The 115,343-nt window shown below is 73.0% G+C and carries 90 protein-coding genes, 1 tRNA gene, 1 pseudogene and 1 riboswitch (2 of these 93 only partly in view); of the genes and pseudogenes, 44 read left to right on the top strand and 48 right to left on the bottom strand.

Annotation, left to right across the window (positions count from 1 at the left end):
• The 16 genes from ABD330_RS04735 to ABD330_RS04660 form a co-directional block, all read right to left on the bottom strand.
• Positions 1 to 902: the 5' portion of an aspartate aminotransferase family protein gene (locus tag ABD330_RS04735; protein ID WP_344460990.1), read on the bottom strand. The gene continues 508 nt to the left of window position 1, outside the view; 902 of the gene's 1,410 nt are visible here — the first part of the coding sequence; its start codon is at positions 900 to 902; its stop codon lies beyond the left edge, outside the window.
• Entirely contained in the window at positions 892 to 2,802 is a 1,911-nt protein-coding gene (gene dxs, locus ABD330_RS04730) for a 1-deoxy-D-xylulose-5-phosphate synthase (RefSeq protein WP_344460988.1), read from the bottom strand. Before dxs ends, ABD330_RS04735 begins: the two co-directional genes overlap by 11 nt.
• 184 nt (positions 2,803 to 2,986) lie before the next feature.
• Positions 2,987 to 4,000, bottom strand: coding sequence for an adenosyl-hopene transferase HpnH (hpnH, locus tag ABD330_RS04725; RefSeq protein WP_344460986.1), 1,014 nt, complete (start codon positions 3,998 to 4,000; stop codon positions 2,987 to 2,989).
• Between the two features lie 2 nt (positions 4,001 to 4,002).
• On the bottom strand, positions 4,003 to 4,692 hold the full coding sequence (locus tag ABD330_RS04720; RefSeq protein ID WP_344460984.1) for a phosphorylase family protein: 690 nt from the start codon (positions 4,690 to 4,692) through the stop codon (positions 4,003 to 4,005).
• Positions 4,689 to 6,605: a squalene--hopene cyclase gene (gene shc, locus ABD330_RS04715; RefSeq protein WP_344460982.1), complete on the bottom strand. Its 1,917-nt coding sequence runs from the start codon at positions 6,603 to 6,605 to the stop codon at positions 4,689 to 4,691. Before shc ends, ABD330_RS04720 begins: the two co-directional genes overlap by 4 nt.
• Positions 6,606 to 6,798: 193 nt before the next feature.
• Complete coding sequence (locus ABD330_RS04710) at positions 6,799 to 7,878, bottom strand: polyprenyl synthetase family protein (RefSeq protein WP_344460980.1); 1,080 nt, start codon at positions 7,876 to 7,878, stop codon at positions 6,799 to 6,801.
• Between the two features lie 98 nt (positions 7,879 to 7,976).
• A complete protein-coding gene (hpnE, locus tag ABD330_RS04705) occupies positions 7,977 to 9,374 on the bottom strand; it encodes a hydroxysqualene dehydroxylase HpnE (RefSeq protein WP_344460978.1) in 1,398 nt (465 codons plus the stop codon).
• Positions 9,375 to 9,474: 100 nt separating this feature from the next.
• A complete protein-coding gene (gene hpnD, locus ABD330_RS04700; RefSeq protein ID WP_344461112.1) occupies positions 9,475 to 10,332 on the bottom strand; it encodes a presqualene diphosphate synthase HpnD in 858 nt (285 codons plus the stop codon).
• Between the two features lie 41 nt (positions 10,333 to 10,373).
• The gene (hpnC, locus tag ABD330_RS04695; protein ID WP_344461110.1) at positions 10,374 to 11,360 is read right to left on the bottom strand and encodes a squalene synthase HpnC; all 987 of its coding nucleotides are present in this window, start codon (positions 11,358 to 11,360) and stop codon (positions 10,374 to 10,376) included.
• A 163-nt stretch (positions 11,361 to 11,523) separates the two neighbouring features.
• A complete protein-coding gene (locus tag ABD330_RS04690) occupies positions 11,524 to 12,306 on the bottom strand; it encodes an ABC transporter ATP-binding protein (RefSeq protein WP_344461108.1) in 783 nt (260 codons plus the stop codon).
• 37 nt (positions 12,307 to 12,343) lie between these two features.
• Positions 12,344 to 13,312, bottom strand: coding sequence for an ABC transporter permease (locus ABD330_RS04685; protein ID WP_425555447.1), 969 nt, complete (start codon positions 13,310 to 13,312; stop codon positions 12,344 to 12,346).
• Between the two features lie 119 nt (positions 13,313 to 13,431).
• A complete protein-coding gene (locus ABD330_RS04680; protein WP_344460974.1) occupies positions 13,432 to 14,322 on the bottom strand; it encodes a glycosyltransferase family 2 protein in 891 nt (296 codons plus the stop codon).
• Positions 14,319 to 15,056: a CDP-alcohol phosphatidyltransferase family protein gene (locus ABD330_RS04675; RefSeq protein ID WP_344461107.1), complete on the bottom strand. Its 738-nt coding sequence runs from the start codon at positions 15,054 to 15,056 to the stop codon at positions 14,319 to 14,321. The genes ABD330_RS04680 and ABD330_RS04675 overlap by 4 nt, the downstream gene beginning before the upstream one ends.
• A gap of 82 nt (positions 15,057 to 15,138) precedes the next feature.
• On the bottom strand, positions 15,139 to 16,200 hold the full coding sequence (locus ABD330_RS04670) for an iron-containing alcohol dehydrogenase family protein (RefSeq protein ID WP_344460972.1): 1,062 nt from the start codon (positions 16,198 to 16,200) through the stop codon (positions 15,139 to 15,141).
• Positions 16,188 to 16,943 (bottom strand): phosphocholine cytidylyltransferase family protein, encoded by a 756-nt coding sequence (locus ABD330_RS04665; protein ID WP_344460969.1) that lies wholly within the window; start codon positions 16,941 to 16,943, stop codon positions 16,188 to 16,190. Before ABD330_RS04665 ends, ABD330_RS04670 begins: the two co-directional genes overlap by 13 nt.
• Complete coding sequence (locus ABD330_RS04660; protein WP_344461105.1) at positions 16,940 to 19,138, bottom strand: DUF5941 domain-containing protein; 2,199 nt, start codon at positions 19,136 to 19,138, stop codon at positions 16,940 to 16,942. The genes ABD330_RS04665 and ABD330_RS04660 overlap by 4 nt, the downstream gene beginning before the upstream one ends.
• Positions 19,139 to 19,927: 789 nt before the next feature.
• Here ABD330_RS04660 and idi point away from each other — a divergent pair.
• Complete coding sequence (gene idi, locus ABD330_RS04655) at positions 19,928 to 20,554, top strand: isopentenyl-diphosphate Delta-isomerase (RefSeq protein ID WP_344460967.1); 627 nt, start codon at positions 19,928 to 19,930, stop codon at positions 20,552 to 20,554.
• Between the two features lie 31 nt (positions 20,555 to 20,585).
• On the opposite strand, the gene ABD330_RS04650 is transcribed toward idi, so the two are convergent.
• Positions 20,586 to 21,158, bottom strand: a complete 573-nt coding sequence (locus ABD330_RS04650) for an ATP-binding protein (protein WP_425555446.1) — start codon at positions 21,156 to 21,158, stop codon at positions 20,586 to 20,588.
• Between the two features lie 604 nt (positions 21,159 to 21,762).
• Here ABD330_RS04650 and ABD330_RS04645 point away from each other — a divergent pair.
• Positions 21,763 to 21,847, top strand: a tRNA-Leu gene (locus ABD330_RS04645).
• A 128-nt stretch (positions 21,848 to 21,975) separates the two neighbouring features.
• Here the strand turns inward: ABD330_RS04645 and ABD330_RS04640 are convergent.
• The 4 genes from ABD330_RS04640 to ABD330_RS04625 form a co-directional block, all read right to left on the bottom strand.
• Positions 21,976 to 23,358 (bottom strand): recombinase family protein, encoded by a 1,383-nt coding sequence (locus tag ABD330_RS04640; protein ID WP_344460965.1) that lies wholly within the window; start codon positions 23,356 to 23,358, stop codon positions 21,976 to 21,978.
• Positions 23,359 to 23,762: 404 nt separating this feature from the next.
• Positions 23,763 to 24,944: a hypothetical protein gene (locus ABD330_RS04635; protein WP_344460963.1), complete on the bottom strand. Its 1,182-nt coding sequence runs from the start codon at positions 24,942 to 24,944 to the stop codon at positions 23,763 to 23,765.
• Positions 24,941 to 25,444, bottom strand: coding sequence for a DUF4365 domain-containing protein (locus tag ABD330_RS04630; RefSeq protein WP_344460961.1), 504 nt, complete (start codon positions 25,442 to 25,444; stop codon positions 24,941 to 24,943). The genes ABD330_RS04635 and ABD330_RS04630 overlap by 4 nt, the downstream gene beginning before the upstream one ends.
• Before the next feature lie 138 nt (positions 25,445 to 25,582).
• Positions 25,583 to 26,830: a sigma-70 family RNA polymerase sigma factor gene (locus ABD330_RS04625; protein WP_344460959.1), complete on the bottom strand. Its 1,248-nt coding sequence runs from the start codon at positions 26,828 to 26,830 to the stop codon at positions 25,583 to 25,585.
• Positions 26,831 to 27,043: 213 nt separating this feature from the next.
• On the opposite strand from ABD330_RS04625, the gene ABD330_RS04620 reads away from it, so the two are divergent.
• The 6 genes from ABD330_RS04620 to ABD330_RS04595 all read left to right on the top strand — a co-directional run bounded on the left by ABD330_RS04620 (position 27,044) and on the right by ABD330_RS04595 (position 37,361).
• Positions 27,044 to 30,199, top strand: coding sequence for a helicase-related protein (locus ABD330_RS04620; RefSeq protein ID WP_344460957.1), 3,156 nt, complete (start codon positions 27,044 to 27,046; stop codon positions 30,197 to 30,199).
• Positions 30,196 to 32,136: a DrmB family protein gene (drmB, locus tag ABD330_RS04615; protein ID WP_344460955.1), complete on the top strand. Its 1,941-nt coding sequence runs from the start codon at positions 30,196 to 30,198 to the stop codon at positions 32,134 to 32,136. Before ABD330_RS04620 ends, drmB begins: the two co-directional genes overlap by 4 nt.
• Positions 32,133 to 33,245 carry an ATP-binding domain-containing protein gene (locus ABD330_RS04610; protein ID WP_344460953.1) on the top strand — a complete coding sequence of 371 codons (1,113 nt, stop codon included), beginning with the start codon at positions 32,133 to 32,135 and terminating at the stop codon, positions 33,243 to 33,245. The genes drmB and ABD330_RS04610 overlap by 4 nt, the downstream gene beginning before the upstream one ends.
• Positions 33,246 to 33,705: 460 nt before the next feature.
• On the top strand, positions 33,706 to 34,251 hold the full coding sequence (locus ABD330_RS04605) for a hypothetical protein (protein WP_344460951.1): 546 nt from the start codon (positions 33,706 to 33,708) through the stop codon (positions 34,249 to 34,251).
• A gap of 225 nt (positions 34,252 to 34,476) precedes the next feature.
• A complete protein-coding gene (locus tag ABD330_RS04600) occupies positions 34,477 to 36,606 on the top strand; it encodes a hypothetical protein (RefSeq protein WP_344460949.1) in 2,130 nt (709 codons plus the stop codon).
• Positions 36,603 to 37,361 (top strand): hypothetical protein, encoded by a 759-nt coding sequence (locus ABD330_RS04595; RefSeq protein ID WP_344460947.1) that lies wholly within the window; start codon positions 36,603 to 36,605, stop codon positions 37,359 to 37,361. The genes ABD330_RS04600 and ABD330_RS04595 overlap by 4 nt, the downstream gene beginning before the upstream one ends.
• A gap of 372 nt (positions 37,362 to 37,733) precedes the next feature.
• Here ABD330_RS04595 and ABD330_RS04590 read toward each other — a convergent pair whose 3' ends face one another.
• The 3 genes from ABD330_RS04590 to ABD330_RS04580 form a co-directional block, all read right to left on the bottom strand.
• Positions 37,734 to 37,979 carry a hypothetical protein gene (locus ABD330_RS04590; RefSeq protein ID WP_344460945.1) on the bottom strand — a complete coding sequence of 82 codons (246 nt, stop codon included), beginning with the start codon at positions 37,977 to 37,979 and terminating at the stop codon, positions 37,734 to 37,736.
• 552 nt (positions 37,980 to 38,531) lie between these two features.
• Positions 38,532 to 39,116 (bottom strand): hypothetical protein, encoded by a 585-nt coding sequence (locus ABD330_RS04585; RefSeq protein ID WP_344460943.1) that lies wholly within the window; start codon positions 39,114 to 39,116, stop codon positions 38,532 to 38,534.
• Entirely contained in the window at positions 39,113 to 39,334 is a 222-nt protein-coding gene (locus ABD330_RS04580) for a hypothetical protein (RefSeq protein WP_344460942.1), read from the bottom strand. Before ABD330_RS04580 ends, ABD330_RS04585 begins: the two co-directional genes overlap by 4 nt.
• A gap of 178 nt (positions 39,335 to 39,512) precedes the next feature.
• On the opposite strand from ABD330_RS04580, the gene ABD330_RS32445 reads away from it, so the two are divergent.
• The 3 genes and pseudogenes from ABD330_RS32445 (at position 39,513) to ABD330_RS04565 (ending at position 41,534) form a co-directional block, all read left to right on the top strand.
• Positions 39,513 to 39,689, top strand: a complete 177-nt coding sequence (locus ABD330_RS32445; protein WP_425555445.1) for a CbrC family protein — start codon at positions 39,513 to 39,515, stop codon at positions 39,687 to 39,689.
• Positions 39,622 to 40,046, top strand: a pseudogene (locus ABD330_RS04570) (CbrC family protein). The gene ABD330_RS32445 and the pseudogene ABD330_RS04570 overlap by 68 nt, the downstream one beginning before the upstream one ends.
• Positions 40,047 to 40,301: 255 nt before the next feature.
• Positions 40,302 to 41,534 carry a YqcI/YcgG family protein gene (locus tag ABD330_RS04565; protein ID WP_344460940.1) on the top strand — a complete coding sequence of 411 codons (1,233 nt, stop codon included), beginning with the start codon at positions 40,302 to 40,304 and terminating at the stop codon, positions 41,532 to 41,534.
• 133 nt (positions 41,535 to 41,667) lie between these two features.
• Here ABD330_RS04565 and ABD330_RS04560 read toward each other — a convergent pair whose 3' ends face one another.
• Complete coding sequence (locus ABD330_RS04560; RefSeq protein WP_344460938.1) at positions 41,668 to 41,826, bottom strand: hypothetical protein; 159 nt, start codon at positions 41,824 to 41,826, stop codon at positions 41,668 to 41,670.
• 66 nt (positions 41,827 to 41,892) lie between these two features.
• Here ABD330_RS04560 and ABD330_RS04555 point away from each other — a divergent pair.
• The 3 genes from ABD330_RS04555 (at position 41,893) to ABD330_RS04545 (ending at position 43,908) form a co-directional block, all read left to right on the top strand.
• A protein-coding gene (locus tag ABD330_RS04555; RefSeq protein ID WP_344461099.1) for an IS3 family transposase occupies positions 41,893 to 43,139 on the top strand; the annotation gives its coding sequence in 2 pieces (ribosomal slippage) (positions 41,893 to 42,166 and positions 42,166 to 43,139; 1,248 coding nt in all).
• A gap of 116 nt (positions 43,140 to 43,255) precedes the next feature.
• Positions 43,256 to 43,408, top strand: a complete 153-nt coding sequence (locus tag ABD330_RS04550; protein ID WP_344460936.1) for a hypothetical protein — start codon at positions 43,256 to 43,258, stop codon at positions 43,406 to 43,408.
• 5 nt (positions 43,409 to 43,413) lie between these two features.
• A complete protein-coding gene (locus ABD330_RS04545) occupies positions 43,414 to 43,908 on the top strand; it encodes a hypothetical protein (protein ID WP_344460934.1) in 495 nt (164 codons plus the stop codon).
• 135 nt (positions 43,909 to 44,043) lie between these two features.
• On the opposite strand, the gene ABD330_RS04540 is transcribed toward ABD330_RS04545, so the two are convergent.
• The gene (locus ABD330_RS04540; protein ID WP_425555444.1) at positions 44,044 to 46,815 is read right to left on the bottom strand and encodes a SpoIIE family protein phosphatase; all 2,772 of its coding nucleotides are present in this window, start codon (positions 46,813 to 46,815) and stop codon (positions 44,044 to 44,046) included.
• A 295-nt stretch (positions 46,816 to 47,110) separates the two neighbouring features.
• Positions 47,111 to 48,655: an FMN-binding glutamate synthase family protein gene (locus ABD330_RS04535; RefSeq protein WP_344460930.1), complete on the bottom strand. Its 1,545-nt coding sequence runs from the start codon at positions 48,653 to 48,655 to the stop codon at positions 47,111 to 47,113.
• Between the two features lie 335 nt (positions 48,656 to 48,990).
• On the opposite strand from ABD330_RS04535, the gene ABD330_RS04530 reads away from it, so the two are divergent.
• Genes ABD330_RS04530 through ABD330_RS04520 form a run of 3 tightly spaced genes read left to right on the top strand, consistent with a single transcriptional unit; the run spans position 48,991 to position 50,309 of the window.
• Positions 48,991 to 49,455 carry an SRPBCC family protein gene (locus ABD330_RS04530; RefSeq protein ID WP_344460928.1) on the top strand — a complete coding sequence of 155 codons (465 nt, stop codon included), beginning with the start codon at positions 48,991 to 48,993 and terminating at the stop codon, positions 49,453 to 49,455.
• A gap of 56 nt (positions 49,456 to 49,511) precedes the next feature.
• Positions 49,512 to 49,850 (top strand): ArsR/SmtB family transcription factor, encoded by a 339-nt coding sequence (locus ABD330_RS04525; RefSeq protein ID WP_344461097.1) that lies wholly within the window; start codon positions 49,512 to 49,514, stop codon positions 49,848 to 49,850.
• Between the two features lie 18 nt (positions 49,851 to 49,868).
• Positions 49,869 to 50,309 carry an SRPBCC family protein gene (locus ABD330_RS04520; protein ID WP_344460926.1) on the top strand — a complete coding sequence of 147 codons (441 nt, stop codon included), beginning with the start codon at positions 49,869 to 49,871 and terminating at the stop codon, positions 50,307 to 50,309.
• Positions 50,310 to 50,428: 119 nt separating this feature from the next.
• Here ABD330_RS04520 and ABD330_RS04515 read toward each other — a convergent pair whose 3' ends face one another.
• From ABD330_RS04515 to ABD330_RS04500, 4 genes are all read right to left on the bottom strand, one after another.
• Positions 50,429 to 50,800 (bottom strand): ArsR/SmtB family transcription factor, encoded by a 372-nt coding sequence (locus tag ABD330_RS04515; RefSeq protein WP_344460924.1) that lies wholly within the window; start codon positions 50,798 to 50,800, stop codon positions 50,429 to 50,431.
• Between the two features lie 154 nt (positions 50,801 to 50,954).
• Positions 50,955 to 51,728, bottom strand: coding sequence for a (2Fe-2S)-binding protein (locus tag ABD330_RS04510; protein ID WP_344460922.1), 774 nt, complete (start codon positions 51,726 to 51,728; stop codon positions 50,955 to 50,957).
• On the bottom strand, positions 51,725 to 52,609 hold the full coding sequence (locus tag ABD330_RS04505; protein ID WP_344460920.1) for a CbtA family protein: 885 nt from the start codon (positions 52,607 to 52,609) through the stop codon (positions 51,725 to 51,727). Before ABD330_RS04505 ends, ABD330_RS04510 begins: the two co-directional genes overlap by 4 nt.
• Before the next feature lie 26 nt (positions 52,610 to 52,635).
• Positions 52,636 to 52,842, bottom strand: coding sequence for a CbtB domain-containing protein (locus ABD330_RS04500; protein ID WP_344461095.1), 207 nt, complete (start codon positions 52,840 to 52,842; stop codon positions 52,636 to 52,638).
• A gap of 70 nt (positions 52,843 to 52,912) precedes the next feature.
• Positions 52,913 to 52,986: riboswitch (cobalamin riboswitch) on the bottom strand.
• A gap of 283 nt (positions 52,987 to 53,269) precedes the next feature.
• Here ABD330_RS04500 and ABD330_RS04495 point away from each other — a divergent pair.
• The 3 genes from ABD330_RS04495 to ABD330_RS04485 are packed head-to-tail and all read left to right on the top strand — an operon-like array spanning position 53,270 to position 55,717.
• Positions 53,270 to 53,638, top strand: a complete 369-nt coding sequence (locus ABD330_RS04495; protein ID WP_344460918.1) for a hypothetical protein — start codon at positions 53,270 to 53,272, stop codon at positions 53,636 to 53,638.
• Positions 53,628 to 54,095: an E2/UBC family protein gene (locus ABD330_RS04490; protein ID WP_344460916.1), complete on the top strand. Its 468-nt coding sequence runs from the start codon at positions 53,628 to 53,630 to the stop codon at positions 54,093 to 54,095. The genes ABD330_RS04495 and ABD330_RS04490 overlap by 11 nt, the downstream gene beginning before the upstream one ends.
• Positions 54,096 to 54,097: 2 nt before the next feature.
• Positions 54,098 to 55,717: a HesA/MoeB/ThiF family protein gene (locus ABD330_RS04485; protein ID WP_344460914.1), complete on the top strand. Its 1,620-nt coding sequence runs from the start codon at positions 54,098 to 54,100 to the stop codon at positions 55,715 to 55,717.
• A 284-nt stretch (positions 55,718 to 56,001) separates the two neighbouring features.
• Here ABD330_RS04485 and ABD330_RS04480 read toward each other — a convergent pair whose 3' ends face one another.
• Positions 56,002 to 56,163: a hypothetical protein gene (locus ABD330_RS04480; protein WP_344461122.1), complete on the bottom strand. Its 162-nt coding sequence runs from the start codon at positions 56,161 to 56,163 to the stop codon at positions 56,002 to 56,004.
• Positions 56,164 to 56,204: 41 nt separating this feature from the next.
• Here ABD330_RS04480 and ABD330_RS04475 point away from each other — a divergent pair, with 41 nt between their 5' ends.
• The gene (locus tag ABD330_RS04475) at positions 56,205 to 56,483 is read left to right on the top strand and encodes a DUF4189 domain-containing protein (protein ID WP_344461093.1); all 279 of its coding nucleotides are present in this window, start codon (positions 56,205 to 56,207) and stop codon (positions 56,481 to 56,483) included.
• A 242-nt stretch (positions 56,484 to 56,725) separates the two neighbouring features.
• Positions 56,726 to 58,789 carry a phosphocholine-specific phospholipase C gene (locus ABD330_RS04470; protein WP_344460912.1) on the top strand — a complete coding sequence of 688 codons (2,064 nt, stop codon included), beginning with the start codon at positions 56,726 to 56,728 and terminating at the stop codon, positions 58,787 to 58,789.
• 149 nt (positions 58,790 to 58,938) lie between these two features.
• On the opposite strand, the gene ABD330_RS04465 is transcribed toward ABD330_RS04470, so the two are convergent.
• Both ABD330_RS04465 and ABD330_RS04460 read right to left on the bottom strand, forming a co-directional pair.
• On the bottom strand, positions 58,939 to 59,814 hold the full coding sequence (locus ABD330_RS04465) for a geranyl diphosphate 2-C-methyltransferase (protein ID WP_344461091.1): 876 nt from the start codon (positions 59,812 to 59,814) through the stop codon (positions 58,939 to 58,941).
• Between the two features lie 26 nt (positions 59,815 to 59,840).
• A complete protein-coding gene (locus tag ABD330_RS04460) occupies positions 59,841 to 61,133 on the bottom strand; it encodes a family 2 encapsulin nanocompartment cargo protein terpene cyclase (RefSeq protein ID WP_425555449.1) in 1,293 nt (430 codons plus the stop codon).
• Between the two features lie 432 nt (positions 61,134 to 61,565).
• Here ABD330_RS04460 and ABD330_RS04455 point away from each other — a divergent pair, with 432 nt between their 5' ends.
• From ABD330_RS04455 to ABD330_RS04445, 3 genes are all read left to right on the top strand, one after another.
• Positions 61,566 to 62,306 carry a Clp protease N-terminal domain-containing protein gene (locus ABD330_RS04455; RefSeq protein ID WP_344460908.1) on the top strand — a complete coding sequence of 247 codons (741 nt, stop codon included), beginning with the start codon at positions 61,566 to 61,568 and terminating at the stop codon, positions 62,304 to 62,306.
• Positions 62,307 to 62,526: 220 nt separating this feature from the next.
• Entirely contained in the window at positions 62,527 to 62,958 is a 432-nt protein-coding gene (locus tag ABD330_RS04450; RefSeq protein WP_344460907.1) for a DUF6325 family protein, read from the top strand.
• A 33-nt stretch (positions 62,959 to 62,991) separates the two neighbouring features.
• Complete coding sequence (locus ABD330_RS04445) at positions 62,992 to 63,297, top strand: SHOCT domain-containing protein (protein ID WP_344460906.1); 306 nt, start codon at positions 62,992 to 62,994, stop codon at positions 63,295 to 63,297.
• 70 nt (positions 63,298 to 63,367) lie between these two features.
• Here ABD330_RS04445 and ABD330_RS04440 read toward each other — a convergent pair whose 3' ends face one another.
• Positions 63,368 to 64,015 (bottom strand): hypothetical protein, encoded by a 648-nt coding sequence (locus ABD330_RS04440; protein WP_344460905.1) that lies wholly within the window; start codon positions 64,013 to 64,015, stop codon positions 63,368 to 63,370.
• 289 nt (positions 64,016 to 64,304) lie between these two features.
• Between ABD330_RS04440 and ABD330_RS04435 the strand changes: the two genes are divergently transcribed.
• The 4 genes from ABD330_RS04435 to ABD330_RS04420 are packed head-to-tail and all read left to right on the top strand — an operon-like array spanning position 64,305 to position 68,665.
• Complete coding sequence (locus ABD330_RS04435; RefSeq protein WP_344460904.1) at positions 64,305 to 65,321, top strand: GlxA family transcriptional regulator; 1,017 nt, start codon at positions 64,305 to 64,307, stop codon at positions 65,319 to 65,321.
• A complete protein-coding gene (locus ABD330_RS04430; RefSeq protein ID WP_344460902.1) occupies positions 65,318 to 67,018 on the top strand; it encodes a thiamine pyrophosphate-binding protein in 1,701 nt (566 codons plus the stop codon). The genes ABD330_RS04435 and ABD330_RS04430 overlap by 4 nt, the downstream gene beginning before the upstream one ends.
• On the top strand, positions 67,008 to 67,643 hold the full coding sequence (locus ABD330_RS04425) for an SRPBCC family protein (protein WP_344460900.1): 636 nt from the start codon (positions 67,008 to 67,010) through the stop codon (positions 67,641 to 67,643). The genes ABD330_RS04430 and ABD330_RS04425 overlap by 11 nt, the downstream gene beginning before the upstream one ends.
• Entirely contained in the window at positions 67,640 to 68,665 is a 1,026-nt protein-coding gene (locus ABD330_RS04420) for a 3-oxoacyl-ACP synthase III family protein (protein WP_344460898.1), read from the top strand. Before ABD330_RS04425 ends, ABD330_RS04420 begins: the two co-directional genes overlap by 4 nt.
• A gap of 51 nt (positions 68,666 to 68,716) precedes the next feature.
• Here ABD330_RS04420 and ABD330_RS04415 read toward each other — a convergent pair whose 3' ends face one another.
• From ABD330_RS04415 to ABD330_RS04365, 11 genes are all read right to left on the bottom strand, one after another.
• Positions 68,717 to 69,814, bottom strand: a complete 1,098-nt coding sequence (locus ABD330_RS04415; protein WP_344460896.1) for a class I SAM-dependent methyltransferase — start codon at positions 69,812 to 69,814, stop codon at positions 68,717 to 68,719.
• A 30-nt stretch (positions 69,815 to 69,844) separates the two neighbouring features.
• Positions 69,845 to 71,044 (bottom strand): glycosyltransferase, encoded by a 1,200-nt coding sequence (locus ABD330_RS04410; RefSeq protein WP_344460894.1) that lies wholly within the window; start codon positions 71,042 to 71,044, stop codon positions 69,845 to 69,847.
• Positions 71,041 to 71,877: an alpha/beta fold hydrolase gene (locus ABD330_RS04405; protein WP_344460892.1), complete on the bottom strand. Its 837-nt coding sequence runs from the start codon at positions 71,875 to 71,877 to the stop codon at positions 71,041 to 71,043. Before ABD330_RS04405 ends, ABD330_RS04410 begins: the two co-directional genes overlap by 4 nt.
• A gap of 1 nt (position 71,878) precedes the next feature.
• Positions 71,879 to 72,133, bottom strand: coding sequence for a phosphopantetheine-binding protein (locus tag ABD330_RS04400; RefSeq protein ID WP_344461089.1), 255 nt, complete (start codon positions 72,131 to 72,133; stop codon positions 71,879 to 71,881).
• A 68-nt stretch (positions 72,134 to 72,201) separates the two neighbouring features.
• Entirely contained in the window at positions 72,202 to 76,719 is a 4,518-nt protein-coding gene (locus ABD330_RS04395; RefSeq protein WP_344461087.1) for a beta-ketoacyl synthase N-terminal-like domain-containing protein, read from the bottom strand.
• Between the two features lie 8 nt (positions 76,720 to 76,727).
• Positions 76,728 to 83,696, bottom strand: a complete 6,969-nt coding sequence (locus ABD330_RS04390; protein ID WP_344460890.1) for an SDR family NAD(P)-dependent oxidoreductase — start codon at positions 83,694 to 83,696, stop codon at positions 76,728 to 76,730.
• Between the two features lie 585 nt (positions 83,697 to 84,281).
• The gene (locus tag ABD330_RS04385; protein WP_344460888.1) at positions 84,282 to 85,361 is read right to left on the bottom strand and encodes a C40 family peptidase; all 1,080 of its coding nucleotides are present in this window, start codon (positions 85,359 to 85,361) and stop codon (positions 84,282 to 84,284) included.
• Positions 85,362 to 85,528: 167 nt separating this feature from the next.
• Positions 85,529 to 86,419, bottom strand: a complete 891-nt coding sequence (locus ABD330_RS04380) for a M56 family metallopeptidase (protein ID WP_344460886.1) — start codon at positions 86,417 to 86,419, stop codon at positions 85,529 to 85,531.
• The gene (locus tag ABD330_RS04375; RefSeq protein ID WP_344461085.1) at positions 86,416 to 86,781 is read right to left on the bottom strand and encodes a BlaI/MecI/CopY family transcriptional regulator; all 366 of its coding nucleotides are present in this window, start codon (positions 86,779 to 86,781) and stop codon (positions 86,416 to 86,418) included. The genes ABD330_RS04380 and ABD330_RS04375 overlap by 4 nt, the downstream gene beginning before the upstream one ends.
• Before the next feature lie 82 nt (positions 86,782 to 86,863).
• Positions 86,864 to 87,619: a tRNA-dependent cyclodipeptide synthase gene (locus tag ABD330_RS04370; protein WP_344460884.1), complete on the bottom strand. Its 756-nt coding sequence runs from the start codon at positions 87,617 to 87,619 to the stop codon at positions 86,864 to 86,866.
• A gap of 192 nt (positions 87,620 to 87,811) precedes the next feature.
• On the bottom strand, positions 87,812 to 88,267 hold the full coding sequence (locus tag ABD330_RS04365; protein WP_344460882.1) for a hypothetical protein: 456 nt from the start codon (positions 88,265 to 88,267) through the stop codon (positions 87,812 to 87,814).
• Between the two features lie 257 nt (positions 88,268 to 88,524).
• Between ABD330_RS04365 and ABD330_RS04360 the strand changes: the two genes are divergently transcribed.
• From ABD330_RS04360 to ABD330_RS04290, 15 genes are all read left to right on the top strand, one after another.
• Positions 88,525 to 89,562 carry a heavy metal-binding domain-containing protein gene (locus ABD330_RS04360; RefSeq protein ID WP_344460880.1) on the top strand — a complete coding sequence of 346 codons (1,038 nt, stop codon included), beginning with the start codon at positions 88,525 to 88,527 and terminating at the stop codon, positions 89,560 to 89,562.
• Positions 89,563 to 89,635: 73 nt separating this feature from the next.
• A complete protein-coding gene (locus tag ABD330_RS04355) occupies positions 89,636 to 90,466 on the top strand; it encodes a heavy metal-binding domain-containing protein (protein ID WP_344460878.1) in 831 nt (276 codons plus the stop codon).
• Positions 90,467 to 90,531: 65 nt separating this feature from the next.
• Positions 90,532 to 91,002: a hypothetical protein gene (locus ABD330_RS04350; protein ID WP_344460876.1), complete on the top strand. Its 471-nt coding sequence runs from the start codon at positions 90,532 to 90,534 to the stop codon at positions 91,000 to 91,002.
• Positions 91,003 to 91,421: 419 nt separating this feature from the next.
• Entirely contained in the window at positions 91,422 to 92,747 is a 1,326-nt protein-coding gene (locus tag ABD330_RS04345) for an MFS transporter (protein WP_344460874.1), read from the top strand.
• Positions 92,748 to 92,774: 27 nt separating this feature from the next.
• Positions 92,775 to 94,088, top strand: a complete 1,314-nt coding sequence (locus ABD330_RS04340) for a non-ribosomal peptide synthetase (protein WP_344460872.1) — start codon at positions 92,775 to 92,777, stop codon at positions 94,086 to 94,088.
• 94 nt (positions 94,089 to 94,182) lie between these two features.
• Positions 94,183 to 97,353, top strand: a complete 3,171-nt coding sequence (locus tag ABD330_RS04335; RefSeq protein ID WP_344460870.1) for a non-ribosomal peptide synthetase — start codon at positions 94,183 to 94,185, stop codon at positions 97,351 to 97,353.
• Positions 97,350 to 98,522, top strand: a complete 1,173-nt coding sequence (locus ABD330_RS04330) for an acyl-CoA dehydrogenase family protein (protein WP_344460868.1) — start codon at positions 97,350 to 97,352, stop codon at positions 98,520 to 98,522. Before ABD330_RS04335 ends, ABD330_RS04330 begins: the two co-directional genes overlap by 4 nt.
• Before the next feature lie 28 nt (positions 98,523 to 98,550).
• Positions 98,551 to 100,389 carry a non-ribosomal peptide synthetase gene (locus ABD330_RS04325; RefSeq protein WP_344460866.1) on the top strand — a complete coding sequence of 613 codons (1,839 nt, stop codon included), beginning with the start codon at positions 98,551 to 98,553 and terminating at the stop codon, positions 100,387 to 100,389.
• Positions 100,390 to 100,507: 118 nt separating this feature from the next.
• Entirely contained in the window at positions 100,508 to 102,307 is a 1,800-nt protein-coding gene (locus tag ABD330_RS04320) for a non-ribosomal peptide synthetase (protein ID WP_344460864.1), read from the top strand.
• Entirely contained in the window at positions 102,304 to 105,210 is a 2,907-nt protein-coding gene (locus ABD330_RS04315; RefSeq protein WP_344460862.1) for a condensation domain-containing protein, read from the top strand. The genes ABD330_RS04320 and ABD330_RS04315 overlap by 4 nt, the downstream gene beginning before the upstream one ends.
• Positions 105,211 to 106,061: 851 nt before the next feature.
• Positions 106,062 to 106,193: a hypothetical protein gene (locus tag ABD330_RS04310; RefSeq protein ID WP_344460860.1), complete on the top strand. Its 132-nt coding sequence runs from the start codon at positions 106,062 to 106,064 to the stop codon at positions 106,191 to 106,193.
• Positions 106,194 to 106,314: 121 nt separating this feature from the next.
• The gene (locus tag ABD330_RS04305; RefSeq protein ID WP_344460858.1) at positions 106,315 to 107,505 is read left to right on the top strand and encodes a radical SAM protein; all 1,191 of its coding nucleotides are present in this window, start codon (positions 106,315 to 106,317) and stop codon (positions 107,503 to 107,505) included.
• A gap of 16 nt (positions 107,506 to 107,521) precedes the next feature.
• Positions 107,522 to 108,760 (top strand): MFS transporter, encoded by a 1,239-nt coding sequence (locus tag ABD330_RS04300; protein ID WP_344460856.1) that lies wholly within the window; start codon positions 107,522 to 107,524, stop codon positions 108,758 to 108,760.
• Positions 108,761 to 108,821: 61 nt separating this feature from the next.
• Complete coding sequence (locus tag ABD330_RS04295) at positions 108,822 to 110,900, top strand: prolyl oligopeptidase family serine peptidase (protein ID WP_344460854.1); 2,079 nt, start codon at positions 108,822 to 108,824, stop codon at positions 110,898 to 110,900.
• Complete coding sequence (locus ABD330_RS04290; protein WP_344460852.1) at positions 110,897 to 112,039, top strand: glycosyltransferase; 1,143 nt, start codon at positions 110,897 to 110,899, stop codon at positions 112,037 to 112,039. Before ABD330_RS04295 ends, ABD330_RS04290 begins: the two co-directional genes overlap by 4 nt.
• Here ABD330_RS04290 and ABD330_RS04285 read toward each other — a convergent pair.
• Positions 111,975 to 113,825, bottom strand: a complete 1,851-nt coding sequence (locus ABD330_RS04285) for an AfsR/SARP family transcriptional regulator (protein WP_344460850.1) — start codon at positions 113,823 to 113,825, stop codon at positions 111,975 to 111,977. The two genes, ABD330_RS04290 and ABD330_RS04285, sit on opposite strands and share 65 nt — an antisense overlap.
• A 346-nt stretch (positions 113,826 to 114,171) precedes the next feature.
• A protein-coding gene (locus ABD330_RS04280; RefSeq protein ID WP_344460847.1) for a helix-turn-helix transcriptional regulator crosses the window boundary here: on the bottom strand, positions 114,172 to 115,343 show its 3' portion. The gene runs 1,735 nt beyond the window's last position; the window shows 1,172 of its 2,907 coding nt (coding positions 1,736-2,907); the start codon falls outside the window, past its right edge — the gene reads right to left on this strand; its stop codon occupies positions 114,172 to 114,174.

Here is a 115,343-nt window from a genome sequence, read left to right as displayed (position 1 = left end):
AGCACCCGGTCCATCGAGGAGTAGACCTTCTCGAAGATCCAGCCCTTGCCGAGCGTCGCGCCGATCGGCACGTACCCGCCGGAGAGCGCCTTGGCCGCGCAGACCAGGTCGGGCAGCACGCCCTCCTCGTGCTGGTACGCGAAGAAGTCGCCGGTCCGGCCGATGCCGGTCTGCACCTCGTCGCAGATCAGCAGCGCCTTGTGCTCGTGCAGCAGCTGCTGGGCCGCGAGCAGCCAGCCGGGCGGGGCGGCCTGCACGCCCTTGCCCTGGATCGGCTCCACGATCAGCGCCGCCACGTCGCCCTTCTTCAGCTCGCGGGCGAGCGCGTCGAGGTCGCCGAGCGGGACGGCGGTGTCCGGCAGCAGCGGGTCGAAACCCTTGCGGAAGCCGCTCTCGCCGTTGACCGAGAGCGAACCGGTGGTGAGCCCGTGGAAGGCGTGGTCGCAGTAGAGGACGCGCCTGCGCCCGGTGGCGTAGCGGGCGAACTTGAGCGCGGTCTCGACCGCCTCCGTCCCGCTGTTGCCGAAGAACACCCGGTCCAGCCCGGGGGTGTGCGCGAGCAGCTGCTCGGCGAGCAGGCCGGGCAGCGGCGGGCAGTCGAAGCGGGTGAGGTCCGGGAGGTCGAGCTCCATCACCTGCTCGATCGCGTCCCGGACCACCGGGTGGTGCCGGCCGAGCGCGAAGATGCCGAAGCCGGCCAGCATGTCCAGGTACTCGTGGCCCTCGGCGTCGTAGAAGTACGGGCCCTCGGCGCGCTCGTAGTACTTGTCGAAGCCGATGGTGCGCAGCATCCGGGGCAGCTGCGGGTTGAGGTACCTGGTGTGCAGCTCGTAGCGCTCCGCGCCGCGCTCGGCGATCAGGGCGGCGAGGTCGAGGCGGCGGTCGGTCGGGTCAGCCGGCATGGGTGGGGTCCGCTCCCGGGATCGGTAGGAGTTGCTTGGCGAAGACTGCGGTCTGGGCTGCCACACCGGTGCCGGTGAGGCCGATCTCCTCCAGGATCTCGCCCCGGGAGGCGTGCGCGAGGAACTCCTGCGGGATGCCCAGGTCCCGCAGCGGGACGTCGACGTCGGCGTCCCGCATGGCCTGGGCGATCGCCGCGCCGACGCCGCCGACCCGGCCGTTGTCCTCGACCGTGACGACCAGCCGGTGCGCGGCGGCCAGTCGGACCAGTGCCGGGTCGACGGGCTTGACCCAGCGCGGGTCGGCCACCGTCGCGGTGAATCCCTCGGCGAGCAGCAGGGCGGCGGCGTCCAGGCAGGCGGGCGCCATCGAGCCGACGGCGACCAGCAGGATCTCCGGGGCGGGCCCGGTGCGCTGCAGCACGTCGACGCCGCCGATCCGCTCCAGCGCGGGGACGGCCGGGCCCAGTTCGCCCTTGGGGAAGCGCAGCACCGTCGGGGCGTCGGCCACCGCGACGGCCTCGCGCAGCTGGGCCCGCAGCTGGTCGGCGTCGCGCGGCGCGGCCAGCCTGAGGCCCGGGACGAGTTGCAGCATCGACATGTCCCACATGCCGTTGTGCGAGGCGCCGTCGTTGCCGGTGACGCCCGCGCGGTCGAGCACGAAGGTGACGCCGAGGCGGTGCAGGGCGACGTCCATCAGCACCTGGTCGAAGGCCCGGTTCAGGAAGGTCGCGTAGACCGCGACCACCGGGTGCAGCCCGCCGGTGGCCAGGCCCGCCGCGCTCGCCACGGCGTGCTGCTCGGCGATGCCGACGTCGAAGGTCCGCTCCGGGTACTCCTGCGCGAACTTCGCCAGTCCGACGGGCTGCAGCATCGCGGCGGTGATCGCCACCAGGTCCGGGCGCTCGGCGCCCAGCGCGACCAGCTCACTGCCGAAGACGGACGTCCAGGAGGCGCCGGCCGAGGGCGAGACGGGCAGGCAGGTGTACGGGTCCATGGCGTTCACCGCGTGGAAGCGGTCTGCCTCGTCCTGCTCGGCGGGCCGGTAGCCGCGGCCCTTGACGGTGAGGCAGTGCACGATGACCGGGCCGCCGAAGTTCCGGGCCTGGCGCAGCGCCTGCTCGACGGCGCCGATGTCGTGGCCGTCGATCGGTCCGAGGTACTTGAGGCCCAGGTCCTCGAACAGGCCCTGCGGGGTGAAGGCGTCCTTGAAGCCCTTCTTCGCGCCGTGCAGCGCGTCGAAGATCGGCTGGCCGACCAGCGGCGTGCGCTGGAGCGCGCCCTTGCCGAGGGCGAGGAAGCGCTCGTAGCCCTGGGTGGTGCGCAGGGTGGCGAGGTGGTGCGCCAGGCCGCCGACCGTGCGGGCGTAGCTGCGCTCGTTGTCGTTCACGACGATCACCAGCGGGCGCCGCCGCGCCTCGGCGATGTTGTTCAGCGCCTCCCAGGCGAGGCCGCCGGTGAGCGCGCCGTCGCCGATCACGGCGACGGTGCGGCGGTCGGTGCGGCCGAGCAGCTGGTGGGCCTTGGCCAGGCCGTCGGCGTAGCCGAGGGCGGTGGAGGCGTGCGAGTTCTCGATCAGGTCGTGCACGGACTCGGCCCGGGACGGGTACCCGGAGAGGCCGTCCTTGGCGCGCAGCCGGGAGAAGTCCTGACGGCCGGTGAGCAGCTTGTGCACGTACGCCTGGTGCCCGGTGTCCCAGAGGATCCGGTCGGTCGGCGAGTCGAAGACCCGGTGCAGCGCGATGGTCAGCTCGACGACGCCGAGGTTGGGGCCCAGGTGGCCCCCGGTCCGGGTGACGGCATCGATCAGGAAGTCGCGGATCTCCTCGGCCAGCAGGGGCAGGTCCGCCGGAGCGAGGCTTCTGAGATCGGCGGGCCCCTGGATGGTGGGCAGGAGTGACATGGCTTCACCTCGCGGCTCGGTTCAGAGCGATGACTGTCTGTACTCAGCCTGCGGCCGCGGAGGGCCGCGCGCCTCTTGTGAACCCCCCCCCCGGGGAGCGGGGAACGGCGCGATCGGGGCATGACGTGAGTGCCTGGTTGCGCGCGCAGTTCCCCGCGCCCCTTCGGGGGCGCCGGGAAGGGGCTCAGGTGCCGAGGGTTTCGCGGGCCGCGCGGATGGACTCCTTGAGGGAGCCCATGGTGGCGAGGACGGCGGTCGGCTCGTAGCCGCAGTGCGCCATGCAGTTCGCGCAGCGCGGGTCCTTGCCGCGGCCGTACTTGGCCCAGTCGGTCTTCTCGATCAGTTCGCGGTAGGTGGGGACGTAGCCGTCGGCCATCAGGTAGCAGGGGCGCTGCCAGCCGAACAGCGAGTAGTTGGGGATGCCCCAGGCGGTGCACTCGAAGTCGACCTTGCCCTCCAGGAAGTCCAGGAAGAGCGGGCTGTGGTTGAGGCGCCAGCGGCGCCGGTTGCCGCCGGCAAAGGCCTTCCGGAAGAGCTCCCTGGTCTGTTCGACGCCGAGGAAGTGCTCCTGGTCGGGGGCCTTCTCGTAGGCGTACGCCGGGGAGATCATCATCTCGTCGACCTTCAGGTCGTCGTTGAGGTAGTCGAGCACCTCGATGATGGTCTGCGGGGTGTCGGTGTTGAAGAAGGTGCTGTTGGTGGTGACCCGGAAGCCGCGCCGCTTGGCCTCCTTGATCGCCGCCACCGCCTCGTCGAAGGTGCCCTCCTTGGCCACCGACTCGTCGTGCCGCTCGCGCAGCCCGTCGATGTGCACGGTGAAGGTGAAGTAGGGCGAGGGCGTGAACTTGTCCAGCTTCTTGCGCATCAGCAGCGCGTTGGTGCAGAGGAAGACGTACTTGCGCCGGGCGACCAGCTGGCGGACGATCTCGTCGATCTGCGGGTGCATCAGCGGCTCGCCGCCGGCGATCGAGACCATCGGGGCGCCGGACTCCAGGACCGCGCCGACCGCCTGGGCGACCGGCATCCGCTGCTTGAGCACTCCTGCCGGGTGCTGGATCTTCCCGCAGCCCTCGCAGGCGAGGTTGCAGGCGAACAGCGGTTCCAGCTCGACGATCAGCGGGAACTTGTCCCGCCGCCTGAGCTTCTGCTCCATGAGATAGGTGCCGACCCGAAGGGTCTGGCGCAGCGGCATGGCCATGACTAGCTCGCCTCCTGAGGGAGCGTCGAGGGCTGGGTTTCCTTGGTAGAGGTGGCGGGGACGGGGGTGACGGCGTAGCCGTGCCAGGCGACCAGCGCCGGAACCGCGGCGCGCAGGGCCCGCCAGGCGTGCAGCCCCGCGGGGAGGGTGCCCGGGCGCAGCAGCTCGCGCTCGGGGGTGTCGACCACCACCCGCAGGACGGCGGCGGGCAGGGCGGGCCGGAGTTCGGCCCGGGCGGCGAGCACGGCGGCGGCCTCCATGTCCACGGCCAGCGCGCCCTGGGCGTACAGGGCGCGGCGTTCGAAGCCGCGCACCACGTGGTCGGCGGTGTGGTGCAGGCCCACGTGGGTGGTCAGGCCGCGCGAGCGCAGCGCGGCGGCGAGCGGGGCGGCGGAGTCCAGCGGGTGGTGGCCGCCCTCGCCGTCGCGGACCGCGTCCGCGACGATGACGTCCCCCGGCCGCACCCCGGGGCCGACGGCGGCGCCGAAGCCGGCCACCACCAGGGCGCCGTAGCCGTCCCGGCTCAGCAGGTCGGCCACGCTGCGCCGGGCCCGGGCGCGTCCCATGCCCGTCCGGGCCAGCACCGCCGGGCCGGCCCGGCCGCCCGTCCAGTCCCCGCCGCGCAGGGCCCAGACCTCGGGCCCGAGCGCGCAGACCACCAGCAGCGGGGCCGGCGGCGGTTCGGGCCTCATCGGACGCCCCCGCCCAGCGGGGTCCCGTGCACGTAGCGGCCGAGCGCGGTGACCGGGAAGACCAGCCGGTAGAGGTGGTAGTTGATGGAGAAGTCCCACGGGAATCCCGTCCCGGTGAACTGCGGCTCGTCCCAGGTGCCCTCGGGCAGCTGGGTGGCGGCCAGCCAGCGCACGCCGCGCTCCACCGCCTCGTTGCGCGCGCCGTCCGGGCCTTCGCCCGCCGCCAGCAGGGCCATCAGCGCCCAGGCGGTCTGCGAGGCGGTGGACTCGCCGCGCCCGGACCAGCGGACCGGGTCCTCGTACGAGCGCATGTCCTCGCCCCAGCCGCCGTCCGGGTTCTGCCGGTCCTCCAGCCAGCCGACGGCCCGGCGGATCGCGGGGTGCGCCACCGGCATCCCGGCCGCGACCAGGGCGGGCAGCACGGAGCCGGTGCCGTAGATGTAGTTGGTGCCCCAGCGGCCGAACCAGGATCCGTCGGCCTCCTGGTTCGCCAGCAGCCAGGCCACTCCGCGCCGGGTGCGCGGGTCGTCGGCCCGGCCGACCTCGGCGAGCATCTCGACCACGTGTGCCGTGACGTCCGCCGAGGGCGGGTCCACCACCTCGCCGAAGTCGCAGAACGGGAGCTTGTTGGGCAGGGTGCTGGTGTTGTCGACGTCGAAGGCGCCCCAGGCACCGTTCTTCGACTGCATGCCGAGGTTCCACTCCACCGCGCGGTGAACCGCACCGTCCACTCTGGACTGCTCCGGATGGGTGACGCGGCGCAGGGCGAGCACCACCTCGGCGGTGTCGTCGATGTCGGGGTAGTTGTCGTTCTCGAACTCGAAGGCCCAGCCGCCCGGCGCGAGGCCCGGCCGCTGCACGGCCCAGTCGCCGCTGGTGGTGATCTCCTCGCCGAGCATCCAGTCGACGGCGGAGAGCAGCGCGGGGTGGTCGGCGGGCAGGCCGGCGTCGCGGAGCGCGATGGTGGCGAGGCCGGTGTCCCAGACCGGGGACTGGCAGGCCTCCATCCAGCGGCCGCCGTCCTCGGTGTGCACGGTGAAGCGCTCGAAGGAGGCCAGGCCCGCCTTCATCACCGGGTGGTCCAGGTCGTAGCCGAGCAGCTGGAGGGCGATCAGCGAGTAGACGGCGGGCGGCTGGATCCCGCCCCAGCAGCCGTCCGCCTCCTGCCGGTGGACGATCCACCGGCCGGCCTTGGCCAGCGCCGCCCGGCGCAGCGGGCGGGCGGCGTACCGGTGGTAGACGTGCAGCACCCGGTCCAGCCGGGCGAACAGGCCGTCCCAGGTGGTCGGCGGGGCGAGCGGGCGCTCGGGGTACGGGTCGGCGGGGTCGGTGTGCAGCTCGGTCAGGGCGAACGGCGCGGGCCGGACCGGGCGGTGAGCCGACACCACGGTGAGCGGTACGATGGTCTGCCTGGCCCAGCAGCCGAACGCGTAGATGTTCAGCGGCAGCCACTTGGGCAGGTACATGATCTCCGGCGGCATCTCGGGCAGCCGGTCCCAGGGCCACCAGCCGAACAGGGCCAGCCAGATCCGGGTGAAGACGCGTGCGGCGGCGATGCCGCCCCGGGCGCGGACGAAGGCGGAGGCCGCCCGCATGTGCGGGGCCTCGGGGTCGTCACCGGCGAGTTTCAGCGCGACGTACGCCTCGACGGTGGTGGAGAGTTCGGGCGGGCCGTCGTGGAACGTGGACCAGGTGCCGTCCTCGCGCTGCTGCGAGCGGATCCAGGCGGCGGTGGCCGCCGTCTGCTCCGCCGTCCGGATGCCGAGGAACTGGCGCAGTAAAAGGTCCTCGGCGTCCATGGTGACGTTGGTCTCCAGGTCGCCCTTCCACCATCCGTCGGGGTGCTGGAGTGACAGCAGGTGGTCGGTGGCCCGGTCCAGCGCCTCGGCAGCGGAGAGCTCCTCGGACTGCATCTCACCGGATTGTCGTACCGCAGGTGGTCCGTCAGGCTCCCACCGCCCTGACCCGAACGGCAGATCCGACCGGCCCACCGGCGGCTGACGGCCGTTCAGCCGTTCGGGCACCGGGGGGCGGTCCTCCACCGCGACCGGCTCGGGATCGTACTCAGGGTCGAGCCGGCCGTCCGCGGTTGCAGTCAACTTGACGTCACCTCTCTCGTACCACCACGAATTCGGCGAGTGCGACGAAGCGCTCGCGCACCTCGTCGGCCATCGGCACCTCGTCCAGGGCGGCGAGGGCGGTCTTGTGCTGGCGGCGGGCCTCGTCCTGGGTCCAGGACCGGCCGCCGGCCTGCTCGATCAGGGCGGCGCGGGCGGCGAGCACCGGCTCGCTCTCCTCGCCCCGGCCCTCGGGGTCGGCCAGCTGCTCCGCCAGCAGGCGGGAGGCGGCGCCGCCCTCGGCGAGCGCGGCGGCCACCGGCAGCGACTTCTTGCGCTGGCGCAGGTCGCCCCAGTGCGGCTTGCCCGTCACCTCGGTGGCGCCCCAGATGCCGAGCAGGTCGTCGACGGCCTGGAACGCCAGGCCCAGGTGGTGGCCGTAGCGCTGCAACGCGTCGGAGGTGCGGTCGTCGGCGCCGGCCAGCACCGCGCCGATCGCCGAGGCGGCGGCGAGCAGGGCCCCGGTCTTGCCGCCCTCCATCTCCAGGCACTCCTCGACCGTCACCGCGTCGCGCTGCTCGAAGGCGACGTCCATGGCCTGCCCGTCGATCAGCTTACGGGTGGCGGTGGTGATCAGGCGGACGGCGCGAGCGGCGTCCGCGGCGCTCGCGCCACCGGTCACGGCGGCGTCGAGCAGCACCTCGGTGCCCAGGGTGGCCAGCGCGTCGCCGACCAGGATCGCCTGCGCGGGGCCGAAGACCGTCCAGGCCGTCGCCCGGTGCCGTCGAGTCTCGTCGCCGTCCATCAGATCATCATGGAGCAGGGAGAAGTTGTGCACCAGTTCAACGGAGACGCCGCCCGGCACCCCCGCCTCTGCGGGCGCCCCGACCGCCTGCGCCGACAGCAGCGCGAGCGCCGGACGGAGGGCCTTGCCGCCGTCCCCCGCGGCCGGCGTGCCGTCCCGGTCGATCCAGCCGAAGTGGTACGCCGCCACGGTGTCCATCGGCGCCGCGAGCCGGGCCACCGCCGCGCGCAGCGGCGGCGTGCAGAGCGTGCGGCCGCGAGCCAGCAGCTCGGGCACCGAAGCGGCGTCCTTGACAGCCGAGGCATTACCGCTGCGAGGCTCCACGTACGTTCCCTCTTCCTGAGGTGACCGGAGCGCCGAGGGCGTCCGGCCGGTTCTGATTCCATTGCCGCTGTCGGCGTCGGTGCGCGCGAAGGTCCGGGTCATCGGGGCCACCGGCCGTCGCCACGGTCGACCGGCAGCCGGCCGGCCGCCGAGAGCGCGGCGTCCGCCGCCGCGTGGCCGCTGCGGACGGCGCTCTCCATGGTCGCGGGCCAGCCGGTGGCCGTCCACGAACCGGCCAGCAGCAGGCCCGGGACGTCGGTACGGGCCTGCGGGCGCAGGGCCGCCGTGCCGGGGGCCGGGTCGAAGGTCGCGGTGCGCTCCCGGGTGACGAAGAAGTCCAGCACCTCGGCCTCCCGGGCGGCCGGCAGCAGCCGCTCCAGCTCGGGCAGGTAGCGGCGGCGCAGCTCGGCCACCGGCAGGTCGATCTCGTCCTGGACGGCGGACTGCGAGAGCGCCAGGTACTGGGCACCCGGGACGGCCAGCCCGGAGTGGGCCGTCCGGTCGAAGACCCACTGGACCGGGGAGCCGAGCGCCGCGAAGAACGGCTTGCGCAGCAGCCTGCGGTCGTAGACCACGTGCACGTTGAGGATCGGCGCGGTGCCGAACTCGGCGAGCCGCTCCTGGCGCGCGATCGCGCCGGGCGGCAGCAGGGCGGCGGCGCTGTCCTGCGCCCCGGCCAGCACCACCGTGTCGGCGGTGAGCAGCTCGCCGCTCTCCAGCCGGACCGCGTGCTGGGCGGCCGGCTTGAGCTCGACGGCGCGGGACCGCAGCAGGACGCGCACCCCGGCGCGCTCCAGCTCGGCCCGGGCGGCGTCGTGGTGGATCTCGCCGAGCGGGACGGAGGCCATCCCGATGTCGGAGGCTCCGGGGTCGGAGAGCAGGCCGGTCTTGAAGACCATCGCGGCCAGCGCCAGCGAGGTCTGGTCGGCGGTGGCGTTGAGGGTGGCCACCCCGACCAGGTCCCACATGGCGGCCAGGGTGGCCGCGTTCTGCCCGTTGCGGCGCAGCCAGTCGCCGAACGAGATCTCGTCCAGCTTCGGGTCGGCCAGGTCGAGGGCCTTCAGCGCGAGCGCGGCCCGGACCACCCGGAGGCGGTCCACCGGGCCCAGGTGCGGGTAGCCGGCCAGGCTGCCGGCCAGGTGCAGCGGCACCGGCAGGCCCGCCCGGCGCAGCCGGCCCAGGGTGCGGCGGCCGTCGGCGGAGACGCCGAGGACGGGCACGTCCAGGCGCGGCTGGATTTCCACCAGACGGCCCGCGCCCAGCCGGTCGACCAGGCCCCGGTAGGCGGTGCAGCAGCGCAGGAAGACGTGCTGGCCGTTGTCGACCGTCAGCTCGCCGCGCTGGAAGGAGAAGGCGAGACCGCCGAGCCGGGGCCGGGTCTCCACCAGGGTGACCCGGTGGCCGGACTCGGCCAGGCGCAGCGCGGCGGTGATCCCCGCCAGGCCGCCGCCGATCACCACGGCGGTGGGCTCCGCCGGACGCGGCCGTGCCGTCATCGGCCCTCCCCCCTACCGGTTCGCTGCTCAGTCGTGGACAGGGCGCGGGCACCCTGGGGCGACCCCGCGCTGACACAGCGTGACATAACTGGCGAGAGAATCAAGAACGCCCTCCGGCGAGCCCGGACAGTGCCACGTATGCCTTCTCCCAGCCGGGGAGGGAGACCCGTCCGCGCAGCACGGACTCCGGTTCGGCCGCGATCCGGGCGAGCAGCCGGTGGTAGATGCCGGCCATCGCGGCGGTGCAGGCACGGCTGCGGCGGTCCAGCATCGGCAGCAGCCGCAGGCCCTCCTCGAAGCAGCGCTGGGCGCGCTCGGCCTGGAAGGCGACCAGCCCGGTGAAGTCGGCCCCGGCCGCGGGCCGGGCCTGCGCGAAGCCCCCTTCGCAGCCGAACCGGACCAGGTCCTCGGTGGGGAGGTAGGTGCGGCCGTTCACGGCGTCCTCGCGCAGGTCGCGCAGGATGTTGGTGAGCTGGAGGGCGAGGCCGAGCGTGTCGGCGTACTCGGATCCGAGCTTGACGTCCTCGCAGCCGTACACGCCGAGCGAGAGCCGCCCGATCGAACCGGCCACGCAGCGGCAGTAGACCTTGAGGTCCTCGAAGGTCCGGTACTCGGCGCCCTTGAGGTCCATCTCCACGCCGTCGATCAGCTCGTCGAAGCCTTCGAGCGGGATCGGGAAGCGCCGGGCGGCGTCGGCCAGGGCCACCTTGATCGGGTCGGTGTCGTCCTCGCTGACGGCGCCCTCGCGGATCTCGTCCAGCAGGTCCCGGGTGCGGAGCAGCTGCTCCGCCTTGCGCTCGGGCGGCAGGTCGCCGTCGCCGATGTCGTCGACCCGGCGGGCCAGGGCGTACAGCGCGGACATGCCGAGCCGCTTGGCCTCCGGGAGCAGGCGGATGCCGTAGCTGAAGTTGCGGGCCTGGAGGGCGGTGACCGCCTCGCAGTACCGGTACGCCGCCATGACCTGCGCCGACGCCAGTGGTGATGCCGCCACTCGGGCGTTCACCTTCCCTTCGCGAAGAGTGTCGCCGCCTTCACTGCGAGGCGGCGCTTGTCGGGCTTCGGCTGCTGGGCCAGGACGTCGTACCCGGCGGCCTCGATGGCCGCCAGGGCCGCGTACCCGCCTGCGGTGAATCCCGCGAGGAGCAGTCGGAGCCTCCCCCGAACCGTACCCACCAGCGGCGCGCCGTGATCGAGCAGGGTCCGGGCCCGGTCCACCTCGAAGGCGATCAGCTCGCGCACCCGGGGTCCGGCGGTGGGCTCGGCGAGGTCGGCCTCGGTGACACCGAAGCGCTCCAGGTCCTCGCCGGGGAGGTAGATCCGGCCGTGGCCGAGGTCCTCGGCGACGTCCTGGAGGTGCTCGACGACCTGGAGCGCGCTGCAGACCGCGTCGGAGTACGCGACCCGCTCCGGGGTCGAGACGCCGGCGATCGAGAGCACCAGCCGGCCGACCGGGTCGGCGGACAACGTGCAGTAGCCGATGAGGTCTTGGTAGGTCGGGTAGCGGTCGGTGCGCTGGTCGACCCGGTTCGCCTCGATCAGGCGGCGGAACGGCTCGGGGGTCAGCTCGTGCCGGTCGACCAGCGGGACGAGGGCGCGCATCAGCGGGTGCCGGGGCTGCTCGGCGCCGCCGCCGGGGAGCGCCGCCTCGAAGGCGCGGTCGAGGTCGCGCTCCAGCCCGTCGAGCAGCGCGAGCCGGAACCCGGTCTCGGCGGGACTCGGCGGACCGCTCTGGGCCACCGGGGTGACGGGCGGTGCCGTCACGCCCAGCAGCGCCGCCACCCCGGCGGGGTCGGCGAGGTCGCCGTCACCGGCGTCGTCGATCAGGCGGGCGAAGCCGTAGACCGCCATCAGGTCCGTCCGCCAGGCCGCGGGCAGGAAGGACGGGGCGACCGGGAAGTTCTCCAGGTCGGCCTTGTCGAGGGTGGCGGCCGGGGCCACGGCCTGCGCGGCCGGGTTCAGCGCACTCCTGCCCGCCGTGCCGTCCATCTGATTGTCGGATTGGTCCGAAGCTGCCACTGCCGTCACTCCCCCGTTCTACACCGGACCGGCCCATAGGCCCGTCTCGGACACGCGCCGGACTCGAACACCAGGCAGGGCCGGTGCCGGGCATCCGCCCGGCACCGGCCCCCCGCAGAGCTCACCGGCGCGATTAGCCGCCGTGGTTGAACTTCTCGTAGGCGGTGACGACCTCGTCGGTCTCACCGTCCATGATCAGCTCGCCCTTCTCGATCCAGATCGTCCGCTCGCAGGTGTCGCGGATCGCGTGGTTGTTGTGGCTGACCAGGAAGACCGTACCGGCCTCGCCGCGCAGCTCGCGGATGCGGGCCTCGCTGCGCTTCTGGAACTTCTGGTCACCCGTGGCGAGCGCCTCGTCGATCAGGAGCACGTCGTGGGTCTTGGCCGCCGCGATCGAGAAGCGCAGGCGGGCCGCCATGCCCGAGGAGTACGTGCGCATCGGGAGGGAGATGAAGTCGCCCTTCTCGTTGATGCCCGAGAACTCGACGATGTCGTCGTAGCGCGCCTTCACCTCGGCGGGGGGCATGCCCATCGCCAGGCAGCCCAGGATGACGTTGCGGTCACCGGTGAGGTCGTTCATCAGGGCGGCGTTGACGCCCAGCAGGGACGGCTGGCCGTTGGTGTAGATGCCGCCCTTCTCGGTCGGCAGCAGGCCCGCGATGGCCGCCAGCATGGTCGACTTGCCGGAGCCGTTCGAGCCGATCAGGCCGACGGCCTCGCCGCGGTAGGCGGTGAAGCTGATGCCGCGGACGGCGTGCACCTCGCGGATGGAGGGCGAGCGCTTCTTGGCGATCAGGCGGCTCAGCGCGGAGGTCGCGCTGCCCTTGCCGGCGCCGGCCCCGTGGACCTTGTAGACGATGTGCACGTCGTCCACGACGACGGTGGGAACGCGTTCGTGCTTGACCTGGTCTGCCATCGTGGGCGCCACTCCTCGGTCCTCGGTGGTTGCGGTCTCAGCCACGGCCGTACTCCTCTTCGGACTTCCAGAAGAAGACGAACCCGAAGGCGAAGGCGACGACGGCCCAGGCGGCGGCGATCATCCAGATGTGGTGCGGCAGGGTCAGCCAGTGCGCCGTGTCGTGGCCGTTGACCTTGTGACCGGGGTAGGCCTTCTTGCTGAAGCTCTGGGGCATGAACGCGTAGCGCATCAGGTCCATGTAGACGCTCGCCGGGTTCAGCGCCGCGATCGTCTTGACGATGTGGGGTGCGCTGTTGATCTGCGTCTGGATGCTGTACATCACGCCGGAGAGGTACATCCAGGTGCGGAGCACGAACGGCATCAGCTGCGAGATGTCGGAGGTCTTGGCCCCGATCCGGGCCATGATCAGCGCCAGGCCGGTGTTGAACAGGGACTGCAGGATCAGCGCCGGGATGAGCAGCAGCCAGGTCACGCCCGGCGTGATGCCGTTCGCCAGCACGATGACGACCAGCACGACCATCGAGATCAGCAGCTGCTGCAGCTGGATGACGGTGAAGGCCACCGGCATGCAGGCGCGGGGGAAGTGCAGCGCCCGGATCAGCCCGAGGTTGTCGGAGATGGACCGGGTGCCGGCCTGGATCGCGCTCTGCGAGAACTGGAACACGAAGACGCCGACGCAGAGCCAGGCGATGTAGACCGGGATGCCGTCCCGGCTCTTCAGGATCACACCGAAGACCAGGTAGAAGACCGCACAGTTGAGCAGCGGCGTCAGCACCTGCCACAGCTGGCCGAGCTTGGCGGTGGTGTACTGGGCGACCAGCCGGGCGGTGGCGAAGGCCAGGATGAAGTGCCGGCGCTGCCAGAGCTGCCGCACGTACTCGACCAGGCCAGGCCGCTTGCCACTCACCGTCAGGCCATACTTGGCCGCGAGCTGCTTCTGGGTCAGGCCCGTGTCAACTCCCGACGGAGCTGAGAGGCTGACGGAGTCACTCACTGTCGACACATTCGTCCTTCACGGATCGGAGATCCGGTTCGACTCGGGGGAGAGACGCGAACCGGGCGGACCCACAGGGTTAACGGGGGGATTTGTCCGGTCGATGGCAGGGCCACCAACTACTGCGATCAAATGATTGGCGGTCTGCCCAACCTGGTCAATCGCCATACAGTACGCCATTTCATCGGCCGTCGCGGACCGCAGGGCTCGCTCCAGCCGGCCCGGAAACCGCCGGTCCAGGCCTTGATCGCCGCACCCGAGGGACGCCGCGCCAGGGTGAGCAGCAGCCACGTCCCCAGGTAGAGGGGCACCAGCGGGGCCGGGAGGTTCCGCCGCGCCAGCCACACCCGGTTCCGGGCCACGTTGTGGAAGTACGAGGCGTGCCGGGCCGGGGAGGTGGTGGGGTGGTGCAGGACGACGTCCGCGCGGTAGTCGATGGACCAGCCGGCGTCCAGCGCGCGCCAGGCGAGGTCGGTCTCCTCGTGCGCGTAGAAGAACTCGCCCGGCAGCTGGCCGGCCTGGGTGAACACCCTGCTCCGCACGGCGCTGGCGCCGCCGAGGAAGGTGGTCACCCGGGACGAGTGCATCGGGTCGCTCGCGCGCAGCCGGGGGACGTGCCGGCGCGCGGTGACGCCGGTGTCCGGGTCGGCGATCCGGAACGAGACGATGCCGAGCTGCGGGTCGGCGGTGAACGCCTCGCGGAGCAGCCGGGCCGAGTCCAGCCGCGGGAGCAGGCCGTCGTCGTCCAGGAAGAGGACGGCGTCGACGTCCTCGCCGTCCTTGCCGAACAGGTCGATGCCGACGTTGCGCCCGCCGGGGATGCCGAGGTTCTCGGGCAGCTCGACGCTCCGCACGCCCGCCGGGAGCGGCGGCAGCGGCGCGCCGTTGCCGACCACGGCGAGCTCGACCGCCGGGCCCTCCTGGTTCAGCACCGAGTCGATCAGGGCGTTCAGCTCGGCCGGGCGGTTGCCCATCGTGATGATGACCGCGCCGAGCCTGAAGTCCTCCGCGGCGCTCATCGGAGCCTGCTGGAGAGCACGATGCTGAGCAGGTGCAGGACGGTCTGCAGCATGGCGATGGCGGCCAGCACGACGACCGCGAGGCGGGTGAAGAACAGCCCGCCGTGCACGTGGTCGGCGATCCCCGCCGCCAGGATGAGCAGCGAGGCCTCGACCGCGCCGACCAGGCGGTGGAACTTGAGGAAGGCGGCGGCCTTGCGGGCCTTGGCGACGCCGGTGGAGCGCGGCACGGCCGCACTGTCCTCGACGGCGGTCAGGCCGCTGCGGGCCCGGGCCACGTCGACCAGGTCGGTCTCGGACTTGATCAGGATCGCGCCGAGCGCCGCCAGCGTGCCGAGGAAGGCCCACTCCCAGTGCGAGGCGGTGCCGTGGCGGTGCAGCAGGTCGGCGCCGCGCAGGCCGAGGCCGGTGAGCAGCGCGGCCTCGGACATGTAGTGCCCGACCCGGTCCAGGTAGACACCGGTCAGCGAGGTCTGCCGGCGCCAGCGGGCGACCTCGCCGTCCACGCAGTCGAGCAGCAGGTAGAGCTGGATCAGGAACGCCGCGAGGACGGCACCGGCCAGGCCGGGGACGACCAGCGCGGCACCGGCCAGGATGCCGGTCAGCATCATCAGGTAGGTGAGGCCGTTGGGCGTGATCACCGTCATGGTGGAGAGGACCCGGGTGATCCGGAGCGAGATGCTCCGCATGTACCAGCGGCCCGCCCAGTGCTCCGCGCTGCGGCGCTGGAGCATGCCCTCCGGGTGGATGACGGCCCGCAGCTCCTCGATCGAGGGGCGGACCGTGAGGTCGACGGCCGGGCTCGCGGCCTGGCGGTCAGCTGTTGACGGCTTGGACATAGTCGGCGTACGCGTCCCTGATGTCTGATGGGGAGAGGTCGAGGTGCTCAAGGATGGTGAAGCGACCAGGACGGGTGTTCGGAGCGTAGTCCACCGCCTTCGTGAACTCCGCCTCGGTGAACCCGATCTGAGCCGCGGTCACCGGCAGGCCGTGGCTCGCCAGACGCTCCACGATCAGACCGGCCAGCCGGTGGTCGCCCCGCAGGTAGGTGGCGAACGCCGCACCGAGGCCGACCTGCTCGCCGTGCTGGGCGGAACGCTTGGGGTACAGCACGTCCAGGGCATGGCAGATCTCGTGGCAGGCGCCCGAGGAAGGCCGGGTGCTGCCCGCGATGTTCATCGCGATGCCGGACAGTACCAGGGCTTCCGCGAGCGTCGTGAGGAGGCCCGGTTCGTCCAGAGTGCCCGGGTGCCGCAGCAGGTTCTCACCGGCCGAACGGGCCATCGCGATGGCGAGCCCGTCGATCGGTTCACCGGTGACGGTGTGGGAGAGTTCCCAGTCCGCGCAGGCCGAGATGTTGGAGATGACGTCGCCGATGCCGGCCGCCACGAAGCGCCGCGGGGCCTTGCTGATCACGTCCAGGTCGACGATGATGCCGATCGGGCTGGGGACGCCGTAGGAGCCCCGCCCGGCGTCGTTGTCGAGCGTCGAGACCGGCGAGCAGAGGCCGTCGTGCGCCAGGTTGGTGGCCACCGCGACCAGCGGCAGCCCGACCCGGGCGGCGGCGTACTTCGCGGCGTCGATGATCTTGCCGCCGCCGAGGCCGACCATCGCGTCGTAGTGGCCCGCGCGCACCTGGTCGGCGAGCCGGACGGCGCTGTCGAGGCTGCCGTCCGTGACCTCGTACCAGTCCGCGCCGGGCAGGTCGGGCTCCAGGCGCTCCCGCAGCACGGTGCCGGAGCCGTCGCTGATCGCCACCGCTATCCGGCCGGAGGTGGACAGCCGCTGGTCGGCGAGGATGCCGGCCAGCGAGTCCAGGGCCCCGGAGCGGATCTCGACGAAGAGCGGCGACGGCACCAGGCGGGTCAGTACTGGCACGCGATCTCCCGCGCCTTGGTGAGGTCGTCGTGGTTGTCGACCTCGACCCAGGAGACCTCGCCGATCGGCTGCACGTCGATCCGCAGGCCGCGGTTGACCATCTCCTGGTAACCGTCCTCGTAGTAGAGGTCGGGGTCGCGCTCGAAGGTGGTCTTCAGCGCGTCGCTGAGGTCGGCCGCCGCCGAGGGGTTGATGACCGTGACGCCGATGTACTCACCGGTCGCCTCGGCCGGGTCCATCAGCTTGGTGATCCTGCGCATGCCCGAGGCGGGGTCGACGACGACCTTCATCTCCTCGTCGGCGAGCTTCTTCACCGTGTCGAGGGCGAGCAGGATCCCGGGGGCGTTGCCCTCCTTGATCCGGCGGTCGTTGCCGTCCAGCATGGTGCGCTGCACCGAGGCCGGGTGCACGGTGTCGCCGTTGGCGAGCAGCAGGCCCTCGGTGAAGAGGTCGCGGGCGCACCAGAGCGAGTACGCGTTGTTCCACTCCTCGGCCTTGTCGTTCTCGACCAGGGTGAGCTTGACGCCGTACTTCTGCTCCAGGGCGTCCTTGCGGTCGTACACCGCCTCCTTGCGGTACCCCACCACGATGGCGGCCTCGCGCAGGCCGACCTCGGCGAAGTTGCCGAGCGTGAGGTCCAGGACGGTCCGCTCACCGTCGACCGGCACCAGCGCCTTGGGCAGGGTGTCGGTGTACGGGCGCAGTCGGCGGCCGGCGCCGGCTGCCAGAACGAGGCCGATCATGCGGTGTCTCCTGATTCGTCGTGTTCAGCTGTGGCATCCCCGAGGACCCAGAAGCGGATGCTCTCGGCGACCACCACCAGAGCCAGTACGGCTGCGAGGGCCACCAGCGCGCCCTGCGTCACAGCCGCCCCGGCACCCTGGTGCCCGACGGGGCTGCCGGTGTACGCGAGCGCCGCGACGGAGGTGGCGAGCAGCGCCCGGCCCTCCTGCCCGCCGGTCGCCCGTACCAGCCATCGGGCCGGCGCTCCGGTGCCCCCGCGAAGGCGGTACACCGTGTCGTAGTGATGGTAGGCGACGGCGGCGACCAGCCCGAACGCGGCCGGGAGGGCCGCGACGTCCAGCCGCAGGACCAGCGCCAGCACCGTCAGGTACTCGCCCGCCCGGAAGAACGCGGGCGCCAGCCAGTCCAGCGCACCGTCCAGCCTACGGGCCAGTACGAGGGCGGAGACCAGCGCGTAGCCGCCGGCGGCGGCCACCGCCGTCCACGTTCCCGCGCTCAGGCGGACGGCCAGGGGCAGCGCGACGGCCGCCAGCGCGGCCAGCACCGGCGGCGCGAGCGCGGGCAGCCGGCGGGCGACCGGGCGCAGCACGGGCGCCAGCAGCTCGGCCAGCGGCCCGCCGTCGGCGAGCGTGGCGACCTCGGCCGCGGCCCGGACGGAGCGCGGGCGGCGGCGGTTCACCGAGCGCAGCACCCGGCCGGCCGTGGTGTAGCAACAGGCCAGCGCGCAGCCCGCCAGCAGGACGGTGAGGGCCGTGCGGGGGGTCGTGCAGGCGGTGAGCAGGGCGATCAGGGCCCAGCGCTCGCCGATCGGCAGCACGATGATCCGGCGGGCCCAGACCGTCCAGCCGACCCGGTCGAGGCGGCTGGAGAACTCGGCGGTGGGGCTGGTGTTCCTGGGGCCGGGGGTGCCAGCGGCGCCGGGGCCGGCTGGGCCGGCGGCGCTGGTGGGACCGGCGGGCAGGGCCTTCGCGGCGGTCTGGTCGGCCGCCATGAACGCGAAGTCGACGCTGTGCCGGAAGGTCATCAGCGTCATCGCGGCCAGCGCGAGGGCCCAGACGTGGTCGCCGGTCCGGGCCGCGCCGAGCGCCAGGCCCGCGTAGAACGCGTACTCCTTGACGCGGTCGAAGGTCGCGTCCAGCCAGGCGCCGACGGTCGAGTAGCGCAGGGCGTAGCGGGCCAACTGGCCGTCCGCGCAGTCCAGCACGAAGGAGAGCAGCAGGAGCACGCCGGCCGCGATGCCGCCCGGCCGGGTGCCGGTCGCCGCGCAGGCCGCCGCCAGCAGGGCGACCACCAGCGAGGCGGTGGTCACCTGGTTCGGGGAGAGCCCGCGCCGGGCGCACCAGCGGGCGAGGTAGCGGGAGTACGGGCTGACGAAGAAGGTGGCGAAGAAGCCGTCCCGGGCCTTCACCGCGCGGCGCAGCCGGACCTCCTCCTCGTCCACCTCCGCCATCGCGGCCCGCGCGACGTCCAGCTCGCACTCGGTGGCGGGGACGGTCGCGACCAACGTACCGAGCTCGGGGCGCTGGACGGGTATGCCGTACTGCTGCGCGAGCGCGCCGGCCAGCAGGTCCGGGAGCGGCAGCGGGGCCGGTTGCGGCTGGGGACGCGCGGGTGCCTCGGGGAAGGGGGCCACGGAGGTGCGGGCACCGGCCGGGCCCACGGGCGCGCGGTGCCTTTCGGCGCCCTGCTGCGGGCCGGCGTCGCGCGGGAGGGCGTGGCGAGGGGTGCTCTGCCGGGGGACGACCTCGCGGGGGCCGGGCTGGTACGGGCGGGCGTGGCGCGGACCGGGCAGGTACGTGCCCGGCTCGTACGGGCCGGGTTGGTACGGGCCCGGCTCGTACGTGCCGGGCTGGCGCGGGAGGAGCGGCGGGGTGGTGAGGCGGCTCGCGGCGGCGGCCAGGGCGGCGCGGGCCTGTGCCCCGGCGACCACGACCGCGCCGGGGACGGCCGCCGCCGGGAACCTCGGGTCGGTGAGCGCCAGACGCAGCGCGTGGCGGTGCCCGACGAAGCCCGCGTCGACCACCGCCACCCGGTCCGCCGGGTCGGCCGGTCCGTCGGCGGCGGTCAGCCAGGCGCCGGTGAGCGCGGCCAGCTGGTCGAGGTCGTGAGCGCGCAGGACACGGTGGAAGCCGAGGGCCGCGAGGTCCGCCGCGAGCGCGGGCGCGAGCGGCGCCACGGGCGCCGACCCGGCCATGACCCCGGTCGTGGCCCCGGCCGTCCAGCCGTCCGCCCGTCCGCCCGCGGTCCCGGCCGCCGTCCCGTGCGGGGAACGGCCGGGTCCGGCGGGCGTTCCGGACGCGAGCAGCTCGGAGCCGGTCACGATCACAGTGGACAGCGGGACTCACTCCCTGGCGGTGGTGTGCGGTCCGGCCACAACGGGATGCGGTGGGACAGGGGACAACTGGACCTGCGGGAACTGCTGAACGGGCCGGACGGCCGAGCCCCCGGTGTCCGGCGGCCGGACGGCGACCGGCCCGGTGGACGATCCGGTGGACGACCGGGCGACGGACGACCGTGGGCGGTGCGACGACGGGTGCTGCCGGGAGAACCGAGCGCACCGATCGAGGCTACCGGACCCGTAGTTCGCCCCCGAAGCCGCAGCGTGCGGCCCTGGTCCGGATCCGACGCCACAACGCCGTGGAGATCATCATTCCGGACGGCCCGCCTCCCGTTCAAGCCGCCCACCGGTCGTGACTCGACCGCGACCTGACGTTCGAACATCCAGAAGGTGAATCAAAGGCGGCAAACCCGATCATAAATCGAACAGAGTAGCTATCCGTTCGAGCCTTTCAAGCCCTGGTAAGCGTCACGTCACTCATGGTCGTGAGCCATACGGCAGACTGGTCACCCGACGCCACCAGGTGCCTTCCGTCCAAAGCCGGGAGCCCGACCGGCGACATGCAGCCGACCGCCGGACCGGGTGGGCGGATCCGGGCCCGTACGCCCGGGTTGCGGCTCCGGTCCTCGTGCCGAAAGAGGCCAGATGCCCGAGAGTCGATCGACCAGCCAGACCCGGTTCCCAGCAGAGGTCGCGGAGGCCGGAGCGGGAGCCGAGGCCGGGAGCGGAGCTGCGGCCGAGATCCTCCTGGAACTCGTCGACGACGAAGGTGCGACGATCGGCACCGCCGAGAAGCTCTGGGCGCACCAGCAGCCGGGCCGGCTGCACCGGGCCTTCTCGGTCTTCCTCTTCGACCGTCAGGGCCGGCTGCTGCTGCAGCGCCGCGCGCTCGGCAAGTACCACTCCCCCGGCGTCTGGTCCAACACCTGCTGCGGCCACCCGTACCCGGACGAGCCCCCGTTCGTCGCCGCCGCCCGGCGCACCGCCGAGGAGCTCGGCGCCGCCCCGGCCCTGATGTGCGAGGCCGGCACGGTCCGGTACGACCTGCCCGACGAGGCCTCGGGGCTGATCGAGCGGGAGTGGAACCACCTGTTCGTCGGCCTGATGACGGCACCGCTGAACCCGGACCCGGCGGAGGTCGACGACACCCTCTTCGTGACCGCCGAGGAGCTCAAGGCGCTGGAGGCCGAGCGGCCGTTCTCGGTCTGGTTCCGTACGGTCTTCGAGGCCGCCCTCCCCGGGATCCGCGAGATCGCCGGCCGGGGCTGGTAGCCCTTCGCCCGTCCGTGCGCGGCGGGGCCGCTCAGCGCGGCCAGACGCTCCCGGCGACGCCGCCGAGCTCGCCGTCCTCGTCCTCGCCGCCCGCACAGCAGTCGGGACCGGTCTCCGGACCGGCCTCGCGCTGTGCGGGCAGGGGCAGCGAGGCCCAGATCACCTTGCCGCCCTCCCCCGTGCGCTCGACGTCGCAGACGCCGCCGGCCTGCAGGGTGACGCTCTTGACCAGGAGCAGCCCGCGGCCGCCCAACTGCCCGAGATCGCTCTCCAGCGCCCTCGGGCGGTACGGGTGGCCGTCCTCGACCGAGACCCGGACCCAGCCACCGCCGATCGCCAGCTCGGTGGTGAGGTACGGCGAGAGCACGGCGGCGTGGGTCACGGCGTTGCTGACCAGCTCCGAGACGATCAGCAGCAGGTCGTCGATCAACTCCTGGTAGCGCTGCCCGGCCATCCCCTGGGCCAGCAGCCGGTCGCGCACCGCGTGCCGGGTCTGCGGCACCGACGCCTCGTGCGCCACCGCCGAGAACCGCCAGACCCCGTCGGCCGGCTCCGCCCCGGGCCGTCTCGTGGCCGCTCCGGCCGCCCCGCTCAGCTGTTCCACGTCAAGCCGCCCTTCGCACTGGTGAGGGGAGGCGCTCCCGGCGGCCCTGGCACGGTCCGGCGCGTGTCCTGCGCCGGCCCGCGACCTGCGGCCCGCGTCGGCACCCGGCGGCCCGACCGACCGATCCGGCCACCTGTCTGCCGAGAATCGGGCGTTCCGCTCAGGACTCCCTCGGTCCCTCACGAGGCTAGGAGAGCGCCGAGCGGCACCGTGGCAGCGACGGCAAGTTGGCGCCAGCCGATCTCTTTACCCCCGACCTGGGTCGACTTCTGGCCGATCCTGTGCGTTTCCGGCTCACCAATCAGCCGAAACATTCACCGCGCCGACGCCCTCTCCAGAACCCCGCCGCCGCCCCACCATCCCCGGACCGCATGGACCCGGCTGTCCGGGCGGCTGTCGCGGGGCCCACCCGCCCGGACGACCGGACGACCCGCGCGGCGCTCCGGATGTCCGCCTTGGCCCATTCCACCCCGATACGCCCCACTCCATCCCGCCGGACCACCCCTGACCGGGGGAAACGTGGGTGAGAAGCACTCCCGGAGCCTGGTAGTGTTCTCTCTGTCGCCAAGGGGAACAGCAAGAAAAAACCTGAGGCACACACCCTGTCCGGGTGGCGGAATGGCAGACGCGCTAGCTTGAGGTGCTAGTGCCCTTTATCGGGCGTGGGGGTTCAAGTCCCCCCTCGGACACACCTTTTGTACACGCTGCTTGGTTTTCGGGCAGCACTGATCGGCGCCCGTGCTCGGCCTTCGGCCGGGTCGGGCGTTCGTCGTTCCGCTCCTCCCTTCGTCGGTGGTCGCCTCGGCTACGGCGTCGGTCAGCCGATCAGGATCTTCTCCCCTCGTTCGGTGCCAGTGGTCAGGGTCCTGGCCGCCGCGTCGTAGGTCAGCTCGATGCCGCCGGCTCGCAGGTACCCGAGTGCAGCGCCAAGGCCCGGTGCCAGATCTCCAGCCGAGGCGGCGATCCGAAGTACCAGAGCCGGCAGGTGAGGCATGACATGGTCTTCGCGTAGATAAGCATTGGGCGGCCGGTCGGCCCCGGGACTGGTCGCACTGGAGTACCCGTGGCGGCAGCGGTAAGCCGGCCGGTGGTGGACCCAGCAGGATTCCAACCGCCGACCGCAGGTCGCGCAGCGCAGCAGTCCGGCCAGCAGGTACTTGCGCCCCGAGGTGGAATGGGTGGCGTGGGTGGTCTGAGCGGTGATGAAGTCGGCGTCGCTGACCAGTGCGGGGTGCGCCTGACTGCGGGAGATGGCCCAGTCCTGCGGGGTGTTGCGGCGCTGGACGTCGCGGTGGCCGAGCGCGGTGTTCGCGGGGTCGATGAGGTCGTGATCGGTGCGCTGGCGGTTCCAGACCTGGTGGCCGGTGTAGCGGGGATTGGCCAGGATGGCGCGCACCGTCGTCAGCACCCAGCGGTCGCCGGTTCGGTGCGGGTTCCGGTCGGGGTCGGCCGCGGCCGGGCAGGGTATGGACGCATCGTTCAGGGCCCGGGTGATCCGTGCGACGCTGTGCCCGGCCAGGCGCTGGGTGAAGATCCAGACCACGACGGGCCCGGTGTGGGAGTCGACGTCCAGGCGCTGGATCCGCAGCCCGCGACGGGCCAGGGCCCGGTTCGGATGCGGGCCGGCGTCGATGAGGCGGTAGCCGTAGGGCGGACGGCCACCCAGGTAGCGGCCTTGGTCCCGGGTCTGCACCAGCATCGCGGTCCGCACCCGGATGCGGGTCCGCACGATCTCCCGCTTCGCCAGGATCCCCAGCAGGACCATCAGCTCCTCATGCCCGGCGAGCGCCGGGTCGACCACCCCGCCCAGCTCTGGAACCCACAGCGCTACCCCGAAGTGCTCGAACAGTGGTGCCATCGCCGCGAACTGGCTGCCGTAGAACGCCCGCTCGCTTGAGCCGATGATGACCGCGTCGAAACCCCGGTCCGGATCGGCCATCGCTGCCACCAACGCGGCCGCCTCCGGTCGGCGCGCCCATGGCAGCACCCGGCTGTGGCCGATATCGAAGAACTCCGCCACCACCCGCCCGTGCCCCGCGATCACCGCTCCGGCCCGCTCCAACTGCCACGCCCGCGACGTCGCAGGATCCTGATGATCCTCCGTGGATACTCGGCCGTAGAAAGCGAACCGCAACCCGACTGTTACGGGCGCGTTCGCCCGAGACGACGCACCCCCATGCTCACGGGCCCACCCCGCCAAGCCACTTGACCCGTCGCTCGCGCCAGGACCGGACGCCCGTCCGCTTGTTGCAGCCCTCGCAGCCACGGCCGACACCTCCTCAGGCCCGAGCACCCCACACTTACCCAGTGGCATTGCCGCATCGGGGCCACTTACTCAGCCCACAAAGCGAATAGACCCAAACGAGTGAACATCGCCTTGGGCGGTGGGCCACGGATCTCCCGGTCAAGGGGAGGTAGTCCCCAGCGTGGTACCTCCTCATCGGGCCAGTCGGAGCTGGCGAAATCGAACGGCACACCGAGCAGCTGAGAACCCTCCTCGCCTGCTCGGCCTCGCGGGTCTCGGGCCTACCGCAGCACCATGATGGACGGATACCTCCCACCACCCGCCAGCGGTGTTCCTGCCGCCGGTCGTGGCGCCCGGTGTCAGGAGGCGAGCACCACGATCCGGGTCGCCGCCTCCATCGAGTAGCTGTTACCGCTCTTGATGACGGTGCCCTGGAAGAGCAGGTCGTGGTGGCGTGAATGGGCCGCAGCTGTCTTGTCGTAGTGCTCGGGCTCCAGGCGGATGCGAATCTGGTGTCCTGCCAGTTCGGGAGTGCTCCCGGGACCGGCGGCCACGAGGATCACGCCGCCGTTCTGGTCCTTCGCCCGTGTCAGCGAGATGGATGGTCCCAGGATCAGGGCGTCGGGGTAAACCTGCGGGCTGGGGTCGCTGGCTCGCAGTTGGTCGGCGCCAGCTGCGAGCACCGCGACCAGATCCTGGGGGAAGTCGGCACGCGGCGCGCTGAAGCTGTGGGGCACGCTCCAGCGCGGAGACCAGCTGAAGCGCACAGCGAAGCCGTCCTCGCTACTCTCCCCGATGCCTGTCAGGGCCTGGCACAGATCAGCTGAGACGCCGTGTTCCGCTTGGAGCTCAAAGGCGCCCAGGTCATCCGCCTCCATGCTCTGGGCGGCGGCGTCACGGGCGGCGTGAACCGCACGGTAGAGCCGTTGCGCGACGCGACGCCCGAAAGGCGGCGGCAAAGGGGCCGCGCCGAGCCGCGCCGCTGCCCGAGCGCTCGCAGTCAGGTCGGCCTGCGGGTCGTCCCCCAGGGGAATGCGCACGCTGAATACATAGCTTCCGGCCTTGCTAGGCCCCAACAGAGCCTGACCCAGGAAGTCCTTCGCCCTTTTAGGCTTGTTGCGCGGCAGGACCAGCCGTGGTTCGTCCAGGACCTCGGCAGTGGCCGCGCTCAGCAGCAGGTCGCGGATGCTCGACACTGCCCGGGCACCGGCGATGAGGGGCACAGTTCCGCTGGGCGTGGCAGGACGCGAGATGATCTCCTGGCTGTCTGTGTCGGTGAGGACCATGTCGCCGTGGATGTCCAGGACCGTGCGGTTCTCCACGACCGCCAGGCGCTCCAGCAGTTCCCCCATGCGGTTGGGGTAGTCGGCGAGGTCGCTCAGGACGGGCAGCAGGACCGTCGCCTCCCGGTCGGACAGGGTCCAGCGCGCGCTGAAGCGCACGCTCCCGGTCTCCTGCCAGCCGTGGGTTCGCAGGTAGCGCGCCGCGTCCCTGGGGGCGATGTCGCGAATCTGCTGCTCGGTGAGCGGGAAGGGCGTCATAGCAGGCTCCCCTCGCTGGTGACCTGGTCCAGGAGGTCGTGCAGGACCGCTGTGGTGAGCAAGTTCTTGGTGGGAACCGTGACAGTCAGCGTCTTCTGCTCGGGGCCCAGGGTGTACGGGTCGTGCTCGAGAGAAACCCAGTAGGCGCTGTGGTTCAGGCGAAGCGCCTGCTCGGATGCCTGCGCGAAGTTTTGCCGGTCACGGGGCACGACGACGGCGACGAGGTACGCCGGGACCTGGCGGCGGCCGGTCAGGCGCCGGTACTGATGGGCCTCCAGCCTGACGGTCACCGCGCCGCCCAGGTTGCCGGGATCGTCGACGCGTTGGGCTTTGACCTGGAGTTCCACGCGTGCCTCGAGCGCGGGATCGGGGTGACTGCGGATGACCTGCAGGTCAATGCCCAAGTCGGGGTAGGGCTTGGCGTGCTGCAGCCCCGCCGCTGCGGCAAGAACCGCGACGAAGGCCTCGCCGAACCATCCCTGGTGATTGTTCTGATCCATCCCCACCCGCGAACCACCAGCATCGCCGGCTTGTCTCAAATTTCTGGTGACCCACCTGCCGCAAGGGTATCGATCCGGCCCCTCCAGTGCAGAGGTTCTCCCAAGAGGGCTGAGCGGCGCACGGGCCCGCTCCCGGCGCTAGGTGGCGTCACCGGCTGGACCGGTGCTCTTCTTGCTCAGCGGGCGCGCCGGGTGTCCGCAGGTCCCGTCGTCCACTGCGCACAAGTGGTCGTGCAGGAGAGTGATCGCCTTCGACTCAATCTGCCGGATGCGTTCGCGGCTGACGCCGAATTCGTCGCCGATCGAACCGAGGGTCTGCTGCTCGCCGTCGATGACGCCTAAGCGGCGGCGTAGGACATCGGCCTCGCGTGGGGTGAGGACCGTGAGGACCTGCTCGAAGTACTCCCGGGACCATTTGCGGCGCAAGACCTCCTCCGGTCCGGGCGCGGGGTCGCTCACGCTGAGCAGCTCACCCAGGTGTAGACCTTCGCCGACCACGCGGTCCAGGGAGTCCGTCACCCGGCTGATCTTGCGAACCTCCTCGACTTTGACCACCTCCAGGTTGCAGGCGATCGCCACATCAACACTGGTGTGCGCCAGCCCCTCGCTCCGCAGTCGCGCCTCGGTGGCGGCAACCTTGCGCATGGTGTCGAACAGATGCACCGGGATGCGGATGACCGTTCCGTGGTCAGCCACTGCCCGGTTCAGCGCCTGCCGGATCCACCAGGTGGCGTAGGTGGAGAACTTGTATCCAGTCCTGGCGTCGAACTTGCACGCCGCACGCATCACCCCGAATATCCCGTACTGCACCAGATCGTCGTACTCCAGGCCCTGGTCGAGAGGGCCGCCACGGACCACGTTGTGCACAAGCCCCTGATTGTGCAGGACGAAGGCCTCGAACGCGCACCGACGCAGATCCTCACGGGGCAGAGCGGCCAGGTCCGCTTCTTCGGGGACGTCATCGAGGTGCTCGTCTGCGCCGCGCAGCAGTACGAAGAGGCCGGCCTCCTCCTGGGCGGTCAGGATGCGTTTCTGGGGACGTAGGCGCCGGTGGTCATCGTCTAGGAGCCGGCGGGCGGCAGCCACCGCGCCAGGATCGAGGCTTCCCAGCGGCACCGCCGAATCAGCGCCGCCGACCACCTGCGGTACCGCTCTGATGTGCGGGTGCGTGACTGAAACCGGGGCGATCGGTCCCTCGTGTTCAGTCGGCTGCGCAGTGAACCCCGCCGGGTCTTCCACCTCGAGCTTCAGCTCCAGGAGGGTGGCGCGGAAACGCGAGGTGGCCGCCGTATCCAGGGCCAACTCACCGACTGCGGCGGCGAAGACGTGCTGGGGGACCAACCCATGGACCGCGCTGTCGCGCAGGCGCTCGAGCACCACAGCCATGCGCGAGAGCATGCTCGGGTGCTGCGGGGCCCGGGCGGCGGCGTGAGGAGGCATGTAGGTGACCTTCCCACGCTGCGGTGACAATTCAGCCTCGTCGGGGACCGCGACCGGCGGTACCGATGGGGCACGCGTTGCTACGATCGCCCTTACCCATTATGGCGTCAAACCCGGTTCAGGGCCTGGCGTGGGACCGCTTTGCTCTGAGGAGGGCCCATGGGGCCGCGTGAGGTAATGGTTCGCTACCTGCGGGAGCAACTCGTGGGGCCGGCCGAGGGTGCGGACGAAGTCTTGGCGGTGCCGCCGGACCGCCGTTACCTGATGGGCACGCTCTATCCGCAGGACAGTGACCTGCAGAGTCAGCACGACGTGGCACACGAGGAGGCACCCGCGCCGGGACAGGACCCCGGCACGGAGGAGACTCAGTTCGCGCAGGACCCGGTCCCGGAGTCGAACGCCTGGCTGCCCTCGTCCCTGGGCCTGTCCATCTACACCGGTGCCGCCACCCTGGAAGTGCGCTGCACTGCGGCCCGGTACCAGACACAGCGCGGACACGGCCCCCGGCAATGGCAGCGGCAATCAATTCCCGAGGCAGTCCTCACCGTGACCCGCAACGACACGAGCATCCCGGTCTTCGAGGGGCGCGCCGAGGTCAGGCTGCGGTGGCGGGAGATGCCGAGCGGCGGTCACTTGGTAACCGTCGCCCTAGTCAACAGCGTGCACTGCCCGCCGCTGGTGCCCGGGAAGCGGAACCCGCCGCAGTGGGACGACATGCTCTTCCAGGTCGGTCTGGAGGTACGACCCAAGGGCGGTGACCTGCGCGAGTACCCGAGCGTGCGACTCGCCAGCAGGGACCCGGAGGAGCAGGAACTACGACTGCAGTACCGGCACGTGGTCACCCGCGCGGTTGGCCACGGATGCGCAGTCGAGGAAATCAAGCAGGACGATCAGCTCCTCGGCATCCGCTCCCAGGTCATGCCGCAAGCCGAGGTCCCTGGGGTCCGCCCCGGCGGCCCCCTCGACGCACCGGTGCTGAAACTTGCTCATCTGTGCGACTCGGCTCTGGCGGCCCACGATCTCCTGGCCGAGCTGATCGAGTTCACAGCCGCCTACCGTGTCTGGCACCAGGAGCAGTGCCAGTTGCCCGTGCCACCTTGGGGCCAGGACGCCGCCCGGCGGATCCTGGAGCGCATCAAGCTAGCTGTGGAACGCATGGAAGCCGGGGCCCAGGCGCTGTGCGCTGACCCTGATGGCCAGCCACTGCAGGCCTTCAGGCTCGCGAACCGGGCGATGGCCCTGCAGATGAGACATATGAAGGACGACCTGGCCGGCTCGCGGCACGGACGCGACGATGACACTGTCCCGCGAAATCCGCCGATCGACCCTGCCTCGGCGTGGCGCCCATTCCAGCTCGGGTTCTTCCTGCTCGCAGCCCAGGGACTGATCAAAGAGGAGCACCCGGACCGGGAGGTCGTCGATCTGATCTGGTTCCCCACTGGCGGTGGGAAGACCGAAGCGTACCTGCTGCTGGCGAGCTTCGAGATGATTCTGCGGCGTCTGCGGTACGGGCAGGCAGGCGGCGGCACTGCCGTCATCAGCCGCTACACCCTCAGCTTGCTGACGACGCAGCAGTTCCAGCGCGCGGCCAGCACGATCTGCGCGCTGGAGTATCTGCGCGATCCCCAGGAGCTGGGCACCGAGGCCGACGACGCCCCATTGCTCGGGGCAGAGCCGTTCAGCATCGGCCTATGGGTAGGCTCCTCGACCACCCCCATGTCCTACGCGGACGCCAAGAGCCGGTTCACCGACGAGCGCGGCGCTGCTGAACCGAAGGACGTCTTCATCCTGGACCGCTGTCCGTGGTGCGGAACCCGGATCCTGCCCGAGCACAAGTCCAGTTCGATTGCGGCCTACGGGATTAGGGCCACCGACACGTCCTTCCGGTTCTTCTGCCCGCGCGACACCTGCCGCTTCCACGGCGAACTTCCCGTGGCGGTGGTCGACGACCACATCTACGACAGACCCCCGACGTTTCTGCTCGGGACCGTCGACAAGTTCGCCCGTCTGGCTTGGGTACCACAAGCTGGGCGCCTATTCGGCGGCGCGGGCCAGCGCCGCCCGTCGCTGGTCATCCAGGACGAACTGCATCTGCTTACCGGCCCGCTGGGCACCACCGTCGGCCTGTACGAATCCGCTGTTCTGCAACTGTGCGCCTGGGACGGGGGCCCGGTCCCGAAAGTCATCGCTTCGACGGCCACGATCCGGCGCTCCAGCGAGCAGGTCCAGCAGTCCTACGGACGAGAGGTGCAACTGTTCCCGTGCGCGGGGCTGGACGCGCGCCGTTCCTACTTCTCCGAGCCCGACCACGACACCCCAGGACGCACCTACGTAGGGGTCATGGCCCAAGGACACACGGCAGGGCGCGCAACCGTCGCGACCTCCGCAGCGCTACTGCAAGGGGTCATGGAGCTGCCCGAGGAACACCGTGACGACTACTGGACCCTGGTCGCCTACCACCACAGCCTGCGAGAGCTAGGACGCACCAAGACCGCAGCCGCCGACGACATCCCGGCTCAGCTCTCCGGGCTCGGCGCCCCCGGGCACCGCCGGGAGCTGACCGAGCGCGAGGTGGAGGAGCTGACCAGCAACCTGGCCCGCTCAGAGCAGCCCAAGCTCCTGGACCGGCTGGAGCGCAGCTGGCAGGACAAAGACAGCGTCGCGTTCCTGGCCTGCACGAACATGCTGTCAGTCGGAGTGGACGTCAAACGTCTGGCCCTGATGCTTATGCTCGGCCAGCCAAAGGCCACCGCCGAGTACATCCAGGCCACCAGCCGAGTCGGGCGCCACCAGGTCCCTGGACTTGTCGTGACTTTCCTCAACTCCACCCGACCCAGGGACCGTTCCCACTACGAGACGTTCGGCACTTACCACGCATCGCTCTACCAGCACGTGGAACCGACCAGCGTCACACCCTGGTCGATCCCCTCCCGCCGCCGTGCGCTGCACGCGGCGCTGGTGGTACTGGTGCGCCACGGCATCGGCCTGTCCCAGGAGAACCAGGCCGGGGGCGTGCTCGACCACCCGGTGGAATTCGCCGACGCAGCTGCCCGCATCGCCGACTGGGCTGCACGCTGCGACCCAGCGGCGGCCGACGCCACCGAGCAGCACCTCGCCCTGCTCCGACGCGACTGGCGCGAGCACGCACAGCAGGCGCGTGACGCGGGCAAGCCGCTGTACTACCGCAACAACGGCAAGACGCAGGCCAACCTCCTGGGCAACTTCGGCAGGGCCGACGGCCTGTGGCAGGTCCCGCACTCGATGCGCAGCGTGGACATGGAGTGCCAGGTCATCGTGAAGGGAGCCGGAGAATGAGCCGCAACCTGCGGGTGCGTCAGGCCCAGACGGTTCTCCCGTTCGGAGTCGGCGCGATCCTCGACATCCAGGGCGAGTCCTTTGTCGCCGCAGGCATCGGCGACTGGCCCGCCGCCAAGATCCGCCGTCAGATCCTGGCGCCGCGCCTGGTCCAGAAGCTCCCCAGGGTCACCGCTCTGTGGGCGCCGCCTCCGGCACCCGTGGCCGAGTACGACGTGCCCGACGCCCGTGGGCCGGCCTACATCCGCTTCCCGTCCTGGCTGTTCTGCGGGTCTTGCCGGCGCATGGTGCGCTGGCGCATCGGCGAAGAACGGTTCGGGCGCCCGCCAGTCTGCGGAAGTTGCCAGCCACAGCGCAAACTGGCCCCGATGCGCTTCGTGCAGATCTGCGCCCAGGGGCACCTCGGTGACGTCGACTGGTGGTACTGGGCCCACTCCCAGCTCACCGCACCAGAACGCGAACGCTGTCCGGACCGCGCACGGCTGCGCTTCCGGGTCGAGGAGAGCAGCACCGGTCTGGAGGCCCTGTCGGTGAGCTGCCGCAACGAGGAGTGCGAGGATGCCTCCCGGGACCTGCTGGACATTCAGGGCACAAAGGCTCTCCGCTGTACCGGCCGCAACCCATGGCAGTACCGCTCCGAGAGCGCGGACTGCCCCGAAACGGTCCAGATCGTTCAGCGGACCGCCGGGAACCTGTACTACCCCGTCGTGCACTCGGCCCTCGACATTCCCGTGCCCGCCGCCCCCGTCGTCCTGGACAGCGACACTGCGGCTAGGGTGCGCACCCATGCCTTCTGGACCGCGCTGTGCCAGGCCTTGGACGCACCCAGCGCGCGGAACCTGTTCGACCTGATCGCGGAATCCGTCGGCGCGGACGAGGCGCTGATGCAAGCCCTGCTGGAGGAGGAGACCGGGCGCCGGCTGGGCGAACCGGCTCCCAATCCGGCAGGGACCGGCCCGACCGGCGGCCCGGATGGTGACCCACCGTTCTACCCGGATCTGAGCTGGGAGGAGTGGACCGCCTTCACCCAGCCGGTCCCGGAGAGCTCGCAGGAGTTCTCCATCCGCCGCGTCGGCCTCGGAATCGAACCCGACGACGCCATGCCGTGGCACGCCCTCGATGCTGGCATCGCCGAAGTCGTGATCGCGGACCGGCTGCGCGAAGTGCGCGCCCTGCAGGGCTTCACCCGGGTTTCCCCCAGCGAAGCAATCGTCCCCGTCGACACCCGGGTCGGCGCCCGCCAGGCTCACTGGCTGCCCGCGATCGAAGTCTTCGGCGAGGGCGTCTTTCTGTCGTTCCACGAGGACTCCCTCACGCAGTGGGAAGCGGACGCCCAGGTGCAGCACCGAGTCACGGGGATGGCGGACGACCTCTCGCGTTCCTTCCAGCGCGACCGGCTCGCCTCTGTCACCGGCGAGCTGCTGCTGCCGCGCTTCCCCCTGCTGCACACCTTCGCCCACCTACTGATCCGCCAGCTCGCGTTCGAGTCCGGCTACAGCACCGCCTCATTGCGCGAACGCGTGTACGCCCGCCCTGCGCCAGCAGCAGAACCGGGCCCCTCGCAGAGCGGAATCCTCATCTACACCGCCTCCGGGGACGCCGACGGCACCATGGGCGGGCTGGCGCGCCAGGGCGAGCCTGGGCTGCTCGCCGAGACGATCATCCGGCTGCTGGAACAGGCGGCCTGGTGCTCAGCCGACCCGCTGTGCGCCGAACACCTCGGGCAAGGCTTCGCGAATCTCAACCGCGCCGCCTGCCACGCCTGCGCGCTGCTGCCCGAGACCAGTTGCGAGACCGGCAACTCCCTGCTCGACCGGATGCTCGTCGTCGGAGGAACTGGGGTTCCGGGCTACTTCGAGGCCGCGATCAGCGCGGCCCGTGTCGAAGCCGCACAGATCAGTCAGGAGTCCGGGCTGGCCGAGGCCCCCGCGCCATGACCCCAGCTGCCGACGAACTCCTCCCGGAGCAGAGCGAGTTACTGCATGACCTTCCCGCGGCTGGCCACCATCTGGTCGATGGACCACCCGGCTCGGGCAAGAGCGCCCTGGCCGTTCATCGCGCGCTCGCGCTGGCACACGGCGGGCACCGCGTCGCCTTGGTGTCGCGGTCCAACTTGCTGCGTCAGCGACTACAGCGCGACCTGAACTCAGCCCCGGGCGCAACTGCGGTGCCGGTGACGACCTACCACAAATGGGTCATCGACTGGCACCGGCGCTCCACCGGCGCCGAGATCCGCTTCTCATCCGATGGCTCCTTCGACTGGGACGCCCTGGCGGCGTCAGCCATCAGCCTGACTGCGCCGCCCGAGCGTGAGTGGCTGGTGGTGGACGAAGGGCAGGACCTTCCCGTGCAGTTCTACCTGCTGTGCCGCCTTCTGGGGACCCACCTCACTGTCTTCGCCGACGAGTATCAGTGCATCACCGATCAGCAGAGTACCCTCGCCGAGATCAGCCAAGCCCTGGGCGCCCCCTCGCGTCACACCATTGCCGGGAATCTGCGCAACAGCCGCCAAATCTCACGACTGGCACAGGAGTTCACCCTCGACCGGACATCGGTGAAACACCCCGAGCGCGAGGGGCCGCTGCCGTCGCTGATGCCGTTGGCGCGACTGTCGCAGACAGCGCGCTGGATCGCCGAGGTTGCCGCCGCGCACCGCGGCCAGAGCACCGGCGTCATCCTGCGCCACACCCAGGGGCAGAAGGACCTCCTCGGCGAGCTGGCCCGGGTCGCACCGCGGCTGAAGACGCAGACGTACATCGCCAGTGCTCCCGAGGGCCGGTACCGGACGGTCGATGCGAGCCGCCCCGGTCTGACGTTGGTGAACCGCGCAAGTGCCAAGGGCCTGGAGTTCGACACCGTCGTCGTCCCCGACACCCACCTGGACACAGGAGACCCCACGGCCGCAGCCATCCGCATGCTCTACTACGTGATGGCCACACGAGCCCGACACCGCCTGTACTTCGGCTATGCCGGCCCCGAGGAGCCGCCGATGCTTGCACACATCCCGCCGTTCCTGCTCGAGCGCCCAAAGCCGAAGAGCCGCTGACCTCGGAGCCATGATGTCGCCAGGGCAGCCTCTGGCCTGCAGCTTCTCTCCGCTGGCCGTGGGGGGTTACATCGGTCAAGCAGTCGGGACATCTGCGGCACCTCTGTACGGCCAGGCGCAGTGCGAGGGTCCCTCGCTTCCGCGAGGACGGTGCTGTGCCTCGGCGCACTGCCGAAGGTCCAGCCGTAGGTCGTGTTTTGGCCTGTTCCCCGCAGGTTATCGCCGACGGCCCATCAGCCCCGTCAGACTCAGCGCAGCCCTCGAAGGGCCAGGAAGAATAGAGGTCGGCCCTCCCGTCCGTGCCTCACGGTGAGCGAAGCCCTGCTGTGCGGTGAGCGTGCGTTTCAGGTCATCTCTCCCCAACGTGCCTCCTCGCCAGCCCATCCTGTCGCATCCTGTAGGTATATGCCTACGAACTGTGACTCTCTCTCGTGAGTGGGGGAGAACAAGGGAGACTGCCATGAGTGACGGGCTGGGATTTCCGATGCTGGCCACCTCGGCTCTTACTCAGGCCATCGGGTTTCTCTACCGCCGTGCCGAGGTTGTACTCGACCACCGTGCGGCACGCAGGACATCCGCCGCCCCCCTTCCGGCGGAGCAACTGCCTGACGTGGTAGTTGGAGACCCCGGCGATGCGCTGGGCTTCGACCTGACCGGCGTGACGGACGACTTGGCCGAGCGGCTGGAGTCCATGGTGGACGTGCTCGGGATGTACGCCGAAAACGAGCGCCTGGTAGACAGCCAGGACGAACGGCTTCGGCGTGTTCTCGGAAGGACCCGGGCGCTCTTGGAAGTGGTTTACGGGCGCCGTATCACCTTCGTCGGGGAGGACCGGCCCGCGAGCGGGATGCGTATCGTCAACAAGGCCGGGGACGTCCACGGAATCTCCCGCGCGCTGAAGGCGCGCCGCGTGTCCAGCCAGGCGAGCGTCGACGTCGAGCACACGGCACAGGTCGTGCATCGCGGTGCAGAGATGACCAGCGTCGAGATCGACGACCTCCTCTGAGCCCAGAGCGAAGACGACCAGCCCGCACGATCCAACCGGGGGGACTACATGGAACCTGTCATGGCTGAGGAGCCTTGCGAGCCCGACGGGACCGCCGAGCCTGGGGTCGGCGAAGCTCGGTCTTCCGACTTGCGTGACGAGCAGTGGAGTGAGTCGTTCCGGGTGCGGGAGACTGGACCCGAAGCCGGTGCGAATGGCTCCGACCGAGTCTCCACGGAGCATTCCGTGGACGAGGATCCGGCAGTGAGGGAGGCGCAGAGGGCCCTACGGGCCGCGGTCGCCGAACTCCGACAGGAGGCACTGTTCAACTTCGGGGAGATGACCGCGGTGAAACTCAACGCGGTCCTCGGCCAGTTGCTGGAGCACTCGGAGCTTCCCCGACGCTACCTGGAGACCGTCCGAGCGGTGTTCGCCGAGCCCGACGGTTACCCAACGGCGTACAAAGCGTTCGAGGAACCGGGAGCGGTGCTGGTCCTGCCTCGGGAGCCAGGTGCGGGGCGTACCTTCACCGCTCACGCACTGTTGGCCGATCTGCACCTGCGTACCGGAGCCCGAGTGGGCCCCCTGAGTTTCGGCGGCACCGAGCGATTCCCGCTGCACCGCCTGCCTCGCGAGGAGAACGCCGGGTACCTGCTGGAGCTCCCCACAGACGAGGAGAACTTCGCGGTCGGTGCCGACTTCGGTGCGATGCTCCACAACATCCAACGAGCCCTCAGAAACCGCTCGTCGCGTCTGATCGTGCTAACGACTCCGGAACAGTGGCGGCGGGTCAGAGGTCAGGCGCCAGCGGGGGTCGTTCCCAACCTGGCTGCCCCCGACCCGATGAAGGTCGCCGCTACATGGCTCAAAGCCGAGGCACCGGGCACCGACGCACAACGCTGGCTGGAAGACGAGCGCATCGCCGGCCTTCTCCACGGCCAGAAGCCCTCCGACGTCCTGCAGGTCGTCGCCCTCATCCTCAAGGCCGATCAGTCCAAGCCAACTGCAGAGAAAGCCGATGCTGGATCGGATCCCTTCAACGCCAAGGTGCTGAGCGTCGTAAAGGCACGCACCGCGTGGCGCGAGGAGCTGCTGACCTGGCACAAGAAGCCGGGCAGAACGAGCTTCGAGCGGAACTTCCTGCTGGTGGCGGCGTTGCTCAGGAACGCGAGTGTCGCCCACGTGTACGCCCAGACGGCCGAGCTGTGCAGCCTCTTCAAGAACCCCGTGTCGCTCGCGGGCCAAGAGGCTCCAGGCGTCGTCGAACTCGTCGACGAGATCAAGGCAGAACTCGATCACACGGATGACACCCTCGACTTCGGAAAACCGGGGTGGGACGACGCGGTCCTCAGCTACTTCTGGATCGACCGCCCCATGGCTCGCAAGACGTTCCTCTCCTGGATGGCCGAAGCCCCGACGACCAAGACCAGCGAATTCCTGGAGTCGTTCACACACGACGACCAGCTGCTCCTGGCCAATCGGGTCGGTGCCTTCGCCGTACGCTGGGCCACCCGCCACAAGAAACCGGACCCCCTGGAACAGATCATCACCGCATGGCGCCGGGACACGGGCCTGTGGAACGCGGCGACCGACCTGATCTCCGCCGCTGCGCTCCATCCCACGATGGGCCGGTTCATCCACGAACTCCTGCTGCGCTGGTCGAAGAGCAACGACGACCCGGCGCTACGCAAGCTGGCCGTCGACGTCTGCGCGGGCGAGTTCGGTCGCCGCTACACCGGAAAGGCACTGGTCCGCCTGGGCTATGCGGCCGGGTCGGCCGACCCTGAAGTGCAAAAGTCGCTGCGGGCTGCCGTGCGCACCATCTGGTCCGACCCGACCGCACGCGAGTCACTCTTCACCTCGATCACCCAGTGGTGCAGGCCCGGCTCGGACCGCCTCGTCTCCGGCCGCCGGGCCTTCGCCGCCTTGGCGGCCCTGCCCCCAGGCGGAGGCGGAACGGCCAGCGACCTGCCGGCACTGCTTGTTCCAGGCGTTGAGGACAGCGAGTTCCACGCCAAGCCGAAGGACCTGTCCATCGGCTGGAGCGCGCTACTGGCATCCGGAGAGGACGACGAGGAGCTGGTGTACGCGCTCAATCTCTGGATGGACACGGCGCACCAGCACTCACACTTCCAACCCCTGGTCTTCAGTGTGCTCCGAGGAGCGCTCGACGTGGCCGACCCCGCACTCGCACGCCAGCTCCGCCACCGGCTGAACGACCTGCTCTACGCGTGGCAGCCCTCCCCCGCCGCAGACGCCGACCCCGGCCGCGTGCGGTTGCGCCACGAGCTGGCCGACCTTCTCAACCTCGACCGGAGCCGTGCCGTCGCCCTGTACCACCCCCGGGCAGCAGGTCGCTTCCCGGAGGGGGTGTGAAACCGCTGAAGCGCCGCGATTCGTCACACGCAGCCGAATTCGCGCAGGCTTCCTGGGTTCGGGAGTTCCGTGATGCCCTCGACAGCGAGGAACCGGCGTTCGCCTTCACTGCCACCTTCCGCATCGAATGGCGGCGGGTGGAGGACAAGCCCGGCCGGACAACCTCCTATGAGGATGCGGGGCGCGCGGTGCGGCGTGTGGCCGAGAGTGTGGCGTCGCAGCGTAGTGTCTTGCGGTGCGACGCCACTGAGCAGGACATCAATCACGAGCTGCGCCGCCGCCTCCCGTGGCCCACCGAGGGTATCGAGATCCGGTCGGCACATGTATCCCTCCACGTCGACGAGCACACCCGCTCCAGCGCCGAGCGGGCTGCCCAGCTGGGACGTGAAGCGACGCTCGAAGTGCTCGCGCGCCATCAGACAGCGGCGCGAATCAGGTTCATGGAAGAGGAGATCCTGCGCAACCCGGCAACGGCACGGCTCTACTTGATGCTGGAGCAGACCAGCCGCCATGGCGAGCTGCCCCCAGGAGTGGACGCTGACCAGATCGTCCGGGAGGTTCAGCAGTGGCGCCCCGATGCGACCTGGGTCGTCGTCGCTCAGCTCCTGCACACGTTCGTCAGCAACCTCACATCCCAGGACCACCAGGACCTGCTGCGCACCCTGCGTGCGCTGTTCTTGGAGTACGACGGGAAGGAGCTCGCGGAGCGACTGCCGTTGGATCAGGGCTTGCTCGAGCAGGATCCGCCGAGGTGATGCGCGGTGGCGAGACCTGGCTGACTCTCTTTCGCCTGCTCTTGTCCCCGTGGACCAGTTGGCATGCCCACCAGTTGATGCGCCGCAGCTCCACCCCGCTCACCTTCGACACCGCGTGGCGACGCGCCCGATTACGTCTCCACCCTGACGAGGCTCCCTACCGTTCGTATGGCCACGGGGCGGACCTGTACGCGCCGGACGACGGACCGTCCTGACCTTCCCGCGCCGTCGGCAGCTCCGGGGTGCCGTCGTGGCTCTCACTCTCGGCGATTCAGGCGGCGTGGTGCCCGGCGCCGGACACAGTTCGGTCATCCGGTCGCGATCCTGGCCGATTTCGCGGATGCCCGCGGTCTGACAGCGGCCTGGGTCGCCTCACGGCATGACGCCGAGGGCCCTCTGGACAGCGCCCTTGGCCCGCGATGCGCAGCGGGCGGGCCGCCGTTGCCGGGGGCCGTAGGTCTCCCCGCCTGGCCCGCACAGGATGCGCAGGTGCCGGAAGGTGTAGTCGGGCTTGAAGTCGGAGTCCTCGATCGCCTGCGCCCACAGCCGCCGATATGGCTCCCGGCCCATCTGGGCGCGGATCGACCCGGACCAGTCCCTCCACGTCGCCCCGGACATCCAACCCTGCTCCCGCAGGTCTGCCTCGTCCTCGCTGAGCCGGAAGTTTAGGCGGATCGCCTGTTGCTCCCCGACGTCGAGCTTGCGACCCCGGTCGGTGCCCCGCAAGGTCTCGATGGACAGCCGGTCCAGCAGCTGCCAGTACCGGCGAACGTAAAGTCCTCGAACTCCCGCTGGCGCTGCCTACGGGTCCGGTGGACAGCGGTCACCGCACCCCACAGCACCGTCAGCGCGGTAACCACGCCCGCGCTCGCCGTGACAGCCGGCCAGTCCCAGTCCCGGCTCACACCATCCAGGTTGCCGCCAATCGTGAGGTTCAGCCACCCCATCCCGGCACCAGCGGGTCAGGCCGGAAGGCACAGAGTCCGAGAGCCGGACCCAGGCCCCCGGAGCCTGGCCCCGCAGACTGGAGGCAGGCTAGGACGCCCTGCCCTGAGGCGCGGACGGATCGAGACGTAGCTCGCTGACCAGAGAAAACACATATGGGGAAATGGTTTGTGTCCGTCCTCGGACACCAGCAGAGACCCCACTTCATGTGGGGTTTTTCTGTTTCTACGGCCTGGCGTGACAAACGCCGTGACCAACAGGATTGATCTTGCTCCAGAGCAGGACTGACAGCCCAATCCTGCTCGACGTGCTCGCGGCCAACTTCCTGGCCCCGTCCTTCCGACTGTGCCCGTACCGGGCCATCGTGTAGCCGGGCGAGTGATGCCGGACGTTCGCCGAGACCTCTACCGGATTCTCCCCGGCTTCGAGATCGTTGGTCACCTTGCTGTGACGCCAGTCATGGATGCGGAAGTCCTCCGGCAGGCCCGACCGAGCCCGCAGCGTCCGCCACCGGGCTGACACCTTCTCCGGGGCCTGCGGGCCACCGGGCCGGCCGTCCTTGAACAGCTTGAAGCCGTCCCGGGCAAACACGAGAGCGTGATCGTTCCACTCAGCGCCGAGACGCTCCATCTCGGCCTGCTGCCGTTCCCGCTGCCACTTGAGAACGTTCATGACGGCCTGGTCCACGTAGATCACGGCGTTGTCGTCGCCGTCCTTGGTGAGCCTGCGAAGCCGGAACGTGTTGCCTTCCTCGACCACCACCCGTCCCAGGGCTTCGGCGTAGTCGCGTGATGTCCGGTTCGTGATCATGTGAGCCCGAGGAACTGAAGGGGGCGGCGGGGGTCGCGGGCGTTGCGGCGGAGGCTGGCCGCGATGTTCTTCGCGTCGGCTGTCCGGAGGGCTCCGATGGCGAGGTTGCGCCAGGTGGCCATCGCGCGGGGCGCATTGCCGGTCCGCAGCTGGGAGCCGTCCTGCGACTTCGCACCGCCGTCGCCAACGGCGACCTCGACCCCTACTGGCGCTTCCACACCGCCCGCGAGCACGAGCGCCTCTACCCCACCCCCGACCAGCAGGACTTCGACCTCACCGCTTGATCACGGGCCCGCTTACGGACAGACTGCGACCCATGAGGTTCACAGGAATGCCCGCCGACGCACAGACCACCGTCGTCGATGCGGACCTCTCCCTGCAGCGGCAGGCCCACCAGTGAGCACCAGCCTGCCTTTCTTCCGCTACCACCCCGACCCCGTCGCAAACGAATCCATCCGCGAGAGCGCCGAGACCTGCGCCCGCTGCAACCCGCAGCACGGGGTGGATCTACACAGCGACCTTCTACACCGCCCAAGACGTCAGCGGGAGATTCTGCCCCTGGTGCATCGCTGACGGCAGCTCCGCTGAACGATTCGAAGGCGAATTCACCGACGCATACGGCCTCGACGGCGTCAGCGAGGAGACCCTGGCGCAGGTCACCCGCTGCACCCCGGCTTCCACGCATGGCAGGATCCGCACTGGCTCGTCCACTGCAACGACGCGGCCGCCTTCATCGGCGAGGTCGGATACACCAAACTGGCGGCCCACCCCGAGGCACTCGACCAGCTCCGACTCGACCTGCGTATGGGTGGATGGCACAACGCGTCCCAGCTCGAGAACTTCCTGACCCACCTCGGACACGGGGCGAGCGCCATGCTCTTCCGCTGCACCATCTGCGGCACCCATCTCGCCTACGCCGACGCTTCGTAGCCACGGCCAGCTCGGCACGCGCCTTTCCCTTCAAAGGATCTGCACCCAAGTCGGTTGGCCGCTTGACTGCACCCCAGCCACCTCCTCGCGGCTCATATGGTCAGCCACCATCCATGCTCAGCACGGTTGCGGCCAGAGCATTGGCTGCGCACGCTAGAAGGAGCGGTGCGGGTCGAGCTACGTGGAGCCCCGAAGATCCAGGCCTGCGACCTGCAGCCCTGTCGTTTGAATCCATCTTTCCTCAAGGTGATAGACATGCCGGCACTCTCTATTTCTGAGGCTCAAACCGCTGTCCGCAACATGGTGGATAATTACGGCGGATACTGGCATCCCACATCCGCCGCCTTCTATCTCTATGAGCATGTGACTGAGCTCGACGTACCACCCGACCCGAGCGAAACGCAGAGCGACAATATCGCCAAGCACCTAATTGAGATCTTTGTAACTAGCATCTGCCTAGCTGGGCAGTACAGTGTCGATCTAAATCGCGCCTACAAGGATGCCAAGTACAGAATCGAACTCGGGGCACTGGCCGATGACCTCCGCACCCGACGCAATGTCGACCTATCGGAACTGATACGAGAAATTAAGAATCAGACGGCTGAGGTTTGCCGAACAATCACCTTCTATGAGCTCGACAGGCTGCCCCTAGACGCACTGGAGCTCCCCAGCCTCCAGGAGGGCATACCTCGATTGCATGCAACTATAGTCGAGGCATTCACGGTCATGAATAAATCATTTCGATCCGCCTTCAGGGAGAAGTTACGGAAGGCGGCGGATTCTCATCGATTTGCACGCCACTTCGACCCCGGGACTGCTTCCTGCATTGACCTCTTCAGGAAGATTCAACAGAGTTCTGCATGCCCATTTGCCGAGAATTCTCGCCTTTGGGGAGCCCCCTCCTATGAATCGACTCAGTCGATACGCGAGAATCTGCGCTCCTCGCTTCCCATCTTGGCTTCATTCACCCGAGTGGCCCAGAAAGAGGTCCTGGACGGCTTCCTGTACGCCTTCCCGGTAGGGACTTTTGGCGATGACATTCCCAGCCTCTGCAAGCTCGTAAAGACTTTCGTAGCGTTCCTCATGGCCAATGACCCCGTAGGCCCCCGAACGCTCTCGCGAGATCAAATACTCTCCCCTGAATGGCACTTTTCATTTGACGGCGAGGACTATTTTGTAAATGTTTTCTCGCCATGCTATGCCAACGATCACACTCGATATACTCACGGAGTACGCGACTGGATATTCCTCATCCTCCAGCCGGACTCATCATTCCATTACAGGATCCCGCCGGAACGATTCGATGCAACGCGCCGCCTCATCCGGGAGAAGTTCGACAACATTTATCAGGAGTACGAGCACCAGAAGCTAGAGGCGCATAGATTCATTCTTCCCGCAGCACACTCAGACCCGCCAATCGCATGGTATGACGCAGAAGAGTTTGTTGAAAACATCGGAGGCTATTACATGTCCCCAGATGTTGAGTAGCACTGACCGCTCATACTCGCGACTGGGCGACCGCATCCTTGCGTCGCCGTCAACCGCAGCGTTCTGGCTCGGCCAGTGCCAGCGCGCCGCCTTCGGCACGCCCTCGCCTGTGTAAGGCCGCCGGGGGCGCCAGCTACGGCGGGTTCATGCAGCCGTCGAAGAAGCCACCCCGGTCCACAGCGATCTTCTGTTCGGCTGTCAACTTCGACCGCTCCGCCTGGCACTGCTCCTTCACGCCAATCGGACCGCCACCGTTGAGCAGCGCCTGCTGGGCGTAGCGGCCGACAGCCACGGACGCCTTCCGTGAACCGCTCCGGGTTTGACCGAGGCTCGATCATTTGGAAGGGTCGAGTCCGTTATGCGAAAGCCATACCCGAAGGACGTCCGGGACCGGGCCACACGCCTGGTGCTCGAGACGCGTGATCAGTACAAGACCGAGTTCGAGGCGATCCGTTCGATCGGCGCCAAGCTGGACGTGGGCGCGGAGACGCTGCGCAAGTGGGTCCGCCAGGCCGAGGTCGACGGCGGCCTGCGGTCGGGCACCACGACCGAGGAGTCCTCCGCGATGAAGGCCCTGAAACGGGAGAACGCCGAGCTCAAGCGGGCCAACGAGATTCTGAGGGCCGCGGCGAGTTTCTTCGCGGCCGAGCTCAACCGGCCACACACACGCTCGTAGCGTTCATCGACGAGCGCCGGGACCGCTCCGGCGGAATCGAGCCGATCTGCAGGACCCTCACCGGGCACGACTGCAGCATCCACCCGTCCACCTATTACACCCACAAGCAGGGCAAGCCCTCCGCGCGGGCCGTGCGCGACGCGGAGCTGACCGACGTCATCAGGCGGATCCACCGCGAGAACTACGACGTCTACGGGGTCCGCAAGATGTGGGCCGCCCTCAAGCGGGCCGGCCACACCGACGTGGCGCGCTGCACCGTCGAGCGGCTGATGAAGGCCGCCGGCCTGTCCGGAGCCGTGCGCGGCAAGAAGGTCGTCACCACCGTCCAGGACGAGGACCAGCACGTCCAGCGGGCCCTGGACCGGCTCAAGCGGCAGTTCGTCGCCTCCGCCCCGAACCGGGTCTGGGTCGCGGACTTCACCTACGTGCAGTCCTGGTCCGGCACCGTCTATGTCTCCTTCGTCGTCGACACCTTCAGTCGGCGGATCGTGGGCTGGGCGGCCGCCACCAGCAAACGCACCCCACTGATCCTGTCGGCCCTGGAGATGGGGCTGTGGCGACGCGATCGGGCGGGAAACCCAGTCCGTGCACGGGAGTTGATCCATCACAGCGACGCCGGGTCGCAATACACCAGTTTCCGCCTGGCCGCCCACCTGGCGAAAGAGGAGATCGCGGCGAGCATCGGCACCGTCGGCGACGCCCTCGACAACGCCCTGATGAAATCGATCATCGGTCTCTACAAGACCGAGGTCATCAAGCCCCGCGGTCCTTGGCGCACGCTGGCCGATGTCGAGATCGCCACCGCCGAGTGGGTCGAGTGGTTCAACCAGGCCCGGCTCTTCAGTGAACTCGGCCACATCCCGCCCGCCGAATACGAAGCCAACTACTACCAGCAACAACCAAACATGCAGGTCACAGCCGCAACCTGAAGTCTCGAACGAACCCGGGGCGGTTCAACTTCATCAGTACCGGCTCCTTCGCAGAGTCCAAGGCGTGGCGCGCCAAGCAGCGAAGCCTCATCCCGCAGGGCAAGTTCGACGTGGCGATGAAGATGGACATCGGCATGATCCGCAAGATTCACGGCACGAAGTACGACGCCGCCATCAAGGAGATGGTCGACTCCCTGCCCCACAACAAGGCCTTCCAGAAGCACCTTGGGGACAACGGCTGGAAGATCCGCACCTGCCTCCTAAAATGACAGCCATGGACATCGAACTGGACCCGCCGAACGGCATCACCGGATTCCCTCTGGGCATGCCCGCAGAAGCCGTCAAGTCGGCCGCCGCGGAGCTGGGACGGACCCGGGTGTCCAACGAGGGCTCCATCAGCAAGTTCCGTCCCATGAAGGTGCTCGCGCTGCACCCGCAGTTCGAAATCGTGTTCCACATCAAGGACGGAAAGACGCTCGACGCTGCGGAGGTGTGGATCCCTCAGCCCGGCCCCGAGGAGATCACGGTCCGCTTCCGCGGCATCGACGTCTTCCGCACTCCCGCCCTCCAGCTGCTGGAGCAACTGGAGGCGATGGGCCTGACCGTACTGCACGACGAACCCAACTACTGGACCGTGCCCGGGCTCTCCCTCGGTTTCACCCGCGTCGCCGGGCACGAGGTCCCGCTCGACACCGACGGCGAACCACTGTACTTCCAGGCCATCCTGACCGGCTCGACCGACTACTACGACGAACTCGGCAACGGTTAGATTTGCCACCCGGCTTCCAGGTATCGGAGCGAGCGGGGTTTCCTCGGTGCTGACAGCGCCGCGCCCGCAGGGAGCACCCAGACGATCATCGCGCCCGCCCGCCCCGAGCAGCGGCGTCCTCGGATCGGTGCGACGTCACCGGAGGCGCCCCGGGGGTTCCTTCCCGTTCTGACTCTCGTTCCCGTTCGGGTTCGCCTTCTCGTCCAGGCCGGTGGCCGAGGCGGGAAGCGGCTGCTCCGCCCAGATGATCTTGCCCTGCGAGGAGTACCGCGTGCCCCAGCGCCGGGTGAGCTGGGCCACCATGAACAGCCCGCGGCCGCCCTCGTCCGTCGACGCCGCGTACTTCAGATGTGGTGAGGTACTGCTGCCGTCGGACACCTCGCAGGTCAGGCCGCGATCACGCAGCAGCCGCAAGCGCACCGGCGGCGAGCCGTAGCGGATGGCGTTGGTGACCAGTTCGCTGAGTACCAGTTCCGTGCCGAAGGCCAGGTCGGCCAGGTCCCACTCGTCGAGCGTGGCGGCGGCCCACGCCCGTACGTCGGCGACGGCGGCCGGATCGGACGGCACCTCCCGCTCGGCGACCCGGTCCGCACCGAGTACCCGGGTCCTCGCTATCAGCAGCGCCACATCGTCCTGCGGACGGGCCGGCAGCAGGTCGTCGACCACGGCCTGGCAGTTCTCCTCGGGCTGCCGGTCCTGGTGGGAGAGGAGCGCCTGGCGCAGCAGTTCCATGCCGATGTCGAAGTCCCGGGTGCGGTCCTCGACCAGTCCGTCGGTGTAGAGCACGATCTGGGTCCCTTCGGCCAGGTGAACCTGCGCCGTCTCGAACGGCATCCCGCCCGCACCCAGCGGCGGGCCGATCGGAAGCTCCGGGAAGTCGACGCTGCCGTCGGGCCTGAGCAGCGCGGGTGCGGGGTGTCCGGCCGTCGCGATGGTGCAGAGCCGGGACACCGGGTCGTAGATCGCGTACAGGCAGGTGGCTCCCGTGACGCCGGTCCCGGTGCCGCTGTCGGTCTCCTCCTGGTCGATGCGGTCCACGAGTTCGTCGAGGTGGCCGAGCAACTCGTCCGGCGGGAGGTCGAGGGCCGAGAAGTTGTGCACCGCGGTGCGCAGCCGGCCCATGGTGGCTGCGGCGTGCAGCCCGTGACCGACGACATCGCCCACCACGAGGGCGACCCGGCTGCCCGGCAGGCTGATCACATCGAACCAGTCGCCGCTGACTCCGGACTGTGCGGGCAGGTAGCGGTGCGCGACGTCGAGGGCGCTCTGTGCCGGGAGGGCACGCGGCAGCAGGCTGCGCTGCAGGGTCACGGCCATGGCGTGCTCACGGGTGTAACGGCGGGCGTTGTCGACGCTGACCGCGGCCCGCGTGACCAGCTCCTCGGCCAGCGACCGGTCCTCGTCGTCGAACGGCTCGGGCTTCTGGGACCGCCAGAAGTTGGCGACGCCGAGGATGATGCCGCGCGCCGCCAAGGGCACCGTGATGAGCGAGTGGACTCCGTACTCGATGATCCGCCTGGTCCACTCCGGGTCCTGGACCTGCCAGCCGTGGGCGACCGACAGGTCGGGCACGACCTGGGACCGGCCACTGCCGAACCCCCGGGCCTGAGGAGTGGAAGGGACGAAGGCGATCAGTCTGCCGGGCGGGTAGAAGGGATGGTCCTCGCGGATCCCGTTGACCGTGACACGGCGCAGGTCCATCCCGGTGCCGGTGGGCTCGTCCCCCTGCAGGACGGGGTCGGCGAGGTCGACGGTGACGAAGTCCGCGAGACCGGGGACGGCGACCCGCGCCAGTTCCTCGGCCGTGCGCACGACGTCGAGCGTCGTGCCGATGCCCACGCCGGCCTCGTAGAGCAGGGCGAGACGGTTGCCGGCCACCTCGGCCCGGCCGGACAGTGCGAGGAGTTCGGTGGAGTCACGGATCGTTGCGACCGTTCCCATCGCGCCCCGATGGCGGTCGGTCGGCCGTTGGTTCACCGCGAGCAGTCGGCCACCGCAGCGGTGCATCTCGTCCGTCGCCTCCCGGCCCGACAGCAGCAGTTCCGCGGTGCCGGGGTCGAGGTCCCGCAGTTCGCGCAGGTGCCGGCCCTCCGCGTCGGCCGGCAGTCCCAGAAGCTCCCTCGCCTCGTCGTTCACCAGGAGCAACCGCCCGTCCTGCCCGACGATGACCACGCCCTCCCGCACCGCGTGCAGGACGGCGTCATGGTGCTCGTACATCCTGGTCATCTCGGCCGGGCCCAGACCGCGCGTCTGCCGCTTCAGCCGCCTGGCGACCAGAGCGGTCCCGGTCGTGGCCACCGCGAGTGCGGCGGCGCCGGCGCCGAAGATGACGGGCAGCTGCCGGTTGTCGGTCGTGGTGACGTTCTTGACCTTGAGCCCGGCCGACACCAGGCCCACGACCGACCCGTCGGGCGCCTTGACCGGAACGATCGCCTGGACCTCGTGGCCGAGCGGCCCGTACACGCTCTCCGTGTAGACGCGGCCGGCCAGCGAAGGGCCGATCGTTCCGACGAACGGCTTGCCGATCCGGTCCGGCAGGGGGTGCGTGTAGCGGATTCCGTGGGTGTTCATGACCACGATGAAGTCGACTCCGGCCGGTCCGCGCGTCGCCTCCGTCAACGGCTGGAGTATCGCCGTCGGATCGGGCGACTTCAGCGCCGCGAGGAGGCCGGGAGAATGCGCGAACGTCTCCGCGACCGCCACCGACCGGTTGCGGGCCTCGGCGTCGCTGGCGCGCCGCGACTCCAGGACCAGCGCCAAGATGGCGCCGAGGACGAGCAGCAGCACGACCGCGACCTGCAGCACGAATACCTGTCCGGCAACGCTGCGGGTCTTCTTCCCACCGGGACTCTTCGCGATCGGTGACCGCTCGGTTTCGATCCGAATTCGGTCGTTTTGTTCGACCATGCGTCCTTTCTAACACCACGGCCACGGTGACTACGAAGCCTCGGCGCCGGCTCGGCGGAGGAACTCCTGTGCACCGACGCGGCGTCGAACCACCGGATCGATGTACATCGGCGACTCGGACCGCGAGCTGCGCGCCGACGAACGAGTCACCGAAGCCGCCCGCCGGGCTTACGCGCACATCGGCTTGCTCGCACCGCGCCGGTAGGACTCCAGGACGGCGTCCTGGCCCGCGCCCGCGCCGCCGCCCCCGCGCGAGGGCGGGTACGGCGGCGTGGCGCTCACCGCCGGCGGTGCGTCAGACGGCCGGCTTGTAGACGGGGGCGGGGGCAGGGGCGAGCAGCGCCGTGATCTCGTCGGCGAGGTGCGGGCCGAGCCGGCCCCAGCCCTCCTTGTAGCCGTAGACGCCGGCCAGGGTGCGGGCCTCGTAGTCGCCGTTGAGGATCTCGATGTCCTCGGCCGTGATGAGGGCCGGGTGCACGACGCCGACGGCCGACGAGACCTTGATCAGCTCCTTGCGCAGAGTGCGCAGGTAGACGGCGGCCCGGGTGGCCTTCGACTCCGGGTCGAGGCCGCGGGCCAGCCACGGATTCTGGGTGGCTATGCCGGTGGGGCACTTGTCGGTGTGGCACTTCTGCGCCTGGATGCAGCCGATCGACATCATCGCCTCGCGGGCCACGTTGATCATGTCGGCGCCCAAGGCGAAGGCGACCACGGCGTTCTCGGGCAGGCCGAGCTTGCCGGAGGCGATGAAGGTCAGGTCGTCGGTCAGCCCCAGCTCGGCGAACGTGCCGTAGACCCGGGAGAAGCCCATCCGGAACGGCAGCGACACCGAGTCCGCGAACATCCGCGGCGCTGCCCCGGTGCCGCCCTCGCCGCCGTCGATGGTCACGAAGTCGACACCGCGGTCGCCCCGCGCCATCAGCGTGGCCAGCTCCTGCCAGAACTCCATCTCGCCCACCGCGCTCTTGACCCCGACCGGCAGACCGGTCTCGGTGGCCAGCAGCTCCACGAAGTCGAGCATCGAGTCGACGTCGTGGAACGCGGTGTGCCGCGACGGAGAGGCACAGTCCTGGCCCACCGGGATGCCGCGGATCGCCGCGATCTCCGCGGTCACCTTCGCGCCCGGCAGCATCCCGCCCAGCCCCGGCTTGGCGCCCTGGGAGAGCTTGATCTCGATGGCCTTGACCGGGGCTCCGGCGACGACCTCCTTGAGCTTGTCGAGGCTGAAGCTGCCGTCCTCGTTGCGGCAGCCGAAGTACGAGGTGCCGATCTGGAGGACGAGGTCGCCGCCGTTGCGGTGGTGGGGCGAGAGACCGCCCTCGCCCGTGTTGTGCATCGTGCCCGCCAGCGCCGCACCCTTGTTGAGCGCCGTGATGGCCGCGCCGGAGAGCGAGCCGAAGCTCATCGCCGAGATGTTCACCACGCTCGCCGGACGGAACGCCTTGGCGCGCCCGCGCGGCCCGCCCAGCACCTTGGCCGAGGGCAGCGGGGCCTGCGGGTCGTGCGCGTCGGGCAGCGGGCCGGCGAAGGTGCGCTGCTTCAGGTAGGCGTGGCCCTGCACGTGCTCGACGTCGACCTCGGTCCCGAAACCGAAGTAGTTGTTCTCCTCCTTCGCCGACGCGTAGATCCAGCTGCGCTGGTCACGGCTGAAGGGGCGCTCCTCCTCGTTGGAGGTCACGATGTACTGCCGCAGCTCCGGCCCGATCGTCTCCAGCAGGTACCGGGCGTGTCCGATCACCGGGAAGTTCCGGAGCAGTGCATGCCGCTTCTGGACGAGGTCGCGGGCAGCCACCAGGGCCACCGCTGTTGCGGCGACGGCGCCGATTCTCCGGGCGTGCATGAACGTTCCTCCTCGATGAACGACTCCATCGCCGTGTGGTGGGAGTCGTTGTGCCGTGTTGTACGTGGCGTGTTGTACGTGGCATGGGCGACGGGCACGGCCGGTCAGGCGTCAGCGTCCGCCGAAGAGTGCGCAACGATAGTAGGAGGCCGCGCGGGCGGGCCTGCGGCCAGGGTGCCGGACCGGCCTTCGGCTCCGCCGGGACCTGATCCGCGTCGGCGTCGCTGCCCTGCGCCCGCTGCTCCCCCGCCCCCGAGCGCAACCGATGGTTGCACATGACACCGGAGCGCCCTAGAGTTATATGCAACCAAAGGTTGCGAGTGGAGGAGAGTGGGATGGAGTACGGGAGCATCGCACGGGAGATCCGCATCGACGCGGCGCCCGAGGTCGTCTACGAGGTCGTCAGCAGGCCCGAACACCTGCGGGAGTGGTGGCCGGACGAGGCGGAGCTCGAACCGGTACCCGGCGCCACCGGGGTCATCACGTTCGGCACCCGGACGTCCCCGGACGCCAAGGTCGCGCCGCTCACGGTGGTGGAGGCCGAACCGCCGAAGCGGTTCTCCTTCCGCTGGGTGTACGACGAGGGCGAGAGGGCCACGGCGGCCAACTCGCTCCTGGTGACCTTCGAGCTGGTCCCGTCGGGCACGGGCACGCTGCTGCGCTTCACCGAGGAGGGCTTCCGGGAGAAGGGCTGGGAGGCGGCCGTGCTGGAGGAGGCGTACCGCGACCACGTCACCGGCTGGGACCACTTCCTGCCCCGGCTAGTCGCCTACGCCGCCCGGCTGGCGTCGACACCGTGAACACCCCCGCGAACATCGCCCTGAACGAGACCGTGGACCAGGCCGTGAACAAGTCCGTGGACCAGGCCGTGGACGACGAGCTCTGGTCCGCGGTGGGCGACCCCATCCGGCGGCGGATGCTCGACCTGCTGCTGAGCGGCGACGGTGGGACGGCGACCACGCTCAGCGCGCAGCTGCCGGTCACCCGGCAGGCGGTCGCCAAGCACCTCGGTGTCCTCGGGCGGGTCGGGCTGGTCCGTGACGCGCCCGCCGGACGCGAACGCCGGTACGAGGTCGACGAGGCCCGACTCGCCCGCGCGGTCGCCCAGCTGTCCTCGGTCGGAGCCGGCTGGGACGCCCGGCTTCAGCGCATCAAGCGCATCGCCGAGGCGATCCAGCGCAGCCGAGAGGACTGACAGGAGAGAGGTATCGACATGGTGGACATCCTGCACAGGATCGGAGTCACGTCCTCCCCCGAGGCCGTCTACGCCGCCCTGGCCACGATCGACGGCCTGGCCGGCTGGTGGACCGAGGACACGGAGGGCGACAGCGAGGTCGGCGGGGTCATCCGGTTCCGCTTCGGGCCCGGCGGGTTCGACATGAAGGTGCTGGAGGCCGAGGCCGCCGAGCGCGTGCTCTGGGAGGTCGCCGGCGGTCCCGAGGAGTGGATCGGCACCCGGGTCCGCTTCGAGCTCGGGCAGGAGGAGGGGTACACGATCGTCCTCTTCCGGCACGAGGGCTGGCGGGAGCCGGTGGAGTTCATGTACCACTGCAACACCAAGTGGGCGACCTTCCTGCTGAGCCCCAAGAAGCTGGTCGAGACCGGCAAGGGCGACCCGGCGCCGCACGACGTCAAGATCAGCAACTGGCCTTGAGGGCCGCGTCCGGCGTCCCGGCACAGCCCCCCACCGTCCATCACCGCGCGGGCGGCCGGGGGCCGGGGTCGGGACGGCACCGGTGTCACGGACGGATGCGGCTCGACCCGGCCGGGGCGTCAGGCGTTCGGGCTCACGAGGAGGTCGAGCATCCCGGCGAGCCCGGTGTCACCGAGCCGGTACCGCACCACGCGGCCCTCCTTGGTCGCGACGACCAGGCCGGCTTTCCGTAACAGTCGGAGTGCCTGGGAGGCGGCGGTGTCGCTGAGACCGGCGGCCAGGGCGAGGTCGGAGACGGGGATGGATCCGGCATGGCGGATGGCGAGCAGCAGCGCGAGCCTGCCGGGTTCGCCCAGCAGTGCGAGCCGGGTCGCCGCCCTGGCGACACGGTCACGGTCGCCGATCCCCTCGACCGCGTGGCACAGGGCGACTTCGTCGATCGCGCGCCGGGGCGCGCGATCCACGGCCGGCGCCTGCGGGTCCTCACTCATGAACCTCTCCTGCCGCGACACTCGCGACGCTCGTGGCGGCGCAACTCTCGTGACGCGCGCGGCTTTCGTGACTCGCGTGGCTCGCGCGGCTCTGTGGGATTGCCGGCGTCGAGGCCGAGGTGCCCGGGCGCTCCCGCCCCGTCCGGGGAGGTGCTCAGGAAGGGTTCGACGAGCGCCGGGCGGTCGCGGGGGAGGTGAGGGCGCAGTCGCCGCACAGCGCACCGGCGTGATCCGGTGCGGCCCGGTAGATGAGGCAGCAACTGCGGCGGCGGAAGCCGCTGCCGTCGACGGCCGAGGTGCCGGCTCCGCGCAGGGGCGGCAGTTCCAGCAGGCGGGCGGCGAGTTCGCGCGCCCGCGCGGCCAGTTGCGGGGAGGACCGGCCGATGGCCGTGGCCGCACCGTTGACCGCCGACGCGGTGTTGCCCCACAGGATGTGCGGCGAGACGGAGAAGCCGGCGAACGCTTCGGCCAGGTCCCGGACCGTACCGTCGAGCAGTTCTGCCGCCAGGCGCCCGGCGAGTTCTGCCGGATCGGCGACGGGATCGGGTGCCCGGAGCGGCAGTGACAGCGGGAACAGACCGCCGGGAGTCGGCTGCCACCTGGCCTCCCGCAGGTCGTACCGGAGCAGTGCGCCGTCGAGGACGGCGACGGCGAACGCCGGTGATGCCAGCCGGGCGACCAGCCCCAGGTGGGTCACCGAGGCGGCCACGCGCTCCTCGACGGCCTCCGGCGGCTGACCGCCCGCCGCCGCGAGGTGGCCGCGGACGGTGGCCACCCGGTCTCGCAACACCGCTGGATCGTCCAGGAGTTCGGCCATCGGCCGCCATGACCCGTCGGCCCGGTGCGCCGCGTGGGTGCGGTAGGCGAAGAAAGGCCCGAGGGCCGCGACCCTGTCCGGCGTCGCGGCCCTCGGTGCCGTCCGTGTCATACCGCGCCGACCGGCTCTGGGCCGGTGGTCGGGGTCGTCGCCTTGGCTGCCTTGGCGGCCTTGGCGCCGGGGGCGAGCAGGCGCTCGGCCATCGGCCCGAAGACCAGGCCCAGTACGGCCCACAGCAGCAACTGCGCCGCCACGGAGTAGAAGCGGAAGCTGAAGAGGGTGTCCGCCGGGAAGCCCGGGTAGACGATGGCCCCCTTGGCGTCGGTCAGCGGGAGCGGGGTCTCGGTCGCGTGGTGACCGTACTCCTGGACGTTGTCGGACAGTTCACCGAGCGAGGGCAGCAGCGCCATGACGACGCCGATGGCCAGCACGTAGGCTCCGACGGCCAGCAGGGTGGCGTTCCAGTTCCCGAAGCGGGCCTGCAGGCGCTTGCCGAGCCAGACCGCCGCGACCAGGAACACGATGGAACACAGGACCATGGCCAGGTACAGGTTGCCCCGGTCACGGATCGTCTCGGGGTGTCCGATGGACGGCGGGTTGGCGGGGTACTTGACGAACGGCACGAAGTACATGCCGAGGAACCCGCCCAACGCCACCAGCATCGCCAGGACGCGCGGACGCAGCTTGCCCGTCCGGCCCAGGCAGACGGCGTAGGCCACCGCGAACAGTGCGCCCATCGCCGTACCGAAGAGGACCATGCCGACACCGATACCGATGTTGGCCTGGATCGTCCGGCTGAAGATGTCGGGGCCGCCCATGTCCATCGGCAGCCCGGCGGCCTTGTCCAGCACCCCCTGCGCGGCGTCGCGTCCGCTCTCGTAGTCGATCGCCGCGGCGATCTGCGGTTCGGCGAAGACCCGCGCGAAGAGGAACGCGAGCAGGCCTGCTACTGCGCCGGCGATCACGCCGCGCAGGATGAGTCTCTTTTCCATGTCTGGTTGTTCGCTGCTTCCGCTCGTCAGTGGCAGGGGAAGCCGAGGAAATGCCGCGAGTCGTGAACGAACTCGTGGATGTGCATGTCCTTGCCGAACACGGAGTAGGCACCCTGGTCGACGCCGATGAAGTAGTAGACCATCAGCGCGATCAGCGCGGTGCCGATGAGCCAGAACACGGCCTTCGACGCCGGCATGACCACCGGGATGGGAAGGGCGGCAGGGCCGGACATACTGCTCACAGTTGAGCCTCCTTCAGGGGATCGTGCGTCCCGCTTTTCGAGTGGAGCGAGTGATGGCGCCGTATCTGACTCGCGGACCACCCGGAGGCGGCTCGCATACAGTGGCGCGACCGTGCTGGAGTCTCACCAGCTTCCTTACGCCATCACTACCTTCCGTAGCGTAGAGGCGCCTGCGGCGGCCGTCAATCGCCCTCGCGCGCCGGACGGCACGGAGGGCGTCGGCCGCCCGGCTCGCGCGGTGCGGGCGTGTTCCCGGGTCCGTGGCCGGTCGGATACCGCCGGTCCCTCCCGGCCGTAAAGGCGCCGGGAAGCGCCCGCGCGCAGCGGGTAGCACTTCTGACGGAGTGTCAACCAGAAGATCCGCCAGCCCTGTTGATGTTTCCCGACGGCCCATCAGGAATCGTCGGCCGAAGCGACAGTGCAGGCCCTCGCCCGGAGCGGCGGACCGGGCGGCGCTCAGGTTCGCCCGGTTTCCGCCCTGGCCGCGCCCAGCCGCTCTGCTGAGCTGGACGGTGACAGCAGCGGGACCGGCGGGTCATCCGGCCGGATGCGAGAAGCAGCGGGGAAGCAGGAGATGGGACGATACGTGATCAACGGTGAAGTGGTCGACGTGCGGGAGGACCGGCCGATCGGGGCGCATCTCAAGGAGGCGGCCGGGATCAACGGGGACGACTGGGTCATGGTGACGATGCCGAACGGCCAGATCCTGCGGCTGCCCGACCAGGATCCCCTGCCGTCCGAGGTGACCGACGTGACGATCGTGCCCCGCTACCAGTATGGCCACTGACCTGAGCGCGGCCGGCCGCCGCAGGAGCCGGCTGCAGGCCGAGGTGCAACTGCTCGCCCAGCGCTATCGCGACGTCAGTTTCGACCGGCAGGACGCCAGTTGGGTGCACATCGGCAGGTTCCCGGTACCGGGCGGCTGGAACAGGCCGCAGGTCGAGATCCTCATCGACGTCCCGCACGGCAACCCCGGGTACCCGTCGGTGGCCCCGCAGTGGTTCTGGACCGACCGCGACCTCAGGACGTCCGACGGCCGCGCGATCCAGCACTTCTTCACCTCCGGCGGCTCCAGCCTCGCGGACCGGAGCTACACCACCAAGGGGTGGGGGCACTTCTGCATCCACGTGACGTCCTGGCTCCCTTCGAGCGGCCTGCGCATTCGGGAAGGGCACAACCTGCTCTCCTACCTCGACCTGATCGCGGCCGTGTTCCGCGACCGCCAGCGGCTCGCCGGAGGATGACCGTGAATGTCGAGATCGTCTTCCCGGGCCCGCAGTGGGAGCTCCTCCGACGGCACCTGTTCGAGGCGGTACCGGATCCCGATACCCGCAGCATCCCCGGCGCCCCCGGTGCCCCGAGTGCCCCCGGCACCCCCGGCGTCGACGAGGGGCTCGCGTTCGCCCTGGCCGCGCCGGTCCACTCCCCGGCAGGCGTACGGCTGACCGTCCGCGAGATCCTCCCGGCCCGGCCGCAGGACCTGGAGCACCGGTCGCCGGTGGCCATCGCGCCCACCGCCGACTTCGTCGCGGCCGCCCTCACCCGCTGCCGGCAGGAGGGGTGGAGCCTGATCGAGGCGCATTCCCACCCCTTCGACCACGGTTCCGGGACGACCTTCAGCGGCGTCGACTGGTCCAGCGACCGGGCGAAGATGCCCCGGGTGGCCGGTCTGCTGCCCGAGAACGCCCTGCACGCGACGATGGTGCTCGGCCGGTCGCACCTCGACGCCCACTACTACGACCGGAAGTCGGCGAGCATCCGGCCGATCCACCGGGTCCGCGTGCTCGGCGCGGTCGGCGCGGTCGGCGCGGTCGGCGGCCGGGTGGACGCCCCACAGCTGCTGCGCATCACCCCGACGAGCAGCGCGGCGACCGCACCGCCGACCGCACCGACCGCACCGCGCCGGCGGGCATGGGGGCGGCACCGCCAGGACAGCGGCGGAGCCGCCGACGACCAGCGCTACGACCGGCAGATCCCGCTGATCGGTCGGGAGACCCAGCAGCAGCTGGCGGAGACGACCGTCGCGATCGTCGGGCTCGGGGGGCTGGGCTCCTTCACCGCGCTGGAGTGCGCGCACCTCGGGGTCGGCAGGCTCGTCCTCGTCGACCCGGACACGGTCGAACCCTCCAACCTCAACCGGCTGATCGGAGCGACCGAGGCGGCCGTCGGGCGGCCCAAGGTCGAGGTGTACGCCGACCTGGTCCGTGCCGTCGCACCGGCGTGCACCGTGGACACGGTGCAGGACTCGATCCTGAGCTCCGACGCGCTGGGCCCGGTGCGCGCGGCGGACCTCGTCCTGGGCTGTGTCGACAGCCACGGTGCCCGGCTGGTCCTGAACCAGCTCGCCGTCCAGTACGTCATCCCCTACCTCGACGCCGGCAGCGGTGCGCGCCTCGACGACGCACACCGGGTCAGCCGTCTCGGCGGACAGGTCCAGGCCGTCCTGCCCGGGCTGGGCTGCCTTGAGTGCCGGGGCTTCATCGACGCGCGCCGGGCGGCCTTCGACCTCGCGCCCCAGCACATCCGGTCCCGGGAGATCGCGCACGGCTACGGCACCCGTGAACCGGCACCCTCGGTGGTGTTCCTGAACGGCCTGGTCGCCTCGCTGTTGGTGGCGCAGACCGTACAGCTGCTCTCCGGCACGACGCCGACCGCACACGCGGGCCCGGTGCCGGCGATCACGCTCTGCGATGTGCTCACCCCCTCTCTCCTCCCCGTCGCAGCCGGACCCGTCGACGCGTGCCCCACCTGCGGGGCCGACGGTGTGACCGCTCTGGCCGATCTCTCGCCGCTGCACAGTGCGACCGCGTCGGCCCCGCCACCGGCCGTCGGCCGCACCGGGATCGGTGGTCGTCCGGATGCCTGACCCGATCCCCACCAACCGGAACGTCGGGCCGCAGCCCGAGGAACCTCCGCTGCCCCCTCCGGTCCGGCCCGGTCCACCGCCGCAGCGCCCTGCCCAGCGCCCGCCGGGCCGCACCGGCGGTGGCGGCGTTGCGGCCGGGGCGGTCGTCCTGGTGGCCGTCGGGGTCGCGGCCGTCCTGGCCGGCCACCACTCGGGCAGTCCGCAGGCCGCAACCAGGCCGCCCGCCGCCTCCCCCTTCGCCCACGTCTTCACGCCACCGCACGACCTGTTCTCCGTTCCGCCCGTTACACACCTCCCCGTCCCGCCACCACCGCCACCACCGCCACCGCCACCGCCACCACCTCCACCTCCGCCACCTCCACCGCCACCACCGCCACCACCGCCACCTCCACCTCCGCCACCTCCGCCACCTCCACCTCCGCCACCGCCACCTCCACCTCCGCCACCTCCACCACCTCCACCGCCGAGGCCCAACTACTACGGCGCCATAGCCGTCAGCCGCGACGGCAGTACCGGCAAAGCCTGGGACTACAGTGCCGTGGCCGCCGCCGATCAGGCGGCGCTGAACAAGTGCCCCCGCACCGACTGCAAGGTCCTGGTGTCTTTCGTCAACAGTTGCGGCGCCATCGCGTACAACCCCGGCACCCGCCAGTACTGGGGCGGTAGCGGTGCCACCGAGACCGAAGCCGAGAACAGTGCGATCTCCCATGCGGGCGGCGGGAATTGGATCACCTGGGTGTGCACCACGCGGTACAGCACCACCTGAGCGCCTCCGCCGGGAGGACGGCGTCCGGGCAGCCGCGCCCGGACGCCGCGCCCGGCGGCCGGGACTCCGTCCGACCGGCACGGCGCCCGCAGGCCGGCGAACGTTGCTGATCGATGACGACCCGGCGTCAAGTGTTCACGCCACTTCATCTCCCCGCTACCGTGCTACCGGCCGGTAGACATCTGGCTGGCCGACAGTCCCCTAGCCAGAAGCTGTATGTACCTCTTTCCAGGAGGCCCCACGTGTCGCCCGTCACCCGCCGCACCTTCCTCGGCTCCGCCGCCGCACTCGGCGCCGCCATCGGCCTGGACTCGCTGCCCGGCGCCGCGCCCCGCGCGGCGGCCGCCACCACCGGGACGATCAGCGACGTCAAGCACGTCGTCGTGCTGATGCAGGAGAACCGCAGCTTCGACCACTACTTCGGCTCGCTGCGCGGCGTACGGGGATTCGGCGACCGTGCCACCATCCAACTCCCGGACGGCAACAGCGTCTTCAACCAGGCCAACGGCAGCGGCCGGCAGTACCCGTGGCAGCTCAGCGGGACCAGCACCTGGTGGTGGGGCAGCAGCGGCGAGACGCTGGCCCAGTGCGACGGCTCCCTCGACCACTCCTGGTCCACCCAGCACCAGGCGTGGAACAACGGGAAGATGGACTCCTGGATCGCCGCCAAGGGCTCGCCGCGGACGATGGGGTACATGAACCGCTCGGACATCCCGTTCCACTACGCGCTGGCCGACGCCTACACCATCTGCGACGCCTACCACTGCTCGATCCTGTCGGCCACCGGCCCCAACCGGACCTACCTGTGGTCCGGCACGATCGACCCGAACGCCACGGCGGGCGGCCCGGCCTACGACGGCGGCAGCGAGAGCGGCCTGCACTGGCAGACCTACGCCGAGGCGCTGCAGAACGCCGGGGTGAGCTGGAAGGTCTACCAGAACGCCTCCGACAACTTCGGTGACAACGCGCTGGCCTACTTCAACCAGTTCACCGGTGCTGCGAGTTCGAGCCCGCTGGCCCAGCGCGGCATGGCATCGGTGCGGAGCACCGGCTCCACGCCGGACGACATCGCGGCCGCGATCAAGGCCGACGCGGTCGCGGGCACGCTGCCGCAGGTCTCCTGGGTGGTCGCCAACCAGCTCTTCTCCGAGCACCCCGACGGCCCGCCGGAGAACGGGGCGCACTTCGTCAACCTCGTCCTGCAGGCCCTGGCGGCGGACCCGGCCACCTTCAACTCCACCGCCCTGTTCCTCAACTACGACGAGAACGACGGCTTCTTCGACCACGTGCCGCCGCCCGTGGCACCCACCGGCACCCCCGACGAGTTCTACTCCGGCACCAACATCGGCCTCGGCTTCCGGGTCCCGATGGTCATCGCCTCCCCGTGGACCCGCGGCGGCTACGTGGACTCCCAGGTCTACGACCACACCAGCGTCATCCGCTTCCTGGAGACCTGGACCGCCGCCCTCGGCACCCCGGCCGTCTGCCCGAGCATCAGCGCCTGGCGCCGCCAGGTCTGCGGCGACCTCACCGGCGCCTTCGACTTCACCAGGCCCGTCTACGGGCTCCCCGCCCTGCCCGACACCAGCGCCACGATCAGCCAGGCCACCGCGAACGTGCAGGTCAACCCGAGCCCGGGCAACAACGCGATGCCCTCCCAGGAGAGCGGCACCAAGCCCGCCCGCGCGCTGCCCTACCAGCCGAACGCCTGGGTCGACCGGATCGAGTACGACGCCGACAACAAGATCCTGCTCTGGATCGACATGGCCAACCAGGGCCCGCAGGCCACCGCCTACGCGCACTACTCGATCTACGCGAATGCTCACCGCACCGGCGGCCCGTGGCAGTACACCGTCGCCCCGTACAACGCCTCGGCCGGCACCGACGGCAGCGCCCGCGACTTCTTCAACATCGGCGCCACCTACGGCAACGGGCAGTACGACCTCACCGTGGTCGGCCCCAACCGCTTCCTGCGCCACTTCACCGGCGACGCCACCGCCGCAGGGAAGACCGCCGAGGCCACCACCTCGTACGCCCCCGCGCCGGACACCGGCAAGCAGGCGCTCTGGTTCACCATGACCAACACGGGAACGGCTGCCGTCACCTTCACCGTCACCTCGAACAACTACCGCAGCGGCACCTGGACCTACCAGGTCGCCCCCGGGGCCACCGCCTCGGACTACTTCAACGCCGTGTCCGTCGCCCAGGGCTGGTACGACTTCACGGTCACGGTCAGCGGCGACACCGGCTGGTCCCGCCGGGTCACCGGCCACATCGAGACCGGCGCCACGAGCATCAGCGGCTGACGGCCGGCACCCCCGGCCACGGACCGCACCTGCTCCGGACCGCACCGGTCCGGAGCAGGGCGGGAAGAGCGCGCAGCGGCGCCCCGAACCGGTGACGACTTGTCGACATCACTGGTCCGGGGCGCCCTAGCGCCGTGTGCGGGGGCCGGTCAGACCCGGTCGGCGGCGATCAGCAGGTACTGGAAGGAGCCGTCCTTGTAGGACTCCAGGAACGCCTCCTCGATGCCGGTGACCAGCGAGGAGGTGGCCCGCAGCTCCCAGTAGGGCAGGGTGTCCGGGGTGAGGTCGATGACGGCCTGCGGGACGAGGCGGTTGTCGGCCATCGCGCGCAGGTACTCCCGGCGGGAGTGGATGTTGCACTCGAAGTGGGCGTTAATCTGCGAGACCCACTTCGAGGGCTGCCCGTAGACCGGGTTCCAGCAGCCCGTGATGGTCACGTACCGGCCGCCGACCGACAGGACGCGGGAGTGCTCGGCCATCAGGTCGTCCAGGTCCACGTACATGCTGGACTCGTTGTTCCAGGAGCCGGCCGCCGAGCCGGTCTCGAACGGCATGTCCAGCATGTTGCGGACCTGCGAGCGGACGTGCGAGTCGATGCCGAGCTGGCGGACCCGCTGGTTGGCGAAGTCGGCCTGCTTCGCCGAGAGGGTGAGGCCCTCGACCCGGCAGCCGAAGCGCTGGTGCGCCATCACCATCGAGCCGCCCCGGCCGCAGCCGGCGTCCACCAGCATGCCGTCGCGCGGGACATGGCCGAGGTGGTTGAGCAGCACGTCGGCCTGGGCGGACTCCAGCCGGTGCAGCTCGGCGATCACCTTCTTCTCCCGCTCGCTGTCACCGGGGTCGCCGAGGGCCGCCTGGTCGACGTCCCCGATGCCGTAGTGGTGGTGGTAGAGGCCGTCGACGTCGCCGAGCTTCAGGTTGACCGGGCGGGCCTCCTGGTCCCAGTAGCGGGCGATGTCGTCCTGGTACGGCGTCGCCGGGCCGGGGATCGCGGGCGTGGTGCCGGTGGCAGGGGTGATGTCCATCGTGGTCACTTCGGTCAGCTCCTTGGTTACCAGAAATCGGGCAGGCTGTAGCGGTAGGTGTTGGTGCAGTGCCAGTGGTGGTTTCCGTCCACCCAGGCGGCCACGCCGCGCAGGAAGCGGAGCATCGCCGGATCGGGCCGGGTGGCGGCCAGCACGGCCGCGGCGGACTCGAAGGCGTGCATCAGGTCGTTGTGCACCTCGACCGCCTTCAGGTAGGCCTCGCGGTCGGTGCAGTCCTCACGCTCGGCGATCACCACCGGCAGGTTGAGGTGGTGCCCCGGAGCGGCGAGCTCCTTGGTGTACGAGTAGAGGTCGTTGACGATCGTGGTGGCGTTGGAGGCGAGCGCGATGACGCGCTGCATGGCGGGCAGGGCGTGCAGGTCCGCGGGGAGTTCGTAGCCGCCGACGGTGTCGGTGATGGTGGGACAGGGGCGGAAGTTGTTGAACTGGCGCATCGCCAGGTACTCCCACACCTGCGGGCGGTACTCCGTCTCCGCCCAGGCCGCCTCGGCGAGGTACCCCAGGTGCAGGCGCGCCATGTCGTGCCGGAACCGGTCCGACTGGGCGGGCGTGGCGGCCTCGGTGAAGTAGTCCATCGCGGAGCGGTAGGCGCGCCGTGGGGCGTCCGCGAGGAGCGACTCCTCCCAGTGCGGCCGGTACTCCTCCGTGGTGTACAGCGGGTCGAGCGCGGTGTGCGCCAGCAGGAGCCGGCCGCCGAGGCCGACCGGTGAACCGCCGTGGTCCTCGCAGTAGAGGTCGTCCAGCGCGTTCTCGGCCGCCATCAGCCTGGTGGCGAGCATCAGGTGGTCGATGCTGGGGGCGTCCGGGTGGCAGACGACCAGGTACCGGCCGAGCGAGAACCCGTCGAACTGGTCCTCCCACTCCGGCGGGTACAGCTGGACCTCGTCCAGGGCCCAGGCCTTGACCCGCCGGCTCACCTCGGCCACCCGCTCGGGGTCGGGCTCGGGGACGGGGTGGTAGTAGAGGCCCGGGATCGGCCGGCCCGGCTCGGGCGCTCCGTCCCGCTCGGGCGGCACCGGGCCCTGCGGCACCGTCGCGCCCTCCGCCCCGACCGCCGCCCCGACCGCCGTCGCGCCCTCCGGCGGCTCCGCCGCCGTGTCCGGCGCCGACCAGTCGAGCGGGTTCAGGCCGGACGTGCCGAGTCCGCTGGGGCCTCTCAGAATCTTTTCGAGCGCGTTCGAATTCATGGCCGCACCACCGCGAGGCCGCCGTTCGGCGACGTCGATTCGGACCCGGCGGCCACGGAAAGCGGCCTCGCCCGACGGGCGGACGGGCACGACCGTGGTTTGGCGGAGAATCCCGTACCGGGCATTGACCACTCCTTCAATAAAGTTGCCGAGTCTTTCGGGCGACGTGACCGCGAGCATGGGCGACAGCCGCCGCCCACCCGGCACACGGCCGGATGCGGGTGTGCGCGAACCCCGGCGCCATTCCGGTTTTCGCGCGTCGCGGTTCGGTTCGCACGCCATTACGCAGCAATCAAATATCTTTTCGCCACCCGGGGGAGGCAATTGCAATCGAGCCGTTGTCGAGCGCTCGCCTCGATACTAGGGGCTGAAGAATGCGTTTGTCCTGAACGGTGGATTCTTCAGTTAATATGCCTATCATTCGTACATTTGTTGGAGCGACGGACGGCGCCCTGCAACGGCGCCGCGCCACGAGGGGCTCCGGACTCGAAGCATCGTCAACCATGGGTTGACGATGCTTGAGCGTCAACCTAGAGTTGACGCATGACGAATCCACTGCGTTCGACGCACCCGGTCCGCCTCGACGACCTGATCGAGGCCATCAAGAAGGTCCACCCCGACGCGCTCGACCAGCTCTCCGACGCCGTCATCGCCGCCGACCACCTCGGCGACGTGGCCGATCACCTGATCGGCCACTTCGTCGACCAGGCCCGGCGCTCGGGCGCCTCCTGGACCGACATCGGCAGGAGCATGGGGGTCAGCAAGCAGGCGGCCCAGAAGCGCTTCGTCCCCAAGAACCCCGGCGAGCCGTCGGACCTCGACCCCAGCCAGGGGTTCAGCCGGTTCACCCCCCGGGCCAGGAACGTGGCGGTGGCCGCGCAGAACGAGGCGCGCGCGGCGGGGAACGACGAGATCGGCCCCGTCCACCTGGTGCTCGGGCTGCTGAGCGAGCCGGAGGGGCTCGGGGCGGCGGCGCTCCTCGCCCAGGGGGTGAGCCTGGAGGACGTCCGGCGGGCCGCCACCGCCACGCTGCCGCCGGCGGCCGGGGAGCTGCCCGAGCTCATCCCGTACGACGCCGGGGCCCGCAAGGCGCTGGAGCTCACCTTCCGGGAGGCGCTGCGACTGGGCCACAACTACGTCGGGACCGAGCACGTGCTGCTCGCCCTGCTGGAGCTGGAAGCCGGTACCGGTGTGCTCAACGGCCTCGGCATCGACAAAGCCGCCACCGAGGCCGACATCGCCGCCACGCTGGCCGCCTTCACCACCGCCCGACAGGAGGGCTGACCGCTGCCCGGGGTGGTGGCCGCCGCGCGGCCCGGCCCGGGTCCGCGGGGCGGCCACCACCCCGGGTGCCCGGTGCGCGAACCCTCGGGATGGCCGCCTCCGCGAAGCGGGCGGAGGATGAGGGCAGAGAACCCATGACGCTCACCGGCGGCGCCCGGCCGCCGCGAGCACTGCCGCGAGTACCGCCGGGAGCGTCCGGCCCACTCCACGAGGAGACCGCATGGACCTCGCCCACCTCGGACCGGTCGAATACGCCGTCATCGCGTTCCCCGGGAACCGGTTCCGTGGCGAGATCGCCACCGAACTGGACAAGCTGATCAGCAAGGGCATCGTCCGCATCATCGACCTGACCTTCATCAAGCGGGACGCCGACGGCACCCTGGAGATCCTCGAACTCGACGCCCTCGACGCCCAGGAGGCCCGCCAGTTCACCGACCTGGACGGCGAGATCGCCGGGCTGCTCAGCCTGGAGGACATCGAGCTCGTCGCCGAGGAGATCCCGGCCGGGAACTCCGCCGCGATCGTGGTCTGGGAGGACAGCTGGGCCGCGGACCTGGCCAGGGCCGTCCGCGCGGCGGACGGCGTCCTCGTCACTCACGAACGCATCCCCGCCGCCGTCGTGGAACAGAGCATCGCGGCCGCGGCCGCGTAGCCGCGCACCAGTCCCTCCCCCGAGGAGCCCGCCATGATCCGACGCCCTCTCGCCCGGGCCGGCCGGCCCGGCCTGCTCGGCACGGCCGCCCGCACCGCCGTCGTGGCCGGCACGGCCACCGCCGTCAGCGGCCGCGTCGCGGCCCGCCAGCAGGAACGCGCCGAGCAGCAGTACCAGGCGGCGGAGCCCCCGCCGCCCGCCGCACCGCCGCCGACCGCCCCGGCACCCGCCGACGACTCGATCCCGGCGCAGATCGAGCGCCTCGCCGCGCTCCAGGCCCAGGGAGTGCTCACCCCGGAGGAGTTCAGCTCCGCGAAGCAGCGCCTGCTCGGCCTCTGATCCACCGGCCCCCGCGCCGGGCACCGCTCCGCGCGGGGGCTCGGGGACGCGGCGGCGCGGCGGCGCGGGGTCAGGGTCGGGGCCCGTCCGGGTCGGCAGCGCGGTGGGCACGCAGGGTGGTGGAGGCGGGGGGCCACGGGCGGGGGCGCGGGCGCAGGCGGCGCCAGTCGTACGGCGGGTGGCCGAGTTTGGGGCGGCGGCGGTCGTAGACGTTGCTGGCGATCCAGGCCAGGACGCAGAGCAGCATCAGGGTCTCGGTCGCGAGGTCGGCCCGGCTCGGGTCCGGGGCGGCCAGGGCGCCGACCACCGCGGTCCAGAGCCAGTAGCCGAGCAGCGGGTAGACGGCCAGCTGGTGCCAGATCTTGGTCGGGGCCAGGGCCTGTGCGCGGGTGAAGAAGCCACTGCGCAGCTCGGCCCGCCACTGCAGCAGGCCGAAGCCGAGGCACCCGGCGAGGAAGGCGGCGGCGTACGGCGGAGCGGCCGGCCCGGCGGGTGGCGCTCCGCGCAGCCGTGCGACGCCCAGGGCGACGGCGGCCGCCAGCAGCGGGTCGCCCAGCAGGACGGCCAGGAAGCCGTCGCGCAGGCCCATCCGGCGGCGTTCCAGCACGAGGGCCAGCAGCCACAGGGCTCCCGGTGTCACGGCCAGCGAGGCGCCGCCGGCGATCCACGGGCCGTGGCAGAGGGCCGTGTCGAGGACCGGCAGCCCGCAGCGGTCCATCGCAGCTCGCTCCCTTCGGTGGCCCCCCGGCCATCCTGCGGACTCCCCCGGCCCGGGGCCGCGCCGTGCTCCGCCATCCGGGCAGCGAACCCCGGCTGCGGAGCCCGGCCCCGGGGCCCGGGCGCCTACGGACGACCCGCCCCCGGGTATGACCCGTCTCACACGAACCACTGACTCTCCGTCATGACGGCTGGTCAGCGAGCACCCACCGGCCCCGGCACGAACACCCGGCCGAATTCGTCAGTCATCCGTCATTGCCGCCACCCGGCGCCGCATACAGGCTGTGACCGTGCCTGAGCGACGTGTTGTGGTGGTGTTCTACTCCGGTGCCCAGGCGCTGGACATGACGGGACCGATCGAGGTGTTCGACACCGTGAACCGGCAGCTCGCCGGCTCGGGCGGCGGCTACCGGATCGAGTTCGTCTCGGCCGACGCGCCGCTGGTCCGGACCTCCTCCGGCATGCTGGTCGGCGCCGAGCCGCTGGCGGCGGGGGACGGCCCGATCGACACCCTGCTGGTGCCCGGCGGCTGGAGCCTCAAGGAGGCGCTGGGCGACCGGGAGCTGGTGTCGTGGATCCGCCGGGCGGCCGGGCGGTCCCGGCGGGTCGCGTCGGTGTGCGGCGGGGCCTTCCTGCTGGCCGAGGCCGGTCTGCTCGCGGGGCGGCGCGCCACCACGCACTGGGCGTACTGCGCCGAGATGACCCGGCGGTACCCGGACGTGCGGGTCGAGCCGGAGCCGATCTTCGTCTGGGACGGCCGGTTCGTGACCTCGGCCGGGGTGTCCACCGGGATCGACCTGGCGCTCGCCCTGGTGGAGGCCGACCACGGCGCGGCGTTCGCGCTGGAGATCGCCCGGTTCCTGGTGCTGTTCTTCAAGCGCAACGGCGGCCAGTCCCAGTTCAGCGCGATCCTCCAGGCCCAGCTCGCCGACCGGCCGCCGATCCGGGCCGCGCAGGAGTGGATCCTGGAGCACCTCGAACAGCCGCTGCCGGTACCGGAGATCGCCGAGCGGGCCAACATGAGCCTGCGCAACTTCGCCCGGGTCTTCCGGCAGGAGGTCGGCACGCCGCCGGCCCGGTACATCGAGCAGATGCGGATCGCCCGGGCCCGGAAGCTGCTGGAGACCACCGCACTGCCCGTCGGCCAGATCGCCCGCCGGTGCGGCTTCCCGGCCACCGAGACGTTCTTCCGCTCCTTCGGCCGCGCGCTGGAGCTCACCCCGAACGAGTACCGCCACCGCTTCCAGGCCCTGACGCCCGCCGGGCTCGTCGTGCGGCCCGAGCAGCCGGACAGGAGTCCCGTGTGACCAGCAGGATCAGGCTCGTCGACCAGCTGGCGGGCGAACTGGCCCGGGAGGGCGTCCGGGACGTGTTCGGCGTCGGCGGCGCGAACATCGAGGACCTGTACGACGCCCTGCACCGGGCCGGCCTGATCCGGGCCGTGGTGGCCAAGCACGAGTTCTCCGCCGCCACCATGGCGGACGGCCAGGCCCGGGCCACCGGGCGGATCGGCGTCGTGGTGGCCACCTCGGGGGGCGGCGCCGTCAACCTGGTGCCGGGCCTGGCGGAGGCGTACGCCTCGCGGGTGCCGGTCCTGGCGCTGGTCGGGCAGCCGCCCGCCGGGGCGGCGGGGCGCGGGGCGTTCCAGGACACCAGCGGGCTGGCGGGCTCGTTCGACGCGCGGGAGCTGTTCGCGCCCGTCTCACGGTTCTGCGCCCGGGTGGACGCCCCGGACTCGCTGCCGGACCTGCTGGCGCGGGCGCTCGCGGCGGCCCGGACCGGCCTGCGGGGGCCCGCCGTGCTCCTGCTGCCCAAGGACGTGCAGCAGGCCCTGGTCGAGGCCCGTCCCGCGCCGCCGCGTCCGGCGGCCCCGGCCGTCCTGCCGCAGCAGCGGGCCCAGGACCGCGCGGTGGCGCTGCTGCGCGGTGCCCGGCGGGTCCTGGTCGTGGCCGGCGAAGGGGTGGCCGCCGCCGGTGCCAAGGCCGAGCTGGCCGAGCTGGCGCGGCGGCTCGGCGCCTGGGTGGCGGTCACCCCCGACGCCAAGGACGTGTTCGACAACGGCGATCCCCGGTTCGCCGGGGTGGCCGGGGTGATGGGGCACCGGAACGTGGCCCACTGCCTGCGCCGCGCCGAGGTCTGCCTGCTGGTCGGCACCCGGCTGCCCGACCTGGCCCGCGGCGGGCTGGAGCGGGAGCTGGCGGGGAAGCCGGTGGTCTGCATCGACCCCGAGCCGCCGTTCGTGCCCGGGATCGCGCTGCGCGGCGACCTCCGGCCGACCCTGCGCGCGGTGGCGGACCGGCTCGACGCCGCTCCGCGCGCCGTTCCCCGGCAGGCCGGGCCCACGCCGCTGCCGGACCTGCGGGACGGCCGCGGGCCCACCTCGTACCCGGAGGCGGTGGCCGCGGTGGCCGCCGCCCTCCCGCCCGACGCGCACGTCTTCGTGGACGCCGGGAACGCCGGGGCCGCCGCGATCCACCTGCTGCCCGCGCCGCGCGAGGGCCGGTTCGTGGTGGCGGTGGGGATGGGCGGCATGGGCTACACCTTCGGCGCCGGCATCGGCGCGGCGCTCGCCACCGGGCGGCGGACGTACGTGCTCGCGGGCGACGGCGCGTTCTTCATGCACGGGATGGAGGTGCACACCGCCGTCGAGTACGCCGCGCCCGTGACCTTCGTGGTGTTCAACAACAACGCCCACGCCATGTGCGCCACCCGGGACGAGGTGTTCCTCGGGACGCGGCACCCCGGCAACCTCTTCCTCCGCTCGGACATCGCCGCGGGCGTGGCGGCGATGTTCCCCGCGCTCGACGTGACCGGCGCCGCCGACGGTGCGCAGCTGCGCCGGGCGCTGCTGCGGAGCAACGCCGGGCGCGGGCCCGCGTTCGTCACGCTGGACTTCGACCCCGCCGAGACACCGCCGTTCCTGCCCTTCCTGGAGGGCGCCGGCCACCGGGCCGCCGGGAGCGCCGATCCCACCGACACCAAGGAGACCGTCCATGTCGCCTGACATCCCCGGCCTGATCCGGGCGGAGAACACCGACCAGGATCAACTGCTGGCACGCTGCGCCGAGTTGAGCAAGCCGACGTACTCGCACGAGGAGCTGTACGGGCAGTACTGCACGATCCAGACCTACGTCGACTGCCCGCCGGAGCAGGCGTACGCGTACCTGAGCCAGGGCCACCACCTGGAGGAGTGGACGTTCAGCCTGCGCAACTTCGCGCCGAGCGGGACGCCCGGCCTGTGGGTCGGCGACGACCTGCTGGAGCAGGACACCCGGATCTACTGCCGGGTGGCGGCCAACGCCGAGGCGATGACGGTGGACTTCCACTGCGCCTGGGACCAGGGCGACGAGTTGTGGATGGTGTACCTGATGCGGGTGGTGCCCGCGCGGACGGTGCTGGGCCGGCCCGGCTCGGTGATCACCTGGACCAACTGCCGTCACCCGCACTACGACCGCAACCCCCGGCCCGAGCTGGCACCCCGGGCGGACCGGCCGTGGGTGGGCGACTACTGGGGGCTGTTCTACGCCGGCCACACCGTGGAGCTGGCGAACCTCAAGGCGATCCTGGAGCACCGCCACCTGGGCGGCCTGCCGGTGGTCACCGCTCCCCGTACGGCGGTGGTGCGGTGACCACCGTCGGCCTCACCGACGTCGCGGGCTACCTGCCCGGCCCGCCCGTCCCCGCCGAGTTCTACACCGGGTACCCCGGCGCGCAGGACCGGCTCCGGGACAGCCCGATGTTCCGGATCCCGGCGTGGCGGCACCACGTGGCCGCCGGGGAGACCAACGTGGACATGGTCGAGCGCGCGGTGCAGCCGCTGATCGAGCGCCACGGGCGGACCGAGATCCGTTCGGTGGACGTACTTTTGACGCACAGTCAGCTCCCGGACATACCGTTCGTCGGGGCCGGCACCGAGGTGGCCCGGCGGCTGGGGCTGAAACCCCGGTGGCTGGTCGACGTGGCCAACGCGGGGTGCGCCTCCTTCGTCCAGATGATCGAACTGGCCCGGCTGATCCTCACCACCACCGAGGCCAGGACGGCGCTGGTCTGCAACGCGCAGAGCTCCGCCGGACAGCTGTTCACCCAGTCCGAGGTGCGCGGGCTGGCGCAGGCGGCCGTCCCGGGCGACGGCTGCGGGGTCGGCTACCTGACCACCTCGGCCGGCTCCCCCGTCCTGGACGTGCTGACCCGCCAACTCCCCGCGTACGGCGGTGACATGACGGCCCAGCTGGACGACGGCCGGCGGTACTGGGAGCCCGGCGCGTCCCAGCTGCGGATCGGCTTCACCGAGACCGGTGTCGCCGAGGTCCTGGAGCGCGGCAACCGGCTGGTGCCGGAGGTGGTGACCGAGCTGTGCGGCCGGATCGGGGTGCCCGCCGACGCGATCGACCTGCTGGTGACCAACCAGCCCAACCGCACCTTCCTGGACAACTGGCGGACGGCGCTGGGGCTGCCGCCGGAGCGGCACGCCGACACCTTCGACAGCTGCGGCAACCTGTTCGGCGCGGCGATCCCCGTCACCCTCGACCGCGCCCTCGGCGAAGGGCGGGTCAAGGACGGCGACCTGGTCGTCCTGGGCGGCTTCGCCCACGCGGGCGACTTCGCCGGTGCGGCGGCGATCCGCTGGAACGGCGGCGGCCGGGGGCGCTGAGCACCCCCGGCCGGACCGGCGGATCACCCCCGCCGGATCACTCCCGGCGGATCACTCCCGGCGGGCCAGCAGCCGGTAGGCGTTGGACAGGCCGGTGCGGCCGGCCGACCGGGCGGCCAGCCGGTCGAGCAGCGCCGCGAGCAGCAGCGCGGGGGCGCCCGCCAGGAAGACCGCCCCGCGCAGCGCCCGCCGCAGCCGTCCCGGCGGGTCGCCCGGCAGCCACGGCGCGTCCTCGCGCGGCGCGACCGCGTCCAGCAGCAGCCAGCAGGCGGCGAGCAGGTCCACCGGGTCGTGCGGTTCGCCGTGCTGCTCCAGGAGGACGGTGAAGCCGAGTTCGCCGAGCCGGCGGCGCAGGTTGGCGGCCGGCATCAGGTGCAGGTGCTGCGGCTGGAGCCAGGGCAGCCACCACCGGCCCAGCAGGCGGGCGTAGCGGCTCTGCGGGTCCGGGACCTCGATCAGCAGCAGGCCGCCGGGGCGCAGCACCTCGCGGGCGGCGGCCAGCTCGCGGTCCGGGTCGGTGCTGTGCTCCAGGTAGTGGAACATGCTCACCACCTCGTACCGGCCGGCCAGCCCGGGGGCGAGAGCGGGCAGGGTGCCGCGGTAGCCGTGCGCCAACCGGCCGTTGCGCTCGGCCAGTTCGACGCCCTCGCTGAGGTCCAGGCCGTCGAAGGCGGTGTCGGGGAAGACCTCGCGGGCGGTCTCGCAGAAGTGGCCGTGGCCGGTGCCGACGTCCAGCCAGCGGCCGGGCGCGGTGGTGTGGGGCGCCACCGAGCGGGCCCGGCTGCGGTAGGCCGTGGTGCGGGTGCCGAAGACCCCGCCGAGCCGCTGTTCGCCCAGGCCGTCGTAGAAGTCGCGGTAGTAGAACTCCAGCCCCTCGGCGGTCAGCCGGGGGTTCTGGAAGACGTGCGCGCAGTCCTGGCACTCGTCCAGGACGAAGCCGCCGGGCTTGTGCTGGAGCAGGTCGGTGGTGCGCAGCCGTACCCGCAGGCGGGCGGAGCCGCACCACGGGCAGTCGGTGCGCCGTGGTGCGAAGAACCGGCCGGTGCCGTCGGCCAGTTCGGCCCGGTAGCCGGGTCGGCGGGCGGCGACCCGGCGGGCTCGCTCGGCCGCCTTGCCGGCCGTGGCCGGGGCTGGTTCGGTGGTGGTCACGGGCGCTCCTGTCAGGCGGTGCTTCGGGGGTCAGGCGGTGCTTCGGGGGTCGGCCAGCGCTTCGGCCAGCGCTTCGAGGTGGTCGGCGGCCCGGGTGGCGCCGCCGGCCGCGCGGAAGGAGGCGCCGACGCGGCGCGCGGCGTCCCGGTGCGCCGGGTCGTCGAGGACGGCGTCCAGGGCCTGGCCGAGCCGGGCCGCGCCGGTGCGGCCGAACCGCACCCGGACGCCCGCTCCGGCCGCCACCACCTGTCCGGCCACCACCGGCTGGTCGTCGCGGATCGGGGCGACCACCAGCGGGACACCGTGCCAGAGGGCCTCGCAGACCGTGTTGTGCCCGGCGTGGCAGACCACGGCGGCGGCGCGCTCCAGCAGTTCCAGCTGCGGCACCGAGGGGAGGACCAGCACGTCCGGGTCCGGCGCTGGTGAGCCGAGCACCGCGCCGGGGTCGACGATCACGGCCTGCAGGCGCCCGGCGCGGGCGCGCAGCGCCTCCCGGCAGGCCGTGAGGAAGGCCTCGCCGGTGTCGGTGTTGGCCGTGCCGAGGGTGACCAGCACCGTCGCGCGGCCCGGGTCCAGCCACTGCCAGGGGAAGGGCGGCCCCGTGCGGCGGGCCGCCACGGCCGGGCCGACGCAGCGGATCGGGCCGGCCTTCCCGGTGACCGGCCCGGTCAGCTCCGGGGTGGTGAAGGCGAGGGTCAGGTACGGGGAGAAGCGCGGGTCGCCGGTGCGGGCGGGGTCGCCGATCCGCCCGCGCAGGCCGGTCAGCAGGCCGGAGATCCAGGCGTCCACCAGCGGCATGCCGTCCAGCGCGCCGGTGAACTCCGCCGAGGTGGTCGCGCTGGTGGCCCACGGCAGGCCGAGCCGCTCGGCCACCAGCGCGCCGGCCACCGCCTGCTGGTCCACCAGCAGGACGTCCGGCCGGAAGCGCTGCACCGCCGCCGCCACGCCGGGGGCCATCGCCTCGGCGAGCGGCACCAGGAAGTCCTCCCAGAGGAACTTCAGCGCGGCCGGGCCGCGCAGCTCCGGCGGCCGCTGCGCCGTACCGCCGGGGCCGGAGTCGGGGACTTCGCACGGGAAGACCGCCGCGTCCGGGCCGGCGAGCGGGCCGAGCAGCTCCGGCAGGCCGGCCCAGGCGGTCGGGTGTCCGCGCGCGGCCAGTTCGGCGACCACGCCCGCCGCCGGGTTGACGTGGCCGACCAGCGGCGGGACGACGCACAGGTACCGGGTCACCGCACGCTCCGCTCGACCTCGCGCCGCGCCGCGCCGCCGCGCAGCCGGGCGCCGTGCTCCCGCAGCCAGGACAGCGTGAGCGCGCGGACGGTCTCGGGGGCCTCGATCAGGACGGAGTGCTCCTGCCCGGGGACGAAGGTGCTCCGGCAGTCCGCGAGCAGCCCGTCCAGCCAGGCCGCCTGGGGTGCGAGGTCGGACTCCGTCCCGTAGACGGCCAGCACCGGGCAGCGGATCGCGCGCAGTTCGGCCTCGGCGGGCAGCAGGCTGGCGGGGATGTCCCGGGCCAGCGAGGTGCCGGCCAGCAGGGCGCCGGCCGAGCGGGCCAGCCTGGCGGTGTGCCGGCCGCGCTGCTCGGCGACCCAGGCGAGCGTCTCCTCCTCCGCCAGGTGCCGTTCGGCCTTGCGCAGGATGCCGTCCAGCTTCACCGCCCAGGCGCGTGAGGCCGGTTCGGACTCGATCGCCAGGATGCCGGCGACCTGTGCCGGGCGCCGGGCGGCGAGGCCGAACGCCACCGTGCCGCCGAAGGAGTTGCCGACCAGCTGGACCGGGCCGGTGATCTCCAGGCGGTCCAGCAGCGCCTCCAGGTCGTCGACGAAGTGCTCCAGGCGGTAGCCGGCCGGCGGCCGGGCGGTGCGGCCGTGGCCGCGGTGGTCGTACATCAGCACGTCCAGCCCGGCGGCGGCCAGCGCCGGGGCCAGGGTGAAGTAGTAGCTGGCGAGGCTGTCGGTGAGCAGCCCGTGCAGCAGGACGACCGTGGCGGCGGGCGGGCGGCCGTCCTGCGGGCCGAGCCGCTGCACGTGGCAGCGCAGCCCGTCGAGGTCCAGGAAGGCCATCTCAGCTCCGCCCGGCGCTCTGCAGGCGGTCCACCACGTGGCGGACGAGCCGGCCGACCGTCAGGCCGATGATCTCGTCGAGCTCCATGCCGGCCAGGAACTCGGCGAAGTTGATCCGGTCGCCCCAGCGGTCCTGGAGCTGCCCGGCCAGCGTGACCAGGTCGATGCTCTCCAGTTCGAGGTCCTCGGTGAACCGGGACTCCATGGTGACCTCGGCGTCGTCGAGGCCGTACTCCTCCAGTACGGCGGCCAGCATGGCGGTGATCTCGGTGAGGACCTCCTGCTCGGTGGGCGGTTGCAGGTCCACGGTCTGCTCGCTGACGGTCACTTGGCTGCTGTCCTCTCGTCGCTGTCGTCGCCGTCGGCCGGGGTCCAGGCGACGACGTAGGTACGCTCCGGCAGGCCGGGCGGGCTGCCGAGCCCGGTGCAGCGCAGCCGGTGGGTGCGCGGCCCGGCCGGTCCGTGGGCCAGCACCGTCAGCTCGGACGGCTCGGCCGCGACCACGGCGAAGTCGCGCGGCCTGCCCCGCAGGCCGGTGCCCTCGCTCTTGGCCGCCGCCTCCTTGGCCGCCCAGAACCGGGTGAACCAGAGCGCCTCGGAGCCGCCGTGGCTTCGCCGGCACCGCTCCAGGAGCTCCAGCTCCGCCGGGCCGAGGGCGACCCGCAGGGTCTCCGCCGGGCGCTCGACGACCTCCTCCAGGTCGATGCCGGCGCCGGGCCCGCCGCCGGGTCGGCGCGGCCGGACGAGCGCGACGGCCGCCTCGGCCCGGTGGGCGAGCGACACCTCCAGCTCCGGCAGCGTCCGGCCGTGCAGCCCGGCCACCCGGGGGCGGCCGGAGTCCTCGTTGAGCACCTCGATCTCGGCCGGGAACACCGCGTCCTCGCCCTGCTGCCAGAGCAGGCGCCGCACCGCGTCCTTGACGGCGATCCGGCCCAGCAGCCAGGCCCGGCGGCCGCGCGGCGGCTGCCGCTCGTACCGGGCCCGCTCGGCGGTGCCGAGGTGGTTGCGCATGATCAGGTCGCGGGAGGCGAGGTCGGGCCAGCGTTCGTGCAGCAGCACCCAGCCGCCGGGCTGCGGGGCGGAGAGAGTGTTGCGCTCGACGAAGCGTTCGACCGGCCTGGTCTCGGGGTGGCTGTCGAAGCGGCGGTCCTGCCAGCCGTGCGCCTCTGCCCAGACGGCGCCGCCGGACAGCAGCTGCGCGTCGGCTTCGAGGACGGTGTCGGTGAGGCCGGTGATGCGGATGTGGCACTGCAACTCGGTGCCCGGTCGCGGCGGCGGGCCGTAGAAGCGCAGCCGGCGGATGCCGACCGGGAAGACCACCGTCCGCTCGGTCCGGGTCGCCATGATCCAGTAGCCGAGCAGCTGGCCGACGTTGTCCAGCAGCGCGCCGGGGGCGGCCGGTGCGGTGATCACACCGCGTACGTGCGACTCCCCGAGGGCCGTCAGCTCGGTCAGCCCCTGGAACGCCGGGCCGTGGAACATCCACCGCTGGTCGTAGAGCCCGGCGGCGGTCAGCTCCGGCGTCCGCTCGGCCGAGGGGTCGACCGGCCAGGGGGCGGGCGCGGGCGCATGGCGCTCGGCCAGTTCGACCACGCCGCGCGCGAATCCGCCGAAGGCGGCCGCGAGGCGGCCCGGGCCCGCCTGCTCCAGGGTGATGTCGACGTCCAGCCCGGTGGCGGCCGGCACCCACTGCCCGAACCGCAACTCGCTGAGCCCGGTGGCCAGTCGGCCGGGCACCGCCCGCTCGGCGGCGTCCGCCAGGTGCTGGACGATGGTGGTGGCCGGGACCACGGGCCAGCGGTCCAGCGGGTCGGGCCAGCCGGGGCGCTGGCGGAAGAAGCAGTGGTCGAGCAGGTAGGGCATGGTGTCGAGCGAGACCCGGAGCCGGCTGACGGGCGCGGGCCCGGCTTCGGCTTCGGGTGCGGCGGTCGCAGGCACGGCGGTCACAGGTGCGGCGGGCGCCGTCGGCGGCCGGCCGGCGCCGATCAGTTCGACCGCCGTCCGCTCGGTCTCGCGCAGCAGTGCGTCCAGTTCGGCGGCGACCGGGGAGCGGTCGGCGAGCGAGGCGAGGCCGGGCCCGGTCCCGCGGGCGGACGCCAGGTCGGCGCGGAGCGCGCCGAGGACGGCCGGGTCCAGCGAGACGAGCGCGCCGCCGAGGTCCAGCGGTACCGCCGGGTGCGGGCGCTGCGGCGCGGCGGGCCGGACGGCGGCGGGCCGCAGGGCGGCCGCGTCCGGTTCGGCGCCGTCCGCCCAGAGCGCGGCGGCCACCCGGCGCAGCTGCGCCAGCCCGTCGCGGTGCGGGGAGTTGGCCGCGACCGCCAGGTGCGCCCGTTCGCCGAGGGTGTCCCCCACCAGCGAGGCCAGTTGCCCCGTCCCCACCTGGACGAACGCCCGGAACCCGGCCGCGTACATCCCCTCGACCAGCGGCCGGAACCGTACCGGCTCCAGCAGGTGGCGCAGGAACAGCGCGCGGACGGCCGCCTCGGCCTGCGGGAAGGGCGCGGCGGTCGTCCCGGACCAGACCGGCACGGTCGGCCGGTGCAGCTCGAACAGGTCGGCGGCCTGCCGGATCGGGCCGAGGTAGGGGGCCAGCATCGGGGTGTGGAAACCGGACCGGAACGGCAGCACCTGGCCGAGGACGCCGCGGGCGCGGAACCGGTGGACCAGTTCGGTGACCGGCTGCTGCGGACCGCAGACGATCGACTGCTGCGGCGCGTTGTCGTGCGAGAGGACAACCTCGGACATGCCGTCGAGCGTCGCGAGCGCTTCGAGCACCCGCTCGGCGGGGGCGCCGAGCGCGGCGAAGGCCAGCCCGGGGACACGCAGCGAGTCCGGGTCGAAGGCGGCCAGGAAGGCGTCCACCGAGGCGCCGGAGTACAGGCCGCCCGCGATCATGGCGGTCCACTCGCCGACGCTGTGCCCGGCCACGGCGTCCGGCCGGACGCCGATCCGGCGCAGCGCCGTGTCGAGCAGCCGCCCGACGGCGACCACGCCGACGCCGTGGCGGCCGACGTCACCGACCGAGGCGGCGTCCGCCGGGAGCGGGCGGGGCAGGCCGAAGTGGTCGGCGACGTCGTCCACCCGGGGGGCGAACTCACCTTCCAGGCCCGGGAAGAGGAACGCGACCCGGCCGCCGCCGGCCGCCAGCAGCGGCTGCGGCGAGAACCAGACGTCCCCGCGCCCGCGCCAGGCCCGCCCCCGGGCCACCGCCCGGCGGGCCAGGGCCAGCCGCTTCGGCGTCGGGTCGGCCACCGCCACCCGGCAGCGCGGCGCGCCGGCGGCCGGCTCCGCCTCGGCGGCGGCCAGCAGCGCCGAGTCCTCGGCCGCCAGCAGGTCGGCGAGCCGCTCGGGCCCGTCGGCGGCCAGCCGCAGCACCCGTTCGGGTTCGGCGACGGACACGGCGGCGCGGCGGCCGGTCCGGGTGGGGCCCGGGGCCTGCTCCAGCACCACGTGGGCGTTGATGCCGCCGAAGCCGAAGGCGTTCACGCCGGCCCGGCGCGGCGCCCCGGCGGGGCCGGTCTCCCAGGGCCGCGCGGTGGCGATGGTGCGGAACCGGGTGCCGGCCAGTGCCGGGTGCGGGTCCTCGCAGTGCAGGGTGGGGAGCAGGACGCCGTGGTGCACGGCCAGCGCGGCCTTGACCAGGCCGGCCACGCCGGCGGCCGGCATGGTGTGGCCGATCATGGATTTCACCGAGCCGAGCACGGCCCGCTCCGCCCCGGCCGGCGGGCCGAACACCTCGGCCAGGGTGGCGAGTTCGGCCGCGTCACCGGCCGGGGTGGCGGTGCCGTGGGCCTCCAGCAACCCGAGCGCGCCGGGCGCCGCCGGGTCGAGCCTGGCCGCCCGCCAGGCCGCCCGGACGGCGCGGGCCTGGCCGCCCGGGTCGGGGCTGGCCAGGCCTGCCGTCCGGCCGTCGCTCGCCACGCCGGTGCCCCGGATCACCGCGTACACCCGGTCGCCGTCCCGCTCGGCGTCGGCGAGCCGTTTGAGTGCCACCACGCCGGTGCCCTCGCCGACCAGCAGGCCGTCGGCGTCCCGGTGGAACGGGCGGATCCGCTGGCTCGGCGAGAGCGCCCGCAGCTGCGCGAACACGCTCCACAGTGTGACGTCGTGGCAGTGGTGCACGCCGCCCGCCAGCACCAGGTCGCAGCGGCCGGTGGCCAGTTCGCCGACCGCCTGGTCGACGGCGACCAGCGAGGAGGCGCAGGCGGCGTCCACCGTGTAGGCGGGCCCGCGCAGGTCGAGCCGGTTGGCCAGCCGGGAGGCGGCCAGGTTGGGCACCAGGCCGATCGCCGACTCGGGCCGGTCCGGGCCGAGCCGGTCGGTGAACGCCGCCCGCACCTTCTCCAGTTGGCCCGGCGTCAGGTCCGGCAGCAGCTCGCCGAGGGTGCGGACCACCTGGTGCGCGCTGCGCACCCGTTGGTCGAGCCGGACCAGGCCCGGTGTCAGGTAGCCGCCCCGGCCGAGCACCACCCCGATCCGGTCGCGGTCCGGCAGCCGCTCCGGGCCGCCCGCGTCGGCGATGGCGGCGGCGGCCACCTGGAGCGCGATCAGCTGGTCGGGCTCGGTGCCCGCGACCGAGCTCGGCATCAGGCCGAACCGGGTCGGCTGCACCTCGGCCAGCCCGTCCACGAAGCCGCCGCGCCGGCAGTAGAGCCGGTCCGGCGCGGCCGGTCCGGTGGCGCCGCCCGGATCGTAGTAGTCCGCGTCCCAGCGCCCTTCGGGGACGTCCGTGACCGCGTCGACCCCCTCGACCAGGTTCCGCCAGTAGGCCGCCAGGTCGGGGGCCCCCGGCAGCAGGACGGCCATGCCCACCACGGCCACCGGGGTGGCTGCCCGCTGCATCGGGACGCTCACCAGCCCGAGGCGGTGTAGACCACGGCCCGCGCCGACCGCTCGCCCCAGGCGAGTTCGCGCAGCAGTGCCAGGGTGCCGGCCTCCGGGTCGATCAGCCGGACGCCCCGCCGGACGTAGTCCCGGGCCAGCTCCTCGGACACCATGCCGCCGTGCGCGCCCGCCGGTGCCCAGGGGCCCCAGTGCACCGTCAGCGCCCGGCGTCCGGTGCGGTCCGACCAGCGGGCGCCCAGCTCCTCCAGCGCGTCGTTGGCCGCCGCGTAGTCGGCCTGGCCCCGGTTGCCCAGCGCGGCCGCGATGCTGCCGAAGAGCACCGTGAAGCCCGGCCCGGAGGGCAGTTCGGCCAGCGCGTCCAGCAGCGCCCTGGCGCCGTCCGCCTTGGTGGCGAAGACCCGCCGGAAGGACTCCGGGTCCTTCTCGGCGAGCACCTTGTCCTCGATCACGCCCGCCGCGTAGACCACGCCGTCCAGCCGGCCGTACTCGGCGTACACCTCCTTGACCGCTTGGCGCAGCGCCGCCGGATCGGCCGCGTCCACCGCCCGGTAGCGGGCCTGCGAACCGAGCGCGGACAGTTCGCCGAGGGTCGCCGCGACCTCGCGCCCGGCCAGCAGCCGGGAGGCGGCGGCGTCGACCTCGGGCAGCGGTACGCCCTGGCGGGCGAGCGCGGACCGCAGCGCGGACCGGTCGCGGGCGCCTGCCGTCGCCGGGTCCTCCGGACCCTCGGGCGGCGCGGTACGGCCCAGCAGCTCCAGCCGGCAGCGGCCGGCCGAGGCGAGCGTCGCCGCGAACCGCGCGGTGATCCCGCGCGCCCCGCCGACCAGCAGCACCACGGCCTCCCGGTCGAGCCCCAGCGCGGCGGCCTCCGCCACGCCGTCACCGGCGGGCCCCGCCCCCGTGCTGCCGAGCAGCCCGAGGCCGCGCTCCACCAGCGCCAGGCCCTGGCGCCCGGCCGGACGGTGCAGCACCACCGGCTCGCGGTCGTCCGCGAGCAGGTCCGCGAGCAGCAGGCCGGCGGCCCGCGCCGGATCCGCCGGGTCGAGTTCGACCAGCCGCACCGAGCTGTCCGGGTACTCCCGGGCCAGCGTGCGGAACAGCCCGCGCAGCCCGTCCGCCCGGCCGTGGTCCGGCCGGGACACCGCGCGGACGGCGAACAGCCATCTGGGGGCGCGGGCCAGTGCGGCCTGGAGCGCGGGCACGCCGCCGGGCAGCACCGGTGCGCCGTGCCCGGCGAGCGGGTCGAGGAGCAGCACGCCGTCCAACGGGCCGTCCGCTGCGGAGAGTTCGTGTCCCGCGGGTACGGTCAGCAGCTGCGCGCCGACGGCGGTCAGCCGCGCGGCGAGGGCCGCGCCGACGCCGTGGCCGTCCTCCCCCAGCAGGGCGAAGCGCCTGCCCGCCAGCGCCTCGGGGGCGCCGGCCGGCTCGGCGAGCGGTACGGCTTCGAAGGCCAGCCGGACCGGCTCGTGGCCCGCGACGGGCGGCGCGGCCTCCGGCAGGACGGCCTCGGGCCGGGCGGCCTCGGGCGTGCCGGGTTCGGCCGTGCCGGGTTCGAGGGCGGCGGCCGGCTCCGTGGCAGCGACTGGCGCCGGGGCGGGCGCGGGCGCGGGTGCGGGCGCGCCGAGCCGGGTGGTGAGCCAGGCGGTGATGGCGGCGGCGGTGCGGGCCCGGGAGAGCTCCTCCACCTGCTCGTCGGCGAGCCCGCCGAGGGCGCCGAGCCCCTGCGCGTCGCCGAGGCGGCGGGCGAGCTGGCCGATGATCTCGGTGCGCTTGATGGAGTCGATGCTGAGGTCGGCTTCGAGGTCCAGGTCGGGCTCGATCATGTCGGCCGGGTAGCCGGTGCGTTCGCTGATCACCTCCACCACCGCGCGCAGCACGTCCTCCTCGCCGACCGGCGCCGCCACTGGAGCCACGTGCGCTACGGGCGCGACGGCCGGCACGGCTGCCACCGGCGCTGCGGCCACCGGCTCCGGCCGGGTGAGGGCGAGCGCGGCGGGCACCGGTACCGCGGCCACTGCCGGCAGCTGCGCGGCGGCCGGGGCGAGCGGGGCGGGCAGCTGTCCGGCGCCGCCGAGGTAGGTCATCAGCACGTCGCGCTGGGCCGCGATCAGCTCCCGGCTGCTGCGCAGGAACTCCGAGACCAGCGCATCGCCGTTCGGGTGCGGTGCCTGGGCTGTCATCAGCGCCTCCGGTACAGGTCGGGCCGGTGCGAGCGCACCGGGCAGCAGTTCTCCGGCAGCGGTGCGCACCAGCTGCCCGTCCACCGTCCAGCCGGGCCGGCGCGGTGTGCGCGCCCGGCCCGCGTCCACCGCGTCCCGGCCGCGGAACAGCCGGTCGGTCCGCACCGGGACACCCGCGACGGCGAGCCCGGCGAGCGCGTCGAGGTAGCCGGGCAGGCCACGGCGGCGTCCTTCGAGCGGCACCGCGCGGTGCGGCCGGTCGCCGAGCACCGCCGACACCAGCCGGGTCAGCACCGACCCGGGGCCGGCCTCGACGAACACCCGGGCGCCCGCCTCGTACATCGCCTCGACCTGTGCCACGAAGCGCACCGGTGCGCCGATCTGCGCCTCCAGCTCGGCCCGCACCCCGGCCGGGTCGGCCGGGTAGGCGGCCGCCGTCCGGTTCGCGAAGACCGGGAACTCCGGCGCCCGTACCGTCCGGGCCGCCAGCGCCCGGGCGAAGTTCGCGCCCGCGCCGGCCACCAGCGGGCTGTGGAAGGCGCACGCGACCGGCAGCCGCTTCACGCCGTACCCGGCCTCGCGCAGCAGCCCGATCGCGGTCGCCAGCTCCGGCGTCGCGCCGGACACCACCGTCTGCCGGGGCCCGTTGTGGTTCGCCGCCACCACCCGGCCCGCGAGCCCGCCGGCCGCCAGCACCCGTTCGACCTCCTCGGCCCCGGCCGCCACGGCCGCCATCGCCCCCGGGTCGCCGCCCTCGCCGACCGCGTCCAGGATCGCCCGGGCCCGGTCGGCGCCGAGCGAGGGCAGGTCCTCGGCGGCCAGCGCGCCCGCCGCGCAGAGCGCGACCAGTTCGCCGTAGCTGTGGCCGCCCGCGAGCTGCGGGCGCACCCCGGCCAGGGCCAGCAGCTCGAACGCCGCCAGGCCGGCCATCCCCAGCACGGGCTGGGCCACCCGGGTGTCCGTCACGGCGGTGCGCTGCGCCTCCCGCGCCTCGGGGGTGAAGGCCAGCGGCGGGTACAGCGTGTCCGCGTACGCCGCGCCGAGCCGCAGGTGGCGCTGCACCCCGGGGAAGGCGGCGAACAGTTCGGCGAACATCCCCGGGCGCTGGCTGCCCTGCCCGGGGAAGAGGAAGGCCACCTCGCCGGGCTGTCCGGCGGCCTCCCCGGCCAGGTACAGCCCGTCGGCGTCCGCTCCGGCCTCGGCGGCGCGCAGCAGCCGGACCAGCTCGGCGACGTCCGAGGCCACCACGGCGACCTGGACCGGGCCGAGTGCCGACTCCGCCCGCCGGGAGGCGGCCAGCGCCAGGTCGCGCAGCCGCCAGGGCGAGCCGTCGGCCACCGCCAGCCGCAGTAGCTCCGCGACCCCGCGCAGCGCCCGCGGCCGGTCGGCACCCCGGAAGGTGAACAGTTCGGCCGGCCACTCCTGGAGCCCGTGCACCGGTGTCGGTCCGTCGTAACCGCGCAGCACCGCATGGAAGTTGGTGCCGCCGAAGCCGAACGCGCTGACGCCGGCCAGCCGTTCGGCCGGTGCGGCGGCCCACGGGCGGGCCTCGGCGTGGAAGGCGAACGGGCTGCCGTCGGCCTCCCAGGCCGGGTTCGGCCGCTCCAGGTGCAGGGTGGGCGGCTTGATCCCGGTGTGCAGCGCCAGCGAGGCCTTGATCAGGCCGGCCAGGCCGGCCGCGCACTTGGTGTGCCCGATCTGCGACTTGACCGAGCCCAGCGCGCAACTCCCGGGGGCGGCGCCGTCCTCGGTGAACACCTCGGTCAGCACGGCGAGTTCGGTACGGTCGCCGACCACCGTGCCGGTGCCGTGCGCCTCGACCAGCCCGACCCGGGCCGGGCCGGTCCCGGCGCTGCGGTACGCGCGCTCCAGTGCCAGCCGCTGCCCCTCCGGCCGGGGCGCCGTCAGGCCGAGCGAGCGGCCGTCGCTCGCGCTGCCGACCCCCTGGACCACCGCGTACACCCGGTCGCCGTCCCGCTCCGCGTCCGCCAGCCGCTTCAGCACCAGGCAGCCGACCCCCTCGCCCAGCGCGATGCCGTCCGCCGACGCGTCGAACGGGCGGGAGCGGCCGGTCGGCGAGAGCGCGTGCACCGAGGCGAAGAGCAGGAAGTCGTTGATCCCGTTGTGCAGGTCCGCGCCGCCGCACAGGGCCAGGTCGCTGGTCCCGGAGGCCAGTTCCTTGCAGGCCACGTCCAGTGCCGCCAGCGAGGAGGCGCAGGCCGCGTCCACGGTGAAGTTGGCGCCGCCCAGGTCCAGGCGGTTGGCGATCCGGCCGGAGATGACGTTGGAGAGCATGCCGGGGAAGGAGTCCTCGGTGAGCTTCGGCAGCTGCTCGGCGATCGCCTCCGGCACAGCACCCAGGTAGGCCGGCAGCACCGCGCCCAGCACGCCCGCGTTCGACAGGTCGCTGCCGGCCTCCGCGCCGAACACCACGCTGGTGCGGGCGCGGTCGAACTCCCGGCCGCCGTCCGCTCCCCCGCCGTCGTACCCGGCGTCCGTGAGCGCCCGCCGGGCCGCCTCCAGTGCGAGCAGCTGCACCGGTTCGATGCTGCCGAGCGCGGCCGGCGGGATGCCGTAGGCCAGCGGGTCGAACGGGATCCTCGGCAGGAAGCCGCCCCACTTGGAGGGTGTGCTGCCGGGGGCGCCGTCGGCCGAGTGGTACAGCGCCGGGTCCCAGCGCTCGACCGGCACCTCCGTCACCGCGTCGACTCCGCCGACCACGTTCGCCCAGAACGCGGGCAGGTCGGGGGCTCCCGGGAACATGCCGGCCATGCCGATCACGGCGATCTCCAGCGGGGCCGGCTCCGGCTCCGCCACGGGCTCCGGCGCCAGGCCCAGCCGCTCCACCAGGCCGGCGGCCCGGGCGGCCAGGAACCCGGCCGCGCCGGTGCCGACGGCGGTGTGCAGCCCGGCCAGCGTCGTGGTGGCCGAGCGCAGCACGGCGACCTGGCCGGCCATGAACATGCCCCGCTCCAACTGCCCCTGCTCGTCCACCCCGGCGAGTTCTCCGGCCACCCGGTCCAGGCCCTTGCTGGCGATCCGCAGCCGGCCGACGTTCAGGTGCTCCAGCCGCTCCCAGACCTCGCGCTCGGGCACGCCCTCGGCCCGCAGCCGCTCCCGGGTCCGCTCGAACTCCGCTGTGAAAGGGCTCGCGACACACCGGGTGGCGTGCCCGGGCGCCGTCTGCAACAGCTCCGTCCCGCGCGCCGCCAGCACCTGCCGCTGGAACTGCGGCTGGACGGCGCCGTGGGCCACCGCCTCCTCGGTGAACAGGTACGCCGTGCCCATCAGCAGCCCGGCCGCCACCCCCCGGCCGGCCAGCGGTGCGGCCAGCGCCGCCACCATCGCGGCCGAACGCTCGTCGTGCACCCCGCCCGCGAACAGCAGCTCCACCTGCGGGCTGTCCCGCGCGGCGGCCAGGAAGTCCTCCAGCACCGCCAACTGCGCCTCCCACAACGGGAAGCTGTGCCGGGGTCCGACGTGGCCGCCGCACTCCGACCCCTCGAAGACGAACCGGCGGGCCCCGTCCTCCAGGAACTGCTTGAGCAGGCCCGGGGAGGGCACGTGCAGGAAGGTCCGGACACCCGCTTCCTCCAGCACCCGGGCCTGCGAGGGACGCCCGCCCGCGATCACCGCGTGGGTGGGCCGCGCCGCCAGTACCTCGGCCAGCTGGGCGCTCCGCACCTCCTCCGGCGCGAAGCCCAACACCCCTACGCCCCATGGCCGTCCGCCGACGGCGGCGGCGGTCAGCCCGAGCAGCTCACGGGTCTGCTCCGGGCCGGCCAGCGCGAGTGCCACCACCGGCAGGCCGCCCGCCCCGGCCACCGCGGCCGCGAAGCCCGGCTGGTCGCTGACCCTGGTCATCGGGCCCTGGACCACCGGCAGTGCGGTGCCCAGCGCCCGGCTCATCGGTGCTCCGGCCCCGAGCAGCGCCGTCGCCGCGCCCGGCACCGCGGCCGCCCGCAGCCCGTCCAGCACGGCTTCCCGGACGGCGCGGACCGCTGCCCCGGCCGTTCTCCACCGCTCGGCGAATCTCGCGGCCAGGAAGCCGTCCTGACCGACCATCAGCTGCGGGCCGGCCGAACCACCCGGAGCGGTCCGCACCAGCGTCCGGTGCCCGTCGGCCACCGCCGTCTCGGATCCGTCCATGCCTCGTACGGCCGCCGCGACCTCCTGCGGCACCGCCGACTCGGCCAGCAGCGCGAGCTGGCTGTCCAGCACCACTCCGGCCGCCCCGCCGGCCACCGCCGCTGCGGCGGTGCGCAGGCCGATGCCGCCGCAGGCCCAGACCGGCACCCCGATCCCCGGCGCGGCCAGCAGCTGCTGGAGCAGCACGAAGGTGCTCAACTCGCCGACCCGGCCACCGCTCTCACTGCCGCGTGCGATCAGCCCGTGCGCCCCGGCGCGGACGGCGGAGAGCGCCTGCGCAAGGTCGGTGACCTCGGCCAGCAGGCGGTACGCGCCGGCCAGTTCGGCCGTGTCCCAGCCGGGGGCGTCCCCGGCCAGCACCACGGTGTCCGGCCCGGCACCGCCGGGCGGGCGCAGTTCGCCGGGGGTGAGCCGACAGCCCGGGCCGACCCGGACACCGAACCGGCCGGTGAACCGCCCTCGGAGCGTGGCGAGTTCCTCACGTGCGCGGCGGTCACCCACCCCGAGGTCCAGCACGCCCAGTGCACCGGCACGGCAGACGGCCTCGGCGAGCCCGGCGTCCGGCTGGTGGAAGGGCGTGAGGCCGATGACGAGGTCGGTCAGCAGTGCGGTCGGCGGTGCGGTCGGCGGTGCGGCGGACCTCATGGGCTCTCCGGTGTGAGTCTGACGGCGCGGCGGGGGGGGCACGAACGACTCTCGGCGCAGCGCATCGCGAAGCACCCCCGTGGCAATGCCAGAGGCACCTTCGATCGCGAAGTGCCTTCGTGGCATTGGTCGGAGGCACCCTCGCGCGATTCCGCTGTCCGGTTGTAGATTGACGCTACTGGCGGGTAGTGCCCGACAGGTTAAGCCCAAGTTGCGCGTTCATGTCAAGACTATCGACAGCCACTGCCGTAACACCCGAACGAAGGGCCGGTCGGTCCATCTGCGCGCGCTGCCAGGGGTTCTGACGGACAGTCGGATCGGGACGCCGGCACCGGGAGCAGCCCCGCCGGCAACCGCCGGACCAGGACTGCCCCAAAGGGCAGCAGGCGGCACCGGACGGCCGAAGACCCCGGGGGGGAACTGGGCACAAGCGGAAGCGGCGACGCCTCACCCTTCGCCTCGCGCCGGTCCCGCGCCACCGGGAGCGGCCCGGCGCCGCACGGCCTGCCCGCCCACCTGCCACCCACCCGCGGGTACGTACGGGTACGCCCCGAGCGGCCCCTGCCGCCGGGGCGGGAGAGCGGGTCAGGGGCGGACGGCACCCTGATAGGAGGGCATGTAGTCGATGTCGAGGATCTTCACGTTCTCGCCCGTGCGGGGAGCGTGGATCATCTGGCCGTTGCCTATGTAGAGGCCGACGTGGTGCAGGTCGGAGTAGAAAAAGACCAGGTCGCCCGGTTGCAGGTCGGCCTTCGCGACGTGCCGGCCGGCGTTCCACTGGTCCTGCGAGACCCGGGGCAGCGAGACCCCGGCCGCGCGCCAGGCGGCGCCGGTCAGACCGGAGCAGTCGAAGGTGGACGGGCCGGTGGCGCCCCACTCGTACGGCTTGCCGAGCTGCGCGTAGGCGAACTGCACGGCGGCCGCCGCACGGCCGGTGGCCGGGCCGTTGTAGGTCGAGCCGCTGTCGGTCGAGCCGCTGTGGGCCGGGCGGTCGGCGGAGCGCGAGGCGCGGGCCGCGGCGTCGGCCTGGGTCTTGGCCTCCTCCTGGGCCTTGATCCGGGCCCGGTCGGCGGCGCTCAGGGTGTTCAGCAGGGCCTGGGCCTCGGCGAGCCGGCCCTGGACGTCCGCCTTCTGGGCGGCGAGCCGGGTGCCGACGTCCTGGATCTGCTGGAGTGCGGCGGCCGCCTCGGAGCGGTCCTGGTCCAGCTTGCGCTGCTCCCTGCGCAGGGCGGCGAGCGCCTCGGCCTGGGTGGCCGCCGCCCGGTCCTGGGCGGAGGCGCTCTCCAGGTAGGTCGCGGGGTCGGAGTCGAGCATCAGCCGCACGGTGGGGTCGATGCCACCGCTGCGGTACTGGGCGGCGGCGACCGCGCCGAGCTGGGTCTGCAGCAGGTTCAGCCGGTCCTGGCCGGCGGCCACCCGGTCCTGCAACTGGCCGGTCTGTGCCTGGAGCTGCTGCTGCCGGACCTTGGTGCCGTTGTACTTCTCGGTGGCAGCCTCGGCGTCGGAGTACAGCTTGTCGACCTGCGCCTGGACGGTGGCGAGATCCGGCTTCGGGTCGGCGTGCGCCCCGCCGACGGTGCCCAGCAGGGCGCTTCCGGCCGCCGCCGTGGTCAGCACCGCGAGGCGGGTGCGGCTGGGCGGGCTGGGCTTGCGTCGGTTCCCCATCGAGTCCGCCGGCTCCTTCTGCTGCCGCCCGCCGCACGCGTCGGCGGGCAGGGCCGTTCCACGGGACGGGGGACCCCGGCCGCTCTTCTTCTAAGTAACTTAGTAGATGGGGGGTGGGGCAGCGCAAGCCGCCCCCGGCCGGGGGCGGGCGCCACAGCGCCGCAGCGCTACGGACCGCAGCCCAGCAGCACCGGCACCGTCGGCAGCAGCACCACCACGGCCCAGCCCGCCCCCCGCTGCACGGCCCGGAGGCCGGGGCCCGCCACCAGCAGGCGCTTGACCCGCGCCACCACAGCGTGCCCCCCGGCCGCGAGCGCCCCGCCGGGCGCGGGGCCCGCCGCCACCGCGCACAGTGCCTCGGCCAGCACCTGCGGCGTGGTCACCCGCAGGGCGGCGTCGTCCGCCGCCATCTCCAGCAGTACAGGCACCTGCTCGGCCGCCAGCCGGGCCGGCGGGAACCACGGCAGCGCGCGGCCCAGTGCCACGGCCCCGGCCACCAGCAGGTGGTGGCGCCCGGCCAGGTGGGCCCGTTCGTGCGCGAGGACGGCGGCCCGGTGCCCGGGGGTCAGGCGGTCCAGCGCTCCCCGGGTGAACACGATCCGGCCACCCCGGCCGGGCACGCACCACGCGGCCGCCCGGGTGTCCTCCACCACCAGCCAGGGTCCGTCCCCCGCCGGACGGCCGACCAGGTCCAGCACCGCCCGGTGCCGTACCCGGGCCCGGCCGGCCCGCACCCACCCGGCGCCGACCACCCCGGCCGCCGCGCAGAACACCGCCAGCGCCAGCAGCACCGGCTCGACGTGCCCCCCGGCACCGGCCGGCGGAACGTCCCCGAGACCGGTCAGCCAGCGCGCCAGGCCGAACGGGCGGTGCGCGTGCGGGGTCAGCAGCTGGTGCACGGTCATGGCCGCGCCCATCGCGGCGGCGGCGAGCAGCGCCACCCAGGCGGCGACGGCCAGCCGGGGCGCCCGTACCACCCAGGCCGCGCGGGCCAGCGGCTTCGGCGCGGCCCGGCCGACCAGGGCGAGGAAGACCCCCAGGGCCAGCACCGTGATCATGCGTCCCCGCCGGTGGCCCGCCGGACGATGCCGCGCAGCGCACTCGCCTGCCGCTCGTCCAGACTCTCGATGAACAGCAGCAGCGCCGCCTGCGGATCCCCGCCCTCCCCCAGCACCTCGTGCATCAGCTCCGCGGTGTGGGCCTCGCGCGAGCGGACCGGCTGGTAGATCCAGGCCCGGCCGTCCTTGTGCCGGCGCAGCAGGCCCTTCTGGAACAGGATGTCCGCAACGGTGTTCACCGTCGTGTAGGCGACCGGGCGGGTGCGGTTGAGATCGTCCACCACCTCACGCACGCTCGCGGGCCGTCCCCACGACCACAGGCGGTCCATGATCTCGCCTTCCAACTGCCCCAGCCCGCGCACCACCACGCTCCCTTCCGCCACCACCCTACGAGCCCGCGCGGGAGGCGCCACGACCGGTGGCACCCCCGCGCGGTCGGGCGGGTCAGCCGGCGGCGCGGGGCAGCGGCGCGAGACCGACGGATTCGACCTGGAGGTAGCCCTGACCCGGGACGGGCCGGCAGGCGAGTTCGCGGTGGAAAAGCCGCCGCAGGAAGACCGGCGTCTGGTGGTAGCAGAAGACCGACTCGGCGACCCCGGCGATGCCCGGCGTGTCGAGGAAGAGCGGCAGCTCGCCCAGCAGGTAGCGGCAGGCCGTCCGCCGCTGGGCGGCGGTGGCGGCCCCGCCCGGCGGCAGGCGGCGCTCCAGGACCCAGTCGGCGGCCTGCAGGCACGCCGCCCGGAAGCCCGGATCCCGCTCGAAGAGCGTGCCCGCCGCTTCGAGCAGCTCGGTGTAACGGGGGTTGCCGAGCAGGGCCGAGCTGGTGAGCACCAGCCGCTCGGGGGCGGGGACCGCGAGAGCGGACAGCGCGGCCACCACCTTGTTCTGCAGGTGCTGACCCTGGCGGCGGGCCTTCCAGACCGCGCGTTCCGGCGGGTAGCCGACGGCTTCCAGCGTGTGGGCCGCCAGCGAGTCCGGGATGAAGAAATGGACGGCGTCGAAGGCGGATACCGCCCAGCGGGCCAGCGCGGCGATCCGTTCGGCGTGGAAGTAGCCGTTGAACGGGCTGATGCCGATACAGGCGTGGGCGCGCCGGGCGGCGAGCCGGGCGCAGCCTGTGGTGAGCGGGGTGGCGACGGCGGCGGCCGCATCGGCCGGTGGACGGGACGTGACCGCCGGAAGGGACGTGTCTACGGGCATGGGGGTACTCCGGAGCAGAAGGGGGTGGAGGCTCCACCGGCAGGCTCACCGCGAACCGCGAACCGCGAACCGCGCACAGGGCGCGGGCCCCGAGGCGCGGGCCCCGAGGCGCGGGCGGGCGGGCATGCCGACGGAGCTGCTGAGCGGGGTGGCGGGCTCAGGTCCGCGGAAGGGGTCGGCCGGGAAGAGCCGTCAGGTCCGGCTCACGCACAGGGCGGTGAGTCTGCGGCGTCCGGTCGCGGCCGCGGGCGGCGGGATGTCCGGCGGGCCGACGGCGTCCGGTCCGGCGGACCCGGCCGTGCTGTCGGCGGGTGCGGCGACCGGCGGCAGCGGCCCGGACCGGCTCGCGGCGAACCGGGCGAACTGCTGGTCGGCCGGGGCGCAGCAGTCCCCGCCGGGCGCGGGCGGCGGCGCGAGGCGGGCGGCCCCGACCGGGGCCGGATCGGCCAGCTGCACCGGGTCGGCCAGGTGCACCATGTGCGCCATGTGGGCCGGGCCCGGGCCCGGATCGGCCGTCGCCATGGCGGCGGCCGACGGACGGCTCTCGGCGGCCGCGCGGCACTCGTGCGCGAGCCCGAGCAGCAGCAGGAGCGCCGCCAGCAGTACGGCGGTGCTCCAGTGCCTTGTGCGGGTGTCCGGGCCGGCCATGATGGCACCGGAGGCTAGCCGCCGCGGGCGGCCGGCTCGCGCATTGCCACCCGTTCGGGTGCGGACCGCGTGTCGGTTGACGGAGCCGGCGGGGGCCTGTGAACCGGCGGGGGCCGGTGCGGGCCGCCGTCCGTACGGGGCGTGGCCGGCTGGGCGCCACGCAGTTCCCCGGGGGCCGGGCAGCGGGCGAACGGCGCAGGCTAGTGTGCCTGGCAACGGGCCTGGGGTCATGCGCCGGACGGGAGTGGATGACGGATATGTCGGAGTCATGGAGCGGGGCCGGGCTGCCGCCGGCTGCGGCGGAGCGGATGGCCGAGGTGCGCGGGAGCGGGACCTGGTCGTCCGCGCTCTCGACCGGCGAGTTCGCGGCCGTCCGGGCGGTGGGCTTCGAACCGGTCGGCCAGGTGATGGGCTCGGCGGTCTACCACGTCGGCCGCAGCGGCCGGTACTGGGGCTACCACGACTGCCTGTTCAACGGCGCGGGTTTCGGCTTCAGTTTCGGCGGCGGGGCCGGCCCGGCGCCGGTGGCGCTGTCCGGCCAGGGGGCGCCCTCCGCCGCGCTGGTGGACGTGTTCGAACAGGCCCGGCGCACCGCGCTGGGCCGGATGACCGCCGAGTGCAGCGTGCTCGGCGGGGACGGCGTGGTCGCCGCCGAGCTGACCATGGCGCCCTTCCCCGCGCAGCCGAACTGCCTGGAGTTCAAGGTGATCGGCACGGCGGTGCGGGCGAACGGCCCGGTCCGGTCGAAGACCCCGTTCACCTCGCACCTGGACGGCCAGGGCTTCGCCAAGCTGGTGACGGCCGGGTGGGTCCCGGTGGAGCTGCTGGTGGGGATGTCCGTCGGGGTCCGGCACGACGACTACCGCACCCAGCGGCAGACCTACTCCTGGCAGAACGTCGAGGTCACGGGGTGGAGCCAGCTGGTGCACGAGGTCCGGGCCGACGCCCGGACCCAGTTGCAGCGGCAGGGCGCGCGCCGGGGCGGGGACGGCGTCATCCTGGCGAACGGCACACTGCGGGTCTGGCGGGAGGGCTGCCTCCGGGCGGCGAGCCGGATCGGCGGCACCTCCTCCGAGCAGGAGGACCACGTGGCCGAGGCCACCATGATCGGCACGACGGTCGCGCGGTTCGAGACGGGCGGGTCCCGGCCGGGCACGCTCGCGGTGCTGCCGCTGGGCAACCGCGGGGACCGGCTGCGCAAGCGGCTGGCGGCGGTGGCGTCGAGCCCGTACGGCGACCCGGCGGAGTACCGGCGGCTCGTCACGGAGTTGAACGACGCCGGCGGCCAGGGGTGAGTCCGTCCTGCCCGGCAAGGACGGCCGTGGAGCTTCGGAATCAGTACGTACGAGTGGATGAAGGGGTAGTCAGATGACCAGTTCCGACCCGACGGCTCAGGGAGTCCCGGCCGACGCGATGCGGCGGCTCGCCGAGCTGGAGCCGGGCAAGCCCGGTTCGATCTTCACCAGCGACCTGTCGGTGAACGAGTTCCTGTTGGTGCGCGAGGCGGGGTTCAAGCCGATCGGCCTGGTCCTGGGCAGCTCGATCTACCACGTGGGGATCCAGCTCGGGCGCTGGGGCAAGAACCAGGAGCTGACCACGCTCAGCCAGGCGATGTACCACGCCCGCGAGCTGGCGATGACGCGGATGGAGGCCGAGGCGGCGGCGCTCGGGGCGGACGGCATCGTGGGTGTCCGGCTCACCGTCGAGGCCCGGGAGTTCGGCAACGACATCGCCGAGTTCATCGCGATCGGCACGGCCGTCAAGGCGGACAACCCGGCGCCCGGCGGCGGCAGCTGGCTCAACAACAAGGGCCTGCCGTTCACCTCGGACCTCTCGGGCCAGGACTTCTGGACGCTGATCCGGGCGGGGTACGCGCCGCTGGGCATGGTGATGGGCACCTGCGTCTACCACATCGCCCACCAGAAGATGGGCGCGGTCTTCTCCAACCTGGGCAAGAACGTCGAGATCGAGCAGTTCACCCAGGCGCTGTACGACGCCCGCGAGCTCGCGATGAGCCGGATGCAGGCGGAGGCCGAGGAACTGAACGCCGAGGGTGTGGTCGGCGTGCAGCTCAACGCGCACAACCACCGCTGGGGCGGGCACACCACGGAGTTCTTCTCGATCGGCACCGCCGTACGGCCGCTGCGCGAGGACCACCAGATCGAGCGTCCGACGATGGTGCTCAGCCTGGACGGCTGATCCGGCGTCAGCAACCGCGCCGGACACCGCAGTAGACGACGACGTACGAGAGTGCAGGGAATTCCATGAGCGAGCAGGACCCGTTGCCCGGCGCACCGGACCCGGCCGGCGGGCTGCCGGAGCTGCCGGAGCCGCCCGGTGGCGGCGCCTCGATCGAGCTGCTGGCGGCGGCGCTGCGCCGCGACTCCGCCGACCTGGAGGTCTACGCCCAGGTGCTGACCGGGGCCCTGGCCGAGGCGCTGCCGCCCGGTTCGGTGGCGCTGGAGCACAAGCGCAGCATGAGCGACCGGCTGGCCGGCCGCGCGGGCAAGGTCGAGCGGCTGGAGGTGTCGCTGGACGACCGGCGGCTCGTCCTGACCCTGGCGCACGGCCGTCCGGCCGGCGAAATCGCCACGATCGTCCGGGGCGTGGTGCTCTCGCGCAAGCCGGTGCCGCTGGACGAGTGGGCCGGGACGCTGGCCGCCGCGCTGGCCGCCCGCGCCCGCTCCGACGCCCGGGCCCGGGCCGCCCTGGAGAGGCTCCTGCTGGACGAGTGACCGCCGCCGGCCCGGCCGGCCTGGCACACCAAAGGGGTGCGTGGGATACATCCACGCACCCCTTTGGTGTGGGCACTGCCTCACGCGGCTGGGACTGCGGTGAAAGATGTGACGAGCTATCACATAACCTCAAAATAGAGGTTAATAAACCATAAGTTTGCACTCAATCAAGCCAAGTTTGAACACATACGTTCGATGGACGGTGCGAGCATCCCCGAAGAACGGACGCCGCCCGGGCCGGACCCGACCGACCGTCAGGTCAGTCGGCGCTTGCCGTTCCGCTCGGACCGGGCATCCGCTCGACGTGATCATGATCAGGCGTCAGGTCCGGTGAGTGATTCGGGTCACTTGCCGCCGGGAAGTCCGGAATCGTTCCCACCGGTTGCCCACCGCAGCACTCTTGACCGACAGTCACACAGGTGAACGCCATTCAGCGCCTCGTCGGAGGCGCCCTCCTGCGCCACCACGACTTCCGGTACCTGCTGTCCGGGGCCGCCGCGAGCCAGCTCGGCAGCCAGGTGACCCTGGTCGCCTTACCCCTGGTGGCGGTGGTGGGGCTGGACGCCTCCCCTTTACAAGTCGGCCTGCTCACCGCGGCCGAGACCGCCGCCTTCCTCCTGGTCGGCCTGCCCGCCGGAGCCTGGGTGGACCGGATGCGCCACCTGCCGGTGCTGGTCCGCGCCGACCTGGTGCGCTGCCTGGCGGTGGGTTCCGTCCCGCTGGCCGCCGCCGCAGGCCTGCTGACGATGGCCCAGCTCTACCTGGTGGCACTGGTCACCGGGGTGGCCACCGTGTTCTTCGACGTGGCGCACCAGTCCCTCCTGCCGCGGCTGCTGCCCCGGGAGCAGCTGGTCGCGGGCAACGGAGCGCTGGAGACGGTGCGTTCCTCCTCGCAGGTCGCCGGTCCGGGGCTCGGCGGAGTCCTCGTGCAACTGCTCGGGGCACCGCTCGCGATGGCCGCCGACGCCCTCGGGTACCTCGCCTCGGCGCTCCTGCTGCTGGGCGTCCGGACCGAACAGCCCCGCCCCGAACCCGTCCCCGGGCGCTCGCTGCGGGCCGACATCGCCGAGGGCCTGTCGTTCGTGCTGCGCCGCCCGCTGCTGCGGGTGATCGCGGCGGCCACCGCGGCCTCCAACTTCTTCTCCGCCCTGCTGCTCGCCGTGCAGACGCTGTTCTGGGTCCGGGTGCTCGCCCTCTCCCCCGCCGCGATCGGCCTGCTGCTGTCCGCCTCGGCCGTGGGCGGTCTGGCCGGCGCGCTGTGCGCGGGGCCGCTGGCCCGGCGGTTCGGGCAAGCGAGGCTGATCTGGCTCTCCGTCACCGTCACCGCGCCGTTCGCCCTGCTCTGGCCGCTCTCCGCCGGCGGGGCCGGTGCGCCGGTGTTCGCGGCCGGCTCGGCGGTGGTGTTCTTCGGCGCCGTGGTCTACAACGTGGCCCAGGTGAGCTTCCGTCAGGTGATCTGCCCACCGGCCCTGTTGGGGCGGATGAACGCCACCGTCCGCTTCCTGGTCTGGGGCACGCTCCCGCTCGGCGCCCTGGCGGGTGGCACGATCGCCACCGCCGCGGGGCCCCGGGCCGCCCTCTGGGTCTGCGCCGCCGGTTTCCTCACCGTGCCGCTGCCCCTGCTGCTCTCACCGCTCCGGCGGCTGCGGGACCTCCCGGCCGCCGAGACCGGCGAGACCACCCGGGCCGCCGACTCCACCGAGGGCGCCACGCCCCGGGCCGCCGACGCGGCATCCACCCTCTGACCCCGGAACCGAAGCGGAGATACCCCTGTGTCCGCCAGCATCACCGCCGCCTATCTCACCCGATTCCGTACCGTGGCCGCGGATTCGGCCGAACTGCTCCCGCTCACGGGTGCCCAGCGCCGGTTCGCCCTGACCCGCCGCCTGGACCCGCAGGGGCGCCCCGACGTCGTCCCGCTGTTCTTCGGCTACCCGCACGGGACGGTGGACACGGCCCGACTGCGCCGCGCCGCCGTCCGGCTGGCCGGGCGGCACCCGGCTCTGCGCGGCAGCCTGGCCGCGTTACGCGGCACGCCCGTCCTGCGGCTCGGCGACCCCTCGGCCGACGTACGGGAGATCCCGGTGCCGCCGGGCGGGACGGCCGAGGACGCGCTGCGCCACGCGCTGCTCGCCTGGCCGGCGGCCGGCCCGCCGCTGCGGCTGCTGCTGGCGCGCGGGACCGCGCCGGACGAGGAACTGCTCGCCGTCGCACTGGACCACGCGGCCTGTGACGAACAGTCACTCGGCACCGTCACCGCCGAGTTGGCCGAACTGTACGCGGCGGACCGGCCCGACGGCCCGACGCCCGCGGCCGGCCTCGCCGCCTACCGCGAGGCGGTGGAGCTCCAGCTCGCCGCCGAGGTCCGGGCCTCCTCCCCCGCCGCGTTCGCACACTGGGGGGCCCGGCTCGGCCGGCTCGCGGGGGACGGCGCGGCCCCGCCGCCCGGCCGGGCCGCCGGCCCGCCGGACACCGGCATGCTGACCCGCCGGCTCCCGGCCGCCACCGGCGCGGCCCGCGGCGCCGTCTTCCCCGCGCTGCTGGACGCGGTCTCGGCCGCCGCCGGCCGCCTGCCGGGCGCCGGGGCCGCGAACGGCGCGGCGCTCGGCTACCCGTGGGGCGGGCGCCCGCCCGGCGCGCCTGCGGCGCTGGGCTGCTTCCTCAACACGCTGGTGCACCCCGCCGCCGCGAGCCCGGCCGACCTGGACGGGCTCAGCGCCTCCTGGTGGGACGACCTCGACCACGCCGACACCCCGTTCGACGAGGTGGTGCACGCCGCGCGCTCGGCCGGCTCCCGCTGGTCCGGCGCCCTGGACGGCCTGCTCACCTTCGAGGACCTGCACCGGCGTCCGCCGCTGGTGCTCGGCGGGACGCCGGGCCGGGAGACCCACCTCGCCGGACGCCCGCTCACCGCCCCGTTCGCGGTGTCCGCCTCGCACGGCGAGGACCTCCTGGTCCGGTTCGCCTGGGACCGGACGCGCAGCACCGACGACGCCGCCCACGGCGCCTTCGACGCCCTGCTGGGCACCCTGCGCCACCACCTCGCCGCCGCGCCGGACGCCACCGCGCCCGGCCGCGCCGCCTGAAGACCCCACCCCACCGCCGCCGTACGGCCCCACCGGGCCCACCCGGCCGCTTCCGCACACCCGCACGCCCCGCCACAAGCGAAGGGAAACGTCCATGTTCGCTCTCTCCTCCTCGCAGGAGATCGTCTGGTTGCACGAGCAGCTGCAGCCCGGCAGCCGCGCGTACAACTTCACCGCCGCGCTCGACCTGTGGGGCCCGCTGGACCGGGACGCCCTGCGGGCCGGCCTGGCCGCCGTGATCGACCACCACCCCGGCCTGCGGCTGGAGTTGGTCGAGCAGCCGGGCGGCCTGCCCGGCCAGCGGGTCGCCGGGCGGGCCGAAACCCGGCTGCGCACCAGCGACCTGTCCGGCGAGGAGGACCCGGAGTCGGTCTTCCAGCAGGTGCTGCGGGCCGAGGCCGAGGAGCCGCTCGACACCACGCGGGCACCGCTGCTGCGCTGGCACCTCGTCCGCCTCGGCGAGCAGCACCACCGGCTGATCCACGTGGAGCACCACCTGATCCACGACGGCCACTCGTTCGCCGTCCTGCTGCGCGACCTGTTCACCGTCTACCGCGCCCACGTCCTCGGCGGGCCGGCCGAACTGCCGCCCACCCGCTCGTACGAGGAGCACGCCCGCACCACCGGCCAGGCGCAGGCGGAGAGCCTCGCGTACTGGCGGGAGGAGCTGCGCGACGCGCCGATGGACCTGGCGCTGCCCGGTCTGAACCGCCCGGGTGCCGTCCGCAACCACCGGGGCGGGCAGCTGCGCCAGACGATCGGCGCCGATCTCGCCGAGCGGCTGCGCGAGCGCAGCCGCGGCGACGGCCACACCCCGTTCAGCACCCTGCTCACGCTCTTCGCCGAGCTGCTGCGGCGGCACAGCGGGCACCACGAGCTGGTGGTCGGCACGGCGGTCGGCAACCGGCCGGCCGGCTTCGAGGGCACCGTCGGGATGTTCGTCAACACGCTGCCGCTGCGGCTGCGGCTCGACCCGGTCGCGTCCGGGTCGGAGGCGGTGGACGAGGTCACCGACACGCTGCTGCGCGCGCTTCCGCACCAGCAGGTCCCCGTCCAGGAGCTGACCCGGGCGCTCGGGCTGCACACCGGCGGCGCGGACAACCCGCTGTTCGACGTGATGTTCAGCGCCCATGACGCGGCCCTGCCGGAGATCGAGGTGCCGGGCCTGGAGATCTCGCTGTACGAGGGGTTCAACACCGGCACCACGCGGTTCGACCTCGACCTGGTGCTGCTCCCCGACGACCGCCGGGTGGTCGGGCAGCGGCACGGCGCGGCCGGGATGACCCTGGTCTGGGACTACGACGCCGACCTGTTCGGCGAGGAGGTCGCCGGTCTGCTGGCCGGGCGGCTGCTCGACCTGCTGCGCGCCTACCTCGACGACCCGCTCCGCCCGCTGGCCGCCCTGGCCGCCGCGCCCGCGCCCGCCGCCGAGGCCACCGCGCCCGCCGAGGCCGCCGCTCAGGACGGCCTCGACCCGGCCGCCGCGCACGACCCGGGCCGGCTCGCGCTGGTCTCCGGCACCGAGCGGCTGACCTACGGCGACCTGGACCGCCGGGTCGGCGAGCTGGTCGACCGGCTGCACGGCGCCGGGGTGACGCCCGGTCAGCCGGTGGCCGCCGTGCTGCCGCGCGGCGTGGACGGCGTGGTCGCGCTGCTGGCCTGCCTGCGGGCCGGCGCGGTGTACGCGCCGCTCTCGCCGGAGGACCCGGCCGCCCGGCTGGACCTGCTGCTGGACCGGCTGAGCCCCGCCCTGGTGCTGGCCACCCGGCAGAGCGCGCTGTCGCTGCCCGCCGACGGCCGCACTCCCGCCCTGCTGGACGGCCCCGCCTTCCCGAAGGCCGAGCCCGCGCCCGTCCTGCCGGGCGCCGCGTACGTGATCCACACCTCCGGCTCGACGGGCGTGCCCAAGCCCGTCCTGGTCGGCCGCCGGGCGCTGGCCGGGTACGTCGGCGCGCTCGCGCGGCGGTACGGGCTGACCGAGCGGGACCGGGTGCTGCTGTTCGCCCGGCCCTCCTTCGACGTGGCGCTGGAGGAGGTGCTGCCCTCGCTGGCCGCCGGGGCCTGCCTGGTGCTGCCGCAGCGCGAGGTCCCCACCGGCCCGGAGCTGGTCGCGGTGCTGGCGGCCCGCCAGGTCACCGTCGCCAACCTGCCGACCAGCTACTTCCTCGCCGTCCGGGAGGAGCTGCGGGAGGCGCTGCGGGACGGGCGCTGGGCACCCCGGCTGCTCGTCCTGGGCGGCGAGCGGCTGCCCGCCGAGGCGCTGCGCGGCCTCGCCCGGGATACCCGCGCGACCGTGCTGAACGCGTACGGCGTCACCGAGGCGACCGTCACCTCCACCGTGCACGAGGTCACCGGGGACGACCTGGCGGCGGGCGAGATCCCGCTCGGCGCCGAACTGCCCGGTGTCCGGGTGCACGTGCTGGACGCCGGGCAGCACCCGCTGCCGGCCGGCGCGGTCGGCGAGCTGGCGGTCGGCGGGGCGATGCTCGCCGACGGGTACCTCGGCCTGGCCGAGGCCACCGCCGCCCGGTTCGCCACCCCGGCCGCGCTCGGCGGCGAGCGGGTGTACCTGACGGGTGACCGCGGCTACCGCGACCTGGCCGGGCGGCTCCGCTTCCTCGGCCGCCGGGACAACCAGGTCAAGCTGCGCGGCCACCGGATCGAGTTGGAGGAGATCGAGGCGGCGGCCTCCGCCGAACTCGGCGGCCGGTCCTGCGCGGTGGTGCTGGACCAGGACGCCGGGCACGGCCCGCGCCTGGTCGCCTTCCTGGAGGGCGGCGGGCAGCCCGACCGGGCCGCACTGCACGCCGCGCTCTCGCTGCGGCTGCCCGGGGCGCTCGTCCCGGGGACCTGGGTGGCGCTGGAGACCATGCCGACACTACCGGGTGGCAAGCCCGACCGCGCCGCGCTGGGCCGCCGGCTCGCCGAGCTGCCCGCCCCCGGCGACGAACCCGCCGAGGCGCAGCCGGAGTTGTTCGACGATCCGGCGGTCGCCCTGGTCGCCGAGGCCTGGCGGGAGGTGCTGGGACACAGCCGGTTCTCCGCCGACTCGCACTTCTTCGAGGTCGGCGGACACTCCCTGCTGGCCGCCCAGCTCGCCGCCTGGCTGGAGCCCCGGCTGGGCCACCGCCCGCCGCTGCGCGCCCTGTTCGCCAACCCGAGGCTGACCGACCAGGCCAGGGCCCTGACCGCCAGGGCACCGGCTGTCGGGACACCGACCACCACGACGACGACCGCCACGACGACGGGCGGAGAGCAGTCATGACCCACGCCCCCTCCGCCGTCCTGGAGCAGGACCACCGCGAGCTGGTCGAGGCGTTCGAGAGCTTCGTCCGCCGCGAGCTGGTGCCGCTGGCCGCCGAACTGCCCGAGACCGCCGACCAGCCGCCCGCCGACCTGCGCGGCTACGTGCGCAGGCGCTCGGCCGCGCTCGGCTTCTACGCCGGCGACTACCCGGAGGAACTCGGCGGCTCCGGGATGCCCTTCACCGCCGTGGTCCTGCTGCACCACGCGGCCGGGCGCAGCGGCTGCTCGCTGGCGCCGTACGCACTGGCCGGCTCCGACGGCCCGAGCCCGCTGCTGCGGCACGGGACGCCCGAGCAGGTCGAGCGGTACCTGCGGCCGCTGGTGCGCGGCGAGGCGGCGCGCTGTCTGGCACTGACCGAGCCGCAGGCCGGTTCGGACGCCTTCCGGCTGAGCACCACCGCGAAGCGGGACGGCGACGGCTGGCTGATCAGCGGCCGGAAGACCTTCGTCAGCAACGCCGACCGGGCGGACTTCGCCCTGGTGGTCACCGCCACCGACCTCGGCGACGGCGCCACCGGCGGCGCGACGGCCTTCGTGCTGCCGATGGACACGCCGGGCCTGCGGATCGGGCAGGCGTACCAGGGCATGTCCGGCGAGCCGCTGTTCGAACTGCTGCTGGAGCAGGTCCGGGTGTCCACCGACGCGGTGATCGGCGGCGAGGAGGGCGTCGGGGCCGCGATGGCGCTGGCCGTGGACAGCCTGTCGCGCGGCCGCCTGGTGGTGGCGGCGATGTGCAACGGCGTCGCCGAGTACGCGCTGCGCCTCGGTGTGGAGTACGCCCGGGAGCGGGAGGCCTTCGGCGAGCGGATCGGCGCCTACCAGCACGTCCAGGAGCACCTGGTGCGCAGCCGGGCCGAGGTGGAGGCGTCCAAGCTGCTCACGCTGGCCTGCGCCCGGCTGGTGGACGAGGGGACGGAGGCGCCGGAGAACGCGGCGCTCGCCAAGCTGACCGCCTCGGAGACCGCCGTGCGGGTGGTGGACCGGGCGTTGCAGGTGCACGGCGCAACCGGCTGGGTGCGCGGGCATCCGCTGGAGTTCCTGTACCGGTACGTCCGGATGATGACGATCATCGAGGGGACCTCCGAGGTCCAGAAGGTGATCATCGCCCGGTCCATGGGCCTGGGCTGACCCGCTACCACGACTCGGAGGCACCACGATGAACGAACTCAACACCATGACCGACCTCAGCATCATGCACGGCGGCCCGCATCGGGACTCCGGCGTCCTGGCCGCCCACCTCGACTGGGTGCGCCGCACCCCCGACGCCCCCGCCCTGCTGCACGGGGAACAGAGCTGGAGCTACGCCGAACTGGACCTGCTGGCCGCCTCGGTGGCCGACGCGCTGCGCGAGCGGGTACGCCCGGGGCAGTTGGTGGGCGTCTGCCTGGACCACTCGGTGGCGCTCGTCGCCACCGCGCTGGCGGTGGCCCGGCTCGGCGCCGTCTACCTGCCGCTCGGCCCGCGCCCCGGTGAGCGGCGGCTCCAGGCGGTGGCCCGGAACCTGGACCTCGGCTGCCTGGTCGGCGACCCGGCGCTGCTGCCGGCCGGCCACCAGGACGCCGAACAGCTGCCGTTGGCCCTGCCCGGGGCCGTCCGGGTGGTCGCCGCCTTCGCGCCGTCCGCCCCCGGCGCGGTCGGCGCGCCGGCGGGCAGCTACTACGCGGTGCTGACCTCCGGTTCGACCGGCACCCCCAAGGCGGTGGCCGTCGGCGAGGAGTCGCTCGGCGCCCTGCTGAGCTGGTACCGCGAACTGACCGGACTCGGACCCGGCGACCGGCACAGCCTGATGATCGGCGTCGCCTTCGACCCGCATCTGAAGGAGCTGTGGGCGGCCCTCACCTCCGGTGCGGCGCTGAGCGTCGCACCGGAGGAGGTGCGCTGGGACCCGGCGGCGCTCACCGGCTGGTGGCGGCGGGCGGGGATCACCGCCGCCACGCTGCCCACCCCGCTGGCCGAACCGGTGCTCGACCTGCCCTGGCCGGACGGGCTGGCGCTGCGCCACCTGATGATCGGCGGCGACCGGCTGCGGCGGCGCCCCGCGGCGGACGTCACCGCGCACGTGCACAACGCCTACGGCCCCGCCGAGGCGACGGTGGTGACCACCGTCCACACCATGGCCCCCGGCGGCACGCCGGACGGCCCGGACGACGCGCCGCCGATCGGGCTGCCGGTGCCGGGCACGACCGTATTCGTCACCGACGCCGACGGGCGCCCCGTCCCCCGGGGCGAGTCCGGGGAGCTGCGGATCGGCGGGCGCAGCCTGTCCCTCGGCTACCTCGATCCGGAGCTGACCGCCCGCCGGTTCGTGGCCGCGCCGCAGGGCACGGACGGCCTGGTCTACCGCACCGGCGACCGGGTGCTGATGCGGGCGGACGGGGTGCTGGAGTTCCAGGGCAGGCTGGACGACCAGGTCAAGGTCAGCGGCGTCCGGATCGAGCCCGCCGAGGTGGAGGCGGCGTTCGAACGCGACCCGCGGGTGCGGCGGGCCGCGGTGGCGGCCCGTCCGGACGCGGCGGGCGGGGTACGGCTGATCGCGTTCGTCCAGCCCGCCTCGGACGGCGTGCTCACCGCCGGACCGCAGCTGCTGCCGCAGGTCCGGGAGTGGCTGCCCGAGCAGGCGGTGCCGACCCGCGTCCTGCTGGTCGACGCCTTCCCGCTGGACGCTAACGGGAAGGTCGACCGGGCCGCGCTGCTCGCCTCGGACCTCGCCCCGGCACCGGCCGCTCCCGCCGGTCCGGCCAGTCCGGCCAGTCCGGCCGACGAGGACTCCTCGCAGACCGAGCGGACCGTCCTGAAGCTCTGCCGGGAGCTGCTCGGCAACCCCGCGCTCGGCCCGCTGGACAACTTCACCGACGCGGGCGGCAACTCGCTCGCCGCCTCCCGGCTGTTGGTGGCCCTGAAGCAGGAGTTCGGCGTCCAGCTGCGGGCTCCCCTGATGCTCCGCCAGCCCGACCTGCGGCGGCTCTCCGCGCTGGTCGACGCGCAGCGCGGCTGACGCTGCTCAACGAAGGGGGTGCGAGGGACTGCGCACCGCGGTAGGTACGGCGCCGTACCTACCGATTTCGCGCAGTTCCCCGCGCCCCTGGCGGCAACCCCTCCAGGAAAGGAAACCGATGTCCTCTCAGCTGATACCCGGCGGTGTGCCCGGGCTGATCGCCCGGCAGGCCGAGGTCCGGCCGCAGGCGCTGGCCGTGTCCGACGGGACGACCGTTCTGACGTACCGTCAATTCGTTCTCGAAGCAAGGAGGCTGGCCGCCGAGCTGGCCGCCCGCGGGGTGGGGCCGGGCAGTGCGGTCGGGCTGCTCGCCGCCCGGTCGGCCCGGCAGGTGGTGGCCCAGCTCGCCGTGTGGTGGGCGGGCGGGCACCTGGTGCCGCTCGACCCGGCGTACCCGCGCACCCGGACGGAGGGGATGCTCGCGGACGCCGGGGTGCGCCTCACCCTGGGTGACAAGGCGCTGCTGGCCGGCGCCGGCCTCGCGGAGGAGCGGACGTTCGCCCTGGACGGCTCCGAGCTGCCCGGCGGCGCGCTCGCCGGCGCCGCGCCGCACCCGGCCCTCGACGACCCGCGGGCGCGGGCGCTGCTGCTGTACACCTCCGGCTCCACCGGCCGGCCCAAGGGCGTGGAGCTGCCGCACGGCGCGATCGCCGACCTGGTGACGGCGCCGGACGCGGTGCCGATGGGCCCGGGCGACCGGATGCTGTACCACTCGCCCGCGACCTTCGACGCCTCGACGTACGAGCTCTGGGTGCCGCTGGCGAACGGCGCCGCCGTCATGATCTCGCCCGCCGACCGGCCCACCCCGGAGGAACTCGCCCGGGACGTCGAGCGGTTCGGCGTCAGCGCGGCCTTCCTGACCACCGCGCTCTTCCACCACCTGGCCGCCCGGCAGTCCCGGATCTTCGGCGTGCTGCGGACCCTGGTGGTCGGCGGCGAGGCGCTGTCCGGGCAGCACGCCCGGACGGTCCTGCGGGCCTTCCCCTGGCTCGACCTGCGGAACGCCTACGGGCCGACCGAGGCCGCCACCATGACCACCCTGCACCGGCTGGGCGAGGACGACGGCGACGGCCCGCCGCCGATCGGCCGCGCCTTCGGCGGCGCCCGCACCGCCGTCCTGGACGAGCACCTGGGCCCGGTGCCTCCGGGTGCGCGGGGCGAGCTGTGGATCGGCGGCGCCCGGCTGGCCCTCGGGTACCTAGGGCAGCCGGAGCTGACGGCGGAGCGGTTCCGCGAGATCCCGGGCCACGGGCGGATGTACCGCAGCGGCGACCTGGTGACGGCCCGTCCGGACGGCACGCTGGACTTCCACGGGCGGGCGGACGGCCAGGTCAAGGTCCGGGGCTTCCGGATCGAGCCGGACGAGGTCGAGCACGCCCTGCGGCGGCACCCGGCCGTCGCCGAGGCGGCCGTCGTGGTGCGGCGGCCCGGGCAGGAGGACGCCGCGCTGACCGCCTGCGTCGTCCCCGCCGACGGGCAGCGGCCCGCCACCGCCGCCCTGCGCGACCACCTGGCGGAGCTGCTGCCCGCCCATCTGGTGCCCACCGCCTGGACGCTGCTGGAGGCGCTCCCGCTCACCGCCACCGGCAAGGTGGACCGCCGGGCCCTGGCCGGGACGGCGGCGGAGCAGGCGCCGGCCGACGGGCCGGCCGCCCCGCTGACCCCCTTGCAGCAGGCCGTCGCCGAGGCCTGGGCGCGGGCGCTGGACCGGCCGGTGGACCGCCCGGAGGCGGACTTCCTGGCCGAGGGCGGGCACTCGCTGATGGCCATGTGGGTGGTCGACGACCTCCGCGAGGACCTGGGCGTGGAGCTGTCGCTCGCGGACTTCTTCGGCCACCCGACGGTCGCCGGACAGGCCGCCCTGATCGAGCGGTCGCTGCTCGCCGCCGCCGACCGACCCGCCGAGGACACCCGATGAGCGACCCCACCGACCCCACCAGCCCGACCGACCCCTCCGACCGGACCGGCCCCACCGGCCCCACCGGCCGTCCCGATCAGGCGCAGCTGCTGCGGCTGGCCCGGCAGCGGGCCGGTGCCGCCCGCCCGGCGGCGATCCCGCGCAGCGCGCAGCCCGGCCCGGCGCCGCTCTCGCACGCCCAGCGGCGGATGTGGCTGACGGAGCAGCTGGGCCGGGCCGGCGCCCTGTACAACGTGCCGCTGGCCACCCGGCTGCGCGGCCCGCTGGACCTCGGCGCCCTGGCCACCGCCCTCACCGGCCTGACGGACCGTCACCTGGTCCTGCGCACCCGCTACGGGCAGCACGACGGGGAGCCGTACCAGGAGGCCGGGGCCGCCACCCCGGTGCCCGTCCCGGTGCTGGCGGCCACGCCCGAGCAGGCCCCGGCGCTGCTGCTCGCCGAGGCGGCCCGCCCGTTCGACCTGGCGGCCGGGCCGGTGCTGCGCGCCCTGGTGCTGCGCCACGCGCCCGAGGACCACACCCTGCTGCTCACCCTGCACCACATCGCCGTCGACGGCGGCTCGCTGCCCGTGGTCGCCGAGGAGCTCGCGGCCCTGTACGCCGCCGGGCTCGCCGAGCCACCGCTCCCGCCCGCCGCCGGGCTCGCCGAACCGCCGCTCCAGTACGCGGACTTCGCCCGCTGGGAGCACGGCCGCACGCTCACCGCCGAGGTCGAGGACTGGGCCGCCCGGCTGGCCGGGGCCCGTCCCGTGCCGCTCCCCCGCCCGGCCCCCGGCGGGCCCCGGACCAGGGCCGCCGGGCGGCACAGCGCGCCGCTCGCCGCCGACACCCTCGCAGGGCTGCGGCGGCTGGGCCTGGAGCACGGCGCCACACTGTTCACCGTGGTGCTGGCCGCCGCCTTCGCCACCCTGCAACGCGCCACCGGCGGGACCGACCTGACGCTCGGCTGCGCGAGCAGCCACCGCTCGCGGCCCGAGCTGCGGCGGCTGGTGGGGCTGTGCGTCAACACCCTGCCGGTGCGGGCCGACCTGGGCGGCGACCCGGCGTTCGCCGAGGCGCTCCGCCGGGTCCGCGAGGCGCTGCTCGACGCGCAGGGGCGGCACGAGGTCCCGTTCGACCTGGTGGTGGACCGGCTGGGCGCGGCGGCGCGCGGCGAGGACGGCACCCCGCTGCTCGCCGTCACCTGCGACCTCGTCCGGCCGTCCGATCCGCTGCGGCTGCCCGGCCTGACCGCCGAGGCGGTCGAAGTCGACCTGGGGCTGGCCAAGTTCGACCTCGGCCTGTTCGTCGAGGACGGCCCGCAGCCGCGCTGCCTGGTGCAGTACGACACCGGCGCACTCGACGAGCCGACGGCCCGTCGGATGCTGGCCGGCTTCGCCGACCTGCTCGCCGCCGTGGCCGTGGACGGCGGCCGGCGGCTCGGGCAGCTGCCGGGCGGCCCACTGCGCCCGGCCCAGGCTCTCGTCCACCCGGCCCAGGCCGCGTTGCTCGCCGACCCCCGGGTCGGCGAGGCGGTGGTCCTGGTACGGGACGGGCAGCCGCCGCTGGCGTACGCGGTGACCCGGGGCCCCGGTGCCCCGGGCGGCGCCGAGCTGCGGATGCGGCTGCGCTCCCGGCTGCCCGCCGGGCAGGTCCCGGCGGCCGTCACGCTGCTGGACCGCCTGCCGCGCGACGCCGCCGGCGCGGTGGACCTCGCCCGGCTGCCCGGCGCCGGCGCCGCTCCGCCGCCGGCGGGCCCGGCGCGGCTGGCGGCCGTCCGGGCGGCCTTCGGCGAACTGCTCAGCGGCCTCCCCGGCCCGGAGGACGACTTCTTCGTGCTGGGCGGCCACTCCCTGGTCGCCGTCCGCCTCGCCGAGCGGCTGCGCACGGACACCGGCCTGCCGCTCACCGGCCTGGACATCCTGGAGCAGCGCACCCCGCGCGCGGTGGCCGCGCTGCTCGACACCCGTGCGCGCGAGCGGTCGGCGGCGCAGCAGCGGCGGCCGGGCCACGCGGGCCGCGCCGTCCGCCCGGGGACGGTGCTGCTGACCGGCGGCACCGGCGGGGTCGGCGCCGCCGTGCTCCAGGAACTGCTGGCCCGGGGGCTCCCGGTCCGGGCGCTGGCCCGGCCCGAGTCCGCCCACCTGGTGGCGCTGGACGGCGTGGAGGTGGCGGAGGGCGACCTCGGCGACCTGGAGAGCCTGCGGGCGGCCGTCGAGGGCGTCGACGCGGTCATCCACGCGGCCTGCACCTTCACCTCGCCCGAAACCGACGTCGCCGCCATGCGGACGCTGGTGGACGCCTGGCGGCAGGGTGGCTTCGTCTTCGTCAGCAGCATGGACGCGTACGGCCGCCCGCCGCTCGCCGAGGTCCCGGAGGGGGGCCCGACCGCCTTCCCGGTCAGCCCGTACGGCCAGGGCAAGCTGGACTGCGAGCGCATCCTGCTGGCCGCCGCCGGGACGCGGGGCCGCGGCCCCGGCTCGGTGGTCCGCTCCCCGATCGTCTGGGGCCCGCAGCAGCGCCTGCGCGACCAGCTCCGCTGGGGCGCGACGGGCGCGCTCTACCAGGCCGCCCGGGCGGGCGGGCCGCTGGTGCTGCCCGACCCCTCGGCGCACCCGCACGACTGGTACGGCGCCGCCTGGGTGCACTCCGCCGCGCTGGCCCGGGCCCTGGCCGACTGCGCCGGCGGCTCGGGGCCGGCCGACGGCCGGGTGGTGAACGCCGTCTCCGGGCACGTCTCCTGGCCCGAACTGGCCACCGAACTGGGCCGGTTGCTGGGCTCCGCGAGCGCGGTGGAGCTGCGGCCGGAGGCCGAGGAGGATCTGCTGCGCCCCTGGCACTACCGGGCCGACGCGCTGGCCGGGGCGCTGCGCGAGCGGCCGGGCGAGGACTGGCGCAGCGTGCTGGCGGCGATGGTCCGGTAGACCGCCGGCCGCGCCTGACTGCGGACACACCGCCCTCATACCGGCGGCCGACCACTGGCCAACCACGGCGCGGGAGGGTTCCACCAGCAGCCGGAAAACACCGGAAAACGCCCCGAGAGGACGGCACTCATGGCCGAGAACACCGCCGACCAGGCGATCGAGAGCTACGAGCCCGAGATCATCGCGGACAGCTCCCCGGAGGACGACTACTACTGCGGCGTCCACTGGGAGCCCTCCCTCTGACGGCACGCCCGGCAGACGCCGACAGCCCGCCGAACACCGGCTGACCTGCGGTTTGAGCACCCGCACGACGAAGCCGACCGGTACCGACAGCGTTCCAGCAGCCGCCGGGGAACACCGGCGAACGACCCGAGAGGACGGCACTGATGGCCGAGAACACCGCCGACCAGGCGATCGAGAGCTACGAGCCCGAGATCATCGCGGACAGCTCCCCGGAGGACGACTCGTACTGCGGCATCCACCTCGATCCCTCCCTCTGACGGCACGCCCGGCGGACGCCGACAGCCCGCCGAACACCGGCTGACCTGCGGTTTGAGCATTCGCATACCGGAGCCGAACCGCTCGCCAACCCGAGATCGACAGAGTTCACACCAGCAGCCGGGGAACACCGGCGAACGACCCGAGAGGACGGCACTCATGGCCGAGAACCAGAACGAGACCACCACCGACCAGGAGCAGGACGCCCCCGAGGTCATCGCGCACGGCGTCACCGAGGAGGAGGCGCCCTGCGTCGTCCAGACCGGCGTGGAGAACTAATTACCTCCGGCGGGCCGGTGGCAGTCCCCTCTGCCACCGGCCCGCCTGTTGTGACCCATCGTCAGGAGGCTCTCTTGTCCAGCCCGTTCGCAGTCACCGACCGACCGGACACCGGCCCTTCGGCCGACGACGCCCCCGAGGTCTTCGCGCACGGTGCCGAGGGCGACCGGTCCGCCGGCTGCGCGCTCCACATGGAAGAGCTCTGAGCCCGGCACCCCGCTGAGCGGGAGGCGCCCACCGCCACCCGCGACCAACGCGGCCGGACCGCCGTCGAACCGATCATCACCGGCGAGTCCGCCCAGGACGCGCCCCACAGGGAGGTACCCCTTGTCCACAGCACCTGCCCTCGACGGCATCCGCACGGAGCGGCTCATCAAGGCCTCGTCCGGATGGTGGTTCCTGGGTCCCCAAGGATCCGCCCGGCTGCGCGACCACCAGGTCACGCCCGAGGGCACCGTCCGGCCCGAGACCCGGCGCTACCTGGTCGACGCCGGCCTGTGCGAGCCCCCGGTGCTGCGGACCTACGCGCTGACCGTGCTGACCAGCACGGACTGCAACCTCGGCTGCGCCTACTGCTTCCAGAACACCGCGCAGGACCCGACCGGCGGCAGCCGGCCGCCCCGGATCGAGCGCGCCCGGCTGGACTCCGACACCATCGGCCCCATGCTGGACTTCGTCTCGCAGCGGATGGCCGAGTCCAACCTGGAGCGCCTCTCGGTGCTGCTGTTCGGCGGCGAGCCGCTGCTCAACCCCCGCGCCTGCGTCGAGGTGCTGAACCGGGCCTCGGAGCTCGGCGAGATGTCGGCCCGCATGGTGTCCAACGGCACCCTGCTCACCCGGACGATCGCCCACCAGCTGGCCGATGCGGGGCTCTCCACCGTCCAGATCACCTTCGACGGCGACCAGACGGAGCACGACACCATCCGGGTCACCCGGTCCGGCCGGGCCACCTTCGAGACCATCATCGCCAACATGGTCCGCGCGACCGAGGAGACCTCGCTGCGCTGGCAGATCCGGGTGAACGTCTCGCACCACAACCACGAGCGGACCGACGCGCTCCTGGAGCGGCTGGCCGCCGAACTCGACCCATCCCGCTGCTCGATCCACTTCGCCATCGTCGGCGACGCGGGCGTCGGCTACGGCAACGACCTGCTGCACACCGACACGCTGGCCGACAAGATGGCCGACTGGCAGATCCGCGCCCTCGAACACGGCTTCGCGGTCGGCCGCCCCCGGGCCGCCGAGGTCTGCCTGACCTGCACCGTCCCGGACGGCCGTTACGGCGCCGTGGTCAACGCCGACGGCGTGCTCTACAGCTGCTGGGAGTCGGCCGGCAAGCCCGGCTGGGAGGTCGGCACCATCCGCAACGGCTACCTGTCGGCGGAGGAGACCACCGGACGCTGGGTCACCTGCCACGACGGCTACCAGCACGCGGACTCGGCGGCCGCCCGGACGGCCTTCCACGACCGGGTGGACGTGACCTTCCTGGACCACCTGCACGCCAGCGGCAGGCTCTGACCGAGGAGGTCGACCGATGGTGAAGTCCACCGGACTTCGCGGCAACCGGGACTTCCGGCGGTACTGGGTGGGCCAGGCGGTCTCGGTCCTCGGATCGCAGATCTCGCTGCTGGCCTACCCGCTGCTGGTCCTGAGCCTGGGCGGCAGCGCCGCCCAGGCCGGTTCCGTCGCCTCCGTCTCCCTGCTCACCCGGACGGTGTTCCGGCTGCCCGCCGGGTACCTGGCCGACCGGCTCGACCGCCGGTGGGTGATGCTCTGGACGGACCTGGTCCGCTTCGCGGCCGTCGGCAGCATCCCGCTGGTCGCGGCCGCCGCCTCCGTGGGCTACCCCCAACTGCTGGCCGTGGCCCTGGTGGAGGGTGTCGCCAGCGCACTGTTCGGCCCCGCCGCCAGCGTGGCGACCCGCGACATCGTGCCGGCGGAACACCTCACCGAGGCGCTCGGGCGCACCCAGACCTCCCTCTCGATGGCCGGCCTGGCCGGCCCGCTGCTGGGCGGCTGGCTGTTCACTTTCGACCGCGTCCTGCCGTTCGTCTGCGACTCCGCCTCCTACGCGGTGTCGGCCGTGCTGATCTTCCGGATCACCGTCCGCTCCCGCCCGAAACCGCCCGCCGCCACGGCGGACCGCCGCCTCAGCGCGGGATTCCGCTGGCTCGCCCGGCAGCCGCTGCTGCTGCGCGCGCTGCTCTTCGCCGGGCCGGTCAACCTGGTCGGCGCGAGCGTCAACGTGGCGGTCGTGGTGGCTCTGCACGCCCACGGTGCGAGCAGTGCCACGGTCGGCGCGGTGCTGGCCTGCGCCGGTGCCAGCGCGCTGGCCGGCTCGATGCTCTCGGCCCGGGTGATCCGGCTGCTCCCGGCCGGTGCCCTGCTGACGGGCGTCGGAGTGTGCGGGACGGTGGCCCTCACCGGGTTCGCCTTCACCTCCTCCAGCTGGGTGATGGGCGCGCTGCTCAGCACGTACTTCCTGCTCTCCCCGCCCGCCGGGATCGTGGTCGGCCAGGCCTTGCTGACGAACACCCCGCACGAGCTGCTCGGCCGGGTCAGCACCGCCGCGGGCATGCTGCTGGCCGGCCTGGCGGCGTTCGGGCCGGGCCTGGCCGGCCTGTGCCAGCAGACGCTCGGCGTCTCGCACACCTGGCTGGCCCTGGCCCTGCTGACCGCCACCGCCACCGCGGCCGGCGCGCTGCCGCTGCTGCGCGAGCGGAGCCTGGTGCCGGCACCGGCGCCCGAGCCGCAGCCCGAACCGGCGGTCTGACCACCAGTCGCGACGATCGACGAACGAGCGGTCGCCGAACCATCAGAGAACGGAGCCCGGGATGACCTCCCTCCCCCGCTACCCCGAGGCCGAACGCCAGCCGCTGACGGAGGAGATCCACGGGCACCCGGTGGCCGACCCGTACCGCTGGCTGGAGGACGCCGCCGACCCCCGTACGGTCGCCTGGTCGGCCGCCCAGGACGGGCTGTTCGCCGCCGCGCGGGACGGCTGGCCGGGCCGTGAGCGGCTGGCCGGGCGGCTGGCCGAACTCTCCGGCTCCGGCGGGGCGGGCCGGCCGGTGCCCCGGGGCGGGCGGCTGTTCTTCACCCGCCGGCGGCCCGGCCAGGACCAGCCGGTGCTGTTCGTCGCCGAGGGCGGGGTCGAACGGGTCCTGCTCGACCCGCTGCGGCTCGACCCGGCCGGCGCGACCGTCCTGGACAGCTGGACGCCCTCGCTGGAAGGCCGGCTGCTGGCCTACCAGGTGTCGGCCGGCGGCACCGAGCAGTCGGTGCTGCGGGTGCTGGACGTGGCGTCCGGCGAGGTGGTCGACGGTCCCGTCGACCGGATCCGGCGGACGCCCGTAGCCTGGCTGCCGGGGGGCAGCCAGTTCTACTACGTCCGCCGGCTGCCCGGCGAGGAGCTCTACCACCGCCGGGTGTACCTGCACGAGCTGGGCACGGCGCCCGAGCAGGACACCCTGGTCTTCGGCGAGGGCCGGGACAAGACCCAGTTCTACGGCCTGGACCTCAGCCCCGACGGCCGCTGGCTCACCGTCACCGCCACCGCCGGCAGCGCGCCGCGCACCGACCTGTGGCTCGCGGACCTGGAGCTCAGCGGCCCGGAGCGCCCGCTGCTGCGCCCCGTCCAGCACGGCCTGGAGGCCCGGACGGCGCTGACCGTCCTCGCCGGGACCGGCCCCGGCGGCACCGTCCACCTGCAGACCGACCGGGACGCCCGGCGCGGGCGGATCGCCGTCAGCACCCCGGACGGACTTGCGGACGGGCACTGGCCTGACCTGGTCCCCGAGGACCCGGAGGCCGTCCTGGAGGACTTCGTCGTCCTGGACGGGCCGGACCTGGCCGAGCCGCTCGCCCTGGTCACCCGGAGCCGGCACGCCGTCAGCGAGATCACCGTGCACCGGCTGGCCGACGGGGAGCAGCTCGGCACCGTGCCGCTGCCGGGCGCCGGCATGACGGGCCGGCTCAGTACCGATCCGAACGGCGGCAGCCAGGCCTGGTTCGGCTTCACCGACCCGGCCACCGTCAGCGAGGTGCACCGCTTCGACGCGCTGACCGGCCGCACCGAACTCTGGGCCAGGCCGGAGGGCGTCGCGGCCGGCACCGGGGTGAAGAGCTGCCAGATCACCTACCGCTCCCAGGACGGCACCTTGGTGCGGATGTTCCTGGTCTCCCCGACCGGCACCCCGGACCGCCCGAGGCCCACCGTCCTGAACGGCTACGGCGGCTTCGGCGTCTCGGCCACGGCCGCCCACAACCCGCAGGCGATCGCCTGGGCGGAGGCCGGCGGGGTGTACGCGACGGCCTGCATCCGCGGCGGGCGCGAGGAGGGCGAGGACTGGCACCGGGACGGCATGCTGGACCGCAAGCAGAACGTCTTCGACGACTTCGCCGCCGCCGCCGACTGGCTGGTCGCCGAGGGCTGGACCACCCACGGGCAGCTCGGCATCATGGGCGGCTCGAACGGCGGCCTGCTGGTCGGCGCCGCGCTCACCCAGCACCCCGAGAAGTACGCCGCCGCCGTCTGCATGGCGCCGCTGCTCGACATGGTGCGCTACGAGCTGTCGGGGATGGGCCCGAGCTGGCGCCCCGAGTACGGCGGCGCGGCGGACCCGGCGCACTTCGCCAACCTGCTCGGCTACTCGCCGTACCACCGGGTGCGGGACGGGGTCCGGTACCCGTCGGTGCTGTTCGCGGTGTTCGAGGGCGACACCCGGGTGGACCCGCTGCACGCCCGCAAGATGTGCGCCGCGCTCCAGCACGCCTCCGACGGCGACGGCCCGGTGCTGCTGCGGCTGGAGCACGGAGTCGGCCACGGGGCCCGCCCGGTCTCCCGGACGGTCGCGCTGACGGCCGACGCCCTCGCCTTCCTCGCCGACGCCCTCGGGCTGGAGATCCGATGAACATCCTGCTCTGCCCGCTCGACAGCGCGGGCTTCCGCTACCCCGCCGTGGCGGTGGCCCGGGAGCTGAGCCGCCGCGGACACTCGGTGCACCGCCTCCCGCCGACCGCCGGGACCGACCGGGCCATGGTGTTCAACGTCCGCCAGTGGTACCGGCACGGCCTGGCCCAGTTCCACACCATCCGGCAGGAGGCCCGCACCTGCCGGGCCGACGTCCTGGTCACCTCGACGCTGTGCCACGGCGCGCTGGTCGCGGCCGAGGTGCTGGACCTGCCGGTGGTCGTGGTCGGACTGGCCGCCCACCTGTGGCCCTACCAGGAAGGCGGCCCGGCCGAGCCGGCCAGGCCGGTCGACCGGGAGTGGCGGCTGGCCGAGACCTTCGCCCACTACGAGGAGCTCCGGACGGCGGCCGGGCTGACCCCGCGCACCGGCCTGGACCGGCAGCGGCTGCTGTCGGGCGACGGTCTGCTGCTGCGCGGCGACCCCGCCCTGGAGCTGGCCGGCGCCGCGCTGCCCGAGGGGATCCGCCACGTCGGCCCGTGCTGGTGGGAGCCGCCCGCCCCGGAGGCCGAACTGCGCGAGATCGCCGAGCACACCGACCGGGTCGGCAAGCCGGTGGTCTACGTCCACCTGGGCCGTACCTTCGGCGGCCACAGCCTCTGGCCCTGGCTCAACGCGACCTTCGCCGGGGGGCCGTTCCAGGCCGTGGTCGATCTCGGCCGCTCGGGTGCGGCCGAGCAGGCCGACGGCACCGACATCCTGGTGGTGCGCAAGCCCTGGCTGGAGCCGCTCGTCCGGTCGGCGGAGCTGGTGGTCACCAGCGGCACCTCCGCGCCCGTCCTCGCCGCGCTGCTGAACGACCGGCCGCTGGTGGTCGGACCGGCCGGCGGCGAGCAGCACGTGCTCGCCGAGGCCTGCCTGCGCGCAGGCGTCGCCCGCCGGCTGGAGGACCGTCCCGGGCTGCTCTCCGAGGTGGCGGCCGACCGGGACCTGCTGGCACAGGTGGAGCGGATCGGCGGCCGGCTGCGCCGGTCCGGGAGCCAGGCAGCGGCCGCCGACTTCGTCGAGGAGACCGTCAGGACGGCTCCCCGGCGGGGAACGGCAGCCCTGCGGCAAGCTCTCGCGCGTACACCTGGATGAGCCTGGGCACGGCGTAGAGCGCGGCGTGCGCGGTCACCTCGGCCTCCGGCGAGGTGACCGCGCCGCTGTCTATCAGGCACTCCAGTTCGCGCAGTGCGCCGCCCTCCCCGCAGCCCAGTGCCTCGGCCGCCTCGTGCAGCGTGAACGGCTCGTCCAGCGGCAGCCGGGCCAGCCGGACCAGCGCCCGGCGGCCCGGCTCGGTCAGATCCCGCCAGCCGGCCGCCAGCCGGGGACGGACGGCCACGTCGCCGGCCGCGAGTTCGTCCAGCACCGAGTCGGGGCCGGCCAGCCGGGCCGCGTACTCCGCGAGCGGGAGGTGCCGCAGGACGGCGAGGCGCAGGGCACTCGCCCGCACCGCCAGCGGGAGCATCCCGCCCGCGGCGACGATCCGCACGGCCGCCTCCGGGTCGGAGTCGAGCCGGGCCCGGCCGATGATCCCGCCGAGCAGGTCGAGCGCCTCCCCCGCACCGAACGGCGGCACCTCGATCCGGTGGCCGGCCGCGAGCCCGGCGAGCTGGGTGCGGGAGGTGACGATCGCCGCGCTCGTCCCCGGGCCCGGCAGCAGCGCCCGCGCGGCGGACTCGTCCGGGGCGTCGTCCAGGACCAGCAGCACCCGGCGCTCCGCGAGCCACCCGCGCCAGACCGCCGCCGCCTGGCCGGGCGCCTCGGGCACCCGCCCGGTCAGGCCGGTCATCCGGAGCAGCTCGGCGAGCACCGAGGTCCAGCCGCGCGCGCCGCCGTCCTCGGCGCGCAGGTTGACCAGCAGCCGGCCGTCCGGGAACTCCTCGCGGAGGCGGTGGGCCACGTGCCCCGCCAGCGTGGTCTTGCCCGCACCGGCCGGGCCCACCAGCAGGACCGGCTTCCCGCTGCCGCCGCTCAGCGCCGCGGTGAGCTCGGCCACCTCGGCCCGGCGGCCGGTGAAGTCGGTGACGTCCGGCGGCAGCAGGGTCCGCACGGCCGGGTAGCCGGCGCCCTGCGGGTGGGAGCGGCGCGGGCCCTCGGAGAGGATCGACCGGTAGAGCGCCTCCAGCGGCGGGCTCGGCGGCAGGCCCAGTTCGCGGGCCAGCAGCTGGCGGAGCCCGTCGTAGGCGGCGAGCGCCTCCGTCCGGCGCCCCGACCGGTGCAGCGCGGTCATCCGGGCGGCCTGCAGCCGTTCGCGCAGCGGGTGGCGCTCCACCAGCTCGCCGATGCCCTCGGCCACCGTCTGCGGGTTGCCGAGTTCCAACTGCGCCTCCGCCCAGTCCTCGTAGGCCCCCAGGTAGCGGGCGTCCAGCCGGGCGGCCTCGGCCTGCAGCGGCTCCGAGCCGTGCAGGCCGGGCAGCGGCTCGCCGCGCCACAGGTCCAGCGCCTGGCCCAGCAGCCCGACAGCCCGGGCGAGTTCACCGGCCGCGGCGGCGGCCCGCCCGGCCCGGGCGAGCGCCTCGAAGCGGAGCAGGTCCAGCTCCTCGGGGGCGACCCGCAGCAGGTAGCCGCCGAGCCGGTGGGCGAGCCGCTCCTGCCCCTGCTCGCCGCCGAGCATCCTGCGCAGCGCGCACATGTAGACCTGGAGGTTCTTGCGGGCGGTCCGCGGGGGCTCGCCCTGCCAGACCGCCTCGGTCAGCAGGTCGACCGAGACGGTGGTGTTGGCCCGGCAGAGCAGCAGCGCCAGGACCACGTGCTGCTTGAACGGCCCGAGCGCGAGCGGACGGCCCGCCACCTCGACCGAGAGCGGGCCCAGCACGGAGAACCTCACGGGGCCCGACTGCGGCCCGGTCTGCGGGGACTCCACGGTCTCCAGCGATTCCATTATCAACAGTGGACCTCCGTGCCGGCGGGTGCAGCGGGGGCCGGACCTGCACCGCCCTGCAACAGATCCTTGCCGGGCCCGCCCCGGCGGTCATCGGTGCGGAACGCGTACGTTCTGACAGGTCCACCCCCATGCTTCGCCGAGCGGGCGCCGCCCCGGGGTCGTCCGGGCCCGGTCCCGGCCGGATCCGGCGGGCGGGCGGCTCCCGGGGCTGGTCAACGTGGGTGGGACGGCCCGCTCACGGCGCCGGCCGGAGCCGGTGGCGTGACCGCCGACGACGGCCGGTCGGCTTCGCCGGGTGGGGCCGTGAGCGGGCTGTCCCACCCGGGGGGGTGGGGACGGCCGGTCAGCTCTCCTGGGCGAGTTCGACCGCCAGGCGGCAGAGCGCCGCCCGGTCCGGGCGGCCGGTCTTGCGGATCAGGCTGGCCATGTGCTTCTCCACCGTGCGGGGCGAGATGGAGAGCCGCTGGGCGATGTACTGGTTGCCCGGACGCTCGACCAGCAGCGCGAGGATCTCGTACTCGCGCGGTGTGAGGCCCTGCGCCCGCAGTTGGGCCGGGATCTGCTCCCGGCCGCTGCGGCGCTGCGCGACCGTCGCGCCGGTCTGCCGGAGCAGCGCCCGGCAGGCGCCCGCGACCGACAGCACGCCGAGGTCGTGGAAGTACTCCTCGGCGGTCCGCAGCCAGGACACCGGGTCGCCCCAGCCGTCCGCCGTCGCCGCCTCGGCGACCAGCCGCAGCCCGAGGTGGTGGGCCATCGGGAAGAGCCCGGCCGTCCGCCCGGCCGCGCCGACGGCGGCCGCGGCCTCCTCGGCCCGCCCCTCCCGGCCCAGCAGCACGGCGTGCGCGAGCAGCAGGAACTGACGGTTCCAGACCAGGCCGGCGGCCGGTGCGGCGGCCACCGCCTCGTAGTCGGCGCGGCCCGCCGTGCCCGCGAGGGCGTCCAGCAGCGGGCGCAGCCCGTACCGCCCGGACAGGTAGAAGACGTTCGGGTGCTGCCGCTCCCAGGCCGCGGCGGCGGCGAGTTCGGCGGCGGCCCCGGCCCGGTCCTCCTCCAGCAGTGCGCAGAGCGTCCGGCAGAGGCCGAACATCACCGGGGTCAGGAAGGACTCCGCGCCGCCGGCCTGGTCGAAGGCCAGCAGCGCCTGGTCCATCTCCCGGCGCTGCCCCCGGTGGGCGGCGAGGGTGGCCGAGGTGAGCAGCAGGTAGCGGTGGGTCGCCAGGTCGCGCATCCGCGAACTGGCGTCGAGGCAGCGGTCGATGATGTCGCGGGCGGTGTCCCCGTCCCCGGTGAGCACCGCGTTCATGGCCAGCAGCGCCTCGGTGCTCTGGGTCAGCACGATCGCGCCCATGGCGCGGGCGGACTCCCGGGCCTGTTCGAGTCTGCGGCTGTCGCCGGTCCGCATGAAGCCGTTGGCGCCCAGCCGCATCAGGGCCTGGACCTCCCAGACCGGCAGGCGGTGGGTGCGGGCGACGGCGAGCATCCGCTCCAGGCACTCGTCGGCGTCGTCGAAGCCCC

Origin of the sequence: Kitasatospora kazusensis, from assembly GCF_039529945.1 — a bacterium.
GTDB lineage: Bacteria > Actinomycetota > Actinomycetes > Streptomycetales > Streptomycetaceae > Kitasatospora > Kitasatospora kazusensis.
The sequence above is the reverse complement of the archived record's forward strand: the minus strand, read 5'-3'. Positions and strand labels throughout refer to the sequence as shown.

What these genes read in the sequence shown, in the direction of transcription:
- dxs (WP_344460988.1), bottom strand. Translation starts at nt 2,802, where the DNA reads ATGTCACTCCTGCCCACCATCCAGGGGCCCGCCGATCTCAGAAGCCTC.
- hpnH (WP_344460986.1), bottom strand. Translation starts at nt 4,000, where the DNA reads ATGGCCATGCCGCTGCGCCAGACCCTTCGGGTCGGCACCTATCTCATG.
- ABD330_RS04720 (WP_344460984.1), bottom strand. Translation starts at nt 4,692, where the DNA reads ATGAGGCCCGAACCGCCGCCGGCCCCGCTGCTGGTGGTCTGCGCGCTC.
- shc (WP_344460982.1), bottom strand. Translation starts at nt 6,605, where the DNA reads ATGCAGTCCGAGGAGCTCTCCGCTGCCGAGGCGCTGGACCGGGCCACC.
- hpnE (WP_344460978.1), bottom strand. Translation starts at nt 9,374, where the DNA reads ATGACGGCACGGCCGCGTCCGGCGGAGCCCACCGCCGTGGTGATCGGC.
- hpnD (WP_344461112.1), bottom strand. Translation starts at nt 10,332, where the DNA reads ATGGCGGCGTACCGGTACTGCGAGGCGGTCACCGCCCTCCAGGCCCGC.
- hpnC (WP_344461110.1), bottom strand. Translation starts at nt 11,360, where the DNA reads ATGGACGGCACGGCGGGCAGGAGTGCGCTGAACCCGGCCGCGCAGGCC.
- ABD330_RS04690 (WP_344461108.1), bottom strand. Translation starts at nt 12,306, where the DNA reads ATGGCAGACCAGGTCAAGCACGAACGCGTTCCCACCGTCGTCGTGGAC.
- ABD330_RS04680 (WP_344460974.1), bottom strand. Translation starts at nt 14,322, where the DNA reads ATGAGCGCCGCGGAGGACTTCAGGCTCGGCGCGGTCATCATCACGATG.
- ABD330_RS04675 (WP_344461107.1), bottom strand. Translation starts at nt 15,056, where the DNA reads ATGCTCCAGCGCCGCAGCGCGGAGCACTGGGCGGGCCGCTGGTACATG.
- ABD330_RS04665 (WP_344460969.1), bottom strand. Translation starts at nt 16,943, where the DNA reads ATGATCGGCCTCGTTCTGGCAGCCGGCGCCGGCCGCCGACTGCGCCCG.
- ABD330_RS04660 (WP_344461105.1), bottom strand. Translation starts at nt 19,138, where the DNA reads ATGGCCGGGTCGGCGCCCGTGGCGCCGCTCGCGCCCGCGCTCGCGGCG.
- idi (WP_344460967.1), top strand. Translation starts at nt 19,928, where the DNA reads ATGCCCGAGAGTCGATCGACCAGCCAGACCCGGTTCCCAGCAGAGGTC.
- ABD330_RS04635 (WP_344460963.1), bottom strand. Translation starts at nt 24,944, where the DNA reads ATGACGCCCTTCCCGCTCACCGAGCAGCAGATTCGCGACATCGCCCCC.
- ABD330_RS04630 (WP_344460961.1), bottom strand. Translation starts at nt 25,444, where the DNA reads ATGGATCAGAACAATCACCAGGGATGGTTCGGCGAGGCCTTCGTCGCG.
- ABD330_RS04625 (WP_344460959.1), bottom strand. Translation starts at nt 26,830, where the DNA reads ATGGCTGTGGTGCTCGAGCGCCTGCGCGACAGCGCGGTCCATGGGTTG.
- ABD330_RS04620 (WP_344460957.1), top strand. Translation starts at nt 27,044, where the DNA reads ATGGGGCCGCGTGAGGTAATGGTTCGCTACCTGCGGGAGCAACTCGTG.
- drmB (WP_344460955.1), top strand. Translation starts at nt 30,196, where the DNA reads ATGAGCCGCAACCTGCGGGTGCGTCAGGCCCAGACGGTTCTCCCGTTC.
- ABD330_RS04610 (WP_344460953.1), top strand. Translation starts at nt 32,133, where the DNA reads ATGACCCCAGCTGCCGACGAACTCCTCCCGGAGCAGAGCGAGTTACTG.
- ABD330_RS04605 (WP_344460951.1), top strand. Translation starts at nt 33,706, where the DNA reads ATGAGTGACGGGCTGGGATTTCCGATGCTGGCCACCTCGGCTCTTACT.
- ABD330_RS04590 (WP_344460945.1), bottom strand. Translation starts at nt 37,979, where the DNA reads ATGTCCGGGGCGACGTGGAGGGACTGGTCCGGGTCGATCCGCGCCCAG.
- ABD330_RS04585 (WP_344460943.1), bottom strand. Translation starts at nt 39,116, where the DNA reads ATGATCACGAACCGGACATCACGCGACTACGCCGAAGCCCTGGGACGG.
- ABD330_RS04565 (WP_344460940.1), top strand. Translation starts at nt 40,302, where the DNA reads ATGCCGGCACTCTCTATTTCTGAGGCTCAAACCGCTGTCCGCAACATG.
- ABD330_RS04550 (WP_344460936.1), top strand. Translation starts at nt 43,256, where the DNA reads ATGAAGATGGACATCGGCATGATCCGCAAGATTCACGGCACGAAGTAC.
- ABD330_RS04545 (WP_344460934.1), top strand. Translation starts at nt 43,414, where the DNA reads ATGGACATCGAACTGGACCCGCCGAACGGCATCACCGGATTCCCTCTG.
- ABD330_RS04540 (WP_425555444.1), bottom strand. Translation starts at nt 46,815, where the DNA reads ATGGTCGAACAAAACGACCGAATTCGGATCGAAACCGAGCGGTCACCG.
- ABD330_RS04535 (WP_344460930.1), bottom strand. Translation starts at nt 48,655, where the DNA reads ATGCACGCCCGGAGAATCGGCGCCGTCGCCGCAACAGCGGTGGCCCTG.
- ABD330_RS04530 (WP_344460928.1), top strand. Translation starts at nt 48,991, where the DNA reads ATGGAGTACGGGAGCATCGCACGGGAGATCCGCATCGACGCGGCGCCC.
- ABD330_RS04520 (WP_344460926.1), top strand. Translation starts at nt 49,869, where the DNA reads ATGGTGGACATCCTGCACAGGATCGGAGTCACGTCCTCCCCCGAGGCC.
- ABD330_RS04515 (WP_344460924.1), bottom strand. Translation starts at nt 50,800, where the DNA reads ATGAGTGAGGACCCGCAGGCGCCGGCCGTGGATCGCGCGCCCCGGCGC.
- ABD330_RS04510 (WP_344460922.1), bottom strand. Translation starts at nt 51,728, where the DNA reads ATGACACGGACGGCACCGAGGGCCGCGACGCCGGACAGGGTCGCGGCC.
- ABD330_RS04505 (WP_344460920.1), bottom strand. Translation starts at nt 52,609, where the DNA reads ATGGAAAAGAGACTCATCCTGCGCGGCGTGATCGCCGGCGCAGTAGCA.
- ABD330_RS04500 (WP_344461095.1), bottom strand. Translation starts at nt 52,842, where the DNA reads ATGTCCGGCCCTGCCGCCCTTCCCATCCCGGTGGTCATGCCGGCGTCG.
- ABD330_RS04490 (WP_344460916.1), top strand. Translation starts at nt 53,628, where the DNA reads ATGGCCACTGACCTGAGCGCGGCCGGCCGCCGCAGGAGCCGGCTGCAG.
- ABD330_RS04465 (WP_344461091.1), bottom strand. Translation starts at nt 59,814, where the DNA reads ATGGACATCACCCCTGCCACCGGCACCACGCCCGCGATCCCCGGCCCG.
- ABD330_RS04455 (WP_344460908.1), top strand. Translation starts at nt 61,566, where the DNA reads ATGACGAATCCACTGCGTTCGACGCACCCGGTCCGCCTCGACGACCTG.
- ABD330_RS04450 (WP_344460907.1), top strand. Translation starts at nt 62,527, where the DNA reads ATGGACCTCGCCCACCTCGGACCGGTCGAATACGCCGTCATCGCGTTC.
- ABD330_RS04445 (WP_344460906.1), top strand. Translation starts at nt 62,992, where the DNA reads ATGATCCGACGCCCTCTCGCCCGGGCCGGCCGGCCCGGCCTGCTCGGC.
- ABD330_RS04440 (WP_344460905.1), bottom strand. Translation starts at nt 64,015, where the DNA reads ATGGACCGCTGCGGGCTGCCGGTCCTCGACACGGCCCTCTGCCACGGC.
- ABD330_RS04425 (WP_344460900.1), top strand. Translation starts at nt 67,008, where the DNA reads ATGTCGCCTGACATCCCCGGCCTGATCCGGGCGGAGAACACCGACCAG.
- ABD330_RS04405 (WP_344460892.1), bottom strand. Translation starts at nt 71,877, where the DNA reads ATGGCCTTCCTGGACCTCGACGGGCTGCGCTGCCACGTGCAGCGGCTC.
- ABD330_RS04400 (WP_344461089.1), bottom strand. Translation starts at nt 72,133, where the DNA reads ATGCTGGCCGCCGTACTGGAGGAGTACGGCCTCGACGACGCCGAGGTC.
- ABD330_RS04395 (WP_344461087.1), bottom strand. Translation starts at nt 76,719, where the DNA reads ATGCAGCGGGCAGCCACCCCGGTGGCCGTGGTGGGCATGGCCGTCCTG.
- ABD330_RS04390 (WP_344460890.1), bottom strand. Translation starts at nt 83,696, where the DNA reads ATGAGGTCCGCCGCACCGCCGACCGCACCGCCGACCGCACTGCTGACC.
- ABD330_RS04385 (WP_344460888.1), bottom strand. Translation starts at nt 85,361, where the DNA reads ATGGGGAACCGACGCAAGCCCAGCCCGCCCAGCCGCACCCGCCTCGCG.
- ABD330_RS04380 (WP_344460886.1), bottom strand. Translation starts at nt 86,419, where the DNA reads ATGATCACGGTGCTGGCCCTGGGGGTCTTCCTCGCCCTGGTCGGCCGG.
- ABD330_RS04370 (WP_344460884.1), bottom strand. Translation starts at nt 87,619, where the DNA reads ATGCCCGTAGACACGTCCCTTCCGGCGGTCACGTCCCGTCCACCGGCC.
- ABD330_RS04365 (WP_344460882.1), bottom strand. Translation starts at nt 88,267, where the DNA reads ATGGCCGGCCCGGACACCCGCACAAGGCACTGGAGCACCGCCGTACTG.
- ABD330_RS04360 (WP_344460880.1), top strand. Translation starts at nt 88,525, where the DNA reads ATGTCGGAGTCATGGAGCGGGGCCGGGCTGCCGCCGGCTGCGGCGGAG.
- ABD330_RS04355 (WP_344460878.1), top strand. Translation starts at nt 89,636, where the DNA reads ATGACCAGTTCCGACCCGACGGCTCAGGGAGTCCCGGCCGACGCGATG.
- ABD330_RS04350 (WP_344460876.1), top strand. Translation starts at nt 90,532, where the DNA reads ATGAGCGAGCAGGACCCGTTGCCCGGCGCACCGGACCCGGCCGGCGGG.
- ABD330_RS04335 (WP_344460870.1), top strand. Translation starts at nt 94,183, where the DNA reads ATGTTCGCTCTCTCCTCCTCGCAGGAGATCGTCTGGTTGCACGAGCAG.
- ABD330_RS04330 (WP_344460868.1), top strand. Translation starts at nt 97,350, where the DNA reads ATGACCCACGCCCCCTCCGCCGTCCTGGAGCAGGACCACCGCGAGCTG.
- ABD330_RS04325 (WP_344460866.1), top strand. Translation starts at nt 98,551, where the DNA reads ATGAACGAACTCAACACCATGACCGACCTCAGCATCATGCACGGCGGC.
- ABD330_RS04320 (WP_344460864.1), top strand. Translation starts at nt 100,508, where the DNA reads ATGTCCTCTCAGCTGATACCCGGCGGTGTGCCCGGGCTGATCGCCCGG.
- ABD330_RS04315 (WP_344460862.1), top strand. Translation starts at nt 102,304, where the DNA reads ATGAGCGACCCCACCGACCCCACCAGCCCGACCGACCCCTCCGACCGG.
- ABD330_RS04300 (WP_344460856.1), top strand. Translation starts at nt 107,522, where the DNA reads ATGGTGAAGTCCACCGGACTTCGCGGCAACCGGGACTTCCGGCGGTAC.
- ABD330_RS04295 (WP_344460854.1), top strand. Translation starts at nt 108,822, where the DNA reads ATGACCTCCCTCCCCCGCTACCCCGAGGCCGAACGCCAGCCGCTGACG.
- ABD330_RS04290 (WP_344460852.1), top strand. Translation starts at nt 110,897, where the DNA reads ATGAACATCCTGCTCTGCCCGCTCGACAGCGCGGGCTTCCGCTACCCC.
- ABD330_RS04285 (WP_344460850.1), bottom strand. Translation starts at nt 113,825, where the DNA reads ATGGAATCGCTGGAGACCGTGGAGTCCCCGCAGACCGGGCCGCAGTCG.